107 protein-coding genes, 7 tRNA genes and 2 pseudogenes (2 of these 116 cut by a window edge) are annotated in these 115,343 nt (G+C 49.4%); 76 read left to right on the plus strand and 40 right to left on the minus strand.

The window, feature by feature from the left end:
- From rdgB to H8730_RS01780, 12 genes are all read left to right on the plus strand, one after another.
- Window positions 1-361, plus strand: the 3' portion of a protein-coding gene (gene rdgB, locus H8730_RS01725; protein ID WP_346726536.1) for an RdgB/HAM1 family non-canonical purine NTP pyrophosphatase. It extends 296 nt beyond the left edge of the window; only the last 361 of its 657 coding nucleotides appear in the window; its start codon lies off the left edge, out of view; it ends in the stop codon at window positions 359-361.
- Entirely contained in the window at window positions 358-903 is a 546-nt protein-coding gene (locus H8730_RS01730; protein WP_177717886.1) for a metallophosphoesterase family protein, read from the plus strand. Before rdgB ends, H8730_RS01730 begins: the two co-directional genes overlap by 4 nt.
- Before the next feature lie 179 nt (window positions 904-1,082).
- Window positions 1,083-1,157 (plus strand) — tRNA-Pro (locus tag H8730_RS01735).
- A 5-nt stretch (window positions 1,158-1,162) separates the two neighbouring features.
- Window positions 1,163-1,233: transfer RNA gene (locus tag H8730_RS01740), tRNA-Gly, on the plus strand.
- A gap of 3 nt (window positions 1,234-1,236) precedes the next feature.
- Window positions 1,237-1,310 (plus strand) — tRNA-Arg (locus H8730_RS01745).
- Window positions 1,311-1,349: 39 nt separating this feature from the next.
- Window positions 1,350-1,423: transfer RNA gene (locus H8730_RS01750), tRNA-His, on the plus strand.
- A 185-nt stretch (window positions 1,424-1,608) separates the two neighbouring features.
- Window positions 1,609-1,680, plus strand: a tRNA-Gln gene (locus H8730_RS01755).
- Window positions 1,681-1,744: 64 nt separating this feature from the next.
- Window positions 1,745-1,817: transfer RNA gene (locus H8730_RS01760), tRNA-Lys, on the plus strand.
- A gap of 301 nt (window positions 1,818-2,118) precedes the next feature.
- A complete protein-coding gene (locus tag H8730_RS01765) occupies window positions 2,119-2,460 on the plus strand; it encodes a helix-turn-helix domain-containing protein (RefSeq protein ID WP_177717885.1) in 342 nt (113 codons plus the stop codon).
- Window positions 2,461-2,811: 351 nt separating this feature from the next.
- A tRNA-Leu gene (locus H8730_RS01770) sits at window positions 2,812-2,896 on the plus strand.
- A 241-nt stretch (window positions 2,897-3,137) separates the two neighbouring features.
- On the plus strand, window positions 3,138-4,202 hold the full coding sequence (locus tag H8730_RS01775) for a hypothetical protein (protein ID WP_177717884.1): 1,065 nt from the start codon (window positions 3,138-3,140) through the stop codon (window positions 4,200-4,202).
- Between the two features lie 43 nt (window positions 4,203-4,245).
- On the plus strand, window positions 4,246-5,430 hold the full coding sequence (locus H8730_RS01780; protein ID WP_177717883.1) for a serine hydrolase domain-containing protein: 1,185 nt from the start codon (window positions 4,246-4,248) through the stop codon (window positions 5,428-5,430).
- A 219-nt stretch (window positions 5,431-5,649) separates the two neighbouring features.
- Here the strand turns inward: H8730_RS01780 and H8730_RS01785 are convergent, their stop codons facing one another.
- Window positions 5,650-6,045 carry a pyridoxamine 5'-phosphate oxidase family protein gene (locus H8730_RS01785; RefSeq protein WP_177717881.1) on the minus strand — a complete coding sequence of 132 codons (396 nt, stop codon included), beginning with the start codon at window positions 6,043-6,045 and terminating at the stop codon, window positions 5,650-5,652.
- A 96-nt stretch (window positions 6,046-6,141) separates the two neighbouring features.
- Between H8730_RS01785 and H8730_RS01790 the strand changes: the two genes are divergently transcribed.
- The 4 genes from H8730_RS01790 (at window position 6,142) to H8730_RS01805 (ending at window position 13,391) form a co-directional block, all read left to right on the plus strand.
- On the plus strand, window positions 6,142-7,356 hold the full coding sequence (locus H8730_RS01790; RefSeq protein WP_249289229.1) for an FAD-dependent oxidoreductase: 1,215 nt from the start codon (window positions 6,142-6,144) through the stop codon (window positions 7,354-7,356).
- Between the two features lie 65 nt (window positions 7,357-7,421).
- Window positions 7,422-7,622 carry a hypothetical protein gene (locus H8730_RS01795; protein WP_177718656.1) on the plus strand — a complete coding sequence of 67 codons (201 nt, stop codon included), beginning with the start codon at window positions 7,422-7,424 and terminating at the stop codon, window positions 7,620-7,622.
- Between the two features lie 93 nt (window positions 7,623-7,715).
- A complete protein-coding gene (locus H8730_RS01800) occupies window positions 7,716-11,483 on the plus strand; it encodes a phosphoribosylformylglycinamidine synthase (RefSeq protein WP_177718654.1) in 3,768 nt (1,255 codons plus the stop codon).
- Between the two features lie 87 nt (window positions 11,484-11,570).
- Window positions 11,571-13,391 (plus strand): aminopeptidase P family protein, encoded by a 1,821-nt coding sequence (locus tag H8730_RS01805; RefSeq protein WP_177718652.1) that lies wholly within the window; start codon window positions 11,571-11,573, stop codon window positions 13,389-13,391.
- A 17-nt stretch (window positions 13,392-13,408) separates the two neighbouring features.
- Here the strand turns inward: H8730_RS01805 and H8730_RS01810 are convergent, their stop codons facing one another.
- Window positions 13,409-14,869 (minus strand): nicotinate phosphoribosyltransferase, encoded by a 1,461-nt coding sequence (locus H8730_RS01810; RefSeq protein ID WP_177718650.1) that lies wholly within the window; start codon window positions 14,867-14,869, stop codon window positions 13,409-13,411.
- 130 nt (window positions 14,870-14,999) lie between these two features.
- Between H8730_RS01810 and H8730_RS01815 the strand changes: the two genes are divergently transcribed.
- Entirely contained in the window at window positions 15,000-15,869 is an 870-nt protein-coding gene (locus tag H8730_RS01815) for an MBL fold metallo-hydrolase (RefSeq protein WP_177718648.1), read from the plus strand.
- A gap of 100 nt (window positions 15,870-15,969) precedes the next feature.
- Window positions 15,970-17,253, plus strand: coding sequence for an FAD-dependent oxidoreductase (locus tag H8730_RS01820; protein ID WP_177718646.1), 1,284 nt, complete (start codon window positions 15,970-15,972; stop codon window positions 17,251-17,253).
- A gap of 64 nt (window positions 17,254-17,317) precedes the next feature.
- On the opposite strand, the gene H8730_RS01825 is transcribed toward H8730_RS01820, so the two are convergent.
- Complete coding sequence (locus H8730_RS01825) at window positions 17,318-18,073, minus strand: exodeoxyribonuclease III (RefSeq protein WP_177718643.1); 756 nt, start codon at window positions 18,071-18,073, stop codon at window positions 17,318-17,320.
- 208 nt (window positions 18,074-18,281) lie between these two features.
- Between H8730_RS01825 and H8730_RS01830 the strand changes: the two genes are divergently transcribed.
- Together H8730_RS01830 and H8730_RS01835 are read left to right on the plus strand one after the other, a co-directional pair.
- Entirely contained in the window at window positions 18,282-18,839 is a 558-nt protein-coding gene (locus tag H8730_RS01830) for a CDP-alcohol phosphatidyltransferase family protein (protein WP_177718641.1), read from the plus strand.
- Window positions 18,839-19,597 (plus strand): DUF8091 domain-containing protein, encoded by a 759-nt coding sequence (locus H8730_RS01835; protein ID WP_177718639.1) that lies wholly within the window; start codon window positions 18,839-18,841, stop codon window positions 19,595-19,597. Before H8730_RS01830 ends, H8730_RS01835 begins: the two co-directional genes overlap by 1 nt.
- Here the strand turns inward: H8730_RS01835 and H8730_RS01840 are convergent.
- On the minus strand, window positions 19,579-20,577 hold the full coding sequence (locus tag H8730_RS01840; RefSeq protein ID WP_177718637.1) for a dipeptidase: 999 nt from the start codon (window positions 20,575-20,577) through the stop codon (window positions 19,579-19,581). The genes H8730_RS01835 and H8730_RS01840 overlap by 19 nt on opposite strands.
- Window positions 20,578-20,721: 144 nt before the next feature.
- Between H8730_RS01840 and H8730_RS01845 the strand changes: the two genes are divergently transcribed.
- From H8730_RS01845 to H8730_RS01905, 13 genes are all read left to right on the plus strand, one after another.
- On the plus strand, window positions 20,722-21,228 hold the full coding sequence (locus tag H8730_RS01845) for a putative ABC transporter permease (RefSeq protein WP_177718635.1): 507 nt from the start codon (window positions 20,722-20,724) through the stop codon (window positions 21,226-21,228).
- Window positions 21,229-21,364: 136 nt separating this feature from the next.
- Window positions 21,365-22,321: an aldose 1-epimerase gene (locus tag H8730_RS01850; RefSeq protein ID WP_177718633.1), complete on the plus strand. Its 957-nt coding sequence runs from the start codon at window positions 21,365-21,367 to the stop codon at window positions 22,319-22,321.
- Between the two features lie 246 nt (window positions 22,322-22,567).
- Window positions 22,568-24,133 carry a LysM peptidoglycan-binding domain-containing M23 family metallopeptidase gene (locus H8730_RS01855; protein WP_177718631.1) on the plus strand — a complete coding sequence of 522 codons (1,566 nt, stop codon included), beginning with the start codon at window positions 22,568-22,570 and terminating at the stop codon, window positions 24,131-24,133.
- A 133-nt stretch (window positions 24,134-24,266) separates the two neighbouring features.
- Window positions 24,267-24,965 carry a response regulator gene (locus H8730_RS01860; RefSeq protein ID WP_249289230.1) on the plus strand — a complete coding sequence of 233 codons (699 nt, stop codon included), beginning with the start codon at window positions 24,267-24,269 and terminating at the stop codon, window positions 24,963-24,965.
- A 68-nt stretch (window positions 24,966-25,033) separates the two neighbouring features.
- Window positions 25,034-26,875, plus strand: a complete 1,842-nt coding sequence (locus tag H8730_RS01865) for an ATP-binding protein (protein WP_177719643.1) — start codon at window positions 25,034-25,036, stop codon at window positions 26,873-26,875.
- 169 nt (window positions 26,876-27,044) lie between these two features.
- Entirely contained in the window at window positions 27,045-27,716 is a 672-nt protein-coding gene (locus tag H8730_RS01870; RefSeq protein WP_177719644.1) for a BglII/BstYI family type II restriction endonuclease, read from the plus strand.
- A gap of 2 nt (window positions 27,717-27,718) precedes the next feature.
- A complete protein-coding gene (locus tag H8730_RS01875; protein ID WP_177719645.1) occupies window positions 27,719-28,390 on the plus strand; it encodes an MT-A70 family methyltransferase in 672 nt (223 codons plus the stop codon).
- Window positions 28,391-28,421: 31 nt separating this feature from the next.
- Window positions 28,422-28,964 carry a hypothetical protein gene (locus H8730_RS01880; protein ID WP_177719646.1) on the plus strand — a complete coding sequence of 181 codons (543 nt, stop codon included), beginning with the start codon at window positions 28,422-28,424 and terminating at the stop codon, window positions 28,962-28,964.
- Window positions 28,965-28,997: 33 nt separating this feature from the next.
- On the plus strand, window positions 28,998-30,413 hold the full coding sequence (locus H8730_RS01885) for a hypothetical protein (protein WP_177719647.1): 1,416 nt from the start codon (window positions 28,998-29,000) through the stop codon (window positions 30,411-30,413).
- Entirely contained in the window at window positions 30,410-31,276 is an 867-nt protein-coding gene (locus H8730_RS01890; RefSeq protein WP_177719648.1) for a hypothetical protein, read from the plus strand. Before H8730_RS01885 ends, H8730_RS01890 begins: the two co-directional genes overlap by 4 nt.
- Before the next feature lie 144 nt (window positions 31,277-31,420).
- Entirely contained in the window at window positions 31,421-32,710 is a 1,290-nt protein-coding gene (gene murA, locus H8730_RS01895; RefSeq protein ID WP_177719649.1) for a UDP-N-acetylglucosamine 1-carboxyvinyltransferase, read from the plus strand.
- Window positions 32,707-33,186: a 23S rRNA (pseudouridine(1915)-N(3))-methyltransferase RlmH gene (gene rlmH, locus H8730_RS01900; protein WP_177719650.1), complete on the plus strand. Its 480-nt coding sequence runs from the start codon at window positions 32,707-32,709 to the stop codon at window positions 33,184-33,186. The genes murA and rlmH overlap by 4 nt, the downstream gene beginning before the upstream one ends.
- 429 nt (window positions 33,187-33,615) lie before the next feature.
- A complete protein-coding gene (locus H8730_RS01905; protein ID WP_177719651.1) occupies window positions 33,616-35,010 on the plus strand; it encodes a nucleotidyltransferase family protein in 1,395 nt (464 codons plus the stop codon).
- Here H8730_RS01905 and sigF read toward each other — a convergent pair.
- From sigF to H8730_RS01920, 3 genes and pseudogenes are all read right to left on the minus strand, one after another.
- Window positions 35,007-35,747, minus strand: a pseudogene (gene sigF, locus H8730_RS01910) (RNA polymerase sporulation sigma factor SigF); the annotation flags it as partial. The gene H8730_RS01905 and the pseudogene sigF overlap by 4 nt on opposite strands.
- Window positions 35,744-36,184 carry an anti-sigma F factor gene (gene spoIIAB / locus H8730_RS01915; protein WP_177719653.1) on the minus strand — a complete coding sequence of 147 codons (441 nt, stop codon included), beginning with the start codon at window positions 36,182-36,184 and terminating at the stop codon, window positions 35,744-35,746. The gene spoIIAB and the pseudogene sigF, both read right to left, overlap by 4 nt.
- Window positions 36,185-36,197: 13 nt before the next feature.
- The gene (locus H8730_RS01920) at window positions 36,198-36,533 is read right to left on the minus strand and encodes an STAS domain-containing protein (protein ID WP_177719654.1); all 336 of its coding nucleotides are present in this window, start codon (window positions 36,531-36,533) and stop codon (window positions 36,198-36,200) included.
- 183 nt (window positions 36,534-36,716) lie between these two features.
- Here H8730_RS01920 and H8730_RS01925 point away from each other — a divergent pair, with 183 nt between their 5' ends.
- From H8730_RS01925 to H8730_RS01960, 8 genes are all read left to right on the plus strand, one after another.
- Window positions 36,717-36,926, plus strand: a complete 210-nt coding sequence (locus H8730_RS01925; RefSeq protein WP_177719655.1) for a hypothetical protein — start codon at window positions 36,717-36,719, stop codon at window positions 36,924-36,926.
- Window positions 36,892-37,560, plus strand: coding sequence for a stage V sporulation protein AA (locus H8730_RS01930; RefSeq protein ID WP_177719656.1), 669 nt, complete (start codon window positions 36,892-36,894; stop codon window positions 37,558-37,560). The genes H8730_RS01925 and H8730_RS01930 overlap by 35 nt, the downstream gene beginning before the upstream one ends.
- Window positions 37,557-37,994, plus strand: a complete 438-nt coding sequence (locus H8730_RS01935; protein ID WP_177719657.1) for a stage V sporulation protein AB — start codon at window positions 37,557-37,559, stop codon at window positions 37,992-37,994. Before H8730_RS01930 ends, H8730_RS01935 begins: the two co-directional genes overlap by 4 nt.
- 34 nt (window positions 37,995-38,028) lie before the next feature.
- Window positions 38,029-38,475 (plus strand): stage V sporulation protein AC, encoded by a 447-nt coding sequence (spoVAC, locus tag H8730_RS01940; RefSeq protein WP_177719658.1) that lies wholly within the window; start codon window positions 38,029-38,031, stop codon window positions 38,473-38,475.
- A gap of 13 nt (window positions 38,476-38,488) precedes the next feature.
- Window positions 38,489-39,499, plus strand: a complete 1,011-nt coding sequence (gene spoVAD / locus H8730_RS01945; RefSeq protein WP_177719659.1) for a stage V sporulation protein AD — start codon at window positions 38,489-38,491, stop codon at window positions 39,497-39,499.
- A 12-nt stretch (window positions 39,500-39,511) separates the two neighbouring features.
- The gene (gene spoVAE / locus H8730_RS01950) at window positions 39,512-39,868 is read left to right on the plus strand and encodes a stage V sporulation protein AE (RefSeq protein ID WP_177719660.1); all 357 of its coding nucleotides are present in this window, start codon (window positions 39,512-39,514) and stop codon (window positions 39,866-39,868) included.
- A 114-nt stretch (window positions 39,869-39,982) separates the two neighbouring features.
- Window positions 39,983-43,111: an alpha-mannosidase gene (locus H8730_RS01955; RefSeq protein WP_177719661.1), complete on the plus strand. Its 3,129-nt coding sequence runs from the start codon at window positions 39,983-39,985 to the stop codon at window positions 43,109-43,111.
- 69 nt (window positions 43,112-43,180) lie between these two features.
- On the plus strand, window positions 43,181-43,759 hold the full coding sequence (locus H8730_RS01960) for a DUF305 domain-containing protein (RefSeq protein ID WP_346726538.1): 579 nt from the start codon (window positions 43,181-43,183) through the stop codon (window positions 43,757-43,759).
- A 70-nt stretch (window positions 43,760-43,829) separates the two neighbouring features.
- On the opposite strand, the gene H8730_RS01965 is transcribed toward H8730_RS01960, so the two are convergent.
- Entirely contained in the window at window positions 43,830-46,574 is a 2,745-nt protein-coding gene (locus tag H8730_RS01965; protein ID WP_177719662.1) for a transglycosylase domain-containing protein, read from the minus strand.
- 178 nt (window positions 46,575-46,752) lie between these two features.
- On the opposite strand from H8730_RS01965, the gene yunB reads away from it, so the two are divergent.
- Window positions 46,753-47,463, plus strand: coding sequence for a sporulation protein YunB (gene yunB / locus H8730_RS01970; RefSeq protein ID WP_177719663.1), 711 nt, complete (start codon window positions 46,753-46,755; stop codon window positions 47,461-47,463).
- Between the two features lie 81 nt (window positions 47,464-47,544).
- Window positions 47,545-48,204, plus strand: coding sequence for a YigZ family protein (locus H8730_RS01975; RefSeq protein WP_177719664.1), 660 nt, complete (start codon window positions 47,545-47,547; stop codon window positions 48,202-48,204).
- A gap of 58 nt (window positions 48,205-48,262) precedes the next feature.
- Here the strand turns inward: H8730_RS01975 and H8730_RS01980 are convergent, their stop codons facing one another.
- On the minus strand, window positions 48,263-48,583 hold the full coding sequence (locus H8730_RS01980) for a DUF6514 family protein (protein ID WP_177719665.1): 321 nt from the start codon (window positions 48,581-48,583) through the stop codon (window positions 48,263-48,265).
- A gap of 280 nt (window positions 48,584-48,863) precedes the next feature.
- Here H8730_RS01980 and H8730_RS01985 point away from each other — a divergent pair, with 280 nt between their 5' ends.
- From H8730_RS01985 to H8730_RS02005, 5 genes are all read left to right on the plus strand, one after another.
- Window positions 48,864-49,592 carry a YebC/PmpR family DNA-binding transcriptional regulator gene (locus H8730_RS01985; protein WP_177719666.1) on the plus strand — a complete coding sequence of 243 codons (729 nt, stop codon included), beginning with the start codon at window positions 48,864-48,866 and terminating at the stop codon, window positions 49,590-49,592.
- The gene (locus H8730_RS01990) at window positions 49,555-50,628 is read left to right on the plus strand and encodes a hypothetical protein (RefSeq protein WP_177719667.1); all 1,074 of its coding nucleotides are present in this window, start codon (window positions 49,555-49,557) and stop codon (window positions 50,626-50,628) included. The genes H8730_RS01985 and H8730_RS01990 overlap by 38 nt, the downstream gene beginning before the upstream one ends.
- A 267-nt stretch (window positions 50,629-50,895) precedes the next feature.
- A complete protein-coding gene (locus tag H8730_RS01995; RefSeq protein ID WP_177719668.1) occupies window positions 50,896-51,339 on the plus strand; it encodes a hypothetical protein in 444 nt (147 codons plus the stop codon).
- Between the two features lie 524 nt (window positions 51,340-51,863).
- Complete coding sequence (ileS, locus tag H8730_RS02000) at window positions 51,864-54,983, plus strand: isoleucine--tRNA ligase (protein ID WP_177719669.1); 3,120 nt, start codon at window positions 51,864-51,866, stop codon at window positions 54,981-54,983.
- Between the two features lie 2,219 nt (window positions 54,984-57,202).
- Window positions 57,203-59,155, plus strand: a complete 1,953-nt coding sequence (locus H8730_RS02005; protein WP_177715959.1) for a right-handed parallel beta-helix repeat-containing protein — start codon at window positions 57,203-57,205, stop codon at window positions 59,153-59,155.
- 85 nt (window positions 59,156-59,240) lie between these two features.
- Here the strand turns inward: H8730_RS02005 and H8730_RS02010 are convergent, their stop codons facing one another.
- Complete coding sequence (locus H8730_RS02010; RefSeq protein ID WP_177715957.1) at window positions 59,241-61,556, minus strand: InlB B-repeat-containing protein; 2,316 nt, start codon at window positions 61,554-61,556, stop codon at window positions 59,241-59,243.
- 125 nt (window positions 61,557-61,681) lie between these two features.
- A pseudogene (locus tag H8730_RS02015) lies at window positions 61,682-61,880 on the minus strand (hypothetical protein); the annotation flags it as partial.
- Between the two features lie 221 nt (window positions 61,881-62,101).
- Here H8730_RS02015 and H8730_RS02020 point away from each other — a divergent pair.
- A complete protein-coding gene (locus H8730_RS02020) occupies window positions 62,102-64,396 on the plus strand; it encodes a GH36-type glycosyl hydrolase domain-containing protein (RefSeq protein ID WP_177715955.1) in 2,295 nt (764 codons plus the stop codon).
- A gap of 39 nt (window positions 64,397-64,435) precedes the next feature.
- A complete protein-coding gene (locus H8730_RS02025; RefSeq protein WP_177715953.1) occupies window positions 64,436-65,074 on the plus strand; it encodes a sugar O-acetyltransferase in 639 nt (212 codons plus the stop codon).
- Between the two features lie 55 nt (window positions 65,075-65,129).
- Here H8730_RS02025 and H8730_RS02030 read toward each other — a convergent pair whose 3' ends face one another.
- The 7 genes from H8730_RS02030 to H8730_RS02060 all read right to left on the minus strand — a co-directional run bounded on the left by H8730_RS02030 (window position 65,130) and on the right by H8730_RS02060 (window position 71,824).
- Window positions 65,130-66,326: a pyridoxal phosphate-dependent aminotransferase gene (locus H8730_RS02030; RefSeq protein WP_177715951.1), complete on the minus strand. Its 1,197-nt coding sequence runs from the start codon at window positions 66,324-66,326 to the stop codon at window positions 65,130-65,132.
- 15 nt (window positions 66,327-66,341) lie between these two features.
- Window positions 66,342-67,682 (minus strand): phenylacetate--CoA ligase family protein, encoded by a 1,341-nt coding sequence (locus tag H8730_RS02035; protein WP_177715949.1) that lies wholly within the window; start codon window positions 67,680-67,682, stop codon window positions 66,342-66,344.
- Between the two features lie 12 nt (window positions 67,683-67,694).
- Window positions 67,695-68,588 carry a thiamine pyrophosphate-dependent enzyme gene (locus tag H8730_RS02040; RefSeq protein WP_177715947.1) on the minus strand — a complete coding sequence of 298 codons (894 nt, stop codon included), beginning with the start codon at window positions 68,586-68,588 and terminating at the stop codon, window positions 67,695-67,697.
- Window positions 68,585-69,751, minus strand: coding sequence for a transketolase C-terminal domain-containing protein (locus H8730_RS02045; protein ID WP_177715946.1), 1,167 nt, complete (start codon window positions 69,749-69,751; stop codon window positions 68,585-68,587). Before H8730_RS02045 ends, H8730_RS02040 begins: the two co-directional genes overlap by 4 nt.
- Window positions 69,751-70,041, minus strand: coding sequence for a 4Fe-4S binding protein (locus H8730_RS02050; protein WP_177715944.1), 291 nt, complete (start codon window positions 70,039-70,041; stop codon window positions 69,751-69,753). Before H8730_RS02050 ends, H8730_RS02045 begins: the two co-directional genes overlap by 1 nt.
- Window positions 70,038-70,574, minus strand: a complete 537-nt coding sequence (locus H8730_RS02055) for a 2-oxoacid:acceptor oxidoreductase family protein (RefSeq protein WP_177715943.1) — start codon at window positions 70,572-70,574, stop codon at window positions 70,038-70,040. Before H8730_RS02055 ends, H8730_RS02050 begins: the two co-directional genes overlap by 4 nt.
- A 299-nt stretch (window positions 70,575-70,873) precedes the next feature.
- On the minus strand, window positions 70,874-71,824 hold the full coding sequence (locus H8730_RS02060) for a LysR family transcriptional regulator (RefSeq protein ID WP_177715941.1): 951 nt from the start codon (window positions 71,822-71,824) through the stop codon (window positions 70,874-70,876).
- A gap of 315 nt (window positions 71,825-72,139) precedes the next feature.
- Here H8730_RS02060 and H8730_RS02065 point away from each other — a divergent pair, with 315 nt between their 5' ends.
- Together H8730_RS02065 and H8730_RS02070 are read left to right on the plus strand one after the other, a co-directional pair.
- Window positions 72,140-72,577 (plus strand): RrF2 family transcriptional regulator, encoded by a 438-nt coding sequence (locus H8730_RS02065; RefSeq protein WP_177713862.1) that lies wholly within the window; start codon window positions 72,140-72,142, stop codon window positions 72,575-72,577.
- Window positions 72,578-72,630: 53 nt separating this feature from the next.
- A complete protein-coding gene (locus H8730_RS02070; protein WP_177713861.1) occupies window positions 72,631-73,329 on the plus strand; it encodes a YoaK family protein in 699 nt (232 codons plus the stop codon).
- A 167-nt stretch (window positions 73,330-73,496) separates the two neighbouring features.
- On the opposite strand, the gene cysK is transcribed toward H8730_RS02070, so the two are convergent.
- Window positions 73,497-74,426 carry a cysteine synthase A gene (gene cysK / locus H8730_RS02075; RefSeq protein ID WP_177713860.1) on the minus strand — a complete coding sequence of 310 codons (930 nt, stop codon included), beginning with the start codon at window positions 74,424-74,426 and terminating at the stop codon, window positions 73,497-73,499.
- A gap of 308 nt (window positions 74,427-74,734) precedes the next feature.
- On the opposite strand from cysK, the gene H8730_RS02080 reads away from it, so the two are divergent.
- The 4 genes from H8730_RS02080 to H8730_RS02095 all read left to right on the plus strand — a co-directional run bounded on the left by H8730_RS02080 (window position 74,735) and on the right by H8730_RS02095 (window position 77,967).
- Window positions 74,735-75,310, plus strand: a complete 576-nt coding sequence (locus H8730_RS02080) for a hydrolase (protein ID WP_177713859.1) — start codon at window positions 74,735-74,737, stop codon at window positions 75,308-75,310.
- Window positions 75,311-75,381: 71 nt separating this feature from the next.
- The gene (pdxS, locus tag H8730_RS02085) at window positions 75,382-76,257 is read left to right on the plus strand and encodes a pyridoxal 5'-phosphate synthase lyase subunit PdxS (RefSeq protein WP_177713858.1); all 876 of its coding nucleotides are present in this window, start codon (window positions 75,382-75,384) and stop codon (window positions 76,255-76,257) included.
- A 2-nt stretch (window positions 76,258-76,259) separates the two neighbouring features.
- On the plus strand, window positions 76,260-76,886 hold the full coding sequence (pdxT, locus tag H8730_RS02090) for a pyridoxal 5'-phosphate synthase glutaminase subunit PdxT (RefSeq protein ID WP_177713864.1): 627 nt from the start codon (window positions 76,260-76,262) through the stop codon (window positions 76,884-76,886).
- The gene (locus H8730_RS02095; protein WP_177713857.1) at window positions 76,852-77,967 is read left to right on the plus strand and encodes a M20/M25/M40 family metallo-hydrolase; all 1,116 of its coding nucleotides are present in this window, start codon (window positions 76,852-76,854) and stop codon (window positions 77,965-77,967) included. The genes pdxT and H8730_RS02095 overlap by 35 nt, the downstream gene beginning before the upstream one ends.
- A 91-nt stretch (window positions 77,968-78,058) precedes the next feature.
- Here H8730_RS02095 and H8730_RS02100 read toward each other — a convergent pair whose 3' ends face one another.
- The 3 genes from H8730_RS02100 to H8730_RS02110 form a co-directional block, all read right to left on the minus strand.
- The gene (locus tag H8730_RS02100) at window positions 78,059-78,376 is read right to left on the minus strand and encodes a hypothetical protein (protein WP_177713856.1); all 318 of its coding nucleotides are present in this window, start codon (window positions 78,374-78,376) and stop codon (window positions 78,059-78,061) included.
- 13 nt (window positions 78,377-78,389) lie between these two features.
- Window positions 78,390-78,797 carry a hypothetical protein gene (locus H8730_RS02105; RefSeq protein ID WP_177713855.1) on the minus strand — a complete coding sequence of 136 codons (408 nt, stop codon included), beginning with the start codon at window positions 78,795-78,797 and terminating at the stop codon, window positions 78,390-78,392.
- A gap of 202 nt (window positions 78,798-78,999) precedes the next feature.
- The gene (locus tag H8730_RS02110) at window positions 79,000-79,404 is read right to left on the minus strand and encodes a DUF3842 family protein (RefSeq protein WP_177713854.1); all 405 of its coding nucleotides are present in this window, start codon (window positions 79,402-79,404) and stop codon (window positions 79,000-79,002) included.
- 183 nt (window positions 79,405-79,587) lie between these two features.
- Here H8730_RS02110 and H8730_RS02115 point away from each other — a divergent pair, with 183 nt between their 5' ends.
- Window positions 79,588-80,385, plus strand: coding sequence for a type I restriction endonuclease (locus H8730_RS02115; RefSeq protein ID WP_177713853.1), 798 nt, complete (start codon window positions 79,588-79,590; stop codon window positions 80,383-80,385).
- Between the two features lie 10 nt (window positions 80,386-80,395).
- Here the strand turns inward: H8730_RS02115 and H8730_RS02120 are convergent, their stop codons facing one another.
- From H8730_RS02120 to H8730_RS02135, 4 genes are all read right to left on the minus strand, one after another.
- Window positions 80,396-82,339 carry an ABC transporter ATP-binding protein gene (locus tag H8730_RS02120; RefSeq protein WP_249289231.1) on the minus strand — a complete coding sequence of 648 codons (1,944 nt, stop codon included), beginning with the start codon at window positions 82,337-82,339 and terminating at the stop codon, window positions 80,396-80,398.
- The gene (locus H8730_RS02125) at window positions 82,323-84,074 is read right to left on the minus strand and encodes an ABC transporter ATP-binding protein (RefSeq protein WP_177713852.1); all 1,752 of its coding nucleotides are present in this window, start codon (window positions 84,072-84,074) and stop codon (window positions 82,323-82,325) included. The genes H8730_RS02120 and H8730_RS02125 overlap by 17 nt, the downstream gene beginning before the upstream one ends.
- A gap of 72 nt (window positions 84,075-84,146) precedes the next feature.
- Entirely contained in the window at window positions 84,147-84,566 is a 420-nt protein-coding gene (locus tag H8730_RS02130; protein ID WP_177713851.1) for a MarR family winged helix-turn-helix transcriptional regulator, read from the minus strand.
- A 202-nt stretch (window positions 84,567-84,768) separates the two neighbouring features.
- Window positions 84,769-86,010 carry a GNAT family N-acetyltransferase gene (locus tag H8730_RS02135; RefSeq protein ID WP_177713850.1) on the minus strand — a complete coding sequence of 414 codons (1,242 nt, stop codon included), beginning with the start codon at window positions 86,008-86,010 and terminating at the stop codon, window positions 84,769-84,771.
- A gap of 333 nt (window positions 86,011-86,343) precedes the next feature.
- Here H8730_RS02135 and H8730_RS02140 point away from each other — a divergent pair, with 333 nt between their 5' ends.
- Window positions 86,344-87,603: an ATP-binding protein gene (locus tag H8730_RS02140; protein ID WP_177713849.1), complete on the plus strand. Its 1,260-nt coding sequence runs from the start codon at window positions 86,344-86,346 to the stop codon at window positions 87,601-87,603.
- Between the two features lie 94 nt (window positions 87,604-87,697).
- Here the strand turns inward: H8730_RS02140 and H8730_RS02145 are convergent, their stop codons facing one another.
- The 3 genes from H8730_RS02145 to H8730_RS02155 are packed head-to-tail and all read right to left on the minus strand — an operon-like array spanning window position 87,698 to window position 90,135.
- Window positions 87,698-88,564, minus strand: a complete 867-nt coding sequence (locus H8730_RS02145) for an SIR2 family NAD-dependent protein deacylase (RefSeq protein ID WP_177713848.1) — start codon at window positions 88,562-88,564, stop codon at window positions 87,698-87,700.
- Window positions 88,509-89,288: a protein-ADP-ribose hydrolase gene (locus tag H8730_RS02150; RefSeq protein ID WP_177713847.1), complete on the minus strand. Its 780-nt coding sequence runs from the start codon at window positions 89,286-89,288 to the stop codon at window positions 88,509-88,511. The genes H8730_RS02145 and H8730_RS02150 overlap by 56 nt, the downstream gene beginning before the upstream one ends.
- A 55-nt stretch (window positions 89,289-89,343) precedes the next feature.
- Entirely contained in the window at window positions 89,344-90,135 is a 792-nt protein-coding gene (locus H8730_RS02155; RefSeq protein WP_177713846.1) for a hypothetical protein, read from the minus strand.
- Between the two features lie 554 nt (window positions 90,136-90,689).
- On the opposite strand from H8730_RS02155, the gene H8730_RS02160 reads away from it, so the two are divergent.
- Together H8730_RS02160 and H8730_RS02165 are read left to right on the plus strand one after the other, a co-directional pair.
- Window positions 90,690-91,445: a type I 3-dehydroquinate dehydratase gene (locus H8730_RS02160; RefSeq protein ID WP_177713845.1), complete on the plus strand. Its 756-nt coding sequence runs from the start codon at window positions 90,690-90,692 to the stop codon at window positions 91,443-91,445.
- Window positions 91,446-91,461: 16 nt separating this feature from the next.
- Window positions 91,462-92,199: an SDR family NAD(P)-dependent oxidoreductase gene (locus H8730_RS02165; RefSeq protein WP_177713844.1), complete on the plus strand. Its 738-nt coding sequence runs from the start codon at window positions 91,462-91,464 to the stop codon at window positions 92,197-92,199.
- Window positions 92,200-92,204: 5 nt separating this feature from the next.
- On the opposite strand, the gene H8730_RS02170 is transcribed toward H8730_RS02165, so the two are convergent.
- Window positions 92,205-92,957: a helix-turn-helix transcriptional regulator gene (locus H8730_RS02170; protein ID WP_249289233.1), complete on the minus strand. Its 753-nt coding sequence runs from the start codon at window positions 92,955-92,957 to the stop codon at window positions 92,205-92,207.
- Between the two features lie 121 nt (window positions 92,958-93,078).
- On the opposite strand from H8730_RS02170, the gene H8730_RS02175 reads away from it, so the two are divergent.
- The 4 genes from H8730_RS02175 to H8730_RS02190 are packed head-to-tail and all read left to right on the plus strand — an operon-like array spanning window position 93,079 to window position 96,099.
- On the plus strand, window positions 93,079-94,095 hold the full coding sequence (locus H8730_RS02175) for a zinc-dependent alcohol dehydrogenase (protein WP_177713842.1): 1,017 nt from the start codon (window positions 93,079-93,081) through the stop codon (window positions 94,093-94,095).
- Window positions 94,095-95,102, plus strand: coding sequence for a Gfo/Idh/MocA family protein (locus tag H8730_RS02180; RefSeq protein ID WP_177713841.1), 1,008 nt, complete (start codon window positions 94,095-94,097; stop codon window positions 95,100-95,102). Before H8730_RS02175 ends, H8730_RS02180 begins: the two co-directional genes overlap by 1 nt.
- 14 nt (window positions 95,103-95,116) lie before the next feature.
- Window positions 95,117-95,503: an alcohol dehydrogenase catalytic domain-containing protein gene (locus tag H8730_RS02185; RefSeq protein ID WP_249289235.1), complete on the plus strand. Its 387-nt coding sequence runs from the start codon at window positions 95,117-95,119 to the stop codon at window positions 95,501-95,503.
- 44 nt (window positions 95,504-95,547) lie between these two features.
- Entirely contained in the window at window positions 95,548-96,099 is a 552-nt protein-coding gene (locus tag H8730_RS02190) for a zinc-binding dehydrogenase (RefSeq protein WP_249289236.1), read from the plus strand.
- A 227-nt stretch (window positions 96,100-96,326) separates the two neighbouring features.
- Here the strand turns inward: H8730_RS02190 and H8730_RS02195 are convergent, their stop codons facing one another.
- From H8730_RS02195 to H8730_RS02215, 5 genes are all read right to left on the minus strand, one after another.
- Complete coding sequence (locus H8730_RS02195) at window positions 96,327-97,247, minus strand: BsuBI/PstI family type II restriction endonuclease (RefSeq protein ID WP_177713840.1); 921 nt, start codon at window positions 97,245-97,247, stop codon at window positions 96,327-96,329.
- Entirely contained in the window at window positions 97,192-98,733 is a 1,542-nt protein-coding gene (locus H8730_RS02200; RefSeq protein ID WP_177713839.1) for an Eco57I restriction-modification methylase domain-containing protein, read from the minus strand. The genes H8730_RS02195 and H8730_RS02200 overlap by 56 nt, the downstream gene beginning before the upstream one ends.
- Complete coding sequence (locus H8730_RS02205) at window positions 98,720-98,932, minus strand: helix-turn-helix domain-containing protein (RefSeq protein WP_177713838.1); 213 nt, start codon at window positions 98,930-98,932, stop codon at window positions 98,720-98,722. The genes H8730_RS02200 and H8730_RS02205 overlap by 14 nt, the downstream gene beginning before the upstream one ends.
- Before the next feature lie 66 nt (window positions 98,933-98,998).
- Window positions 98,999-99,328, minus strand: coding sequence for an AAA family ATPase (locus tag H8730_RS02210; RefSeq protein ID WP_430385366.1), 330 nt, complete (start codon window positions 99,326-99,328; stop codon window positions 98,999-99,001).
- Window positions 99,328-99,516 (minus strand): LysR family transcriptional regulator, encoded by a 189-nt coding sequence (locus H8730_RS02215; protein ID WP_118099518.1) that lies wholly within the window; start codon window positions 99,514-99,516, stop codon window positions 99,328-99,330. The genes H8730_RS02210 and H8730_RS02215 overlap by 1 nt, the downstream gene beginning before the upstream one ends.
- A gap of 307 nt (window positions 99,517-99,823) precedes the next feature.
- Here H8730_RS02215 and H8730_RS02220 point away from each other — a divergent pair, with 307 nt between their 5' ends.
- Together H8730_RS02220 and H8730_RS02225 are read left to right on the plus strand one after the other, a co-directional pair.
- Window positions 99,824-100,357, plus strand: a complete 534-nt coding sequence (locus H8730_RS02220; protein WP_249289238.1) for a helix-turn-helix domain-containing protein — start codon at window positions 99,824-99,826, stop codon at window positions 100,355-100,357.
- Window positions 100,358-100,372: 15 nt separating this feature from the next.
- Window positions 100,373-100,657, plus strand: coding sequence for a hypothetical protein (locus H8730_RS02225; RefSeq protein ID WP_177714073.1), 285 nt, complete (start codon window positions 100,373-100,375; stop codon window positions 100,655-100,657).
- Between the two features lie 204 nt (window positions 100,658-100,861).
- On the opposite strand, the gene guaA is transcribed toward H8730_RS02225, so the two are convergent.
- The 5 genes from guaA to H8730_RS02250 form a co-directional block, all read right to left on the minus strand.
- Window positions 100,862-102,169 carry a glutamine-hydrolyzing GMP synthase gene (gene guaA, locus H8730_RS02230; RefSeq protein ID WP_177714074.1) on the minus strand — a complete coding sequence of 436 codons (1,308 nt, stop codon included), beginning with the start codon at window positions 102,167-102,169 and terminating at the stop codon, window positions 100,862-100,864.
- Between the two features lie 224 nt (window positions 102,170-102,393).
- A complete protein-coding gene (locus tag H8730_RS02235) occupies window positions 102,394-102,936 on the minus strand; it encodes a hypothetical protein (RefSeq protein WP_177714075.1) in 543 nt (180 codons plus the stop codon).
- Between the two features lie 15 nt (window positions 102,937-102,951).
- Window positions 102,952-103,401, minus strand: coding sequence for a zf-HC2 domain-containing protein (locus H8730_RS02240; protein ID WP_249289239.1), 450 nt, complete (start codon window positions 103,399-103,401; stop codon window positions 102,952-102,954).
- On the minus strand, window positions 103,367-103,927 hold the full coding sequence (locus H8730_RS02245; protein WP_177716901.1) for an RNA polymerase sigma factor: 561 nt from the start codon (window positions 103,925-103,927) through the stop codon (window positions 103,367-103,369). Before H8730_RS02245 ends, H8730_RS02240 begins: the two co-directional genes overlap by 35 nt.
- A 23-nt stretch (window positions 103,928-103,950) precedes the next feature.
- Window positions 103,951-105,123 carry a DUF4097 family beta strand repeat-containing protein gene (locus H8730_RS02250; RefSeq protein WP_177716899.1) on the minus strand — a complete coding sequence of 391 codons (1,173 nt, stop codon included), beginning with the start codon at window positions 105,121-105,123 and terminating at the stop codon, window positions 103,951-103,953.
- A 139-nt stretch (window positions 105,124-105,262) separates the two neighbouring features.
- Between H8730_RS02250 and H8730_RS02255 the strand changes: the two genes are divergently transcribed.
- From H8730_RS02255 to infC, 10 genes are all read left to right on the plus strand, one after another.
- Window positions 105,263-105,451: a PspC domain-containing protein gene (locus H8730_RS02255; protein WP_346726540.1), complete on the plus strand. Its 189-nt coding sequence runs from the start codon at window positions 105,263-105,265 to the stop codon at window positions 105,449-105,451.
- A gap of 3 nt (window positions 105,452-105,454) precedes the next feature.
- On the plus strand, window positions 105,455-106,090 hold the full coding sequence (locus H8730_RS02260) for a hypothetical protein (protein WP_177716897.1): 636 nt from the start codon (window positions 105,455-105,457) through the stop codon (window positions 106,088-106,090).
- Window positions 106,091-106,483: 393 nt separating this feature from the next.
- Window positions 106,484-109,123 (plus strand): valine--tRNA ligase, encoded by a 2,640-nt coding sequence (locus H8730_RS02265; protein WP_283243825.1) that lies wholly within the window; start codon window positions 106,484-106,486, stop codon window positions 109,121-109,123.
- A gap of 19 nt (window positions 109,124-109,142) precedes the next feature.
- Complete coding sequence (locus tag H8730_RS02270; protein ID WP_177715040.1) at window positions 109,143-110,480, plus strand: bifunctional folylpolyglutamate synthase/dihydrofolate synthase; 1,338 nt, start codon at window positions 109,143-109,145, stop codon at window positions 110,478-110,480.
- Window positions 110,481-110,495: 15 nt separating this feature from the next.
- Window positions 110,496-110,639 carry a hypothetical protein gene (locus H8730_RS02275; RefSeq protein WP_177715042.1) on the plus strand — a complete coding sequence of 48 codons (144 nt, stop codon included), beginning with the start codon at window positions 110,496-110,498 and terminating at the stop codon, window positions 110,637-110,639.
- 5 nt (window positions 110,640-110,644) lie between these two features.
- Window positions 110,645-112,087 (plus strand): tetratricopeptide repeat protein, encoded by a 1,443-nt coding sequence (locus H8730_RS02280; protein ID WP_249289343.1) that lies wholly within the window; start codon window positions 110,645-110,647, stop codon window positions 112,085-112,087.
- Window position 112,088: 1 nt separating this feature from the next.
- Window positions 112,089-113,399, plus strand: coding sequence for an alkaline phosphatase family protein (locus H8730_RS02285; protein ID WP_177715046.1), 1,311 nt, complete (start codon window positions 112,089-112,091; stop codon window positions 113,397-113,399).
- Window positions 113,396-114,247, plus strand: coding sequence for a phosphatase PAP2 family protein (locus tag H8730_RS02290; protein ID WP_177715048.1), 852 nt, complete (start codon window positions 113,396-113,398; stop codon window positions 114,245-114,247). Before H8730_RS02285 ends, H8730_RS02290 begins: the two co-directional genes overlap by 4 nt.
- 78 nt (window positions 114,248-114,325) lie before the next feature.
- Window positions 114,326-114,958: a hypothetical protein gene (locus H8730_RS02295; protein ID WP_177715050.1), complete on the plus strand. Its 633-nt coding sequence runs from the start codon at window positions 114,326-114,328 to the stop codon at window positions 114,956-114,958.
- A 367-nt stretch (window positions 114,959-115,325) separates the two neighbouring features.
- Window positions 115,326-115,343, plus strand: the 5' end (the start) of a protein-coding gene (infC, locus tag H8730_RS02300) for a translation initiation factor IF-3 (RefSeq protein WP_177715052.1). It continues 477 nt past the right edge of the window; the window shows 18 of its 495 coding nt (coding positions 1-18); it begins with the start codon at window positions 115,326-115,328; the stop codon falls past the right edge of the window.

The following is a 115,343-nucleotide window of genomic DNA, read 5'->3' on the forward strand; positions in this document are numbered from 1 at the left end:
GGCGCGTTTTCTGGGTGTGGATACCCCATACGAGATTAAAAACAGAATCATTTTGGAAAAATTGGCGGAAGCCAAGGGGGAGGCCAGAAGTGCGCGGTACGTCTGCGCCATCGCCGCGGTGGCACCGGATGGCCGTGAAGTCTGCCTGCGCCAGACGGTGGAGGGTTTTATCAGCGAGGAGCCAGCGGGAAATGGCGGTTTCGGCTATGATCCTATTTTTTTTGTACCCGAGTATGGAAAGACCATGGCGCAGTTGAGGCCGGAGGAAAAAAACCAGATTTCCCATCGAGGGAAGGCGCTGCGGAAAATGCGAGACCAACTGGAGAGGGAGCTTCTGTGTAATAAGAGAGGCAGAGAATGAAATTTTTAGTGATCAGCGATACCCATGGCGCCATGACCCCCTTATGGAAGATTCTATCGCAGTGGGGGGAGTCTGTTGACGGCGTGATTCACCTGGGGGATTATGTGCGGGACGCCAGGGAGGCGGCGAAGGTGTATCCGAATCTGCCATTTTATCTAGTGGCTGGCAATGGTGATTCTGGCACGGCCGCTCCATCAAACCAGATTTTGGAACTTGAAGGACACCGCCTGTATCTCTGCCATGGCCACAGGCATTTGGCGGGGGGAGAGTACCAGGGATTCCTCCAGTTTGGACTCGATCAGGAGTGCGATGTTCTGCTGTGCGGGCATACCCATGTGCCGCATTTGGAAGATCGATATGGGGTCCTGATTCTCAACCCGGGAAGCCTATGTTTTCCCAGATCCAGCGCGGGAGCGTCCTACGCGATTTTGGACACGGGTGGGAAGAGGGCGGATGCCAGGATCCACTATGTGGAACAACAAGCTCCCAGCTCGAGCCATGCTGGGAGGGGTGGCGGGGCAGCTTTTTTGTGGCGGCATTGATCGCCACATTATATTGTTTTTTAAAAAAGTCCTTGACAAGCCTGCTATCTTTGTTATATAATAATCTCCGATGCCGTAAGACGGGATTTGTTCCATGAGAGGGAAGTGCGCCGCGAGGCGGACGTCATTCGAAAGAACCGAAGGTTCTCCCAAAGTTTGTGGAGCGCAAACTTTTTCCACGGGGTGTAGCTCAGTTTGGCTAGAGCGCTTGATTTGGGTTCAAGAGGCCGCAGGTTCGAGTCCTGTTACCCCGAGACGCGCGGGTGTAGTTCAATGGTAGAACACTAGCCTTCCAAGCTAGATACGAGGGTCCGATTCCCTTCACCCGCTTATGTGCCTGTAGCTCAGTCGGATAGAGCAGCGGCCTTCTAAGCCGCGTGTCCGGGGTTCGAATCCCTGCAGGCACGTTTGCCTGGGCGTTGCACAGGTGTATAATATATAATATGGTGGATGTAGTTCAGTTGGTTAGAGCGCCAGATTGTGGCTCTGGAGGTCGTGGGTTCGAATCCCACCATCCACCCTTTGAAGACAGGTCCCTTTGGGGACTGTTTTTTTATCCATGGGAAAGACCGCCGAGAGGTCAACCTAAAGGAAGGTGGGGAATTCCCCCCTCAAAAGGTAACGCAGAAAATTTTTGATTTCCCCTTGCCAAACCAATTGAGATATGCTATAATCTCTTTTGCTGATGTAAATCGCCAGCAATTTTGGGTAGTCGCCAAGCGGTAAGGCACAGGATTTTGATTCCTGCATGCGAAGGTTCGAATCCTTCCTACCCAGTCGATGAAAAAATTTTGAAAAGGCTTGACAAGCAGTATGATTTGCTGTATACTGATAAGGCTGCGGGGCATTAGCTCAACTGGTAGAGCACCAGACTCTTAATCTGGGTGTTCGGGGTTCGATCCCCCGATGCCTCACTTACGGACAGACTCCAACGGAGTCTGTTTTTTTGCATTTTTATATAAGTTACAAAATGTTGTCTAAAGAAAAAATTGAGTTCTGGTAAAATATGGGATATAGAAATTGGAGGATTGATCAGAGAAGCGCATTCTAAGAGCGATATTCCATATAATAAATGGATAAAAATGGGGTATATGTATAATTTGACTAAACAATTTGATTAGTAGTATTCAATTTGTTAATATATAATTATTTGACTTGAAATTATGGTATAGTAAAAAGGTGAGTAAGTATTACAATCGAGAAAGAGGTGTTTCTATGGAAAAGAAACAGAGTACTATTGCAGGGCGGTTGCGCAGTTTAAGGGAAGAACGCAATATGATGCAGAAGGAGGTTGCACAGTTTTTGCGCATTACGCCTCAAGCGTATTCTCACTATGAGCTTGGAAAACGTACGCCAGACATAGAGACATTGGAGAGGCTTGCAGGCTTCTTTCATGTATCATCAGAGTATTTAATCTTAGGCAAGGAAGTCCCCTCACCAACGGAGATCGAAATATATGGATATCTGGTCGAAGATAGGAATGATTTACCTCCCGAGGCCATAAGAGAACTGACAACGTACTATGAATTTCTCAAACAGAAATATACAAAATCATAAAACTTCTGTTACATTTTCATCGTCTTCGCTGTTATATAGATAGAAGGCAAAGACGGAAAGGATGATGGGATGAAATGTAAATGGTACGTCGCAGTGGGAGTCGCAATTTTACTTGTTGCCATCGGCCTTTTAATAAGCTTAACATTCCATCTGAGTGGACGGGATACATACGCGATAACCTCATTTATACATACGGGGGGTACTTTTTATCAGGGTATCTAGAGGCGCTCCGCTGAAATAAAATGCGGTACCGGTGAGGGAAAAATAGAAAAATATATTGACTTCTGAAGCCGATTGTGGTAATATGTATTTCGTCGCGCAGGAGAACTGTGCGGTATAGCTTTAGGCTTTGCAGTTGTGGCGGAACTGGCATACGCGCTAGACTAAGGATCTAGTGTCCCTTTTCGACTTGAGGGTTCGAGTCCCTCCAACTGCACTCGGAGAAGCAACCTTGTTGGAATGAGGTTGCTTTTTTTGTCTCATGGGAAAGGCCGCCGCCATCCCTTGCGAGATAATGGTAGAATTGGAAAAAAACAGAAAAATTTAAAAAATCTCTTGACATTGGCCTCCAGGAACGCTATTGTTCTATTTGGGGGTTTTGCTCCTTTGAATTTTTTGTCTTGAGTTTATCCGTTTGCAGATACGACGGAATGAAATTAAAAGAGAGGAGGAGTACAGTGAAGAAACTGCCGGTTGTCTTACCTCCGAATATTGTATCGGAGTGCTGGAATGTCTATAAAATGGCTGTCATTCAGACACATCCTAATGTGGAGGAGTGGCTAGCCTCAAAACGATTGGATGTGTTTTTGGACGCCGAGAACCGGCCGCTCTATGGGGAGTATGGAGAAAACGGGGCGATGTATCCGCTGTCTTATTTCAACGACATTTTACAGTACCATGAAGTTTCAATAGCAAGCCCCGACGATATCGTAGAGCGGGTCGAACGGGAGATTGACCAAGACCACTATCTTGTTGTGGATTTGAACTTTACAACGTTGATGGGCGACACAGCCCATGAAGCGCCGTATATACATGAAATTCTGATCTACGGGTACGATGAGAAGCGAAAGGTATTGTATTACGGGGGAGCCGAGGAGGATGAACTCGCATATGATGTCTTTCAAGAGAATTTTGCCTCTGTCTGGGAGTTATACAGGAGAGACGCCAAGCGGCGGTATTGGCGGAGAATGTGGCATTTTCCGGTTACCAGCTTATCCTTAAGGTTGGACTATCACAATGATAACGCCTGCTTTGATCTGTTGAGAAAGATCGAGCGGGAGTGGAAAAGTGGCACCTTTACGGAGACTCGGTATACTGCTACAGGAGATATAGAAAAGCAATGCACCTGTCACACGGGAATCTATGCCCTTCTTTACCTTCGGGATCAACTCATTGCGATGCTGGGGCAAAGTCCTTCGGAACAGGACCGCTACAATGGGATGCTTACAATCCTCAAATTCTGTGAGCATCGCGCTATGTTGCTGAAGTCCATGGCTTGGTTTATCAACCGAAATGGTTTTCTGGAGAGGGAAGATTCGGCGGAGCCCATGCGTGCCGCCTATGCGCGATATGAACGGTGCGTCGACGAAATGACAATCAGCCGTTTGAACTACATGAAATATATGGAGACAAAGAATTCCGCAACACTTCAAAAGGTTATTGATCGTCTGCATGTCCAGTATACCTTGGAATACGGTGCGTTAGAGCAATTTTTGCAGACGGCTAAGGCGTTTTATCACTGATGAGGAGAGTATTTTGATTGAACATAATATAGGAGGGCTTATCATGGATTTCCAAAAATTAAAACAGTTTATGGATCGGTTGACAGAGGAAAAGGTGCCCGGAAATGCTATCTGCGTGTATCAAGACGGGAAAAGGGTCTTTGACTATGCGTCGGGGTATGCGGATCTGGAGACCCATACGCCCATGACGGGGCGAGAGCTTCTCAATATCTATTCGTGCTCCAAGCTGACGACGGTGACAGCGGCGCTGCAACTGTACGAGCAGGGGGTATTTCTGCTGACGGACCCGCTTTCCGAATATATGCCGGAATTTCGCCAGATGGACGTCTGCACAGAGGACGGACACTGTGAAAAAGCAAAAAATCCCATAACTATAGGCAATCTATTCTCCATGACGGCTGGATTCAATTATGACATTGGCCTTCTCAACACGGAGGAGCTCAGGGAGCAGACGGGAGGGCGATTTGATACAGAAACCGTGGTGCGGAGTCTCGCTAAGCAGCCGCTTTGCTTTGAGCCAGGGACGCGCTGGCAGTATAGCCTTTGCCACGATGTCCTGGCAGGACTTGTCTGCGTGCTGACCGGCAAACCTTTCCGCGTCTATGTCCAGGACAATGTATTCGATCCGCTGGACATGAAGGAAACCTATTACCACCGGACGCCGGAGGTTGAGAGCCGGATGGCCAGCCAGTACACGTTTGTGGAGGAGGGCGGCGAGCTGGCGGATGCCGTGGAGGCGCAGCGGGCTGGCGGAACCAATAACGGTTACTTCAAAAAGGTGGATAAGTCCGTCGGGAATTTTATTCCAGGCTGCGAATATGACAGCGGCGGCGCAGGGATTGTTACGGCAGTTCCCGATTACGCCAAGCTGCTTGCGGCGCTGGCAAACGGTGGACTGGGGCTGACGGGCCAACGCATTCTGTCCGATGCAACGGTCCGGCTGATGAAGACAAACCATCTCACGGCGCAGACTGCTCCATCCTTCAACTGGGATCACCTTGCTGGCTATGGCTATGGGCTCGGCGTGCGCACCATGATCGACCCAGTGCGCGGTGGCTCCAACAGTTCCATCGGGGAAATTGGCTGGGGAGGTGCTGCCGGTGCCACAGCGATCGTCGATACTTCGCGCCGGCTCGCCGTATTTTACTCGCACCACATGCTGAATCCACAGGAGGGCTACTATCAACCCAGGCTTCGGAATGTGGTCTACTCCTGCTTGGAAGGCTGAGAGCAGAACCATTCTCCTTCCCAGATGGCGGACATGCGAAGATTTGACGTCTGCGATTTGCATACAGCCAAACAAAAGATCAGCCTCTCCACGGTGCAGCGCCTGGGGGAACTGATCTTTTTCGTCCTAGAAGAAAGTCCGCCGTGAGGCAGACCTAGATTAGAATAACCTTGGTTCTTTCAGCGTTCGATTGAGCCTTTAATCTGACTGATAAAAGGTTTAAAGCGTCAACTCCACGGGAGCGGCCGTCATAGAATAGATGGTCGCGGTAGCATCGGAGAGATAGAAAACTTCGAATTTGCCATCGTCTAAGCTGTACAGGCCTTGCAGGCTGGGATACGCGTCCAGCATGGCAGCTTTGGCTTCAGAAGAGGGATCGCGGTTGACGGCTCCGGCAATCCGAATCCAGCGGCCATCCTCGGCGGTGGCGGAAATTTCAATCTTAGGATTGGCTAGCATCTGCTGATACACTTGTTTTTCATTGCTTGTACAGATATAGATGCGGCCATTCCACTCCATAACAGCACCGAAAGGTCGTACCCTGGGCTGATCGAGGTCCATAGTGGCAAGGTAAAAAGTGTTAGTTTCTTTTAGAAATTGCACCGCTTGATTCATAGGAAGGACTCCTTTCTTAGATGAAGGTTATATCTGATATCATACTCGTATTCAATCGGTTTGTCAATTTGGTCGAACACAAAAGGAGGGAAGAATATGAGCCTATCCATTGTAGAAAGTGCGAGACAAACGGAGGTTCTGGGGAAATATGACGTTCTGGTGGCTGGAGGCGGTATTGCCGGAGTTGCCGCGGCGATAGCTGCTGCGAGGGAAGGCGTCAGGGTGCTGCTCGTAGAACGAGAGTGCATTGTCGGTGGGCTTGCCACTGCTGGCCTGATTGCCATTTATCTGCCCCTTTGTGACGGGGAGGGGCGACAGGTGAGTTTTGGTATCAGCGAAGAACTGCTGCGGCTCTCCATCCTCCATGGGGCGGACGGCGATGAACCAAAAGCCTGGCTTTTCGGTGGAACACGGGAGGAGAAAAGGGAAAAGCGCTATCAGGTCCAATTTAATCCTCATTTTTTTGCCCTGGATATGGAAAGACAGCTGCTTGCGGAGGGGGTTTCCATTCTCTATAATACCCTGATCTGTGATACGGTCGTGGAGGAGGGTAGAATCACCCATGTGATCGTGGAGAACAAAAGTGGTCGCACTGCGTATGCGGTGAAATCAGTGGTCGATGCCACAGGCGATGCGGATGTCTGCAAGCTTGCCGGTGCGGAGACAGCTCTATTTCAGCAAGGAAACGTGTTGGCACAGTGGTATTATTATGCCAGCAAAGGAAAAATTGGCCTGCGCGGACTTGGCGCGGCGGATATACCGGATGAGGAGAAGAAGGAGCAGCAAGTGGAGATGCTGGTTCCCCGGCGATTCTCGGGCCTCGACGGGGAGGAGATCAGTGAGATGGTACAGCTGGGACATGAGAAGATGTACGAGGATATTTTGCAGCATCGCCGCTCAGAGCCAGACTTCCAGCCAGTCACGATGCCTACGATTCCACAGATTCGAATGACGCGGCGTATCGTAGGCGTTAAAACGCCTGACGCGGCGCAGATGCATCACTATATGGGCGATAGCATTGGCATGGTTGGCGATTGGCGCAAGCGCGGTCCCGTGTATGAAATCCCCTTCGGCTCCCTGTACGGCCGAAAGATTCGCAACGTGATCACTGCGGGCCGTTGTATATCGGTGACGGATGCCATGTGGGACATCACCCGAGTGATTCCGGTTTGCGCTGTCACAGGCGAGGCTGCGGGATGCGCCGCCGCCATGACCGATGATTTTCAGGGGCTAGCTGTGGAGCGGTTGCAGGGGAAACTGATGGAAAAGGGGATCCTTCTGCATGAGCAGGATATAGAGGAAAAACCGTGATGACACAGCGCATATTACCTATACCCAGAGAATATAAATAGGTATACTGACGGTTGGAGGCCGCTATGCCAGAGAAAAAAAGTGGAGAAGAGATCATCCAGGGAGGTCATATCGATCCGCAGATACTGGGATTCGAGGAAGGAGATTGCCCGAAATTTAAGACTAGCATTCAGGACGATGTGTTGACGGTTACCATCTATCGGGGTTTGCTGAAGAGGGAGAAGCGGTATTTTGACATTGAGACGGGAAAGGAAATTTTCCGCTGATCAATTTACATTTTTCACGAGGCGTGCTATAATGAAGCGTAAACTGGTATGATCAGCCGATGGACTAATTGGCTAAACATAAGGAGGAAAACCATGGCAGTAAAGCGCGTCTATGTTGAAAAAAAACCGGGCTTTCGGGTCGAAGCGGGAGGTCTCTTACAGGATTTGAGGGATAATCTTGGCCTGTCAGCGCTGGCAGAAGTCAGAATCTTACATCGATACGATATCGATCCTATATCGGAAGAGGTCTATGAGCGGGCCCTGGGCAGAATCTTGTCGGAGGCTCCTGTCGATATGGTGTCGGAAGAAGAGGTTGAATTCGGCGGAGACACGAAGGTATTTGCCGTGGAATACCTGCCCGGGCAGTATGATCAGAGAGCGGATTCTGCCCAGCAGTGTATCCAGATTTTGGGGGCGGAGGAGCATCCGTCTGTGAGCTGTGCAAAAGTCTATCTTCTCAGGGGAGATCTGACAGGGCAGGAGGTGGAGCGGGTCAAGGAATACTGCATCAACACCGTGGATTCACGGGAGGCAGCGCTTGAAAAGCCCGAAACCTTGGAGGTGGAATATGGAGTGCCCTCCGATGTGGCGGTATTGACAGGCTTCATTCAGAAGACGGAAGTCGAGATCGAGGCATTGGTGCAGGAGCTAGGGCTTGCCATGAGCAGCGCGGATCTGCTGCATACACAGCGCTATTTCCGTGATGTCGAGGGGCGAGATCCCAGTATCACGGAGATCCGTGTACTGGACACGTATTGGTCGGATCACTGCCGGCACACAACCTTTTCCACTGTCATCGAAGGGGTGCAGATTGAGGAGTCCGCTTTTACCAAGCCCATTCGTGACGCCTATGAGGAATACAAAGCTGGCCGGCGATCCCTGGGGCGGGAGAGCAAGCCGGAATGCCTGATGGATATTGCGCTCATGGCTATGCGGGAACTGAGGGCGGCTGGCAAGCTAGAGGATCTGGAAGAATCCGATGAGATCAACGCCTGTAGCATCGTGATCCCTGTGGATGTAAACGGCCACAGGGAAGAATGGCTGCTGATGTTTAAGAACGAGACGCACAATCATCCGACGGAGATCGAACCTTTCGGCGGCGCAGCGACTTGCCTGGGCGGCGCGATTCGAGATCCGCTGAGCGGGCGCTCATACGTGTATCAGGCCATGCGTATCACCGGAGGGGCAGACCCCACGGCGCCTGTTAAGGATACCATCAGCGGAAAGCTCCCACAGCGCAAGATTGCCAGGGAGGCGGCGAAGGGATATAGCTCCTACGGCAATCAGATTGGCTTGGCCACAGGATATGTCAAGGAGATTTATCATCCAGGCTACATGGCAAAGCATATGGAGCTGGGGGCCGTTGTTGCGGCGGCTCCCAGAGAGAATGTCGTCCGCGGAAAAGCAGAGCCGGGGGATGTGGTCATCTTGCTGGGCGGCCGGACAGGCCGGGATGGATGCGGCGGTGCAACCGGTTCCTCGAAAGCCCACACAAAAGATTCCCTGGCCACGTGCGGCGCGGAGGTGCAGAAGGGAAATCCGCCGACGGAGCGGAAGATCCAGCGGTTATTCCGCAACCCGCAGGTGAGCCGTTTGATTAAGATCTGCAACGATTTTGGAGCTGGAGGCGTCTGCGTTGCGATTGGAGAGCTGGCGCCAGGCTTGTTTATCCATCTGGATCAGGTTCCTAAGAAGTATGCGGGATTGGATGGAACGGAGCTTGCCATCTCGGAATCCCAGGAGCGAATGGCTGTCGTGGTTGAGTCGCAGGATGTGGCGGCTTTTTTGGCGGCGGCAGCCAAAGAGAATCTGGAAGCCGTGCAGGTTGCAGAGGTGACGGAGCAGGCAAGGTTGGTCATGCAGTGGAGGGACCATATCATCGTCGATATGAGCCGTGACTTCCTGAATACCAACGGAGCTCCCAGCTATACAAAGGTGAAGGTGGCAGCGCCGCCGGACACGCGGCCTGTGTCGATACCGGAAGCGGCCGAAGGAAAAGAGTTGGCTGATGCGATGAGAGAGATCCTGTCGGACTTGAATGTTTGCAGCCAAAAGGGCCTGGTGGAGATGTTTGATTCGTCCATCGGCGCGTCCACTGTGCTGATGCCATACGGTGGCAATTGTCAGCTGACTCCCATTCAGACCATGGCGGCGAAGATTCCGGTGGAGAATGGCGAGACGACCACGGCGTCGATGATGGCCTACGGGTATGATCCGGTGCTGTCCTCGTGGAGCCCTTTCCACGGGGCCATCTATGCGGTCATGGAGTCGGTGGCTAAGATTGTGGCCGCTGGAGGGGACTACCGGAAGATTCGATTTACATTCCAGGAATATTTTGAGCGGCTGGATCAGGACTATACCAGGTGGGGGAAGCCCTTTGCAGCTCTTTTGGGCGCGTATGTGGCGCAGATGCGCCTGGGCCTGGCCTCCATCGGGGGCAAGGATTCTATGTCGGGATCCTTCCAGGAGCTGCATGTGCCGCCGACCTTGATTTCCCTGGCAGTGACGACAGAGTCCACGGAGCACATCTTGACTCCGGAGTTTAAGCAGGCCGGCCATCGGGTCATTTTGTTGGAGACGAGAATTGGCGAGGACGGTGTGCCGGACTTTGAGGCGGCTATGGGGATGTACGACAGAGTTGTGCAGGCCATGCGCCAACAGAAAGTGCAGGCAGCCTACGCCGTAACGGCCGGCGGAGTTGTGGAGGCCGTGGCGAAGATGGCATTTGGAAACAAAGTCGGTTTCGCCTTTGAGAAATCCGCCGCGGAGTATCTGACCAAGGCGCCGGTCTATGGTTCCCTGGTGCTTGAACTGGCGGAGGGGGTCAATCCACGTGAGGTCTTTGGAAAGGATTCGCCGGTCCTTCTAGGCGTTGTGGCGGAGGACAGCCTCTTTGCCCTGGACGGACAAGTTGTTCTGCTGGAGGATGTGTTAGGAGCTTATACGAAGAGGCTGGAGAAGGTCTACAAGACTCAGACGAAGGAGACTGCGGACTGCGGGGGAGTGCCGCTGTACACCGGTGCTCAGAAGCGTGTATATGTGGGAAATCGCAGCGCAGGAAAGCCGAGAGTTTTCATTCCAGTCTTTCCCGGAACGAACTGTGAGTATGATACGGCCAGAGCCTTTGCCATGGCAGGCGCTGAGCCGGATGTGTTTGTATTCCGGAATTTGTCTTCGAGCGATATCACCCAATCCATCGAAGAAATGGAAAAGAGAATCCGCGAAGCGCAGATCTTAATGTTAAGCGGCGGCTTCTCGGCCGGTGACGAGCCGGAGGGGTCGGGCAAGTTTATTGCCACTGTCTTTTCCAATGCGCGTCTCCAGGAGGCGACAATGGAGCTATTAACAGGCCATGACGGTCTGGCGCTGGGGATCTGCAATGGATTCCAGGCTCTGATCAAGTTGGGACTTGTCCCCTACGGGGAGATCCGCCAGTTGAGTGAGAACTCGCCGACGCTGACCTATAACACCATCGGCCGGCATGTATCCTGCATGGTCCATACCCGAGTGGTGTCGAGTCTGTCACCGTGGCTGGCGAAATCCGAGCCTGGCGAGATTCACACCATCGCGGTTTCCCATGGAGAGGGACGTTTTGTGGCCCCGAGGGAAGTGCTGGAGGAGTTGAAGGCGGCGGGACAGATCGCCACCCAGTATGTGGACGCCACGGGAAACCCCTCCATGGAAGTTCCGTACAATCCCAACGGATCCATGTGGGCGATTGAGGGCATCACGTCGCCTGATGGCAGGGTGCTTGGCAAGATGGGGCATTCCGAGCGTATTGGAAACCAGGTGGCAAAAAATATTCCCGGCCAGAAGGATCAAAAGATATTCCGCGCCGGCGTGGAATATTTCCTAGTATAAGCGAGAAAAATTCTGAGACGGTTCCGCAGGAGAACCGTCTTTCCCATATCCCAGGTTTACAGCCCATTGAGGCGGAAGGAGGCAGACATGGCAGGAAAGGAGCGAGTGGAGGCACTTCGCCTTCGCATGCGGCAAGAGCAGATCGATACGTATATCATCCCCACCGAGGATGATCATCAGAGCGAATATGTGGCCGATTATTGGAAAGTTCGCCAATGGCTCAGCGGGTTTACAGGCTCGGCGGGAACCTTAGTGGTGACGCAGGAGGCGGCTGGCCTTTGGACTGACGGACGGTATTATATTCAGGCGGAGGCGCAATTGCAGGGGACGGATATTTCACTGTTTCGGGCCGGAGAGCCAGGGGTCCCGAGTTATATGGCCTGGGTGAAGGATCACACGCCCGCAGGCGGGACTGTCGGATTCGACGGGCGCACCTTTAGCGCGGCGGCCGTCAAGTCTATGAAGCGATTGTTTCAGGACAAACAGCTCAAATTGGATGGCTCCAAGGATCTGGCGGGCGCGCTGTGGGAGGACCGGCCCGCTCTTCCTGGCGGAATGGTGACGGATTTGCCAGTGGAATATGCGGGGGAGACGAGGGCGGATAAGCTTCGCCGGCTGCGCACTCACATGGAAGCACAAAATGAGGCATACTGGATTCTCGCCTCCTTGGATGCCATTGCCTGGCTCTTCAATATTCGGGGGGCGGATGTCCGCCATACACCGGTTGTATATGCGTATGCGTGTATTGGCCGTACAGGTGCGGCGCTGTTCGTAGATTCTGCAAAGATACCATCGGCGTTGGCGTTGGCGCTCCTGGAGGATCAGGTGGTTGTGGAGCCTTACGACGGCCTCCCGGAGTTTCTATCCAAGCAGCCGGAGGGCTGTGTTGCCTATGATCCGAAGGAGCTGAACCAGCGCCTTCGAGAGGCGATTCCTGTGCTGTGGCCCACCAAGGAGGAAGGGAATCCGATTGTTGGGATGAAGGCGCTGAAAAATTCTATTGAGCAGGCGCATATACGGGAGGCGCATCGAAAAGATGGCGCTGCCATGATCCGTTTTATCCGGTGGGTGAAAGAGACGGTGCGGCGGGAGCCAGGACAAATCACCGAATCCGTGGCGGCGCAGTATTTGGATACACTTCGCTCGGAAACAGAAGGATGCCTGGGCCCCAGCTTTGACACCATCGTAGGGTATAATGCCAATGGAGCCATTGTGCACTACACGCCGGAGGAAACCACCTGCGCAGCGCTGTATCCGGAAGGACTTTTGTTGGTGGATTCGGGGGGACAGTATTGGGGGGGAACCACAGATATCACAAGAACCATCGCCCTGGGGCCGCTGACGGACGCCATGAGGGAAGCGTATACCCTTGTTCTGAAAGGCCATATCGCCCTGTCGAGAGCGGTTTTTCCCTATGGCACGGCGGGCTGCAATCTGGATGTCCTTGCCAGAAGGCCTTTGTGGGAGCGCGGTAAAGATTTTAAACATGGCACAGGCCATGGGGTTGGGTATTTTTTGAGCGTGCATGAGAAGCCGCAGCGGTTTAGCCAGGCGGTGGGCGGCAGTGTGAAGTTGGAGGAGGGAATGTTGACCTCCAATGAGCCTGGATATTATGAGGAAGGACAGTACGGAATCCGCATTGAGAATCTTGTCTTGACACAGGAGAGGGAGACGACGCCCTGGGGCCGGTTTTTCGAGCTGGAGACAGTTACGCTCTGCCCCTATGAGTGGGACGCCATCGATGAGACGCTGCTACAGCCAGATGAGATGCAGTGGCTTTTCGAATATCAGCGGCGGGTTCTGGAGGAGGTCGGCCCTCTCTTGACAGAAGAAGAGCGGAATTGGGTGTTGCAGGAGTACCACTTGCCGTATAGGCAGAAAAACGAGCTCCCCCTTACGTCCGTATAAGGGGGAGCGATACCACTTTATTCTTCCGCGCTGAATTTTTGAATCATAGCCTGCTTCAAATCATACAGAGACTGGGACAGATCCACCGGGATCGTCTGTGCGTTGACTAAGCGTTTGGATTCGGGCCGCAGGGTCGCCTGCTCCGCCTTGCAGTACTGCTGGATTTCCATCACTGAAGGGCGCGAGTACACCAGCTTACCGCCCCGAAAGATGGGGGTCAACAATTCTCGAAGCGTATAGGTGCCAGGCTTGAACCGCATACGCTTCCACGTATTCTCAGGGTCGAAAATTTCCAGCGGCTGCGATTCATCAAAGATCTCGTCCTCGAGGGCAATCAGGTCACCCCGGAGATAGCCGGTCTGCTTATCATAAATGCGGATAATCTTTTTGACACCGGGGTTGGTGATTTTCACGGCATTGTCGGAGAGCTTGATCTTAGGTTCCATGACCCCTGTGCCGTCATCCTCCGCCGCCAGCTTGTATACGCCGCCGAAAGAGGGACAATCCTTGGCCGTGATCAGGCGAGTGCCAACGCCCCACAGGCTGATTTGAGCGCCCTGGAGCTTCAGGTCCCGGATCAGGTACTCGTCCAGATCGCTGGAGGCGCTGATGATGGCATCGGGGAATCCTGCCTCATCCAGCATCTTCCGAGCTTCCATGGAGAGATAGGCGAGGTCGCCGCTGTCAAGGCGGATGCCATACATCTTGGAGGATACGCCGGCATCCCGCATTTCCTGAAATACCTTGATGGCGTTGGGTACGCCGGAGCCCAGTGTATCGTAAGTATCCACGAGGAGGATGCACATGTCGGGGAATAGTTCCGCGTAGGCGCGAAAGGCAGTCAATTCGTCGTCAAAACTCATGACCCAGCTGTGACTGTGGGTTCCTTTTGGCGCGACGTCGAAGAGCTGTGCAGTCAGGACATTGGAGGTGCCGATACAGCCGCCGATGACAGCGGCGCGCGCGCCTAGCGTGCCTGCATCCGGTCCCTGTGCACGGCGAAGACCGAACTCCATAACAGGATCTCCCTTGGCCGCCCAGACAACCCGGGACGCCTTCGTTGCGATCAAACTTTGATGATTTATGATGCACAACAGTGCTGTCTCAATGAGCTGGGCTTCAATGATGGGGGCCTTGACCCGGAGCAATGGCTCGCGGGGGAACGCGATGCTGCCCTCGGGGATTGCATCTATATCGCCTGTAAAGCGAAAGTCCTTCAGATACTCCAGAAAGTCGGCCTCAAAGATGTTCAGACTCTGCAAATATGCGATGTCCTCCGGAGAAAAGTGGAGGTTTTGAATATACTCGATAGCCTGGTCCAGACCGGCAACAATGGAAAAGGCGGCAGAAAATGGATTGTCGCGGTAGAATAAGTCAAACACGACGGTGCGGTCCTTTTTGCCATAGTGATAGTATCCCTGCATCATAGTCAACTGATATAGATCCGTCATCAAAGTTAAGTTTTGATCGGTAAACATCGGTTCGTTCCTTCTCTCTTCATGAAATCAAAATTTATTTGTCCCCCATTATAGCATGAATTCCAGGGCAATGCAACTATTTGACAGATGGAATCGGAAATCGTATACTGTGCAAAGGAGATGAATGTACATGAGAATTCAGGTTCTAATTGAAAACGGAGATATTGAACGTCAATGCGGCGCACTACATAAAGAGCACGGTCTGTCTCTACTCTTTCACAGAGATGGACGGCAGTATCTGTTGGATACAGGGGATACGGGATACTTTTCGCAGAACGCAGAAGCCATGGGGCTGGACCTCGCGCTGTTAGATTCCGTGATCATATCCCACAACCACCACGACCATATAGGCGGATTGGAAGAACTATTCCGCGTGAATCCACATGTCCAGGTTTGGCTCCGGGCGGAGGCGAAGGGTGAGTTTTACGCGGAGGATGTCGAGGGCGAGTACCGGTATATCGGAGAGCAGAAGGGATTGTTTCAGAGATATGCAGGGCGGTTCCTCTGGCTGGAGGAGGACTATGAGCTAGCGCCAGATCTTTGGCTCATGGGAATTCCATTCCAAGATCCGGACTTCGTCTGCCAGGATCACAGCTTGCGGGAAAAACTGGGGGACCAGTATAGACAAGACCGTTTCCTCCACGAGCTCTTTATCGTCGCCCGAGAAGAGCAGGGGCTTTGTATTCTGAGCAGTTGTAGCCACAGCGGAATCGTCAATATCGCCCGCGCGGCGCGGTGGCGGTTTCCCGAGGATCCCATTCAATGTATCGTCGGAGGATTTCACATGCAAAGAGTGTCAGAGCCTGAATCCCTGAACTGCTCGCCAGAATTCGTTGACCGGACGGCGCAGGAGCTAGACAGGCTGGCGGCGGAGAGCGGAAACCCAGCCTTGCAAGTTTATACGGGGCATTGCACGGGGGTGGCTGCGTACCGGCGACTGCGATTGACCTTTGGCGATAGGTTACACAGCCTGGCGCCGGGGTTGGATTTTGAGGTGTAAGCCCCCAGAAGAAATGCCATCTATAGATAGCCGATACCCATTTCTAGTAAACCACCATGAGGTAAATTTTGAAGACTGACAGAGGATAGGAGGAAATGAAATGCTGCTACAGGAGGAAGTACACCAGCGGGGACAGTATGACATCATCGTTGCCGGCGGCGGCGTGGCGGGAGTCGCGGCGGCGGTGTCGGCGGCAAGGCTGGGAAAGAAAGTACTGCTCATTGAAAAGAGCATGAAGCTGGGAGGCCTTGCAACACTTGGCCTGGTGAATCTTTTCGTCCCCATGTGTAATGGAAGGGGAAAACAAATTATTTTCGGGATGGCGGAGGAATTGTTGCGGGTATCGCTGCGCTACGGGTATGGCGATGTGCCGGAACAATTTGAAAATGGCGCGATTCCAGAGAAGATTTTGGAGCAATACCGGCAGAGGAAACAGCTCCCACCGCGATATATGGCGCATTTTTCTCCAGAAATCTTTGCGCTTGTGCTGACGGAGTTTTGCCACGATGCGGGAGTCGAACTTCTCTTTGATAGTATCCTGTCCCGGGCGGTTTTCAACCCAGAACAGCAGGGAATCCTGCGGGAAATTGTAGTGGATAATAAGTCCGGAAGGGAATCCTATGCAGCGGATATGTTTGTCGATGCCACCGGTGACGGCGATTTGCTGTATTGCGCTGGAGTGCCGACCCAGAGTCGGGGAAACTATCATGTATATTATGGGCGCAAGGTCACGCTGGATACCTGCCGGACAGCTCTGGAGACCGGCGACATCGGACGGGCGTTCACTTCGGCCTGTGGTGGAAACGCTAGCCTTTACGGCAAAGGACATCCAGAGGGGATGCCGCTGTACAATGGCGCCGACAGCGCGGATGTGACCCGATATATCATTGCCAATCAGTTGGAGATGCTGGAAAAGCTCAAAGGTGAGAATCGAAAGTCCCGTGAGGTTGTCACTCTCCCGGGAATGGCACAGTTTCGCACGACACGCTGTATCGACGGAGAATACACCCTGAAGGAATCCGATGCGTATCGCCATTTTGACGATTCGGTGGGGGCCATCTGTGATTTTGACCGGAGAGATTACCTCTTTGAGATCCCCTTCGGAACTCTAGTGAAAAAGGGATTCCACAACCTGCTGACTGCCGGGCGGTCGGCGGCTGGCGAGGGATATGCGTGGGATGTTCTGCGCGTAATTCCCCCGGCCATCATCTCCGGGCAGGCGGCTGGAGTGGCCTGTGTCCACGCCCTTGAAGAAGAAAAGCCCATATGGGATGTGGATATTGCCTCACTTCAGGAAGAGCTGAGCCAGGAGAATGTGACGATTCACTTCGATGATGCCGACGTGCCGGAGTACAGCGAGGATATCCACGAAAACAACGATTGATCTACTATATAACCGATGATACAAACGGTGGATTATGTGGCGTGATCGGAAGGATAGTGACGTATTACAGGTCCATCTCCAGCCCAATGGGGCAGTGATCGCTGCCGGGGATCTGGGAGTAGATTGTGGCTTCGCGGATTCCATCTTGTATCCGGTCGGAGACTAGAAAGTAATCGATGCGCCATCCTATATTCCGGGACCGGGCCTGTCCCATGTAGGACCACCAGGTATACGCGCCCTCGCGGTCCGGATAGATGTGCCGGAAGGAATCAACAAATCCTTGACTCAGCAATTCTGACATTTTTTCGCGTTCCTCGTATGTAAAACCGGAGTTGCCAACATTCGATTTACAATTCTTCAGATCGATTTCCTGGTGGGCTACATTCATATCACCACAGACGATCACCGGTTTGCGTTTATCCAGGGCGAGGAGATATGACCGAAAGGCGTCCTCCCATTCCATTCGGTATGGCAACCGCTCCAGATCGCGCCGGGAATTGGGGGTATAGACATTGACCAGATAGAAGTTTGCCCATTCCAACGTGATTACGCGCCCCTCCTGGTCGTGGACTTCCTGGCCGATACCATAGGAGGCGGAGAGAGGCTCGTGTTTACAAAAAATTGCGGTGCCAGAGTACCCCTTCTTTGCGGCAAAGTTCCAATATTGGCCATATCCTGGCATATCCAGGGTGATCTGTCCCTCCTGAAGTTTTGTTTCCTGGATACAGAAACAGTCGGCGTCCACCGCCCTAAAAAAATCTTGAAAGCCTTTCCCCACAGCAGCCCGAAGTCCGTTGACATTCCATGATACAAATTGCATATACGATCCACTCCTTTTCCGTACTAGTATACCAGAGATTTAACCTCAGCGCCAGTGCTTTACCATGGAATTCCCGGCATATTTTGGGGATTTAGCGAAAGGCTTTTTTCTGGTTTCGTATCATGAGAACCTTGAAATTGCCGGAAATCTATGATATGATTAAAACCATAGTATATAGAGGAAATCTTAAGAGAAAAGGGGAAGTCTCGTGAACGACAAAAGTAAAAGAATCTTTACCATTCCGAATATTTTGTCGATGATTCGAATCCTCTTGATCCCTGTATTCATCGCGTTGTATATGAATGGATATGGGCTTCAGGCGGGGATTATTCTTGTAGTATCAGGGTTGACCGATACAGCGGACGGATACATAGCTAGACATTATGACCAGATCACAAACATTGGCAAGGTGTTGGACCCCATTGCGGATAAATTGACGCAGGGAGTGACTGCCATCTGTATGTGCATCCGGCATACCTATATAATACCGCTCCTATGTCTACTGATTGTCAAGGAACTATTTATGGGCGTTGCAGGTCTTGTTCTCCTTAAGATAAAGCACCGTCCCTTTGGCGCCTGCTGGTGGGGCAAGGCGGCAACGATCATTTTCTACCTGTTCATCTGCATCAGCATTATCTTTGAAGGCAAGATATCGGAGAATGTAATGCGGGCTATGGTGCTGGGGACAGCCATCGCGCTAGGATTTTCCCTGGTCATGTATGTTTTAAAGTATATCAAGATATTCCGAGGCGAGGAAGAGATCTAGTGGAACAGGAAGAGCGCTTTGAACTGGCGCGCCTGCGGGCACAGAACGCCCTGGCGGCGAAGAATGAAATGGGAAAGGGAATCGGCACGCAGATGGAGCGAACGCTGCACTGCGTGCTGAAATATTATATAGAGCCAGATGAGAGCCGGCACGAGGTTCGTGTGGGAACTTTTATCGCGGATATTTTTCAGGCGGAGCAGAATCGCATCATCGAGATCCAGACTCGAAACTTCTCGGCGCTGCGGCAGAAGCTATCCTATTTCGTACAGGATCATAAGGTTACCGTGGTCTATCCCATCGCCAGGCAGAAATGGATGAGCTGGGTTGACCCGGCGACGGGGGAGATGAGCGGCCGGCGCAAAAGTCCCAGGAAGGGGGAACCGTGGGACGCCCTTCCAGAATTGTACCGCTTGGCCCAGCTAATACAAAGTCCGAACCTAAGCTTTTATTTGATGCTGCTGGACATGGAGGAATACCGGCTTCTGGATGGCTGGAGCGAGGATAAAAAAAAGGGATCCCATCGGATGGAAAGGATCCCTCTGCGAATCGATGAAGCGATCGAGCTGCGCGCGGGCCAGGACTACGGGAAGCTGTTGCCCGCTTTCTTGCCCGACCCATTCACGAGAAAGGATTTTATAAAAGCCACCCGGCTTTCCCCCAAAAAAAGCAGTTTTGCGCTGACCGTTCTCCTGCGCATGGAGGCCATACGGCAATCGGGAAAAGAAGGGCGCGCCTTCCTCTACACCCGTGAAGGCTGAGGCAGCACAGCCTCCAGAACTCTCGTCACATTCTGGAGGGCGATCTTGTCAATGTCGCTGGAGGTAAACCCTGCTGAAGCCAATTGCTCCAGCAGAATGGGCATATCTTGGACGCCCGAGATTTCAAGTTCCCCGCTGATGCCATCGAAATCCGAACCGATGGCAACACAGTCGATTCCGCCCACATTGGCCAGATGTCTTGCATGGCGGAGTAGCGCGGCTATGGTGCTCCGGGGAGCTCCCCCTTCAGGGGCAGTTTCTAAAAAAGAAGGACAGAAATTTAACCCGATAACCCCGCCGGCGTTGCCCAGGGCCCGAATCATATCATCCGTCAGATTGCGAGGATGGGGACAGAGGGCGCGCGCGTTGGAATGGGATGCGATAAAGGGCTTTTTCGCAATTTTCTGCACATCCCAGAAACCACCGTCGGAGAGATGGCTGACGTCCACCAGAATCCCCAGCTCATTCATGCGGAGCACCGCCTCTTTTCCAAAATCCGTTAGGCCGCGGCTCATCTCAGCGGGTGAGGTGGAATTGGGATAGCCAAAACAGTTGGCGTAATTCCAAGTCAGGGTGATCAGGCGGATTCCCATTGTAAAGAGGCGATCTAGATTGTCAAAGGAACCGTCCACCAGGCGGCCATCTTCCACGGTTCGTATGGCGCTGGCACATCCATTGTGAAGATTTCGCTGGAGATCCTCCGCGGTTAAGGCCAGGCCAATGCGGTCTGGTTCCAAGGCTAAGGCCTGATCGAGGAGCAGGCAGGCATCCTGGACACAGGGAAACTCGTGGGGATAGCCGGCAGCGGCAAGCCGTTCTACGGGCGGTAAAAAGATAGCAAAGAACTGAATGGCGGCGCCCGCTCCCAGAAGTCTGGTCAGATCCAGATGTCCCTGATTTCTCCACAGATGTTCGGGCGATAGGCCGTTTTGAGTTAAGACCGATAGCAGTGTATCGCAGTGCAAGTCCGCAAATTTCATGTTGGCTGCCTCCCTATTGGTATCGATAGTATGAGTGTACCGGTTTCGCGCTGGAATGTCAAGAACAATCGCCTTCCTTTTCCAGCGTTACATTTCCTAAATTCGCATAGACTAATGTCGAAATAAGGTTTTAGGGGGTGTGTGATGCATCGCGTACATTTGCGTATTGCCGGTCGGCCCAGCAGGCTGCAAAATAGTCTGCGATTTTTAATTTTATGGATGATCACGGGAATGCTATACTACACAGTGGAGGGTATCTGGAGAATCGGAAATGGCGGTTGGGCCAACATTGTGATGCTTCCCATTGGAGGACTTTGCGGTGTTTTAGTAGGAAGTCTTCACAAAATTCCGCGTTTTTATTCCATGCGGGTTATAACACAAGCGCTTCTCGGAACTTGCATCGTCCTGACAATCGAACTTTTGACTGGGATTGTGCTCAATCGATGGCTCGGCTTACAGATATGGGATTATACCGGGCAGCCAGGCAATATCATGGGGCAGATTTGTTTGCCCTATGGTGTCTTATGGTTCGCCATCATGCCCTTCACCATCTGGCTTGAAGACCGGTTGCGGTGGAGTCTGTGGAGGGAGGGATCGCCCTATTCACTGGGGGATATCTACAAAAAACTTTGGACTGGCGGCCGTTTATAAGCTTGTCTATTCCATATAGATGTGGTACAATCGACAGATGGAGACAAGCATTTGTGCCGGAGCGCCACAAATGCCTTCAACGCAGAGCCAAACTTGAACTTTCACCTCACATAAGCGCTCCGGAATGGAGGATATCATGATAAACCAGTCAGTTGGCCTTACGGACGCACTTTGGTCTGTCAAGGCAGGTGGCTATGAGGCCAAGATTTTGCCGGAGATCGGGGGAAATCTGATCTCACTAAAGAAGGGTGATGCCGAGCTGCTGCACCAATACGACACCTTAGAGAGTATTGCGCAGAAGCCCACCTGGTACGGGCTGCCTGTCCTGTTTCCGCCGAACCGCATTGAGGACGGCGTCTTTACCTTCGATGGACGGCGGTATGAGTTTCCGCGCAATGAAGTGACGCGGAACAATTCGCTTCATGGCTTTCTGCAGGATCGCCCGTGGAAGCTAGCGGTGGTGAAGGACAGTGACGGGGAGGCGCAGGTCTGTCTTACCTATGAGGCGAGGGAGGACTCGGATTTCTATCCATATTATCCCCACCTGTTTACAGCCCAAATCCTGTACACCCTCAATCATGAGGGGCTGACGCAGGAGTTCAAGCTGCGCAACGATGGGACAGGTAAAATGCCCTTTGGGTTGGGCTGGCATTCCGCTTTCCGCGCGGCGCTGGATACCACCATCCAGGTCTCAGTGGACAGCAGAATTGTCATGAGTGAGAGAATGCTGCCGACGGGGGATGTGCTGGCGCTGTCAGAGGATGAAGAAAAAATGAGAACAGAGGGACTGTCGCCATTTTACGCGGACCTGGATGGTCATTTTACATCGAAGCCATTGGAGGGCAATTTCCACGGAGCGATTATCACGACGCCGAGCTTGGGAATCAAGACATGGTATGAAGTGGACTCCGTGTATAAACATTGGATGATCTGGAATTGCGAAAGAGAAGGAAGTTTCATCTGTATTGAACCGCAGAATTGGAGAGTCAACGCGCCCAATCTTCCCCTTTCCCAGGACGAATCCGGTATGGCCTCCCTATTACCAGGAGAGAATTTTGTGGCGAGAGCGAAAATATGGGCCGAATGTCTGTGATTTTTCACGACAAAAGATTACATTTATATTACAATTTGTAACACAAATTTCAGCGTTTTTTTATTGTGCTAGGCGAAGAAATCCTTTTATTATGCGGGATTCCTTCGCTTTTTATTATGCGGCGCCTTGCTGTTGCCATTGGCAATTATAGAAAAACCCCCCTTTACATTTTTCGATATTTTTGGTAAAATGATTGAGTTGTTACAAAAGTATTAAAAATGTTTCGCCGCTCAGGAGGCTTTATCTATGTTCGAGAAGTGGAAACAACGAGGGATGGGATTCGTTCGCGGACTGTTGAAGCAGTATCGTGTTATTTCGCTGGTTTTCGTCGCGGCGGCGGTGGGCGCCGCAGGCTATTATGTGGCGACGAGCGGACAGTTCGCCCCGTTTCAAGAAAAAGTTTGTAAAAGTTTCGATTTAAATATGAGCGCTTATGAGGTCTTTGTGGATGGGCAGAGCGTGGGGATTGTGGAGGAGGCGGACTCGGCCGGCCAGGTTTGGGTTCAAGTTGTCTCCGAAATCAATTCCGGGGAGATTCATTACCAAATTCCCAATACCCTTTCGATTGAGGAAGTGGAAGCGAAGCCCTCCTCGTTTATAGAGCCGGACAAGCTGGAAACTCCCATACGTCAGGTTGTGAAATCCAAACTGAAAGATCTGTCTGTGAGCGCCTATGTTTTAACAATCGATGGCAAGGAGCCGATGACGTTTTCAACGAAGGAAGAAGCATATGCCCTCTTAGAAATGTTAGGACAAGCCTATGTGCCAGAGGGATCAGTGGTTGTCTGTAATGGCATCTCCGAGGGCACGGCGGAGTTTCTGCTCATCGATAAGGAATCCGATAAGAGGTTATCCGCGCTGAGCGCGGCTTCCATGGAGGACTTGGCGGAAACCGCTGCCGGGGAGGATCAGGACGCGACGCAGCTGATCAGCTTGTCCCTTGGGCAGTCTGTCCAATTGCAGGAGGCCTATGTAGACCAGAGTGCCATGACCACCATTGAGGACGCGTACGCAGCGTGTATGGAATTGAAAGAGGAGGAGCAAGTCTACACGGTGCAGTCCGGTGATTGTATCGACAGCATCGCGTACAACCATGGCATGACCATTCGAGAACTGTTGGCCATAAATCCTGAGTATAGCAGCGCGGAAGATGTGATCCACGCGGGCGATGAGTTCGTTATATCGCAGTCTGTTCCCAGCGTTGATATCCAGACGGTAGAGCGGATTTCCTATACGAGGGAGGAGGCACAGCCCATCACCTATGTGGAGGATGACAGCCAATATGAGGACTATTCTGAGGTGCTAGAGGAAGGCGCCCCAGCTGTCATCCAGGTTGAGGCTGACGTCCATAAGCGCAACGGCGTTGAAGAGTCCCGGGAGGAGATCAGTACCGCCGTGGTCTCCGAGGCGGTTCCGAAAGTGGTTAAGATTGGAACGGTGCCTCGCCCCCAATTTATTTGGCCCACCAGTGGCTACGTCTCCTCAGAATTTGGAAGACGCTGGGGCAGACAGCACAGGGGGATTGATATTGCGAATTCTAAGGGGACGGCAATCTACGCTGCCTGCTCTGGAACTGTTACCTTCGCAGGTTGGAAAAATAGCTATGGATATGTCATCGTCATCAACCATGGGAACGGATATGAGACATGGTACGCCCATAATAGCTCTTTGGCAGTTTCTGCTGGCGATTCCGTGAAGCAGGGACAGTATATCGCCGCCATGGGCAGCACGGGAAATAGCACGGGTCCTCACTGTCACTTTGAAATTCACGAGAATGGTTCCATCGTCAATCCTAGAAAATATCTCGGGTAGCACATTGGATGCGGAGCAGAATAAAAAGCCCCTTTTTCTAAATAAATGAAAAAAGGGGCTTTTCGAATATTCTTTTTTTTGTTACAATAGTAGAGAGACGATACTGGGGATCTTTGGAGAACGGAGGTAGGCTATGCACGAAAAAGTTTTAGTTGTGGACGATGAAAAGAGCATTGTAGATATAGTCAAGTTTAATCTGGAGAAGGAAGGATATCAGGTGCTGACGGCTGGGGACGGCAGAGAGGGTCTGGAGCAGTTTGAGCAGAACAATCCAGACTTGATCCTGCTGGACGTGATGATGCCAATCATTGGCGGTTTTGAGATGTGCCGAAAGGTGCGGGAAAAAAGCAATGTCCCTATCATCATGCTTACGGCACGGGCGGAAGAGGTGGATAAAGTTCTAGGCCTTGAGCTGGGCGCTGATGATTATGTGACCAAGCCTTTCAGCATCCGAGAGCTGATGGCTCGAGTCAGGGCCAATTTGAGGCGCACAGCCACCATGAGTGCGGCGCCTGAGCAGCAGGGACAGGATCTCAGCGCCGGCGATCTGAAGATTGATATGGACCGCTACGAGGTAACGAAGCGGGGCGAGGTTGTGGAGTTGACGCTGCGTGAACTCGAATTGTTGAAATTCCTCATGGCGCAGAAGGGTCAAGTCTTCTCAAGGGAATATCTCCTGGAGAAGGTGTGGGGATACGAGTACTATGGGGATGTCCGGACAGTTGATGTAACGGTTCGAAGGCTTCGGGAGAAGATCGAGGATGTGTCGGGAACGCCGGAGTATATTTTGACGAAACGGGGAATCGGGTATTATTTCAATGAAAAGGTGTGAGCGATTCGTCGCTCACACCTTTGAGAATCCAGTGCCTCAAAATCCACAATAAAGAAGTGGGGGAAACTGTGGGAAGTATAAAATGGAAGCTCGTGCTTCTGTATGTGATTTTAGTCGTGTTTGTCATCGTCATCAGCGGTGTCTACATTGTGGTCAACATTCAACAGAGCGAATACAACGACACATACAAGGAGCTTGAATACACAGCCAAGAGGATAACGGAAACTTTGATGATGGCAGGAACGGATGAAAACAAGACTGTCACGGACATGTTCAAGGATGTCATCTCGGCTCTTATGTTGGAATCCATCAATATGGAGAGCAAATATATTTATTTGCTAGATGAAAATGGGAATGCCATCTACTATCGGGACGAACCATTATCGGCGGCTGACCGTTCTTCTAGGACCATCATAGATGCCATGGACGGGAAGACGACCACGAAGCTGTATGTCCATCAGATCAGTGTGCCATTGGGGGATGGGAGCCCGAACACGGTTACAGTTGGGGACTATGCAGCGGCTTTTCATGTCTCCGAGGCTGGGGGTACTGACAAACTCTACATTCTGTTTCTTCGCCAGTCTATGGCGGAAGTTCAGGAGACGATGAAGAACACCACCATGATCATCATCGCGTCGTCGATCATTGGAATTCTAATATCCGGCGTTCTGGCATATTTTCTGGCCAGCAGCATTTCGAGGCCGATTCAGCGGCTGACGCGCAAGACGCAAGAGATGGCCAAGGGAAATCTGGATATCACAACGAAAAAGATGCTTCCACACGCGCTGGAGGCGCAGGATGAGCTGGACGAGCTGGAAAATAATTTTAACTATATGGCGCAGGAATTGAGCAAGATGCTGCGGGAGGTTAACAGTGAGAAGAATAAACTGTCCACAGTCTTCGCCCATATGGCGGACGGCCTTGTGGTGTATGATCTTAACGGCAATGTGATCCACTTCAATCCAGCTGCGAGACGACTCATGGGGCGCCGGATTATGAAGAGTTCCTTCTCCCAGATCTTCTCCCCTCTGAGCCTGGAAGCCCTTTTACAGCGCGGCAATGACACATACTCCCAGATGATTCAGTTTCAAGATTCCTATATTAATGCGGTGTTCGCCGCCTATATGGATGAGGAGCGTCAGTCGGCTGGGCTTATTGTGGTGCTACAGGACATGACAGAGCAGAAACAGTTGGAAGAGATGCAGAAAGAATTTGTGGCTAATGTATCCCATGAGCTCCGCACGCCGATTACGACGATCAAGAGTTATGTTGAGACACTGCTGGACGGGGAAGCGCAGGACCCGGAGATTCTCTCCAATTTTCTGGGGGTCATCAATAATGAGTCGGACCGGATGGCGGGGCTGATAACGGAATTGCTTGAGCTGTCGAGGATTGATTCCCGGCAGGTGAAGCTGAAGATAGAATCCGTCAATCTGGCGCAGCTTGTGGAGGACAGCGTGCTGCGCCACCAGATCCACGCGGAGAAAAAATCTCAGACGCTGCTCTATGAGACTCCTGATGTGGAATGCTGGATTCAGGGGGATCCCAGCCGAATGGAGCAAGTCTTCCGCAATCTGATTATCAATGCGGTTAAATATAGTCCTCCGGAGGCCACGATTCGGGTTGGCATCCGAGTGGATGAGAGTAAGCGGCAGGCCAGAGTGTATGTGCGGGATAACGGGATCGGGATTGAGCCCAAAGAGCGGGACCGCATATTTGAACGGTTCTATCGGGTGGATAAAGCGAGGTCTCGGTCCATGGGCGGCACAGGCTTGGGGCTTTCCATCGCAAAGGAGATTATGGAGCTGCACGGCGGTTCGATTCAGGTGGATAGCATCTATGGCAAAGGCAGCACCTTCTGGCTGACCTTTCCCTTCGAAAGCAGGAGGGAAGACATGGAAGAAAAGTAAAAGTTACGTCATGAATTTGTAACGTTTGATGGATATAATAAAAATAGTGCGTCTGAAATTCTCAAAGTTCGATTGATGGATGTCACAATAGCAGAAGCTTTCCGCTTGTTATTCTAGTATAATTTTGCTGAACTTATACTGTTATTATAATATGGAAGAGAGGAGCAAAATGAAAGAAGTAACCCAATATATAAGAGAAAACTTGTTGGAGAAATTTGAGTTTCAAAGTTATGGACATGCCTTAGAGATATTGAGCGAAGCGTTTCCAACAGAATGGAATGAAATACAAGACAGTTTAGAGCGGTTGTCTATTTCGATTGACGATCTGAGAGCCGCGGGCGGCAATGAAACTGCGATACCCAAAAAATTTGATGATGTTTTATATCCATTAGGATGGCGAGAGATTAGGATCACAGGCGATTTATTAGTAAAGCTATATCCACGGAGGGCAAATCAAAGGGGGCGCTTTGCAGAGGAGCCTTTCCATGAGAAAACAATTGAGGGATATATAGATGGACATAACATTGACTTTATTAAAGATAAGGTCGCTTTTGACTTAGAATGGAATAGTAAAGATCAAACCTTTGACCGCGACTTATTGGCAATGCGAACTTATTTTGATTGCGGTTTGATCGAAGTTGGAATAATCGTAACCAGATCAAAAGAGCTAAACGATGTTTTCAAAGAAATTACAGATAAGAACGGCAAGCCGCTTATACCAAAGTATGGGGCAAGCACGACTTGGTTGGGAAAATTGGAGTATAGGCTAAAATCCCGTAGAAACGGCGGTTGTCCAATTTTAGCTATTGGCATTAAAAAGCCTTGTGTAGAGGGGTATTAACTATGGAAAAGACAGAACTCGAACTCACGATAAGAGATTTTAGAGGCTTTACCGCTGGCAAGACATATAAAACCATTTATGCAGATCCTCCTTGGCAGTTTCAGAATCGAACGGGCAAAGTGGCGCCAGAGCATAAAAGGCTTACTCGATATGGCACAATGAAGTTAGACGAAATAAAACAATTGCCTGTTTCGGAAGTAGCAGACGACAAGAGCCATCTGTATTTATGGGTTCCCAATGCTTTATTGCCAGAAGGTCTAGAAGTTATGAGAGCATGGGGCTTTGAGTATAAGACGAATATTATTTGGGAAAAAGTCAGAAAAGATGGTATGCCAGATGGCAGAGGAGTCGGCTTTTACTTCAGGAATGTGACGGAAATGCTTTTGTTTGGAATCAAAGGCGATAAGAATAGAACATTAGATGCGGGAAGATCACAAGTAAATCTAATAAGAGCAATGAAAAGGGAACATTCGAGAAAGCCCGATGAATTTATCCCTCTAATTGAAAGTTGTTCGTCTGCACCTTTTTTAGAGTTGTTTGCAAGAGGAAATCGAGAGGGTTGGGATATGTGGGGCAATCAAGCCACAGAAGACTATGAACCAACGTGGAACACATACGCAAATCATACAATCGCGGCAAAGGATCATCAGCAAGAGTTGGCGGAAGTCCAGTGATATAGTATTAATATCTTGGGAGGAACATGGGATGGAGCATGGAGCAGGAGGCCGGATACATTCAACAGGCTTTATGGTCATGGCGGTGCTCATAGGCACCCTATTTTTACTCAACTGTTCCAGGGCAGACACTGTGGCGCCTGAGCAGCAAATCCAGACGAAGCTCAGCGCTATCTATGGCGAGAGGTATCGGGACGCCCAGTGGAGGACGGAATCTCTGGAATCCATTGCGTTCCAGCGTGAATTTGTACAGCCGGTTGAGTATACCTTCACCGAGCAGATCACATTAGTCGGCGAAGCCGCAGCGGGCACAAGTGTAGCGGTGTGTGTGTATACAGTCGATGATCAGAACGCGGCGGAGATCTGGTATCACGCAGAATATGCCGTGGGAGCGTCTGGCATTTTTCAGGAGAATATTACACTGCCCCGGACAGGACGCCAGTATCTGATGATTCTTGCAAGCCGGGATGGGCATTCAGAGGGAATCAATTACGAATTTTACCGAAACAGTGAAGAAGTCTGTAGACAGCTTCTAGGCTATACGCTGAATATCTATGCGCGGTTCAAATCGTAACCGTGACTTGCACGGAGGGAGGCGGATATCCATATGAAGATGCCCCATTTACAGAAGCAAAAGGTAAAGCGAAGCGGATATATCGCCGTTGTCGTATGTCTGATTCTGCTGAGCATTGCACAAGTCTACCAGTTGTGGCAGACTTCCTATTCAGAGGGACGTTTGAGTAGACCAACGACCCAAGATCCGCCCAGGGATACGTCAGCAAATCTTTTGGAGCCAGTCTCCATCTATATTTCCATGGGAGCGTCGGATGAAGGGCGGTATGGCAATGTGAGCCGAAATGTGCAGTACTTTTCACAGCTTTTTTCCAGTTCGTATTCCCTTCTGCAGGTTCTGCTTACCCAGGAGGATAGCGCTCTGGAGGAGGTGAAAGAAGAGGACTTGCCGTGGGATAAAGCAGTCTGTGTTTATCGCTATGCCTTTTCCATGGATTCCCGCTTGGTTGAGGCGCAACTATCCACGAACCTGGGAAAGTCTTTTTCTTTCCAGGAAGTTTGGATTTTGCCTGCGATTACCATGGCGGAGGAGCCATATTGTTATTTTCTCGATTGGGAATCGGGAGCATACTATCGAATTTCTGGGAATGTTCACCGGAGGCAGGGAACTGTTCAAGCCTTTCTGGAACAATTCACGGGAATCAACGAGTTGATTTCAAAAGATTACATTTCTTCCAAAAGAACTCTTCCAAACCGCTTTGCAGACAATGTATTTTTGAAGGATAAAGAGAGCAAGATAGTCTTGTACGACGTCTCACTCTCGGAACCTTTTCTGACCCAAGATAAGGTGCTGGATGAAAATGCGGCGCAGCGCTATGCCATGCATTTTTTTCAGCATCCCGACATGGTGCGCCAGACGGCAGATGAGAATGAGATTTTGTATGCAGATGAGAAGATAACATTGAAGATTCAAAGCAGCGGCCTAGTTCAATATGTGGAAACGCTGACAGACGGCGATCGTGCTTCCGTATCGCTCAAGGATGCGTATGAGCTAGCCTGCGGTTTTTTGAGAGAGGACATCGAGGCCGATGCAAATCGTGTCTTTGAAACGTATCTCTGCGGCTATGAGGAGGGGGACAATCCCGACAGCTATTCATTTTACTTTAATTATCGATTTAACGATATCCCTTTTGTGATGGACTCCCAAAGATTGCAAGATTGGAAGATGCAGGCTCCGGTTGAAATCTATGTCGAGGGCTCCAAAGTGCGTGCCTATAAACGCTATATCGTAAAAAAAGAAATGACTCCCTACCACATGATTGAGCTTCAAACCTCCTACATTCAGGCGTTGGATATGTTTTTCGAATCCTACCCCAATTGGTCAGACCAGCGGCTGACAGATTTTACACCGGTCTATCAGCAGCACGGGGACCAGGTTTCCCTGATTTGGATGATGGAGATGAACCAACAGCGCTATTATGGCTGGAGTGGACAGGAGGCAGGTTCATGAACTGGAAAAACATACGATTCGTCTTGCTGTGTCTGCTGCTTCTGCTCAATGTGTCCCTGTTCATTTTTAACCGGTATCAGGAGATCCGCAATTATACGGTTCCGCAGGAGCGTATTGATGGGATCCGGGGCTTATTTGAGGAAAATGGAATCTCCATCAACGTGTCCTTAAATAGAAAACACGATCCAAAGCCTTGGTTGAAAATATCGCTAGCGGATGAGGATACGTTGTCGGGCATCATCACATCCTATTTTGTGGATGGGTTTCAAAAAGTGTATTATGTGGATAATATGATGGCGCAGTTTACCAAGGATTCCGAAGTCTTCGTCATGGATTATCAAAATAGCAGTATCGCCTACACAAATCAGAGCAACAGCGAGGAAGATGAAACTGTCCAAAGCTTATCTGCCAGTGACGCCATCCGATTTACAGAGGAATTTGCGGAGCGGTTGATAAAGGGGGACATGGAGATGATTCTGGACAGCGCGGTGCAGCAGGAGGACGGCCGGTATAAGGTTACGTTGAGCCAGCGCTATAAGAACACGCAACTCTTCTTTAATCAATTGGAGGCGGTCGTCGGGGTGAAGGGTATTCATACTGCAAAGTTAACGTGCTATAACGTGGAGGGGTATACTAAGGAGAAGTATTATACGTATCCCGTTGACGAGGTACTGTACTCCTGTCTTACACAGATTACGGCGGAGGGTGATAGTATTCCCGGCCTGAGTGTAGACGATATTCGGTATGGGTATGATTTTTCTGGCAAAATCGATAGCAATCTGCGCTCCTCCTTGTTTATGAAAGTTTTTTTGTCCGACGGAAGGATGTATAAAATCAATCTTATGTACAATACAATACAATGATTGCAAAAAAGGTTGCCTTTTTCCCAAAAGGTGATATAATGATAAAGTAATTTTGTATTTTTTATTAAGATTCTGAATGAGATTGCCGCTAGTGGCAATGATTAATATTGAATAAAAAAAGAGAAAACGCTAGAGGTGCAAAGTATGGAAAAGTTATTGATTCACGGTCAGCGTCCGCTTTGCGGGCAAGTATCGATTAACGGGGCGAAAAATGCGGCGCTCGCTATCATAGCGGCTTCGCTGCTGGCGGATGATATCGTTACGCTTGAGAATATTCCGGACATAGATGATATTAAGAATTTAGTGATGGTGCTCGAAAAGATGAATGTTCGGACCACGTATTTGGACAAACATACGCTGAGGATTGACAGCAGGTATATGAGCAACGGCTGCGCAGATTCGGAGAATGTGCGGAAGATGCGAGCTTCCTACTATCTTCTCGGCGCGCTTCTGGGGAGATTTAAATGCGCGCGCGTCGCGTTCCCTGGCGGATGTGATTTTGGGGTCCGTCCCATCGACCAGCATATCAAGGGGTTTCAGGCCTTGGGCGCTGAAGTGGATGCGAAGGGGATCATCAGCATTCAAGCCAGAGAATTGCGGGGAGCCAATGTGTTCCTGGATATGGTCACAGTGGGAGCTACCATCAACATTATGTTGGCGGCAGTCTTGGCAAAGGGTACCACTGTGATTGAGAATGCGGCCAAGGAGCCCCATGTTGTTGACACTGCGAGTTTCCTCAACAGTCTGGGGGCAAACATAAAGGGCGCTGGCACTGATGTTATCCGCATTAAAGGTGTTCAAAAGCTTCATGGTTCCACATATGCGATCATTCCGGATCAGATTGAGGCTGGCACGTATATGGTGGCAGCCGCCATCACCAAAGGTGATATTACGGTGAAGAACGTGATTCCGAGGCATATGGATGCCATTTCCGCCAAGCTGAAGGAAATCGGGGCTTCCGTTATCGAGCGGGATGAGGAGATCCGTGTGATTGGCTGTGAAACGATGAAGCCTGTGAAGATCAAGACGCTCCCGTACCCGGGTTTTCCCACGGATATGCAGCCACAGATCACGGCGCTGCTGTCTACGGTGCCGGGAACGAGTATCATCAATGAAAGTGTCTGGGACAATCGCTTCCGCTATGTAGAGCAGCTGAAACGGTTTGGCGCGAATATCGATGTGGAGGGCCGAATCGCCGTGGTGGATGGCGTGGACAACCTAGTTGGAACCGAGGTGGAAGCGGTGGATCTGCGGGCCGGTGCCGCTATGGTGCTAGCCGGGCTTGCCGCGCAGGGAGAGACATATATCAACAATGTCACATTTATAGACCGGGGCTATGAGCAGCTGGTCAATAAATTGAACGCCATGGGAGCATGGATCGAGCGGATTGATTCCGATACGCCCATCCAAATTATGCAGGAAAAGGTAATATGAAGATTACGATTCTTGCGGTTGGAAAGTTAAAGGAACGATTCTATAAAGACGCTGTGGCAGAGTATGTCAAGCGTCTTTCTGCATACTGTATACTGGATATTGTGGAGGTCGCAGATGAGAGGACGAAAGAAAATCTTTCAGAGGCTGAGCGGGAGATAATTTTGGACAGAGAAGCGGACCGCATACTCGAGCGGATTCCAGAGAAGAGTTACGTCGTGGCCCTGTGTATCGCAGCGAGACAGCGCAGCTCTGAGGAGATGGCCGAGTGGCTGGCAGATCGGATGAATGGGGGAAACAGTCACCTAACATTTCTGATCGGTGGTTCCGTCGGGCTGTCGGCGAGAGTGATCCAGCGCGCACAGGAGCGGCTCAGCTTCTCCCCCCTGACATTTCCCCATCAGCTTATGCGGGTCATCTTGGCAGAGCAGCTGTACCGCTGGTTTCGCATTCTAAGAGGAGAGCCGTATCATAAATAATATCCTGTAAATTGGGGGAGCCAATCCTTGAGACCCCCGCGTCGATGAGGGTGCTTGGTCACAAAATGGCCGCTTTTATCATTTGGCAAGAAACTATAAGTCTGTTACAGGTCGGATACGGATTCTAAGGCTGAAAAGGATTTGGATTTGGCAATGTATAGTACTTTTCTGCCATGCTTAGAGTGCCGTGTGTGTCCAAAAAAACCGTTAAGATCCATAAATATCAGTCTGTTTCTGGTTGTCATAATATTATAAAATGGCAGAATGTTCTATGGAGTATCATTTTATCGTCGTTCACAATATTAATATTCTGCCAAATCTCATATGGAGGATGAGATATAGAAACAACCCTGATGGAGGGCGGTCCGGATGCGAGTATGTACCATTATGTTGAGCGGGATCGTATTAAAATAGAATAGGATGAATTGTATGAAGAACACACAGTTACCAATCTTCGATTACATAGATGAGGTCATTGCCATACGCGAGGCAAAAGAACCGATTTACCGGCGGGCGGCGCAGGATCTGGCCGATTTCTTTCGGAGCTCTCTTTTTACCAAAGTGCAGGATGAGATTTTGGAGATCCGGACCCGGGTCAAGGCGCTGGACAGTCTGCGGGAAAAGATTATTCGAAAGAAATTTTATAAACAATTCAACCGGCCAGAGGATGTGCTGCTCAACTTGTCCGACCTCATCGGCGTCCGGATTCAGTGTCGGTTTAAGATAGAGGAGGAGGAGATTTTCAGCTTTTTAAAAGAAGTTATGACGGAGGTCGGCTCCGACGGGCTGTATTATAGTCGAACCAACCCCGCCGTACGGCTGGAGCTAGCGCAGGATCAGCCGCAAGTGCAGACAAATGGATTTACAATCTATAGAATCGACGGGTTTTACGCCGTCGGGGAGGAGGTCGTAAGGTTCGAGCTCCAGATTAAAAGCATGGTCTCAGATTTCTGGGGAGACATCGAACATAAGTTGATCTATAAAAACAATAACTATTTGATGATGGATCAATTTCTCAAGGAGCTCATGTCCTCGGTCTACGAATCGCTTTCCGTGACAGACCGGCAGCTCTATCTGATCAATGATCGCCTGGGCGGCGGCAGCAATGCGTATGTCGGCGCAGAGAGAGAATCCATGAAGGCGTTGATTGCGAAGACGTTAAATGATTTATTCGTGGAAAAGATGGATACATCCATGGGATTCACCGTGGATTTCAAAGAGACATGCGAGATCATAAGTATATATTACATGGTCTGCCGGAACGTGGAAAATCAGGAGGATTTCAGCAAGGCATTTCTGGAATTGTTTCAGCGGCTCAAAACCATCCAAAAACAGGATATCTCCTTCCGGGAACCCATCAGCATGGAGGGTGAATTTCGACCCTGGAATCGTTTTTCTAAGATTCTGGGAGAGCGGCTGTTGGCGCTGATTAACCAGGATTTTGAGTGGAACCTATTTTTCCGCATTTTATTTCTCATCGAACCCGGCAACAACATGGAAGATTTCTGTGTCTTTCTTCACGTGATGCAGGATCAGACCCTGTCCCTTCTGATGGAGTCAGAACTCAACGATCGGCTGGTGGACCGGCTGGGGGCCAGCGCCGCCCAGCGTTTCCACCAGGAGGTCGAGGAGATTTGCGCCTACGTGTTAACGGATCTTGAGGATATTCGAATCATATACACCAGAAACGTCAATCAGGTGCGAGATGTCTTTTTGCAGTTCGTCTCGGAAATTTTGGACAACCCCGACTCCGTTGAGGAGTGGAAAGGCGATAAGGAATCCGTTCTGGAAAGACTGGAACAGGCGATTCGCGGGATTTTCTAGGAACCTAGCTTTTCGCGCATCTTGCCCAAAATTTTCTTTTCAAGGCGTGAGACCTGAACCTGTGAGATGCCGATGATTTTCGCCACCTCCGCTTGGGTTTTGTCATCATAGTAGCGCATCGTGATAATCTGCTGCTCTTTTGGGTCGAGCTGCCGGATATAATTTCGAAGGGAGATGGTCTCAATCATGTCCTCCTCCCCGTCGCCGCCATCGTGTACCTTATCGATGAGGTAGACCGGGCTGCCATCCCCTTCATGTATGGTTGTATATAGAGACTCCACCGGAACGCCAGATTCCAGCGCCAGGGTGATTTCCTCCGGACTCACGCCCATCTCGTCGGACAGTTCCTGGAGAGTGGGAGGACGGTGGAGCTGGCTTTCGAGTACTTCGCGGGTCTGGTGGATTTTAATCGAGAGCTCTTTAAGAGTCCGACTTACCTTGATCATGCCGTCGTCCCGGAGAAATCGTTTAATCTCACCGATGATCATGGGAATCGCATAGGTTGAAAATTTGGTTTCAAAGGAGAAATCGAATTTGTCTACCGCCTTGATGAGGCCAATGGAACCGATTTGAAACAGATCCTCCATCTCATAACCGCGGCCGGTGAATCTCTTGACGATGCTCCAGACCAATCCCACATTCTCTTCCACAATCAGGTCCCGCGCCGTATGATCACCACTGCGTGCTTTTTTAATGAGCTCCAGTGTACGGTCCATATTGACACCTTTCCTTTCTAGAGATCGGCCGGAGAACTCTGAAAGGTTTTCGTCATCGTAACGGTCGTACCCTTGCCGAAGGTCGTCTGTACATCCAGGGAGTCCATAAAGGTCTGCATCATGGTAAAGCCCATGCCAGACCGCTCCAGTTCAGGTTTTGAGGTGTAGAGTGGTTCCATGGCGAGCTTGACGTCCGGGATCCCTTTCCCGTGATCCTCCACCGTGATGGAGGCGGTCTGGCCATTCAATGTGCAGGCGACGTAGATGACGCCATCCTCATTCTCATAGCCGTGAATGATGGCGTTGGTCACCGCCTCGGAGACTGCAGTTTTGACGTCTTCAAGTTCTTCAAGGGTTGGATCTAACTGTGTGATAAACGCAGAAACCGCTACGCGCGCAAAGGCTTCGTTTTCGGACCGGCTGGTGAATTCCACCTTCATATAATTTTGTCTGTTCATCTGTGTATCCTCCTTAGAGCAACCCTAAAGCGCTTGGTATATCCGGCGCTTTTTTTAGTATTTTATACAAGCCTGACAGGGAAAAGATCCGGTCCAGTTGCGGAGAGATATGTGTCAAGATTACTTGCCCGCCGAGAAGCGAAGCTTTTTTGTATCGGCCCATGATCAAACCGATACCGGAGCTATCCATGAAATCAATTTTATGAAAATCAAAGATGATATGAAGTGCTCCTTGTTGGTTATATTCATCGTCAATAATATGGCGTGCACTTTCACAAGTATGATGATCCAATTCACCTGTAATGGAGACGATGAGGCAAAGTCCCTCACGCCGACACTGTACATTCATATAGACCCTCCTATGCGATGGAAAAATATACCATAATTGTAATCGATTTGGGACAAACTTTCAACACAAAACTTTCGACAGGGGAAATCGACATAATGAGACGTCCTACTTTTACCAGTTATATTTTGCCGGAAATGGCGGAAAATACAGACGTAAAGGATTAACAAAAAAGGGGTTTTTTCTATGAAAAAAGTTTTCCTATATATGCATCGCTTTCTTCTATTCACGGCCATAGCCGCATTAGCACTCCTTATCGTCCTGGGGATCTGGCGGGACGTGCAGGCAGGACGCGGCGGTGAGGAATTCCAGCCGCAAAAGGGGCAATTTGTTATGCGAATCCAGGATCAGGAGGTACAGTATGCCGCAAACACAGACAATTTATGTGAAGGCTAAAAAACAGGCCAAGATCGTGAGAAAACGGCAGATCACAGTTGGCGACGTGGCTGACCTGGAAGGCGATCCTGTCCTTGTCAGCAAGATCAAGGACCTGACGGTAACGCAGCTAAAAGCCAAGGAGAAGCATTCGGTTCTGATTACGATCCTGGACATCGCCAAAACCATTCGCCAGAATACGGAAAATGTGTCCGTCGTCAGCGTGGGGGCCAGTGATACCATTATTTCGTATAAGCCGGACGCGCAGCGCCCGGGTCCTTTGTTTGAGGCGCTCAAGATTCTATTTGTATGCTTTATTCTCTTTTTTGGCGCCGCGCTGGCTATTATGACCTTCCACACAGATGCAGCGGTTCCCGATGTCTTCGTCCAGGTCAATAAAATATTTACTGGGGAAGAAGTGACCCGCCCCGTTTTGCTCATTGCATCGTACTCCATTGGAATCGCCGTGGGAATTATCGTTTTCTTTAATCATTTCAATAAGAAAAAAATTACCGATGACCCGACGCCGGTGGAGGTGGAGTTTGCCTCCTATCAAAAACAGGTGGATGAGTGCATGGTGGATATTCTCAGCGACCAGGATGATTTTGGGCAGGGAATCACCGGCCAAGATAGCGCAAAGGTGGATACGAAATGACCAGCTTTTTCAGTGTCGCGGCGAGAATTCTCATCGGATTTGCCAGTGGCCTTGTGATCTCTGGCGGTGTGTTTGCCTTTATCGTCATTATCGGAATTGTCCCCAGGCTAGCGCAGAAGACAAGAACGGGCCGGTACATTTATCTATATGAAGATATGATTTCCTTAGGTGGAATTGCGGGAACCTTGACCATGCTCTTTGATGTGTCCATCCCCATATGGCAGGTGGGCAACATCCTCAGCGGTTTCTTCTATGGGATTTTCGTCGGCACGCTGGCCATCTCCATCGCAGAGGTATTGGACGTGATTCCCATTCTCTGTAGAAGAGTTCAACTTACAAAGAAAATTTCATATCTCATGCTCATGCTGGCGCTGGGCAAGTGCGCTGGCGCTCTGGTGTACTTCTTTATTCCGGGATTTATGCAGCTCAAATAAATAGATTCTATAAGTTTAGAAGAGGAGAATCAAAATGGATATTACGATGGAGCAAAAAAAGCAGTATCAAAAGAGGGTAGAGCAGGTCTGCCCCCAAACGAATCTGTTGACAGGATGCCTGAAAGCCTTTGTAGTAGGTGGATTGATCTGTGTGCTTGGACAGATGATTAACACCTGGATCATGAATTTTGGCGCGGATCGACAGTTGGCAGCTACGTGGACGAGTATTTCCTTGATCTTTCTTGGATCCTTTCTCACAGGCGCCGGTTGGTATGATAACCTGGGAAAATTCGCGGGTGCCGGGTCCATTATTCCCATCACAGGCTTTGCCAATGGAATCGTTTCCTCGGCTATTGAATTTAAAAAAGAAGGATTCATCCTCGGCCTGGGCGCTAAGATGTTTACCATCGCAGGGCCTGTGTTGGTCTACGGAGTTTTGGCTTCCGCGATTGTGGGACTGATTTCATATTTTGTAGGGTAGGAGGCGAGAGACAATGGGGAAACATGTTGGGAGACAGACGGTGGTGTTTGACCGCCCTCCGGTGATCGCTTCAGGAGCTAGCGTCGTCGGACCGAAGGAAGGGCAGGGACCTCTTGCATCCTATTTTGATGAGATCTGGAAGGATGAGATGGACGGCGAGAAGTCCTGGGAGAAGGCGGAGAGCAAGCTCATGAAGCGCGCCATCACCCTTGCCATTGAAAAGGCTGGGCTGAAAGAGGAGAACATTCAATATATTTTGGCTGGGGACTTGCTGAACCAGCTGACGGCGTCGCATTTTGCAATCCGCGATTTCTCGATTCCTTTTTTAGGTATGTATGGAGCGTGCTCCACCATGGGACTCTCCATGGAGGTGGGCGCAATGCTGCTTGACGGGGGATTTGCCGATTATGTGGCGGTCTCCGCCTCCAGCCATTTCTGTACGTCGGAAAAACAATTTCGAATGCCGCTGAATTATGGAAGCCAGAGACCCCTCTATGCAACCTGGACTGTGACGGGAAGCGGAAGTCTGGTTCTGGCGGCCAACGGAGATGGACCGCGCATTACCGCGGCCACAGCGGGCAAGATCGTGGACTATGGGATTAAGGACGCTTTCAATATGGGGGGAGCCATGGCGCCGGCTGCGGCCGACGTGATGAAGGCACACTTTCAAGATCTGAACCGGGGGCCGGATTATTATGATCTGATTATCACCGGTGACCTGGGATACTATGGGACGCAGCTGACGCGGGAGTTGCTTGAAAAAGAGGGATTTCTGCTGGATGAGCGGTACACGGACTGTGGAATCCAGATTTACGATAAGGAGGCACAGGATACCCATGGAGGTGGAAGCGGCTGCGGCTGCTCCGCTGTCACCATGGCAGGATATCTTCTCTCCGAGATTCAGAAGGGTGCATTTCATCGAGTGTTATTGATCCCAACCGGCGCGCTGTTAAGCCCTCTGAGCACTCAGCAGGGGGAGAGTATTCCCTGCGTGGCGCACGCGGTTGTCATTGAGAAGGAATAGGAGGAGTTTGCGATGGAGTTTGTAAGAGCATTTATCGTAGGAGGACTCATTTGTGTGGTGGGGCAGATTTTATTACAGCGCACGAAGCTGACGCCGGCAAGAATCGTCGTCATTTTTGTTGCGGCGGGGGCCATTCTGACGGGATTGGGATTGTATCAACCCCTGGTGGATTTCGCGGGAGCCGGCGCGACTGTTCCGCTGACGGGGTTTGGGTATACCCTGGCCAAGGGTGCCATGGAAGAGGTGCAAAGTTCCGGTATCCTGGGCGTATTTACAGGACCTTTTAAGGCAGCCGCCGGCGGTGTCGGCGCCGCCATCCTATTTGGGTATTTGGCGTCCGTATTATTTAACCCTCAATCAAAGAAGTAGATATGCCGTCGGAAGGGCAAAAAGATTCTCCAAATTTCTAATATTATTATTGACGTTACATCCAAAAGCTGATACCATAAATTCATAAAATGAATTTAGGAAAGGGGCAATCGGATGTTCTATACAGAGGAAAAATTCGCATGTCGAGTGAGAGAATTGGAGGACCGCCGGTACGTGGATATGGTTAGCATCGCGCCGATGACGGCGATGGAGGGGACATTAGGGGCTGATGCCGTATACCGTTCTATGCCTGCCCTCATTCAAGGCGGAACACTGAATGTGGGAGATTCTTTTCAAGGCCGCGACCGCTATCTGTGGGTGCAAAAGAAGGTGGTCATGCCACAAGCCCGTGAGGGGTACGAAGTCGTGGGGCGGTTCGATTTCGGGAAGACGGGAGGCGGACATAACAGTGGATTTGAATCGCTATTATATGTCAATGGTCACCCGTATCAGGGGGTCGATACGAATCATCCGGATGTTGTATTTCAGAGCTATCAAGGCCAGGAGACGGAACTGACCTTTATGCTGTGGACTGGCCTGGAAGGAGGGGGACCCAGGAGAGAACAGCACCATCGCTTTTCCAGAGCGGAGATAGGCTATCTCCACAAGGCGGCGGATCAATTCTATTATTATGCGAAAGCGATTGCTGAGACCATCCAGCTGCTGGAAAAGGACCGCTGTGAGCGCTATGAATTGATGAGGGCGCTGGATAAGGCACTCATGGCGGTGAATTGGGACGTGGATAAATTTCATGGCACTGTGGAGACCGCACTCTCAGTTCTGCTGGATGAACTTGGAAGGCTGGACAAGCGGAGCGATGTCACCGTTCACTGTGTCGGGCATACACATATTGATGTGGCGTGGCTTTGGAGATTAAAGCACACGAGAGAGAAAGCCATGCGTTCCTTCAGCACCGTTCTCAGATTGATGGAGGAATTTGACGAATATGTTTTCCTCCAGTCGCAGCCACAGCTGTATCGGTATATCCAAGAAGATTGCCCGGAGCTTTTCGCTAAGATCAAGGAAAAGGTGAGAGAGGGAAAATGGGAAGCGGACGGCGGCATGTGGCTAGAGGCTGATTGCAATGTCACGTCCGGAGAAAGCCTTGCCAGACAGTTCCAACACGGAATTCGATATCTCAAAAAAGAGATGGGCGTCACCTGTCAGTATCTGTGGCTTCCCGATGTTTTCGGCTACAGCTGGGCATTGCCACAGATCATGAAGCTCTGCGGCCTCAAAACCTTCATGACGACGAAAATCAGCTGGAATCAGTTCAACACGATTCCGAACGACTTATTTTGGTGGCGTGGGATGGATGGATCGGAGGTTTTGGCGTACTTTATCGAGGTGCCAAACGATGGCGCTAGCTTTGACAATCGGTACTCCACCTACAATGGCTATCTGAATCCACACAGCGTGATAGGCAGCTGGAAGAAATTCAAGAATAAAGAGATTAGCCATGATACATTGATCTCCTACGGATATGGCGATGGCGGCGGCGGTGTCAACCGGGATATGCTGAAGATGCGCCGTGCCATGGATGCGATCCCGGGACTGCCCCATGTAGAAACCGGGACGGCGGCTGGCTTTTTCGATACGATACACCGGGATGCCAGCGCTGCGGGGGAGGAAGTGGCAACGTGGGACGGAGAGCTGTATCTTGAGTACCATCGCGGTACATATACGACCCAAGCCCACAATAAAAAGATGAATCGCCTATTGGAATTCAAGCTTGCACAGGCGGAATGGCTGTCCTCCATGGCGTATCTTTCGGGTGGCATCTATGAGGGCGATGCGCTGTATGACTGCTGGGAAACTGTGCTCAGAAATCAATTTCATGATATCATCCCGGGTTCTTCCATTCGGGAAGTGTATGAGGACAGCGCGAAGGAGTATGCAGAGACACTACAGCAGGTGGAGCGCCTGGAGTCGGAGGCACTGAATAGCTTATCCCAGGCGGATGCGCGGGCATTTACCGTGTATAACTTCTCCAGCTTCCCTCGGAAAGACCTGGTGAGGATTCCTGTCTCCCATGGGTTTGAGACCTATACCGATGCCCAGGGGCATGTACTTGAGGCCCAGGTGGCCGATGGATTTGCAGAAGTTTTCGTTTCAATCAAACCTCTCTCCTGTGAAACTCTCCATTGTATCTCCGGGCAATCCCTGAAGGGCGACTCTTGGTTTTCTGTCGATCTGACGGGGAGAAGGTTGGAGACCTCCTACTATGAGATCGCTTGGACAGAAAATGGCGCGCTGAGCCGGATCTATGACAGAGAGGAAGATCGCCAGGTCTTAGCGGAAGGTGGCCGCGGAAATATTCTTGAAATTTTTGAGGATAAACCCATAGCCCACGATGCCTGGGACATTGATATTTTTTACACACAGAAGAGGGAAGAAGCGACCTTGATCGAGCCGGTGCGCGTCGTCGAGAGTGGACCTTTGAAGGCGGTGCTAGGAATGGTCTACCGTTACAACCGCTCTACAATCTGTCAGAGGATGGTGGTGTACAGGGATAGCCGCCGCATCGACTTTGAAACGCAGGTGGATTGGCACGAGGACCATAGGCTGTTGAAGACCGCCTTTGAGACGAATATCCGCAGCACGAAGGCTACGTATGATATCCAGTACGGCCATGTCGAGCGCCCGACACACTTTAACACCAGCTGGGATTGGGCGCGATTTGAGGTGGTTGGCCATAAATGGGCGGATCTGTCGGAGGCTGGGTACGGTGTCAGTCTTCTGAACAATTGCAAATATGGGTACAATATCAAGGACCGCACCATGAAACTGTCGCTGCTGAAGAGCTCTAAGAGCCCTGACACGGAGGCGGATATGGGAATGCATTCCTTTACCTATTCCCTATATCCCCATGCTGGCGGCCTTTTGGAAGGCGGGACAATAGAGGCGGCCACGGCGCTGAACCTGCCTCTGATCTGGGCAGAGGGAGGTTCGCTAGCCGCAGGGCGGCAGATCGTCTCCCTATCGTCAAATCAGATCTGCGTCGATGCGGTTAAAAAGGCGGAAGAGGAGGATTGCCTTGTGCTGCGTGTCCACGAGTGCCATGGCGGCAGGGCGCCGGTGACGATCACATCAGATTATGGCATCCAGGCGTTCGCGCTGTGCAATATACTGGAGGAGGAGCAGGAGGCATGGCAAACGGGAGATAGAATCCAGACAGTGCTCAAGCCCTTTGAGATCCGAAATTATAAAGTCAAATTTTCGCAGATGAAGTCTGGTAAATAAACGGAGCAGGCCTGTCACAAGTCCCTCTTTTTGCTCATAGACTAGTGGTGAGAAAGGAGAGGACGAAAAATGATGCATCATCAATGCGAATTCAGTCACGTTACAAAGAAGTATCTTACCCGTTTTTATGAAATCCTGGACGAAATGGTTTGCGGTATGACGGATGCGAAGCTGGAGGACAGCATCTCCCATAATTTTATTGTCCAGATGGTCCCTCATCATAAAGCGGCCATCGATATGTCATACAATATCCTGCAGTATACAACGTTTGTCCCCCTGCAAAACATCGCCTCCACTATTATAACCGAACAGATGCACAGTATTGAGAATATGATGTGCGCGCTGGACCGGTGCAGCGCACTGTGTAGTTCGGAACAGGATTTGTGCCTTTACCAGCGCAGATTTGATCAAATTGCAGAGACCATGTTTTGCGAGATGCGAACCGCTTGTGCCACTAATGACATCAATGCCAATTTTATGCGGGAAATGATTCCTCACCACCGGGGAGCACTTCGGATGTGCGAAAATGCCCTGCGGTTTTCCATCTGCCCGGAGCTTGATCCGATTATCCAGGCGATTCTCGTATCCCAGCGCGCCGGGATACGAGAGATGGAACGTTTACTGCGATGCCTTGGCGCTTGCGCCTAAACAAAAGGAACGCCGGTCGTCCAGAGACGATTGGCGTTCCTTTTGTCGTCCACCGGAAGGCGGACTCTGATCAATGCCGCGATTCCTCATTAGGAGAGGAGGAATCGGAGTGAGCCGGTGTGGACGGTGTCGCGCTGTTTGAAGGTGAAGAGGAAGTGTTGGATTCGGAGCTGGAATCGCTTTCCTCGGGCCACCACGGCGGCAGAAACGGGAGATCGGGAATATTGCTGCTGTTATTTTGTTGCTCATACCATTCTTTCGTGTGGATATTGCATTGGACATCGGAGGAGGAATCATCGGGGGTCTGGCCAGCGGGAAGCTCGTCGGCAAAATCCTGGATCTTGCCGTAGTCATCCGGGTTGATGGCTTCTAGCTGCTCCGCGGTCCGTTGGATGAAGATTTTTGTCTCGATCAGGTCCTCCGGACAATACTCCGTTGGCGGCAGCCCGCTTTCCGTACAAACAGTGACTGCCACATGGGTCTCGCAGCTGTCCGTGGGAACCGTGCCACTGGCAAAATACTCAGAATAGGCGCAGCCGGCCTCCTCGCAGAGGTCCGTGGCCAGCAAACCAGATTTTTTGCAGACCCGGGCCTGCACGATTCCATCGGGCTGGTCGAAGGTTTTGGCCTCTAAGCCCTCATGGATAGCTCCCATAACCTTGCCCCAAATGGCAATCTGGAAGGATCGCTTCAGCGTGCGGGACTGAGTATCACCGTCGAAATCCCGGTAAACATTTTGATCGAAACCCGTCCAGATGGCGGCGACATAGTAAGGCGTATAGCCGGCAAAGACTTGATCGTTTACCTCGGAGGTGGTCCCTGTCTTTCCCGCGATATCCATGCTCGAGCTAAACCGCGCCGCTGTTCCAGTTCCACCGTTGGCGCCTTTCACCACGTCGCGCATCATATCGGTCAGCAGCCAAGCGGTGGTGGGTTTAATGACAGCATGGCTTTCCGGTACATTTTCCAGGACGAGATTGCCCTCACTGTCCTCCACTCGGGTGTATAGGATCGGTTCGATGTAGACGCCTCCGTTGGCGATGGCGCCATAGGCGGCAGTCAGCTCTAGGTTTGTCACCTCCGCCGCGCCGAGACAGAGGGAGGGAACCATTTTGTCATCGGTCAGTGTTGAAAAGCCAAAGTTTTTTGCATACTCGAAATTCGTCTGCACGCCGGTTTCCAGCATGGCTTTCACGGTGACAATGTTCATGGATCGAGCGATACCTCGCCGCACGTTGCTGAGGCCCTCATAGGAGTTGCCCCACCAGTTGCCGGGAGACCAGTCCCCGTAGGTGAAGGGGACATCATCAAAGACGGATGCGGCAGTGATCGTCCCTGTATCCAGCCCTGCCGCGTAGGAAGCGATAATTTTGAAGGTTGAACCAGGCTGCCGCTCTGCATCGACCGCGCGGTTAAACACACGGTTCTGGGTTTTCTCCCCGCGTCCACCGTACAGGGCCAGAACGTGGCCGTTGTGATAGTCGATGACGCTCATGCTGGCCTGGGGCTGAGGGACGATCTCGGTCCGTTCAGCATAGTCCTCCCCCACCTCAGCGCCTTCCGGCAGCTTCATCTGTTTATACTCTTCAATGGCGGCCAAACACGCCTCCTCCGTCCTGTGAAGTTGGACGAAAGAGTAGTTGTCTGCCAGTCCCATATTGTCAGGCTCCTTTTCGTCAAAGACGGTCAGATAATATGTGACCTGATAATACGGCGTGGTCGCGGAAAATGTGCTGGCATCATTTAGGATGGAGTCCACCTTTTCTTGAATGGAGGCATCCTGCGTGATATAGATCTTAAGTCCGCCGTAGTTTAGCTTATTGGAGGCTTCGGAGCTGGTCATGCCCAGCTTGTTGACGAAATCCTCCTGCACCTGATCCAGCACGGCGTCCACAAAATATGAATAGACATCGTCATTGCTCTGTTGATAATCATCGTTGAGCTGTACAATCCTATCAAAAACCGGATCCGCCAGGGCCTCCTGGTACTCCTCCTCGGTGATCAGTTCCTGATCCCGCATACGCCTTAGAACCAACTGCTGGCGCTGTTGGCTCTGTCCGTTTTTATTTGTGATGGGATCGTACCGGGTGGGGGCATTGATGACGCCAGCCAAGATCGCTGCCTCTGACAAGGTCAGGTCCTTGCAGCTTTTGTTGAAATATCGATTGGCCGCGGCCTCCACACCATACGTCGAATTGCCTAGATTGACAAAGTTTAAATACTTTTCCAAGATCATATCTTTAGCGCGATCATGGCCATATTCCTGCGTTAAATCGTATTCCAGACGCAGCGCCAAATACCATTCCTGAATTTTGCGCGTCCAGTTTTTATCGGTGGTCAGGGCCAGATTCTTGATCACCTGCTGCGTGATGGTACTGCCGCCCTCAGCGGAATCACTGGCTTGAAGATTCACGACCCCGGCGCGAAGGATCCCCTGGATGTCAATCCCGTTGTGTTCATAAAATCGAGAGTCCTCCACGGCAACCACTGCTTTCAGTAGGTTCTCAGACATCTCCTCGATGGGAATATAGACGCGCTGAGTTTCGGTCCGTATCTTGTTGATTTCATTTCCATCCTGATCATAGATGTACGTGCTCAGCTTGTCGATCTCTAACGAGTCCATGGTGATATCAGGGGCCGTATCGATAATTCCCATAAAGCCGCCCAGCAGGATGCCCGCCAGGGAAAAACCGCAGACGAGTACGCTGACGCAGGCAACTCGAAGAATGTTGAGCCAGATCCTCGAATAAATCTTATCTGGATGCTTGCCCTTATTCCACTGCCGCTTTCTATTGGAATGTTTGCTATAATCCATTGAAAACCTCCATTCATTGCAACGCCAAATGCAAAGGCCATACAATCACTCTACGGGCTATTATACCAGAAGACTAGGGAATAAAAAAGGTGAATCCATAAAAAAAATATTAAATTTGAATGAAAATGCGGTGAAGATGCATATAGTGGAGTAGTGAGCGATGGCGGGAGGGACGGGAATGGCATCCAGGGATTGGGGAGCGGGTGCGCATAAACGGGGGCGCAAATCGAATCATGCTGCCTGGAAATGGCGGATTCTTATACTGGGGCTTATTTTGGCGCTTGGCGTCTTACTTCTGCGGCTGTATCGCAATATCGTTCCATCCATTGTCTCAGCGGCCAAAGTGCTAGCGGAGAGTACCGCCACTGACATCATGAACGCTGCCATGGGAGAGGCCTTAGCGCAATACAGCGGTACGGCGGAGGATTTAGTGGTATATTACCGGGATACGCAGGGCAATATTGTTGCCTGTGGCGTCGATACGGTTGCAATTAACACCATCTCAACAGTCACGCTCAATGCTATGAATGCGGCCTACAGCGAGGCCGGGGATCTCACGCTGTACATCCCTATGGGACAAGTGACTGGAAATCCGCTGCTGACAGCGTTTGGACCGGATATTCCTGTAAAGCTGCGGCCTATTGGGAACTCGGGGATCAATTATCATCAGGAATTTAAAGCTGCCGGGATCAATCAAGTCAATCACCGGGTGTGGTTGCAGATGGAGTTTATTATTCAAATTATGGCGCCACTGATCACCGACGAGCTGAAAGTCACGCAAGATTTTGTGTTGGTGGATCGCACCTTCGCAGGGGAGGTTCCCGATGCGTATCTGCAATTTCCACAGGATGGCAACGGGTATGAGCCAACGAAGCTGCCAGTATCGTAAAAAGCTTGCAAACCTGGAACGGGAAGGCTATAATAGAAGTTGGGTTGACATTTTACATGGAGATAAGAAAGGATGTACCTTATGGAATACAGTACCATCTGCCGGCGCAGCTTTGCGGAGATCACGGAAAAAAAGTCGCGATTTTTGGCGCAGGCCATTCCGGTTGAATCGGAGGAGACGGTTCGGGAAGCCTTGGAGGAGATTCGAAAGACGTATTGGGATGCCCGCCATCATGTTTTTGCCTATCGAGTTGGCGTACAGACCGTGACGGAACGTTTTTCCGATGATGGAGAACCGGCGCGCACAGCGGGACTTCCTATTTTGAATGTGATCAAGGGAGCCAATGTTCAAAATACGTTGATCGTGGTTACCCGCTATTTCGGCGGCACGCTTTTGGGAACCGGCGGTTTGGTCCGCGCCTATACACACTCTGCCAAGGCCGCATTGGAGGAAGCACGTATCATGAAAAAAGCTACCTATGTGCGATACACACTGTCTATGAGCTATCCTTTTCTGGGCAAGCTCCAGTATGGCCTGACAGAAGCTGGCTATGAGATTGAGGCAATCGAGTATGAGGATCTCGTTTCAATGCAGGTACTCGTTCGGGAGCCTGACACCCCGCGTTTCGAACATGTGGTCAGTGAGCTCAGCGACGGAAAGATACAGCCGCTGGAGTCGGGACGAGAATTGGCCGCAAAGGTAGACTCCCAGTGGGTATTTTTCCCATTCCCGAAGGATTAAAAAAAGGAGCGGTAGAAACGGTCTCATTACAGACGGCTTCTATCGCACCTTTTCTTTCTCATATACATGCGGCATCCAGCGCATCATTGGAGGCCGTATTTGTTAAATCATCCATAATATCCTTCAGGCCAATGGGTGTAACTTTTCCGCTGATGAATAGATTCAGGAGGGAAATCGCCTTGTCCATGCTGGCGTCCTCCAAGAAAATCTGATCGCTTTCTTCTAGAATCGGTTGATTCTCTATGCTCTGTGTTTTCACGATTCGTATGCCATAACATGGGCGGCTATTCTGGGTATCTTTCAATAGATAATAGTGTAAGACAAATTGGATTTCTTGCTCATGGACATATCGTGTTCCCTCCAAACAAGACGTTTTCATAATAAAACCCTCCTGAATTGTTATGTACCCGTGCTCACCCGTCTTTTTATGCGAATCCCCAGTCGCATCATTTGCTTGACAGCAAATTCTAGCAAAATATTCCATTTTCGATTTCTTATTATAGCACTGTTTTACTAAAATTACCAGATTAAAAATACCGCAAGTTTCGACAGATCATGTCGAATTTTGTCGAAACGGGGGCAATGGGGAAAGGGCTTGCTATTTTAACGCAAAGATGATAGAATAAATTTTGTAGAAGATTGCTAAGGAGAGATCGTGTATGTCAGGACATTCTAAATTTGCGAATATTAAACATAAGAAAGAGCGGACCGATGCCAAAAAGGGAAAAGTCTTTACCAAACTGGGGCGAGAGATCGCCGTCGCTGTAAAGGAGGGGGGATCAGACCCATCCGTCAACGGCAAGTTGCGCGATGTCATCGCAAAGTGCAAGAGCAATAACATGCCAAACGATACCATTACCCGCAGCATTAAGAAGGCGGCCGGGGAGGATTCCGGAGTGGTCTACGAGGCGATTACGTATGAGGGGTATGGGCCCGGGGGCGTCGCGGTTATTGTGGAATGTTTGACGGATAATAAGAATCGGACGGCTGCCAACGTGCGGCACGCGTTTTCTAAGAGTGGTGGCAATATGGGCACCACGGGGTGTGTGTCTTTCATGTTCGATAAGAAGGGTCAGATTCTGGTTGAGCTGGCGGAGGGCATGGATGAGGAAGAACTGATGATGCAGGCACTGGAAGCCGGGGCGGAGGACTTCAACTCGGACGTTGATACCTGTGAAATCATTTCGGCGCCGGAAAATTTTTCTCAGGTGCGGCAGACGCTGGAGGAAGCCGGTATCGAGATGCTGGAAGCGGAGATTACCATGATACCGCAAACGATGACGGAAGTGAAGGATGCCACCATTATTGCGGGAATGGAAAATTTATTGGATATGCTGGAAGATGATGACGATGTTCAAAATGTATGGCATAACTGGGAAGAGGAATAGGGCCTTCCCGAAGATTTTTGCTTGGATCGGTGGATTGATCTGCCTTTTGGGGCTGACCTCGTGCAATCAAATCAGCGGAAAGGACGCAGAGAGTGAGGAAGCGTATTTACAGAAAGCGGACTCAGGAGCGCTATCCTCGACTGCTTACGAGGAGACCGTGACGATCCCGGAAGGGGGCATCACGTTTGTCATTCCGCAGGATTGGCAATATGAGCAGCGCCAACAGGGCTACCTCAATATCCGGCCGGTGGAACAGAGTATGGTGGAGCTGTCTGTGCGTTGGTTCTATCGGACAGGATCCATCCAGGAGTATCAGGAGACGTTAAAACAGGCGTGGAGAGAGGTTGTCAGTGACTTTGACGAGACGCTTGATGTAAAGCCATCCAGTATCGGGGCGCTGAACGGATTTGTCATGACCTTTCAGCAGAGCAGTGACGATTACAAGGCGGTTTGCTATCAGGATTATACCCTGTGGGACAGCGCGACACAGATGTACTACAATATTCTGTTTGTTGGAGCGCAGGAGGACTTTGAGAGTAAGGCAGAGGCCGTGGAGGCTATGCTGGATTCCTTTGTGATCACTCCGCCGGAGGCGCCATCGACCCTGACATATTCTGATACCGAGCTGGGAATCTCCTTTTCGTATGATGGGAAATGGAGGCTTTTGGATACCAGCACTGTGACCATATTGGCGCCAGATCTTCTGAGCACCATCAGCTTGGAGTGCACACAAAGCCAGGAGACTCTCTCCAACGACGCGATTATGGAGGAAGCGAAGAAGATGATTCTGGAGTCCACATCCAATCCGAGTGATATCCGATTGGAGCCGGTGACGATCTTAGGATATGATGGGATTCGGGGTAATTTTGCTTCGGAGTACCAAAGCTACGAGGGTATGGCTGAGGCAATGTACCAATTTTATATTTTTTATGGGGAGGGAATGCGCTACTATCTTGTCTATGCGTCTACCCCGGAGCAATTCGATATATACTTACCGGAACTGGAGCATGTGATTGAGTCGCTGACGCTGGCATAAGCTTTTGAGATGCTACGAGCGTGGCAATGGAAAATGAGTGAGGAGCGTTTGCTTTTCGCTTATTTTTTATCCACTACTAAATATGAGAATATAGGTATATTTGCAAACAAAATTTACATTTACAAAGATAAATTGTACAATTTGACATGACCTATTGACAAAAGTAGGTCTGCGTTGTATTTTATGTATAAAATCTATATGATATGGTCGGCGATGTAAAAATCAGTACGGCGGAACGACAAAAATAACGCATAAGGAAAATTTCTGATGAAAAAGATAATCGGAATCGTCTGCACAGTATGTCTTGGTATTGCGGCTATCATGGGGATTGTGTGTTGTACCAGCAAAACTGTCAAGCTCAGCGGCCACATCACTGAAAATGGGACAACAGCGGAGGGGAATATTCTGGTTGAGCATAAGCGATACAATTCGCTGTTTGGCTTCCAGAATATAAAGGGAGGAGTCTCCGTCTGTGGAGAGGACCAGGATGAAGATTCGATTCACTATGATTTTTTTGGCCCTGTTTTTAAAGCGGAGGACTGGTATATGACGTCTGTCAATCGATATTGCGGGGAATTAAATCACTTTGTGTTTGGCTCTTTCTTTTTCGACAGTGATATGAGAAATGTTGTTTTAATTACGGACGAGCTGGAAGTTATTGCAGCTGAGGACGATTTTTATGAGCGCATCAAAAATGTGATTGCAAATTAATCGGCGTGACGAATGCGATTCTGAGTTGCCTGCGGGGCTAGTGTAAAAAATAAGCTCGATCGCTTATTTTTTACACGGCCATTTGTGCCGGAGCGTCACAAATTGTCGTGGTGGCAGAATTGCCCCGTCGCTAACGCCCCGGAATGGAGATTAATATGGCAGTAAATTTTCAGAAAATCTTGACAGAGCCAGCCTGCATCTGCTATAATAACAACCATTAGAAAAGGCTTTGATGGAGACATAGGATCGTGCCGTTTATGCGTTTACAGAGAGTTGTCGGTGGGTGTGAGACAATGGCGCTGGCAGATTTCATCCCTCCGGAGCCTTTGCCCGGAACCTCGCAGAGAAGTATGGGTTAGACGGTATGCCCCGTTATCGGCAAGGGTTTTGTTAGAGACCTTTGAGTTGGCCTGCTATGCCGGGCAAACAGGGTGGTACCGCGGAGTTGTCACGTCCCTGCAGAATACGTTTCTGCAGGTTTTTTTATTGATGCAGTGAAGTTTGAACAAAAGGAGTGTATCAGCATGTATGACAAAGTGTCTCCCGATTTAAAATTTGTTGAGAGGGAGCAAGAGGTCCTGTCCTTTTGGGATCAGGAAGAGATCTTCAAAAAAAGCATTGCACAGCGCGAAGGCGGCCCTGTTTTTACTTTTTATGACGGACCGCCAACGGCAAACGGTAAACCCCATATAGGGCATGTCCTGACACGCGTGATTAAAGATCTGATTCCCCGGTATCGCACAATGAAGGGCTACAAGGTGCTGCGCAAGGCAGGGTGGGATACCCATGGCCTTCCGGTGGAACTGGAAGTGGAAAAGGCGCTGGGATTGGACGGGAAAGAGCAGATTGAAGAGTATGGGATGGAACCGTTCATCGAGAAATGTAAGGAAAGCGTCTGGAAATATAAAAGCATGTGGGAACAATTTTCGGCGCGGGTCGGGTTTTGGGCCGATATGGAACATCCATATGTGACGTACGAGAATGACTATATCGAGTCCATATGGTGGGCGCTAAAGAAAATGTTCGATGAGGGACTGTTGTACAAGGGGCATAAAATTGTTCCCTATTGTCCTCGCTGTGGGACGCCTCTGTCCAGCCATGAGGTGGCGCAGGGCTACAAGGATGTGGAGGAAGAGACCATATTTGTTCGCTTCAAAGTGAAGGGCGCGGAGGATGAATATTTTATCGCCTGGACGACGACGCCTTGGACGCTGCCTTCCAATGTTGCGCTCTGTGTCAATCCGCGGGAGACCTATGCCAAAGTGCGCTATGAGGGCGCTCATTACTACATGGCGGAAGCGCTACTGGATTCTGTGATGGGCGAGGGATATGAAATCGAGGAGACCTTTACCGGCAAGGATTTAGAGTTCATGGAATATGAGCCGCTATTTCCCTATGCGAAGCCCGATAAAAAAGCTTGGTTTGTCACATGTGGCGATTATGTTACACTCAGCGATGGTACTGGCATTGTCCATATCGCGCCGGCTTTCGGTGAGGATGACGCGCAGATCGGTCATCGGTATGACCTACCGTTCGTTCAGCTTGTGGACGCGAAGGGCGCTTTTGTTGGTGGAACGCCTTGGGATGGAATATTTGTGAAAAAGGCGGACCCAGACGTAATCGAAGCGTTGAAGGCGGAAGGCAAGTGGTTTAAGTCCCTTCGCTATACACATTCCTATCCACATTGTTGGCGTTGTGATACACCTCTTCTGTACTACGCGAAGGATACCTGGTTTATCGCCATGACGAAGGTGCGGGATCGTCTGTTGGCAAATAATAAGACAGTCAACTGGCTGCCCAAAAGCATCGGGGAGCGCCGGTTTGGCGATTGGCTGGAGAATGTCATCGATTGGGGTGTCTCCCGCGACCGGTATTGGGGTACGCCGCTCAATATCTGGGAGTGTCCCTGTGGACATCGCCATGCTATCGGCAGTATCGCGGAGCTGAAAGAATTAGGCGATGATGTGCCGGACAATATTGAATTGCATCGTCCCTTTATCGATGCTGTCTATTTGACATGTCCGCATTGTGGTCAAAAAATGAAACGGGTGGAGAATGTCATCGACTGTTGGTTCGATTCTGGAGCCATGCCATTTGCACAGTGGCACTATCCGTTTGAGAATGAGGAGACTTTTAAGGAGAATTTTCCAGCGGATTTTATCAGCGAGGCTGTCGATCAAACACGAGGCTGGTTTTATTCTCTTTTAGCGATTTCCACGGTTCTTTTTGATGAAGCTCCATACAAAAATGTAATTGTGTTGGGGCTTGTACAGGATGAGGATGGACAGAAGATGTCCAAATCCAAGGGGAACGCGGTGGACCCGGTAGAGGTCCTGGATAAGTTCGGGGCTGATGCGATTCGCTGGTATTTCTACACGAATAGTGCGCCCTGGCTTCCCAATCGTTTTTATGATGAGGCGGTCTTAGAAGGTCAGCGGAAGTTTATGGGTACACTCTGGAATACCTACGCCTTCTTCGTCTTGTATGCCAATATTGACAGTTTTGACCCGACGCAGTATGCGTTGGAGTATGATAAGCTTTCCATCATGGATCGGTGGCTGCTGTCGAAGCTGAATTCCCTGATTGTGGCGGTGGATTCGAATCTGGAGCAGTATCGCATCACTGAAGCAGCAAAAGCTTTGGATGATTTTGTCGATGAGTTGAGCAACTGGTATGTTCGCCGAAGCCGGGAACGCTTCTGGGGAAAGGATATGCCGCAGGATAAGATCAACGCGTATATGACTCTGTACGAGGCATTGGTTACCTTGGCAAAGCTGTCTGCACCTTTCGTACCATTTATGGCAGAACAGATTTACCGCAATCTTGTGGTGAATGTGGATAAATGTGCTCCTGAGAGCGTGCATCTCTGTCTCTTCCCGGAGGTAAAAACAGGGTGGATTCTTCCAGAGCTGGAGGCGAGCATGGAGGAAGTGCTCAAGATCGTTGTGGAGGGGCGCTCTTGCCGGAATACAGCTTCGATTAAAAACCGTCAGCCCATTGGAACCATGTATGTGAAGGCGCCGGGAGAGGCACTGCTGCCGGAATATCAGGCCATTATTGCGGAAGAACTGAATGTGAAAGAGGTGATTTTCACACAGGATGTTCGCAGCTTTACCACGTATAGTTTTAAGCCTCAGCTGCGGACCGTGGGGCCTAAATACGGAAAGCTTGTTGGCAAGATTCGGCAACTGTTATCCGAGGTCGATGGAAATGAGGCGATGGATCAGCTGCGATCTGGAAAGCCTTTGACATTTGACATCGATGGGCAAGCGGTGGAGCTGTCGGAGGAGGACCTTTTGATTGAGTCTGCGCAGAAGGAGGGTTTCGTCGCAGAGACCGAAGGCGAACTGACAGTTGTTTTGGATACGAATTTGACCGCAGACTTGTTGGAAGAGGGATTCGTTCGAGAGATCATCAGTAAGGTCCAGACGATGCGCAAGGAAGCTGGTTTTGAGGTTATGGATCATATCTGTTTTGCGTATGGCCACAATGAGAGGATTACCAGTGTCGTAAACCGAAATCAGAAGGCGATTATGGAGGAAGTGTTGGCGGATTGTGTGCAGGCGGATGTGGAAGAAGGTTTCTATGAAAAAGAATGGAATGTCAACGGCGAGACGGTGACCTTTGGCGTTCGGAAACAATAGTTCTTATATCGCCCAATCTCATTATGGGATCGGGCGATTTTTTTAACCTAAGCTGAGAGGTGGACCTGATTCCGAAGAGCCGAAGGTTCTTTCAAAGTTTGCGAAGGCGAACGATTATGCTGAGCAGGTGCTAGAAGTCGAGAAATGGCGGGTAGAGGAAACTGGGGCAAAGGGGAGATAAAGTGATTGGAAAGGCAAAGGTTGTTGGCTGGCCGGCGTGCAAAAGAGAGGAAACGAGGCGGGAACAGGGGACAAGGCTGGGAAAAATGAACGCCGGAGGAGGAAGATAGAGAGAAAGACCGGCGTGCAAAAAAGAGGAAAAGAGGCGGGAATTGGAAACAAGGCGGGGAAAAATGAACGCCGGAGATGGAGATAGAGAGAAAGACCGGCGTGCAAAAAAATAGGAAACGAGACGGGAGCAGGGGACAAGGCTGAGAAAAATGAACGCCGGTGTTGGAGATAGAGAGACAAGCCGGCGTGCAAAAGAGAGCAAACGAGACGAGAACAGGGGACAAGGCTAGGAAAAATGAACGCCGGAGGAGGAAGATAGAGAAAAAGACCGGCGTGCAAAACAGAGGAAAAGAGGCGGGAATTGGAAACAAGGCGGGGAAAACTGAACGCCGGAGATGGAGATAGAGAGAAAGACCGGCGTGCAAAAAAGAGGAAACGAGGAGTGAACTGGAAACAAGGCGGGGAAAACTGAACGCCGGAGATGGAGATAGAGGGAAAGACCGGCGTGCAAAAAAGAGGAAAAAAGACGAGAACGGGGGACAAGGTTGGGAAAAATGAACGCCGGAGGAGGAAGATAGAGGGAAAGACCGGCGTGCAAAAAAGAGGAAACGAGAAGGAAGCAGGGGACAAGGCGGGGAAAACTGAACGCCGGAGGAGGAGATAGAGAGACAAGCCGGCGTGCAAAAAAGAGGAAACGAGACGAGAACAGGGGACAAGGCTGGAGAAAATGAACGCCGGAGGAGGGGGATAGAGAGAAAGGCCGGCGTGCAAAAAATAGGAAAAGAGACGGGAGCAGGGGATAAGGCTGGGGAAAATGAACGTCGGAGATGGAGATAGAGAGAAGGACCGGCGTGCAAAAAATAGGAAAAGAGACGGGAGCAGGGAACAAGGCGGGAGAAACTGAAGGCCGGAGGAGGAGATAGAGAGACAAGCCGGCGTGCAAAAATAGGAAACGAGACGGGAGCAGTGGACAAGGCGGGAGAAACTGAAGGCCGGAGGAGGAGATAGAGAGACAAGCCGGCGTGCAAAAAAAGAGGAAACGAGGCGAGAACAGGAACAAGGCGGGGGAAAATGAACGCCGGTGTTGGAGATAGAGAAAAAGACCGGCGTGCAAAAAAGAGGAAACGAGGAGTGAACAGGAAACAAGGCGGGGAAAAATGAACGCCGGAGGAGGAAGATAGAGGGAAAGACCGGCGTGCAAAAAAGAGGAAACGAGGAGTGAACAGGAAACAAGGCGGGGAAAAATGAACGCCGGAGATGGAGATAGAGAAAAAGACCGGCGTGCAAAAAAGAGGAAACGAGGAGTGAACAGGAAACAAGGCGGGGAAAAATGAACGCCGGAGATGGAGATAGAGGGAAAGACCGGCGTGCAAAAAAGAGGAAACGAGGCGAGAACTGGAAACAAGGCTAGGAAAAATAAACGCCGGTGTTGGAGATAGAGAGAAGGACCGGCGTGCAAAAAAGAGGAAACGAGAAGGGAGCAGGGGACAAGGCGGGGAAAAATGAACGCCGGAGGAGGAGATAGAGAGACAAGCCGGCGTGCAAAAAAGAGGAAACGAGGAGTGAACAGGAAACAAGGCGGGGAAAAATGAACGCCGGAGGAGGAAGATAGAGGGAAAGACCGGCGTGCCAAAAAGAGGAAAAAGACGAGAACAGGGGACAAGGCTAGGAAAAATAAACGCCGGAGGAGGAAGATAGAGAGAAAGAGCGGCGTGCAAAAGAGAGGAAACGAGACGAGAACAGGGGACAAGGCTGGGGAAAAATGAACGCCGGAGGAGGAAGATAGAGAGAAAGACCGGCGTGCCAAAAAGAGGAAACAAGGCTGGAGAAAATGAACGCCGGAGAGGAAGATAGAGAGAAAGACCAGCGTGCAAATAAATAGAAAAAGAGATGGAGAAAGTGAACTAAATATCTTGACATTTCTGTATAAAATGGTACTATAAGGGGCGATCCACCAAATCTGATGCTACATTGGGAGGTAGATAAAGATGAAGACATTTTTTGTTTCACCAGTAGGAAATGACAAAAATGTAGGGACAGAGCGGGAGCAAGCATTTTATACGCTCACGCGCGCGCGCGACGCCGTTCGGCTGGCAAAACAATCGGATGAGTTCGATGGAGCATGTATCACAGTACTCAGTGGCAAATATTCAATGGCGCAGGGGCTACACCTGGACTGGCAGGATAGCGGTACTGAAGAGGCGCCCGTCATTTGGAAGGGAGAGGGGAAGCCGATATTTTCTGGTGCGATATCCATACAGGGCTTTCAGCCTGTAACAGACCCAGAGATTTTAGCGCGACTCCCGAAAGATGCGGCTCCCTTCGTTGTGGAGTGCGACTTGTTTGCACAAGGGGTACGGGACTTCGGTGTCTTTCGGAGCCGGGGAGGCGGTTTTACACTGCCCTCCCATATGGAGTTCTTTTATAAGAATCAGAGACAGACTCTCGCAAGGTGGCCCAATGATGGCTTCACACGAGTTGCAGGCTTAGTTCCGGGCCACATCAATACCTATGAGGAGCATGGGCATGAGCAGCAAGGTTCTGATACACATTTCTATTTTGAAGAGGATCGCCCGCTTCACTGGAAACATCCGGAAGAGGTGATCTTACATGGATATTGGTCATGGGATTGGGCGGATCGATATATCAAACCAGTGCATTGGGATATGGAGAAGCACATTGTGGAAGTGGAAAGCCGGGTTGGAACTTATGACATCCGTACCAATGCTAGATTTCGGTATATTAATGTCTTAGAAGAACTCGACTGTCCAGGAGAATGGTACGCGGATCGTCGAAGTGGAAAATTATATTTTTGGCCGCCAGATGCATTTGAAGAGGGGTATGCAGAAGTGTCCATGCTGGAGGAGGCATTTCTTACCCTCGATCATGTCAGCCATGTGGCGTTGGAAGGGCTAGCCTTCTGTTCGGGGAGAGCGACGGCAGTGGAAATCCAGGGCGGTCATCACATAGCGCTGCGCGATTGCCATTTTTACAATCTGGGCAGCAGCGGTGTCAACGCTGTGGATACGACGGAGACCCTTTTGGATTCCTGTTCATTTGCCAATATGGGCGACGGGGGGATTACGATCTCCGGCGGGGACCGAAAGACGTTGACGCCTTCCGGCAACCGGATCACCAACTGTGATATCCACCATTTTGGAGAGTGGTCTCGCTGCTATTGTCTAGGAATCTCGCTGAGTGGGGTGGGAATTCGAGTCGATCACAATTCCATCCATGACGCGCCGCAGGAAGCGTTGCATTACCATGGAAATGATCATATTATCGAATACAACGACTTCTATAATCTTTGTCAGGACGCGGACGATTCGGGAGCGACTCACACGGGCCGTGATTGGACACAGCGAGGAACCGTGCTGCGGTACAACCGAGTCCATGGCGTTCAAAACCTAAGCAACGCGGATCGAAAGGTCGGGATTGTTGGTATCTATCTTGATGATTGGGCTAGCGGGCAGATTGTGTACGGTAATCTTTTTGAAGATGTTTTTATGGGAGTGATGGTGGGCAGTGGGCGCGACAATCTTTTAAAACAAAACGTATTTGTCAATTGTCACCGTGCCATAAGCTTTGACGCAAGAGGACTGACATGGGCACAATACTACTTTGACGGGCGAACGAATACGCTATTCGATCTGTTGGCAGAGATCGCGTACGAGGACACGCCGTATCTACAGCGATACCCACAGCTCGCATCTTTGCTGGAAGACGAACCAGTACTTCCGAAACATAACGCTTTCCTGGAGAACAAGGTCTGGGGCTGTGAGACCTGGATTCGCTTTGTCGATGGAATGTCAGAAGAAATTTTGCTTCTAAAAGACAATGAAATTCTTCCGGAAGCACCGTCGGGATGGCAACAGCGGACGGACCTGTATCCGGCGTTAACGGCAGGTAGCACTTTAGATCAAAATAGGAAGACAATCTGAAGACATACATTTAAAAGTCCCTCCTATCCGGCACAATACCTGATAGGAGGGACATTTTCAGATGTGCAAAGCACAGGATAAAGCTTTATTCAGCTTTTCTTCTTTTGTGGTAAACCGTAATTCCGGCAATGCAGGTTCCAGACACAAGCAGCAGAGCAAACCAAAGCCACATTATGCTGCTATCGCCGGTGTCTGGATTGGTTTCACCGGGATTTGTCGGATTGGTGGGCTGAGTCGGATCGGTTGTGTTGCCCGTTGCTGGAATCTCAACGGCAGCCTTCTTGTAGCCGCAAACCTCACATTCTTCATGCTTGCTGCCCTTTTCAGTAGCAGTCGCTTCCTTGTCTACCACCCACTTGAAACTGTGAGCTGTCGTGTCAGCCTTGTCACCGCAGTATGAGCACTCATGCCAGTGCTTGTCGGCATTGCGGCTCCATGTGGTTGCATAGTCGTGACCAAGAGACGGAATGACAACGCTGTTGTGATTTGGGTCTGCAAGCCACTTGCCGCAGCTGGAGCAGGTCCAATATGCGATGTTTCCGGCCTCGGTGCAGGTGGCATCTTTGGGTTCAACCTTTATCAAGTGATGTCCCTTGGCGGGCATTGTGCCGCCGCAGACGGAACAAGTTGCGGAATTATCGCAGGTCGGCTGGTTTACCGACGCGCTGTGATCGCACTCTGTCCAGTGTGCGTAGATGGTGGTGTTTTCGCTGAACTCGGTGTTCTCGGTGACCTGTGTGCTGTCCTCAATCTCCATGTACCAGCCGTCAAAGATGTAGCCGACACGGGTGGGAGTGGGCAGAGAGGTCAGCTTGCCGTCCGCACCAGTGGTCAGCGATGTCGTTTCACATTCACCGCCGTTGGCATTGAGTGTGACGAAAATCAGTTTTGCCGTTCGGGTAATGTCTTTCTCGACATTCACGGCATAGCCGATGGTAACGGTTTCACTGTAGGCTTCGTAACCTTTCACCTCGGCAATATCCAGCGTATAAGTGCCCATCAATACTTGCTTGCCGAAATTGTATTCGCCGTCCGCATCTGTTTTAGCAGTGTATTTTACCTCATTGTCCTGAGAAAGCGTAATCGTAACATTGGCACTGCCGTCAACCAGCTTGCCGTGCAGGTTGGATTTGAAGTTTGGCACTTGACAATCAGCCTCGGCGAGAGTTACAGGAGTGAGACTGGCATTATTTGTAACCCTACCTGTGTCGGTATTCGACACTTTGACCTCGGTGCTATGGCTTACCTTGCAATTTGTGACCGTTATTTTTGCATCATAGCTGTCGCTATATGGACGATACAACGGGTCTGCATAGGTGCCTCCCTGAATGCTGTCACTGTAAACTACGCAGCCCTTTAAGGTTGTATTTATATAAGAATCACATGTGCCGATCAAGCCGGCCGCCGCATAGGCTGCCGACGTGATCGTTCCTCCCACCATGCAGTTTTCATAAGTATCCGCCAAATTTAAACACTCGATCATACCAATCAGACCGCCGGTTCTGTAGTTGGTGCAGGTAACATTTACCGCCGCAGTGGAAAAGCAGTTATAGACACCGAACGCATTTCCCGCACCGACGGTCATGTTATAGTAGTCCTTATAATAATCATACACATCGCCGAACGCTCCCACAAAACCACCGGTGTACATTTTGGTTGCGTCACCGCCGACATTGATACTTCCACCCTGCACGGAGCAGTTGGAAATGTGGCAAATATCCGCATAGGCCACCAGACCGGCGGCATAACCGAAATTAGTCGGCTCGCCGTTTTGGGTGACGGTACAGTTCACCACAGAGATGTTTTCAAAGCTGGAAGCGACGGCAGTACCGGCAACGACAGCGGCATAAATATCCCGCTCGCTTTCGGGTTTAAGCCCATCAGAAACCGTTGCTGTACAGTTTTCAAAATAGAGATTTTTGATGTGTGCATGGATTAACTGGCTGAAAAAGCCGGCTTCATACTGCTGGCTTTTATATTCGTTGTTTCCCGGATTTGCGGATTCAAAGAAATTCTGATTCAGTTGCAAATTGGAAATCGTATATCCAGCACCGTCCAGTGTGCCGCAGAAGCTGAAAGGAACCCAGTCCTCCACATCGGACATATCAATATCCTTGGTCAGTTTGAAGTAATACCCGTGATAGCTGCCAAGACCGCAATCGTCCACTTTATCCAACTCGGCACGAGCATAATCATCCAAACTGTTAAGATATTCCTGCAATGCAAGGATATCTTCTTTGCAGGAGAGCAGATACGGGTCTGCTTCGGTACCGCTGCCGCCGCTGTAAGTGGGGGCGGTGGAGGGATCTGCCGCAAACGCCGTTATAGGCATAAGCCCCAGCACAAGCGCACAGCAGAGCAGGATACTCAGCAGCCTGTGCAGTTTCTTTTTCACTTTCATAAGAAATCCTCCTTGTTTCTTTCCGGCATTTAACCCGTTAATTTATCCTTGACGGCATTTGCTGTTGGGCAACCAAGAGAGCGCGATTCAGCGCTATTTTTTGGCAATCTGGTGAAACGCATGGCTTGACATTTCCTGGGAAATAATTTTACCTTATCCTCTGTAGATTTGTTCGATCCGAGAAGACTCATTAATTCCATAGTACTCAATATAATCCACGCCAGTGAATTCATGGCGATTTTCGCCAAAGAGCCGCCGATAGTCTGCCAATGTTAGGACATCGTTTTTCGCGCCCATAGCAATGCCTTTTAGACAGATGGCAAAGCCCTTGGGGCACCCAATGAGTTTTTCCAGACGGTCATTAAGGAATCAAATTTATTATACACCGGCCTCGCGAGTTCCGTCAAGGAACTCTTGTAGAGAAGAACTGTATTTTTGAGGGTCAGCTTTTTTTTAAAACCCTCTTTTCTGAAACAGGAAGGCATGGTATAATTATACAAAAGATGTCTGTTAACTAAACTAATATGATAAGAAAGGAAAATAACATGTACAGCTTCAATGACAGAAAAAAAGAGATAAAATTCGATAAGAGCAATCCACCGACCCCGTGGATGAATTATCTCACCAACGGCGTATTCACAACCATGATCTCTCAGGCAGGGGGCGGAGTCGCATTCTACAAGTCACCCCAGATATGGAGAATCAACCATTACCGCTTCTTTCATCTGCCCACCGACCGCAGTGGCTTTTACACCTATATAAAGGACGGAAAAGACTACTGGTGTCCGACAGCAGAGCCGGCAAAAACTCGTCCGCAGTCGTGGAAGGCAACTCACGGTATGGGGTATACTGTCTACGATGCCAAAAGGCGTGGTCTTGCGGTGAAAGCCACATATTTTGTTGGAGAGTACGAAAATTGCCTGATCTGGAATCTCAGAATCAGAAGCAATACTGACCGCAAAATCACCATGTTCCCCTTTGTCGAACTGGGGATGATGGAATTTCAGCGCGAGCTTCAATGGCAGTGTTATAACAAGCATCAGCTTTCGGTATACAACATGGACGATGTCCTTGTATATAGGTACGGGGTCGAAATGCAGCCGCGCCCAGAGCAGACGCCCCTTGTATATTTTGCCGCGAATGTCCCGGTATCCGGGTTTGACGGCGACAGGGATGAGTTTGTGGGAAGCTATTCCAGCGAGGAAAATCCCAAAAACGTCCAGGCCGGAAGATGCACGAACTCAACGCTTGCCGGGGGTGATCCCTGCTTTGCACTCCAGCTGGACCTGGACCTCAAGGCTGGCGAGGAAAAAACCGTGAACATTTTCCTCGGCGTCGCCATGACGGAGGAGGAGATCAAGCGCTCGGTGGCGCACTGCCGTCAGGAGGACTTTGTGGGCCAATCCTTCAAAGCGCTCCAAAGACACTGGAACAACTATCTCAGCCGCTTTCACTGCGAGGTTCCCGATGAAAACGTGCAGCGCATGGTCAACATCTGGAATCCCTATCAGGCGGAGCGCAACTTCCTTTTCTCAAGAAATATCTCCTACTACGCAACGGGAACCTTCCGTGGCGTGGGGTACCGCGATACCGCGCAGGATATTCTTGCGATGGTGCCATTCAGCCCAGACCGGGCGAAGGACAAAATCCAATTGCTTTTGGGCCAGCAGTACAGCGATGGTCACGCCAATCATTACTTTTTCCCCGTGGAGGGATTTGACCCTGTTACCACGGTCCATTCCGATGATCACCTGTGGATCATCATGTCGGTGTACGCTGTGGTGATGGAGACAGGCTCGCTTTCCTTCCTCCATAAGAAGGTTCCATTCTATGACGGAGGAACGGCAACCGTCTACGAGCATCTACAGAAATCGGTGGAGTTTACATGCCGCAATCTGGGCAGCCACGGGTTCCCACTTATGCTTCGATCCGACTGGAACGACATGCTCTACAAGGTTTGTCGTGAAGGAAAGGGCGAGAGCATCTGGACCTCCATGCAGTTTGGCACTGTTCTTCGCATGATGGAAGAGCTTGCGAAACTCATGGGCGAGGACGGCTCTGAATATGCACGTCTCTATGAAGAGCAGAAAAAACTTGTCAACAGCATTGCTTGGGATGGGGAGTGGTTCCGCCGCTGCATCACAGACGACGGCACCTTCATTGGCTCTAAGGAGCAGCCACAGGCGAAAATATGGCTGAATACCCAGTCGTGGTCCGTGATTTCCGGCATGGGAGACAGAGAGAAGTCCGAGAAGGCTATGGCAAGCGTTAAAAAGTATCTAGATACGGATCTCGGAATCAAAAAAATCGATCCCTCAATGAAGGACTATCCGTCGGCGGAGGATCCGCTCACATACTATAACAAGGGCTGTGGGGAAAATGGGTCGGTATTCTGTCACGCCAACACATGGGCGATCATTGCGGAGTGTATGCTCGGCAACGGAGATGCCGCATACAAATACTACCATCAGCTCCTTCCCATGGTCGCGCAGGAGAAAGCGGGCGAGTGGAGATACAAGGCGGAGCCGTATGTGTACGCCTCAAATATTTTTGGCCCGGAGAGTGATAAATTCGGCCTTGCAAACGTAAGCTGGCTGACCGGTACAGCCGCCTGGATGTACATTGCCATAACCCAGCATATACTTGGGATAAAGCCCACATGGGAGGGGCTTGCAATCAAGCCCTGCCTTCCCAGCGAATGGAAGACAGTGACGGTGAAGCGTACTTTCCGCGGCTGTGTGTATACCATTGAAATTGAAAACCAGGGCATTGGATCGAAAGAGGTGGTGATCCCCCATGTCAAGGGGCGCAGAAGCCACAAAGTAAAGATAACCGTGTGACATGCAAATCGTGATGAAAAGCCGGGAGGGGGACATTCCATGGGGGAAGAAGAAAAAATAATGAAAGGGATCCTATTTTGTCCGGGGGATCCCGAGTTAAGACGTATGAAACTGCGCTCGCACAATCTTTGCGCAGAGTATAACAGAACCTATGAGGATGAGACAGAAAAGCGGCAGGAGCTGATCAGCCAGATTGTTGGAGAGATAGGGGAGGGCGGCTTTATGCAGGGGCCAATTTTTTTCCACTATGGACGCCATACGAAGATCGGTACGCATTTCTTTGGCAATTACAATCTGACGGTGCAGGACGATGCCAGTGTCACCATCGGGGACCACTGCAATTTTGGCCCCAACGTGACCATCGTTACGCCAGTTCACCCGATGCTGCCGGAAGAGCGAAACGCCATGCTCGACAGGGATGGCAATGTAAAGCGCTTGTGTTATGCCAAGCCGGTCAAGATCGGCAACAATTGTTGGTTTGGCGCCAACGTTGTCGTTTGCTCCGGCGTCACCATTGGAGACGACTGCGTGATCGGAGCGGGCAGTGTGGTTGTGAAAGACATCCCGCCCCACACGTTTGCGGCAGGGTGTCCGTGCAAGGTGATCCGGGAGATAACGGAAGCGGACAGTATGAAATACAAGCCCGAAATCCTGGCCGACAACCGGGTCATAGAATAGGCGGAAGGCGGTCCCCCTCACATCAGGGGGGCCGCCTCCTGTACTTCGCAGAGTTTCATTGCTCGCCCGCTCTATATCGTGACCCCTTCCGCACAGAAATCTTGTTTCGCAGACTGTCCAGCCGATTCAGCGCTTCATACAGGGTGGCATCCTTCTTCGCAAAATGCAGCCGAATCAGATGGTTGACATTTTCACGGAAAAAACTCGATCCCGGAACTGCGCCAACCCCCACATCCCGGGCAAGGACCTCGCAGAATTCTAGATCGGAATCGAACCCGAACTCTGAAATATCCAGCAGGATATAGTACGCCCCCTGAGGCACAGTGTGGGAGATGCCCAGATCGTCAAGGCCGCGTAGGAACAAATCGCGCTTTTTTGTGTATTTGTCCCGGAGCCATGTATAATACGCATCTCCGAATTTGAGGCCAGTCACCGCTGCCTCCTGCAGAGGGGCGGCGGCGCCGACGGTTAGAAAATCATGAACTTTTTTGGCGACGTCCACAATAGGAGCGGGGGCGATGATATAGCCCAGCCGCCATCCCGTGATAGAATAGGTTTTGGAGAGAGAACTGCAGGAGATGGTTCGGTCCCACATGCCCGGCAGAGAGGCGAAATAGACATGCCGGTTTGGCTCATACACGATATGTTCATATACCTCATCGGTGATAACAAAGGTATCATAAGTCTCCGCAAAATCTGCAATGATCTTCAGTTCGTCATAGGTGAACACTTTGCCACAGGGATTGGAGGGGTTGCAGAGGACCAGTGCCTTGGGATGCTGCCGAAAGGCCGCCTCCAGCTCATCCGCGTCGAAGTTGAATTCCGGTGGATACAGGGGCACATAAATTGGTTCCGCACCGGAGAGGATTGTATCGGCACCGTAATTCTCATAGAACGGTGAGAACACAATCACCTTATCTCCGGGATTTGCCACCGTCATCATGGCGGCCATCATCGCTTCTGTGCTTCCGCAGGTGACGACAATCTCACTGTTGGGATCAATCCTTCTCCCCATGAACCGCCACTGCTTTTCTGCCAAGGCTTCCCGGAAGTTTTGCGCGCCCCAGGTGATGGAGTATTGATGGAAGTCCTCTCGGGAAACCTCGGCAAGCCGCTGAAGAATCTCACGAGGCGGCTCAAAATCGGGAAATCCTTGGGATAGATTGACTGCGCCGTATTGAAGGGATACCCGCGTCATCCGACGAATGACGGAATCAGTAAACGTCGCGGTCCGCTGTGAAAGCTCTGGCATGGTATGCACCTCCGCTTAAATGGTAAAGTCCAATTTGCGCTCGTCGATGATGCGCCTGGATTTATGTTCTGAACGAGTATCCAGCCCACCGTCCGGGTGGACAATTACGCTGTAGGGTTTCACTCCGATTCGCGCTTTCAGCGCATCGGAGACCCTTGCCGCCACTGTATCGTCAGATTCAGGAGAATCCGCATTCTTTTCAATTTCAACAGAATACTTGCATGTAAAGTCTTTGTCGAATACACGGATGAGGTATTCGCCGGTGATGCCGGATAGTTCCCGAATCACCGCCTCAATATCGCTGGGGAAGACATTGACCGCGGACACGATGAACATGTCGTCTTTTCTGCCGCTGATATGAATACGGCCATGCGTGCGGCCACAGGAGCAAGGGGTATTGTCAATCCAGCCGATATCGCCTGTGCGGAACCGAATCAATGGCCGGGCATGTTTGCGCAGCGTAGTGAAGACCAACTCACCCACCTGGCCGGGCTCCAATACCTCGCCTGTGTGGATATCCACTGTTTCCACAAGAATGTGGTTCTCGGCAATATGTAAGCCGTCCTTAGCCTCGCACATTGCCGCGCAAGCGCCGAAGATATCCGACAGCCCATAGAAGTCATAGACTTCCGCGCCCCACAGATCTTCGATTGCCTTTCTTGTGGCGTCAATGGAGCCGCCCAACTCTCCCGCGACAATGATTTTCTTGATGGATAGATCCTTCTTGGGATCGATGCCACATTTTAGCGCCTTCTCACCGAGCTGCCATGCATAGGAGGGGCTGGTCCAGATGATAGTTGGCTGATAGGTCTTCAGCACGAACAGCAGCCGTTCGCTGGGAAGAGTGCCGCCCCAGATGCAGAGCGCACCTAGATTTTGTGCGCCGATGACGTCCGGTCCACCGACATACAAAGAAAAGTTAAGGGCGTGGACATACCGATCCTTGGGCCGCATACCGATCTGCCAGAACCAGCGGCTCTCGGTATCCTGAAATTCATCGAAGTCTTTCTTTGTAAACGGGCTCATGGTCGGGACGCCCGTGGAGCCTGACGATGTGGAGATGAAGATAACGTCCTCCTCGGGAACAGCACACAGTTCTCCGAGGAAAGAGCCTACGCCTTGCGTATCGCGCTGTGTCTTCTTGTCAATAAACGGGAATTTCTGAATATCCGAAAGTTTTTTGATGTCCTCCGGCTTAACGCCAGCTTCGTCAAAAGAGCGCTTGTAATAGGGGGCGTTGTCATATGCGAATTTGACGATCTCTTTCAAGTCCGCGAGCTGACGCGTTTCCAGTTCTTCCCTCGGGAGCGTCTCCAGTTCTGCATCCCAATATTTGTTTGTAATATCCCTCTTCATGATGAAATCCTCCTACCTGATTTTAAAGTTTTTACTAAGCGCATCCCATTTTTGGTCACGGGAGCGTGTGATGGTTTCGATGTCGCCTTCGGTCAGATGCTTAAACCGGCCTTGTTTTTTTAGATACGTGCGGATATCAGTAAATTCTTTTGGTTTGTGGTTCAGGGTAAATTCCCCATTTTCGAATTCTGCGAGATACCAGAGGCCGCAATCCACAACCTCTTTTGCGATTTCCACTGTCTCGTCGGTGGCGATTCCCCAGCCAGTGGGGCAGGGGGCGAGAATGTGAATGTATTTTGTCCCCTTGATCGTTGACGCCTTTTCTACCTTTCCCATGAAATCGTTGAGATATCCGATGCTGGCAGTGGCCGCATAGGGGATGCCGTGGGCGGCGACGATCTCAAACATGTTCTTTTTGGGGCGTAGGTTGCCACGGATATTGCTTCCCGCCGGCGTTGTGGTGGTTTTGGCGCCGAAGGGCGTCAGAGAACTTTTCTGAATGCCGGTGTTCATGTAAGCCTCATTGTCATAGCAGATATACAGGATGTCGTCGTTTCGGTCGATGGCGCCGGATAGGGCCTGAATTCCTATATCTGCCGTTCCGCCGTCTCCGGCAAAGCCGACGGCGTGAAAATCCGTGATACCCTGTGCTCTGAGTCCGGCCTCAATGCCCGTAAGCATGGAGGCGGTTCCTGCAAAAGTGGAGATGATGGCGTTGTTGCCGAAGCAGAGCTGAGGAAAATTGAACCCTACCGCCGACATGCAGCCTGCGGGGAGAACTGCGATGGAGCGTTCGCCTAGCACCTTTAGCGCAATCCGCACGGCGAGGCTACCGCCGCAGCCGGCACATGCCTTATGCCCGTAAAAGAACTCATCCTCCTGCAAGGTTTTCACTGAAACGCTCACTCGTCCTCACCTCCTATGCCTAAAAATTGAATTCTGACGGTTTCCTGTTTCAGATCTCTAAAAATTCCTTCTATCTCTGTCTGCGAAATATTTTTGCCGCCAAGCCCGCCGATATAGTTGGAGCTTGGCATCGAGAGGCCAGCCTTTAGCAGGGCGGAGTTCACGTTGGTGTAGACGGTCCCCTCGTTGCCAAAGGAAATGTCTTTTTCCAGCACAGCTACCGCTTTCGCATGTTTTACTGCCTCGGCTATCTCTGCACCTGGGAAGGGACGCATATAGCGCAGCCGGAGAAGCCCGACGCGTTCCCCCTGTTTGCGTAGCCTGTCAACCGTTTCTCTGGCCAGCCCGGCGATACTGCCGAGAGTGATGAGAATATAGTCGGCATCCGCAGTCCGATAGTTCTCTGTTAATCCGGTATACTGCCGCCCAAAAATTTCTACAAATCGCGCCTCTGCTTCGGCGACCGCTTTCTGTGCGTTCAGTAACCCGAGGTGCTCTTTATACTTGAATGCTGTGTTGTGGTCCGGCCCCGCTGAAAAGGCAAGATTTCGGGGATGCTCCAGATCCAGCTTATTTTCTGTCTGATAGGCCGGCAAAAAGGCGTCCGCCTGATCCGGTGTGGGGACATCCACCATCTCATAAGTGTGAGTAAGGACAAAGCCATCCAAATTTGCCATAAAGGGGGTGGAAACTTCCGGGTGTTCGGCTACAAAATAGCTCATCAATGCGAGATCCAGGCTCTCCTGTGCATTTTCCGCATAGGCTTGAATCCAGCCACAGTCCAGCTGCGACAGCGAATCCCGCTGGTCGCCGTAGATGTTCCACGGTAAGGCGGTGGAGCGATTGGCATTCATCATGACGATGGGAAACCGGCCTCCGGATGCGTAGGTCAGGCATTCTGCCATATATAGAAGGCCCTGGGAGGAAGTAGCGGTAAAGGCCCTGGCACCCACTGCCGATGCCCCCATGGCGCAGGAAAGAGCGGAATGTTCGGATTCAACGTGGATGAATTCAGATTGAAGGCTGCCGTCTTCTACCATTTCGGACAATCTTTCCACAACAATAGTCTGTGGTGTGATGGGATAAGCGGAGATGACCTGTGGGCGAGCAAGGCGGATGCCCTCGGCAAAGGCCTCATTTCCCGATAGAAATTTTTTTGCCATTATGTTTCCGCCTCCATTTCGATTGCACCGGCTTTACAGATCGTTTTGCAGATGCCACAGCCCTTGCAGAAGTCATAGTCGACGGCCACCTTGCCGCCGTCCTTATAGATCACTCCGTCAGGACAGTACAGATAGCACTGTAGACAGCCTACACATGCCTCTACGTCGATGACAGGGCGCACATTGCGCCAGCCTGCATTTTTTGTCACCAGATATCCTGCCTCATACGCGGTGGTATTCGGTATGTCGGATAGCGTTGTCGGAACATGTTCCCGTAAGTATGGTTTCATCGTCTAGCCTCCCTCGCGGCTGTTTCCGCTGCCGCTGTCACCGCCGCAATGTTTTTTTTGTGAAGTTTCTCCGGCATATACTGCCGGATGGCTTCCACGATCTCGGCAAGGGTTATGTCGCGGAAGATAGCAGCAAAGGTGCCGAGCATAATGGTGTTAGTGATCGGTAACTTCAATACCTCTGCTGCGAGAGTGTCGCCGTCGATGGCAATCACACGGCTGTCAGCGGGAGATCGCTTCGTATTTAGCAGTATTTTGCCTTCCGGCTTTAATTCTGAGAAAGCGGCCTCCGCAAATAACGTATCGTCGAGGAAGATGCTGTAATCCCCTTTTTCCACTTCACTTCGGTCTCCGATGGGTTTGTTGTCCAGCTTGGTGAAGGCACGGATGGGCGCGCCTCGCCGTTCTGGTCCGAAGGAGGGAAATGCAAGGGCATACCGATCATCACCGCGCATGGTGTAGGCCGCGCCAAGTAATCTCGCCGCTGTGAACGCGCCTTGGCCACCGCGGCCGTGCCATACTATCTCTGTCATATACAATCGCTCCTTTTACCGTTGTTATTTCCTGAAAATGGTGTTAAAAAATAGAAGCCTTCGCCCCGGCTTCCTAAGATTGCGTTCACTTGATTCTGTGTCGGGCGTGACCATACGCATCACATTCGAGACATGCAGCATCGCATGATACAGCAATCGTAGGATTGCATCATCATCCACATGCACATGGTTTCGCCTCGACTTGTGATAGCTGTCATGATCCGGTACCTCCTCTTTTTCTTTGTTAGTATTTTACTTTATACTTGATCTTTTGTCTAATATGGGATAGAAATAGGCAGCTATAGATTTTTTCTATTATACTTTTCAGAGGCATAGCGATGAAGATAGCTTTTAATCTCATTGATATAGATCTCCCCCATTTTGCTGAGAATCACATTTTTTTTCACAATATATCCGATCTCCATTGTGCTACAGAGATCATCACCGGCGGCATCAAAGGGGACAGCGACATAATCTGTTCCGTTCAGTTCTTCGCAAATGATGCCCGAACACAGAGTATACCCGTTCAGGCCGACCATTAGATTGAGCATGGTAGCCCGGTCACAGGCCTTGATGATTCGGGGATATTCATTTGTGCTAAGGATTTCCTCCGCGAAGTAAAAGGAACTGGTATCGCCCTGCTCAAAGGATAAGCAGGGATAGTTCTCCAGCTGTGAAAACTGGATGGTCTTACAGTTCGCAAGGGGATGCCCCTTCCACAGATAGACATAGGCGTCACAGGCAATCAACTTGTGAAATTCAAGATCGTTGGCATTGAGCAGTTTCATCATGATCTTTCGATTAAAATCGCTTACATAGAGGATGCCAATTTCACTTTTCAGAGTGCTGACATCATCAATGACATCCCGTGTCTTTGTCTCCCGGATGGCAAATTCATATTCGGAGATATTGAATCTTTTCACCATCTCAACAAAGGTTTTTACGGCAAAAGAGTAGTGCTGCGTGGAGACGCCAAATTTCTTTTTCAGGTTTCCCAACTTTCCGTACTTATCCAAGAGGGATTCATACTGTTGGTACACCTGGCGTGCATAGGAAAGAAACTCAACGCCGTCATTGGTAAGCGTTACGCCTCGTCCGCTCCGGTGAAAGATCGCGATGCCAACCTCTTTTTCTAACTCTTTTATTGCGCTGGTCAAGGAGGGCTGTGCCACATAGAGAATTTCCGCCGCCTTATTCAGGGAACCTGTCTCTGAAATAATGATTGCATAGTGTAATTGCTGTAATGTCATAGGGGTTCCTCCCAGTCAGTAGTGATGCAAATGTTCCATGAAGTAAAAAAGAGCCGCTTCACTCGAGGCTCTCAAAAGGCTTGCGCACAGCATTTCAAAGAAGGGGTGGATCGTTCGCCTTTTAATTACTTACTAGATACATAGGCTTTATAAACGTAATATAGCATAGGCCTTATGGTTTGTCAATACGATTTTGCGTAAAGATGTCCCCCCTATTTTTCGGTTCGCACGCTTGAATACCTATAATAAATATGGTATTATAGGGCTATCGGTTGAAAATCAACTGAGAATGGAAATGATAACGAGGTGGCAATCATGAAGATTTCAACGAAGGGGCGGTATGCGCTGCGGATGCTCCTGGATCTGGCGGAGCACCAGAATTGCGGTTTTGTGGCGCTTAAAGATATAGCGCATCGACAAAATATTTCCAAAAAATATTTAGAGCAGATCATACCGGTTTTTAATAGATCGGATATTCTGAAGACGAACCGGGGCTTTCAGGGCGGTTACAAGCTTGCCAAGACGCCGGACCAATATACCGTCGGGGAAATATTGCGTCTGACGGAAGGCAGCTTGTCGCCCGTTGCCTGCCTGGAAGAGGAACCCAATCAATGTGAGCGCAGCGGGGAGTGTGCTACGCTTCCGGTATGGCAGGGTCTAAAGCGCGTAATCTGCGAGTATCTTGATGGGATTACATTGCAGGATATCTTGGATCAGCAGAGAGAGCGGTATACCAACGATTACATGATATAAGAATCACCGTGGGGATCGCAGCGAATCATATCACGTATATTGAGGGAAAAGGAATGGATTCTAAGATAAAAAGAGAAACCATGGCGCACCATTCAATGGCTGTGGTGGGGGGCTTTTTCGGGGTTTATGCACTTCTGACCAGAAATGCGACGTTCGGCTCTTCGGAGACTTCCAATTTGATCTATCTTGTGGTGGCGGGATTGAGCGGTTCCGCTGAGGCGTTGCTTATCCGCATCGGCGCGACGCTTTGCTACATTATAGGCATCGTTTTCGCTACAGTGGGAATAAGGTTCCTTAAAAAATTTGACTTTCGCTATATTGCGATTTTCGTTGATGTCATTGCGTGCCTATCCTTGGCGCAGATTCCAGAAAGCATCGATCCAGTTCTAGCGCTGTATCCTATGTTTTTTGCAACATCGGTACAATGGCAGGCCTATACGGAGGCCGCCGGATTTAACAGTGCGACCATCTTCTCCACCAACAATCTAAGACAATGTTTTGTGGGGTTGACAGACTATCTTTGCCGTCATGAAGGAAAGAGTCTGCACAAATTTAAATTTTATGGCGGTACGCTGCTCAGCTTTCATGTAGGGGTCGTTTACGCATGGTGCTGTCTACAGCTCTGGGGAATTCGAAGCATTTACGCGTGTCTGCCGTTACTTGCTGTCACAATGGCAACCACATTTTTGGATGACGATCACGCTATCCCGTTCAAATCCCATGTTGCCAGGGCTTTGCACATTTCAAGATAACAGCCATCAACAGAACAGAGGTTGCGTTCCGCTTTGCATATCCTATTTTTTACACTGCTTACGCGACAGAACTCCGCCTGCTTTCCCAGATAAGCTCCAGACGAGAGCTTGATGTGAAATAGACGGAGTTCTGTCGATTTGCTATCTGTAGTTTACAGCGAGGACCATTATTCTGCGAACATGGGTGTGGAAAGGTAGCGCTCGCCCGTATCAGGAAGCAGGACGACAATGAGTTTGCCCTTATTTTCAGGGCGCTTTGCAAGTTCCGTCGCCGCGAATACAGCAGCGCCGGAGGAAATGCCAACTAACAGTCCTTCCTTTCGAGCGAGGGTCCTGCCAGTTTCAAAGGCATCTTCGTTTTCCACGGTGATGATTTCGTCGTAAATCTCTGTGTTCAATGTTTCTGGAACAAAACCAGCGCCGATCCCCTGAATCTTGTGAGGGCCTGGCGTGCCTTGGGAAAGCACTGGAGAACCGGCGGGCTCCACAGCAACGACTTTGACATTGGGGTTTTGGCTCTTCAAGTACTCGCCCACGCCGGATACAGTTCCGCCGGTGCCCACGCCGGCAACAAAGATATCGACTTTGCCGTCGGTATCCGCCCAGATCTCGGGTCCCGTGGTATTGCGATGGGCCGTTGGATTTGCAGTGTTGGTAAACTGACTCGGGATAAAGCTGTTGGGCGTCTCAGCCGCCAATTCCTGCGCCTTAGCGATGGCGCCTTTCATCCCTTTAGCACCCTCAGTTAAAACAAGCTCTGCCCCATAGGCTTTGAGCAAATTGCGGCGCTCAATGCTCATGGTCTCCGGCATGGTGAGTATAATCTTGTAGCCTCTGGAGGCGGCCACCGCTGCAAGCCCGATACCCGTGTTGCCGCTGGTGGGCTCGATGATAATAGAACCTGGTTTTAACACCCCTTTTGCCTCAGCATCGTCGATCATTGCCTTCGCGATTCTATCTTTTACGCTGCCTGCCGGGTTGAAATATTCCAGCTTACCGTAAATCGTGGCGCCAAGTTCTTTCTGCTGCCCATAGTTTGTCAGCTTTAGCAGAGGGGTTCCGCCGATGAGATCAGTGATTCTTTCAAATGTTTTCATGTGAGGTCTCTCCTTTTCATAATGTGATATGCCGGCTTAAATATTTCTGTGCGCATCAACATCGCTGCGCCGTGGATAATGGTTTCATTGGTTTTCCCTCAATTCCTTGCTGTATTAAAAACTTATAAAACCTATTTAATTTATAGGTAATTATAGCACTGTGTTGTTGGTATGTCAATCCCCTTTAGAAAAATTTTCTAGGGCACCTCTTGACAAGCGTATGCGTTTCCTTTATGATATACATCAATTACATAGGTTTTATATGTTTACATTGCCGCGTGTACGCGGAGCCGAGGGAGGGAGCAAGGATGGAAACGATCACAAGGGAAATGGCATGGGAACTGCTGAATGAATACAATAAAGAACCTTTTCACCTAAAGCATGGGCTGACGGTGGAGGGCGTCATGCGCTATTTTGCTCGAGAATTGGGCTATGGCGATGAAGAAGAATTCTGGGGCATTGTGGGCCTTTTACATGACTTGGATTTTGAGCAGTATCCAGCGGAACATTGTATCAAGGAACAGGAGATTCTGCGAGAGCGCGGGGTTGACGAGCGGATCGTCCACGCCACCGCCAGTCACGGTTACGCGCTGACCGTGGAGATCGAGCCGGAGCATGAGATGGAAAAGGTACTGTACGCCGTGGACGAACTGACAGGTCTCATAGGCGCGGTGGCGCTGATGCGGCCATCCAAAAGCGTTTCGGATCTGGAGTTAAAATCCGTTAAGAAAAAATTTAAGAGCACAAATTTTGCTGCTGGCTGTTCAAGGGACGTTATCGAGCGCGGTGCGGCTATGCTGGGCTGGACGCTGGACGAGCTGATTGAACGGACAATCCTTGCCATGAGGAGCTGTGAGGATTCATATGAAGGGGATAGAAAGTAAAAGTGGACGAGAATGTGGTCCTGTCAGAGTTCTTGATATAGTATAAAAATTATGTAAAGGAGTGCATGACGATGAAAAACAATCGATTTGAACTGAACAAAAATTTGGCGCAGATGCTCAAAGGCGGAGTGATCATGGATGTCACGACGCCGGAACAGGCCAAAATCGCTGAGGCAGCTGGGGCCTGCGCTGTAATGGCGCTAGAGCGCATTCCCGCCGATATTCGCGCGGCAGGCGGGGTATCCCGGATGAGTGATCCGAAGATGATTAAGGGTATTCAAAATGCTGTGACCATTCCGGTTATGGCAAAATGCCGTATCGGTCACTTTGCTGAGGCACAGATTTTGCAGGCAATCGAGATTGATTACATCGACGAAAGTGAAGTGCTCTCGCCTGCTGACGATAAATATCACATCGACAAAACGCAATTCGATGTGCCCTTCGTGTGTGGGGCAAAGGACTTAGGGGAGGCTCTGCGGCGCATCAATGAGGGCGCATCCATGATCCGGACCAAGGGCGAGCCCGGCACCGGCGATGTCGTCCAGGCAGTGCGCCATATGCGACTGATGCAGTCAGAAATTCGCCGCATTGGCTCTATGGCCGAGGACGAATTGTTCGATGCCGCCAAGCAGCTACAGGTCCCCTATGAGCTGGTGCTCTACGTTCATGAAAATAAAAAGCTTCCGGTTGTCAATTTCGCCGCGGGCGGCGTTGCAACACCCGCGGACGCGGCATTGATGATGCAGCTGGGGGCAGAGGGTGTATTCGTCGGCTCCGGCATCTTCAAGTCTGGCAATCCAGAAAAACGTGCAGCCGCCATTGTAAAAGCAGTGACCAACTTTACCGACGCGAAAATGTTAGCGGAATTGTCGGAGGATCTGGGGGAGGCAATGGTCGGCATCAACGAGCAAGAAATCGAGCTTCTCATGGCAGAAAGAGGAAAATAATGATACAGATTGGCGTACTAGCCTTGCAGGGAGCATTTATCGAGCACGAACAGATGCTTTCCAAACTCGGCGTTTCCTCCTTTGAAATCAGGCAAAAGAAGGATTTGGAGATTCCCATTGACGGGCTTATCATCCCAGGCGGAGAGAGCACTGTGCAGGGGAAACTGCTGCGGGAGCTGGATTTATTTGATTCGCTGAAACAGCGGATTGAACAAGGACTGCCTGTATTCGGCACTTGCGCGGGACTGCTTTTGCTCGCAAAGAAAATCAAAAACGACGATCGCTCCCATCTGGCGACTATGGATATCACGGCCGTGCGCAATGCCTACGGCCGCCAGCTCGGCAGTTTCTATACCGAAGAGGAAGTGAAAGGGATTGGCGTCATTCCCATGACGTTTATCCGTGCTCCCTACATTGAATCCGTATCGAACGGTACAGAAATCCTTGCACGGGTCGAGGGGCATATTGTCGCGGCGCGGCAGAAAAATCAGCTTGTTACAGCCTTTCATCCGGAACTGTTGGAGGATCTGTCTGTGCACCGTTATTTTGTTGACATGGTAAAAGGCGCCCTAGGGCAGCAATGGGGAGGTACCAATGACAAACAGAGACCGTCTGCTGATTCTGTTTGAGCAGCTTATTGCCTTCGACAGCCCTTCCTATGGAGAGCGGGAAATCTGCGATTTCATCAAAGGAAGGCTGGCCGATCTCGGAATCGCTGTCTGTGAGGATGGCACAGCGAAAAAGATCGGCGGCAACTGTGGAAACTTATATGCGTATGTGGACGGAGCGCTGAATCTGCCGCCCCTCCTTTTCTGTGCCCATATGGATACGGTAGAGCCCTCCCGCGGAAAGCAGATGCGGATTGCCGCGGACGGCACCATAACCTCGGATGGAAAAACCGTTCTCGGCGCGGATGACTGTGCGGGCATTGCCGCGATCCTTGAAGCGCTGACGGCGGTGGCGGAATCCGGCCGCCCCCATCGCCCTGTTGAGATTCTATTCACTGTTGCGGAGGAACCGTACTGCGTGGGCATTCAACAATTTGATTTTTCAAAGCTCCGGTCCAAAGAGGCGTATGTGTTTGACCTCACAGGCCCGGTTGGCGGTGCCGCCTATCAGGCTCCTACCATCCTTTCGTTTGAAGCTATTTTTACCGGGCGGTCCTCCCATGCGGGGTTTGCGCCGGAGAAGGGAATTCATGCGGTCAAGGCCGCCGGAGCGGCTGTCGCACAGATTCCCTGCGGAAAAATCGGGGATACAACGGTCAATATTGGGACGATTTCCGGTGGTACAGCGGATAATATTGTGCCCGACCGCTGTACGCTGACCGGTGAGATACGTAGCTTTTCCGACAAAGAGGCCCATGCTCAGTTTGATGAGATCTGTAATATTATGAAGGGTGCTGCAAAGGATTACGGCGCGGCAGTTGCGATTCAGGGGACCGCCAATTGTACAGCTTACCGCACGAATCCGGTCCATTCCGCAGTACAGCGATTTGAATCTGCCTGTTCCCGCTTAAATCTAAAAGTGGATCTAGGCAAAACGTTTGGCGGCAGCGATAACAATCATCTCGCCCTGCATGGAATTAACGGTATCGTGGTCGCCACGGCGATGAACAACTGTCATTCCTGCGCCGAATATACGACGGAACAGGAACTGGTGAATGCCGCAAATCTGGCCCTTGCTCTGATGTTGTCAGAGGATTTGTAATGTAGGCGCACCAAAAAAGCCCCTGAAAGTCCTGCCATTTTCAGGGGCTTTATCCGCTGTAATTTATGGAATGGAGCCATCATAAAGGATTTTACTTAGATTTCTTAAACAGAGCGGCTTTAACCGCCCCCTTTGGATCTTGGATCAGTAGAATCACGAGCCAAATAATAAGGCCGAGTGCAACGACTGAAAGGCCAAGATACAAATCATTGAGCATCTGGGCTGGAGCTGGAGTAAAGTATTCCTCGCGGAGTTCTGCGTATTCAAAAATGGCATCCACAAACCACATAATAGAAGCGCCCCAATACATCCAGCATAGGATGCCGACCTTCATTTCACTGTGGGGAGCATTTTTGTACCAGACGATTGTGCAAATGATGGCGGCAAAAACAGTTGTCAGTAGTGTCATCGGAGAGGATTCCTCACTTTAGAGAAGACTGTGCCTGTAAAATCTTCTTTTCCATAGCGCTGGTAACGGCAAGCATTCCCAGCCAAATCACCGTGACGAGAACGGCCATCGCTACGCCTGTGGTAGCCATTTCGTTCAGCATCTCAGCGGCATCCGCCGGATTGCTTGCCGCCGTCAGGAATGGGAACCAGGGAACCACCTCCCCGTGCCATACATGTTCAAAGGCAAGCAGGGCAGAACCGCCCCAAAGCAAATGGGAGAGCCATCTCAGCTTTCTTGAGAGCGGGACCTTTCTTACGATTTCATTGCCGCCCTCTGTATCCAGTTTGATGGTTTCAGGCTCTTTCTCTCTGGACTGTATCACTTTTGCTGCGACTGTTGTAATGACGGCCTCGGCCGCCGTAACAAGAAAACATGACATTGAAAAATCCTCCTTCTACGGTTGTATTTTAGACCCACTTGAAATTAAAAAAAGGTATGCGGCTTCTCTTCGGGGAAACCGTATACCTTCTTGGCATACATTACGAAAACGATGGGACTGATAAAACACGTCTGTGTTTTTCAATCAGCTTCATGCTGATTGTCTTTATTATAGACGAATGAATCCGGTTTGTCAAGATCGATCAGATCAGAGCTTGTATTTCCGTGACGGCATTCTTTACGAGTTTTCCAATGTTGAAATCAGAAACACCCACGAGGATTGTATCGCAGTGGTTGAAGGGGATTAAGATCCGTTTGGCACGGCTCTGGCCGACGGCAGCGGCCATACTAGGTGTAATTTCTCCCAGCAGAGAATCTGCGATCACAATACCTATGGGGCCCACAATGACATCGGCCTTGCGGCAAGCGACCACGACGGCATTTTCTCCCGTCGCCGCATTGTCGGCCCCTGCTTTCAACATAGCAGAAGTGGCGGCGCTGTTTGTGCCGACCGCAGTTACCAGAACATGGGGGATGGTCTGCTTTATGGCGGTCACCAATTGTTTCCCGACTCCGCCGCCCTGTGCGTCTATAACAAGAATGTTCATAGCTCCTCCTGTTGATTTGAATTTATACGGGCAAGGTATACCGGTTCATAGTATCACATTGTTGGATTTTTTTCAACTATCAGCCTATGACACGGACCCGAAAAGTCAAAGTTGCTGTTGTCGTATTCTTGCTTTTACAGTATAATAATTTGTATAAGCTCTTGGAAAGGGAGATGAATACCAATGCAAACCAGCGAAAATCGATGTAAAGAGGATTTTGAATCCTTCCTTCTTTCTCCCGGCGGCGGCTATACCATGGGAGCAGATACATACGATGCGGAGCTTGGGGTATATGCAGACACCTTGATCGATTTTATTCAGCGGACTCAGCCGAATACGTGGGCATGTTTTGTTAATGGATATCGAGCGAAGGCGAAAAGGAAGTTTTGTCTTTCCTTCAACAAGGCCTGCAATGAAGAAGGTTTACTCTCTGTTCTCCGGCATGGATTCCAACATCGCAGGCTTCACTTTCGGGTGTGCTATTTTAAACCGGAGTCTGCCTTGCATCAAACCTCTGTAGAACTTTGGGCACATAACAAGGTCGAGTGCTACCGTCAGTGGAATTATTCTGCTGATAGGAAAAAGAGCGGTGATATGGGACTGACGCTCAACGGCATTCCTGTATTTGCTTTTGAGTTCAAACACCAATCCATCGGTCAGGCTGTGGACAATGTGAACCGGCAATGGATGTACGATCATGGTCCAGATGAAGTCTGCTACAAGCGCGTCCTTGCGTATTTCTGCGTTGACAATGCTGAAGTGTGGATGACCACAAAACGGGAAGGCCTAAATACCGATTTCATACCTTTTTATCAAGATTCTAACGGTGCTGGCAGTTGCGGGAAAATGGTGAATCCTGCCACTCCAGATGGCTATCCCACGTATCGTTGGGAGACTGTCTTCCAGAAGGACAGGATGATGGAGGGGATCCAAAAGTTTATGAGTTTGCAGGGCGGCGAAACGCTGATTTTTCCGCAGTAACCTATCGTTTCTATTCTAATTCAAACGCGCCGGTATAAAGCTGATAATAAGTACCTTTTTCTGCAATCAGTTTTTCGTGATTGCCACGCTCAATGATTCGCCCGTGATCGAGTACCATAATCACATCAGAATTTTGGACAGTGGACAGCCGATGCGCGATAACAAATACGGTTCTGCCTTTCATCAACTTATCCATACCGTCCTGCACCAACGCTTCGGTGCGAGTGTCAATGGAAGATGTTGCTTCATCGAGAATCATAACCGGGGGATCGGATACAGCGGCGCGGGCAATGGAGATAAGCTGTCTCTGGCCCTGCGACAAACCGCTGCCGTCGCCTTTGAGCACAGTATTATATCCCTGGGGCAGCATACGGATAAATCCGTCAGCATTGGCAAGTTTGGCGGCGGCAATACATTCTTCATCGGTAGCATGGGGATTGCCGTAGCGCAGGTTTTCCATAACGGTTCCCGTAAACAGATTGACATCCTGCAACACCACGCCGAGAGAACGGCGAAGGTCTGCTTTTTTTATTTTATTGATGTTGATACCGTCATAGCGGATTTTGCCGTCTGCAATATCATAAAAACGGTTAATCAGGTTGGTGATCGTAGTCTTACCTGCACCGGTAGCGCCGACAAAGGCAATTTTCTGTCCGGGCTCTGCATATAGGGTGATATCGTGCAAAACCTGTTTTTCGGGAACATACCCGAAATCCACTCCGTCCAGAACAACCCGGCCTTCAAGTTTCGTATAGGTGAGAGTGCCGTCATGATGGGGATGCTTCCAAGCCCACATTCCGGTATGGTCTGCGGTTTCTGTAAGGACACCATTTTCTTCTTTCACATTTATAAGTGTCACATATCCTTCATCGGTTTCGGGTTCTTCATCCATAAATGCAAAAATGCGGGAGGCTCCGGCGAGTGCGGTGACAATGGAGTTGAACTGATTTGAAATTTGCGACACGGGATTCGTAAAGTTGCGTGATAGCGTAAGGAAAGAGGCAATCATACCAAGCGTGAGAGTTCCCGTTCCTGTAAGACCAAGGTTTGGTATCCCTGAAATCGCCATAAAGGCTCCGATAATCGCAATAATAACATACTGCACATACCCCAGAGCGTTCATCATCGGCATCATAGAGTTCGCATAGCCGTTCGCACTCGCAGCGCTTATTGCCCAAGCCTTGTTTTTCTCACGCAATGCCTCTTTGGCTTTTTCTTCATGGCAAAATACCTTGATTACCTTTTGCCCGTTTACCATTTCTTCCACATAGCCGTTTACATCAGCAAGGGTTTTTTGCTGCATGACAAAGAATACTCCGATCTTGCCCGTTACGATCTTTACGATCTGCAAGATAAGAAATATTGCGACAACCGCAACAAGTGTAAGCCATACGCTGATGTAAAGCATACAGATAAATACCGCAACGATGGTAAACACAGAAGAAATGAGCTGTGCCATCGATTGTGCAATCATCTGGCGGAGTGTATCGGTGTCATTGGTGTAAAGGCTCATAATATCGCCGTGAGTCCGTGTATCAAACGCGCGGATGGGAAGCCTTTGCATTTTCTCAAACATCTCGTCCCTGATCGTCTTCAATGTACCTTGTGCTATCGTAACCATCACACGATTGTAGAACAAGGTAGAAAGCACTCCGATAAGATATACGATGCCAATTACGGCAAGAGCTTTTAAGAGATCCGTAAAAATGGGTTCTGCTGTGCCGAGCAAAGGCGCAATGTAATCATCAATAAGCGATTGCAAAAACAGTGAGGAAGCGGCCGATGCAATGGCGCTTAACAAGATGCATACAACAACGAAGAGAAGCTGTCCTTTATAGTCCCTCATATACGACAGTAATCTGCCCAGTGTTTTTAGGTCAAACTGTGCTTTCGGCGGCGCACCGGCAGGGATTTCGCCCATTGGTATGGTTTTCTCCTTATTCATTTTTGCCATCTCCTTTCTTCTGCGATTCATACACTTCACGGTAGATATCACATGTTGTTAGCAATTCTTCGTGCTTGCCCGCGGCAACCATCTCGCCATCATCCAGAACGATAATTTGATCTGCGTGCTGCACAGAGCTCACACGCTGCGCAATGATGATTTTTGTAGTATCGGGGATAAACTCGGCAAAGGATTTTTGAATGGAAGCGTCAGTCTTTGTGTCCACTGCACTTGTGGAGTCATCCAGAATCAAAACTTTTGGTTTTTTGAGCAAGGCACGGGCAATACAGAGCCGTTGTTTTTGACCACCCGATACATTGGTCCCCCCTTGCTCGATATGTGTGTCGTACTTATCGGGGAAGGTTTGAATAAATTCCTCGGCGCAGGCAAGCTTGCAGGCATATTCGATTTCTTCATCGGTGGCATTTTCATTGCCCCAACGCAAATTTTCTTTTATGGTGCCGGAAAACAGTTCATTTTTTTGAAGTACCATTGCAACAGCGTTGCGGAGGGTATCGAGATCATACTCCCTCACATCCACACCGCCGAGTGTAAGTCTGCCTCCCGTAACATCGTAAAGGCGGGGGATCAACTGAACAAGGCTTGATTTTGACGAGCCTGTTCCACCGATAATACCGACAGTTTCACCTGAAGCAATGGAAAGATTGATATTGTCGAGTACCTTTTTATCTGCTTTTGCAGCATAAACAAAATCAACGCCCTCAAAGCGAATAGAACCGTCTTGAACGGTCATTTGGGGATTCGCTGGGTTTGCAATATCCGTTTTTTCTTCTAATATTTCTGCAATACGGCGGGCAGAGGCAATGGAAATCGTGATCATGGCGAAAACCATTGATAGCATCATAAGGCTCATGAGTATCTGTGTTGCATAGGAAAACAGAGCGGTCAGATCTCCTGTTGTCATTCCCAGTGCGGCGTTGTTCCCGCTTGCAACAATCGCTTTTGCTCCAATCCAAGAGATAAGTATCATACACGCATACATAAAGAACTGCATAATCGGTGAGTTAAACGCAAGCAATCGTTCGCCTTTTGCAAAATCGGCGTAAATCTTGTTTGATATCCCTTTGAATTTGTCGATTTCGTACTCTTCACGATTGAAAGATTTTACTACCCGGATACCCCGCACATTTTCCTGCACCACATTATTGAGTTGGTCATACGTGTGAAACACACGGTTAAAAATCGGGTTTACATTTTTGATAATCAAAAGCAGTAATGCTGCCATAAGAGGGATAACAGCGAGGAAGATGCAGGCAATCGTATTGTTTATGCGGAAAGACACGATCATCGAAAATACGAGCATCACCGGCCCCCGTATCGCCATACGGATCAGCATTTGATACGCATTTTGAATATTCGTTACATCAGTCGTGAGACGGGTAACGATGGATACGGTTGAAAATTTATCAATGTTCGAAAATGCAAAGGTCTGCACATTGTCGTACATGTCCTGCCTGAGATTTGCAGAAAAACCGACTGATGTACGGGCAGCAATGTGAGCAGAAAGCATGCCTGTGACAAGTTGAAAAAACGCAAAAATGAGCAGGGCTATCCCGTATTTCCATACAGCGCTCATATTTCCCACATCAATCCCCTCATCGATAACGTTTGCCATACAAAGGGGGATTAAAATTTCAAATGCCACTTCTAATAATGACAATACAATGGTGATAACTGAGCCTTTTTTATATTGGCGTAGGCTCCGGCTAAGTGCTTTTATCATAGCAATTCTCCTTTCCTTAATGTAGCACGCTACACTTTATGTCTAAGGTAAAGCCGGAAACTCCGGCTTTGCTTATTCAAGATTTTTATAAATGATAGCAAGCATTCTTCTGAGCTGCTCAATTTCTGTAGGGGTGAGGGAGGTCAACATTTTTCTTTCGTTATCGAGAATGTTTTGCTCCATATCCTGTCCTATAATTTCTGCTTGCTCGGTCAGTTTCACGATTTTGTTTCGTTTGTCCGCTTTATCGATCCAAGTGATTACGTGCCCGTTATGCTCCATTCGGGAAACAATACCCACGACTGTAGGGTGGGATACTTCCAAAAAGACTTCGATTTCTTTTTGAGTCGCACTGCCACCTTTGTTTTTTAGAAAGGCCAGCACGCGGCCTTGTGCCAGAGTGAGATTATAATGTTTCAAATCTGCATCAGCGTTGACCTTCAATTTATCGTTGATGTTTTTTATAAGATACCCGATATCTTTTTTTGGCATATCACCACATTCTTCCACCATAAAGTATAGCACGCTACATATTATAGCAGGTTGCCGATTTTATGTCAAGAGTTTATTGAGTGGTTGCCTTCAATCAAATCCGAAAACAGTTCCGCACTGTAACGAGGTCTGTACTTATCAAACTGCTCGGGTATCGTATCGAATACTTTTCTGAATTCCATCTTGATTTCGCCTCCTCGTATCAAGTGTTTGCTTTACTAATATACAATTCCTTCTCCAGAACGTCTGCAAAGCGTTGTATTGGCGCTGCAAGTGTTTCTGCGTAGTCGAAGGTCTGTTTATCTTCCTCGTGTTCCAGCGGGATCCTGCGAACCTCCAGAGCGATTCTGAGGGCATCAGGATCCGGGCAGAGATTGTTTTCTAATGCCCAGTCTGCGGCATCAGTCTTTGCAATGATCTTGCCTGTACGCAGTGTGTAGATGCACCGTGCAATATCCAGCATCCAACCAAACGAGTAGAAGCTACGTCCCGTTTTCTGCACATATTTCCTTATGGTTTCGTAATGGTACTTTACATCAGCATACAATTCGCTGAACTCAGGTGCCTTCAACTGATTTCGTATGTCGTTGCCGTACAGTAAAACACTGCTTTCTATCAATTCGGTCATACCGAAGCTATCGAACATATATGTATCGGTTATTCTTTCGCCACTGGTGCCCCAGTAAACTACGCGGTCAGCCTTTCCAGTGAGGAAGGCATCCAGTGTGAGCATTCCGCCCTCAAAGGAACGATAATATGGAGTGCCGGGTTCTCTCTCAAGCATCGCTTGTCGTAGACTAACGAGTTTTTGAGCCTGTTCTTCCGTGATCTGTTTATCCGTCAAAACCAAGATATCAATATCGCTCCATCCCAGTCTGAAGTCATTCAGAACAGAGGAACCATACAGGTAAATTGACGATTCGTTGCCATGCAATATGCTTCTGATCTCTCGCACCATTGTATTGATCGCGATTTGTCTGTCCTTTCGCTCCGAATCCACAGGATGAAGAACGTACTTCTGATTCGGATAATCCATCTCCTCGATTAGAGCATCCTCTACAAATCCGTATTTCTCATATAGTGCTCTCGGGGCAGGACCTTTCTCATCATCGGCTCTGAAAGTGGAAACCGATATTTCTTTTGTTCTATCCAGATTACGGAGAGCTTCGTCCATGAGCATAGAAGCAATACCGCACCGCCGATAGTCGAGAGATACGGCAAGGCAGCAAATCATGTTGTGCCCACGTGAGAATAGCATGACACCCGCGATCTCATTTCCCTCTTTGACACAGATAGCCTGCCGCTTGCCCATAAATCTGAGAACGGTGGCTTTATGCTCATCCAACTTCTCCTGAGTCTCCAGACCGGGAAAATTCCATCTGACCCGTGTTACAAGACGCATCCAGTTTTCAATATCTTCAGGTACTCCATAAAAGAGCTGCACTGCATTCCGCCTCCAGTCCTTAGACCAGCTTTTGAAGTTCAGCTAAAATGCTTTCATTTGGAACTCGCCGCATACATTTTGATGGATAACAATTCGTCCTGCATATCATCATTAAAGATATACTGACGCTGATGTAGTCCATTTACACACCTCGTTTGTACTTATGTAAAAATATTATGTCCCAAATTATGATTTTTGTCAACGGATCGCTTTTGATATTTTTCCAAATATCGTTTACAAATCGGCGCGCTTCCTGTATAATCTAAATTGTGATTTTAGATTTGTATAAAATCTGTTGGATTGTAAATCATACCAAACAGGAGGGACTGCCTTATGTTTTATGAAAGAACGATTACTGAAACGATCCGGAATGTCAGCGAAACTTTTCCAGTATTGCTTCTAACCGGGCCGCGGCAAGTGGGCAAGTCAACCATATTGGAACGCCTCATGGAACCTGAAAGAAAAAAGGTTTCTTTGGATAATCCGACTGTACGGCTGCTCGCAAAGACGGATCCCGAGATGTTTCTGCAGCGCTATGCGCCACCCGTATTGATCGACGAGGTGCAGTATGCGCCAGAGTTATTTCCTTATATTAAAATTCTCGTGGATGAACGGAAGAATCCGGGCGATTTCTGGCTTACCGGTTCCCAAATGTTCCGGATGATGAAAAATGTGGCGGAAACCTTGGCAGGCCGCGTCGGCATTGTACCCATGCTCGGACTGACAAACAGCGAACTGCAAGGGAACCATTTTCCTGCTTTTGAGCCGGATATGCCCGCATTGCTGGATCGAATGAAGGCCTCTCAACCTATGACAGTGTCTGAGGTGTTTGAACGCATCTACAAGGGTTCCATGCCACGGCTGTATGAGGTGGATCATGTGAGTTTAGCAACTTACTTTGAATCCTACCTGGACACCTACCTGAGCCGGGATATACGGGATTTGGAACAGGTGGCAAACGAAACGGATTTTATTAAATTCATACAGGTTGTCGCCGCCCGCACCGCTACCAATGTCAATTATGAAACACTCGCAAACGAAGTTGGAATCAGTGCGCCAACAGCGAAAAACTGGCTGTCGATCCTGGTTTCGTCCGGAATCGTGGCATTGATCCAGCCCTATTCCAACAATGCACTGAAACGGGTCATTAAAGCGCCGAGAATGTATTTTCTCGACACGGGCCTGTGTGCTCATCTTATGGGATGGGGCAGCGCAAAGGTGTTGGAGAATAGCGCCATGAGCGGAGCCTTCTTTGAAACCTGGGTTGTGTCCGAGATCTACAAAAGCTATCTCAATGCCGGAAAACGACCACCAATGTATTTTTACAGGGACAGCAACAAGAAAGAAATTGATGTGATCCTTTATCAGGACGGCACAGTATATCCCATTGAAATCAAAAAAGGGGCATCTCCAAAAGACGCAACAAAGAACTTTTCCGTTCTTGCCCCCATTGAGGCAGAACCGAAGGAAGACGCTATTTCAGGCGTTTCCCATTTGAAAACGCAGATTGGCACAGGCATTGTGATATGTTTGTCGCCGGATATTCTGCCTATTGACAAAAAGAACTGGTATGTGCCGGCTTGGATTATCTGAGCCGCAGCATATGGCAGGTAAAGGAAGGGGCAGCAGGAAACAGATTACAAGTACCTCGACGAGAGGGGCGGCGTTTACTTACGGTAGACGCCGCCTATATTTTCTCCAGAATCTGACCAATATCTCCATTGATACAGATGGAACGATCTCTGATTTCCTTTGGCACATAAGCCTCCCCTGCATTGACGCAAGCATAGACCGCCTTCGGGTTCGCTGTGGTCATGTTCCAGAAGGGATACTTGATAATAACCGGGGTGTTAGCGCCAACGCCAAGTTCCAAAAACAGAATGTGTAGCCTCTTGTGCCGCCTGATAAAATCCTCATAGCGGCTTGCAGCCGCATACCACCCCTCATCCTGCACAAAGGAATTGTCACATCTCAAATTCATTGTCATAGGTGCGCCGCAGATAGGGCACTTGGGGATCAGTTCTGACGGGATCTTCAAATTCTTTTGCTCTGATACCATTTGCCGCACTGTTTCCTCATTATCATAGGTTTTATCGTGGCAGGCTTTGGAGCATTGCCACAAGCCGTAATCGCCCTGCGTATAAAATAGTCGCTTTTTTTCAAAGCCAGCAAGTTGAAACTGATGGTCAACATTTGTGGTCAGTACAAAATAGTCCGTATCGTTAACGATCTTTAATAAATCCGTATAAGGCTTGCCTGCCGCTATATCGTAGCGGTTGACATAGATATGCCTTGACCACCAAGCCCAATATTCTTCAAGCGAATTGTAAGGATAAAAGCCGCCAGAATACATATCGGTAATACCGTACTTTTGGCGAAAGTCAGCAAAGTGCTTTTCAAAGCGTTCCCCGTCATAAGTAAATCCCGCCGAGGTAGACATTCCTGCTCCTGCGCCGATCACAATAGCATCCGCATTTTCTATTTCATTTTTCAGCCTGTTAATCTGCTCGGAGTAATCCTCTGTAGATGTTGTAATCAAGTTCCTTAAAAACATTGAAAATCACCTCAATTTCGCTGTGCTTTTGTTCTTTGTATTCCTTTACGGTTTCCATCGCTATCTGTGCGGCCTTATCGTTGGGGAAATGAAACTCTCCTGTAGAGATACAGCAGAACGCAATACTTTTTAATCCGTTTTGCTCTGCCAGTTCCAAACAAGAACGGTAGCAGGAGGCGAGCAATTCCTTATCCTTTTTGGTAAGCCAGCCGTGAATAATGGGGCCGACCGTGTGCAACACATAGCGGCTGGGCAGATTATAGGCGGGCGTGATTTTCGCCCTGCCTGTTTCTTCTTCGTGTCCCTGTCGTTTCATAAGCTTGGCACAAGTCAAACGAAGCTGCACTCCCGCAAATGTGTGAATGGCGTTATCGATACATCCATGATTTGGGCAGAAGCAGCCGAGCAGTTGACTATTGGCGGCATTTACGATACCGTCACATTGCAAAGTGGTAATATCTCCACGCCAAAGATATAGCCCTTTTTGAATAGGCTCTAAATCGGAAAGAGCCGTAATTCCTTTTTGCCGCATTTCTTCCTGCAAGTAGGCGTCCTGCACCGTCAAAAATTCATCCGTCACAGGTAGGGGCATACGAATATTCAAAAGCGAACGAAGCAGCGTTTTTTGTTCCTGCTCATTCGACGGGATTTCTATTTCAGAATACTGCGGCTGTTCTTTTAAGAGAGCCGAGATTAAGTATTTTCTTCTTGCGGTTTGTGTCATTTCCATCTCCCATTAAGCAGAACGGGGCCGCCGTATCGACAGCCCCGCCACCATATTAAGCGTAGAAAAATCCTGCCGTCATATCGAGATAATTCTGACCGCTGTAAGCGGAATACTGTTTCTGTACCTCCGCCTTGAAACTGTTGGCATCAGCACAATTCGCCGCAATCTTTTTCAGATTTTCAAGATAGTCGATTTTCGTTTGTGCGTCTTTCAAGTCCTCCGGCGTGTAGTGAGAGGTCAGAATCAGATCATAACCTTTTTTGATATAGCTACGGAGTTCTGCAATAATTCCGTCAGCGTGACCTGCGCCCGCAACGATAGAATGGCAATCGTGTCCAAGCATATGGGTGTAAACGGCATTGATTTCGGGAATCTCCACATCAAAGGCATCAGCTGTCTGCTTGATGACGAAGGGAATACCGCCAATCGTTACCTTGCCGGGTTCGATTACATTGGTGATTGCATGGACAGAGGAATCAAAGATTTCCCCGAACGCACCGGTAAAATTATCAATCAGAGCCTTGCCGCCACCGTTTTTGGAAAAGTCAACAGCGTTCTGTGTTGCATATTTCGGAACATCAGGAAGGAAGGTAGCACCTGCACCGTGGTAAGCAACGAGCATTCCCTCAACCTCAACATTTTCAAGATATTCGGCAAGCTCTTTGTTGTTGTCAAAGAAGCAGGGAGATTCAATGACGACTGCCTTGCCGTTCTTTTCAACGATGAACACTTCATCGTCAATGAAATCATTGGTCTTATAGGCGTGCAGCTTTATGCCGCCGAAATCGTAAACATTCATTTCGCCTTTGGCGAGTTTTACAGTTGTAAATGTGTTCTTGTTCATAATGATAGCCTCCCAAATTGTGTTGTATGTTATTTTGTTAAAACTTTCCGTTCTGATTCTGCCAAGTAGATTTGTCCGCAATGGTTTCCATTACATCCCAATGCTCTGCAATCTCACCGTTTTCGGCAAAGCGGAAAAATGTTCATAGTGGATTTCTACTTTTATTTGCTTCGAGCTTCGCAGCGGCCGTTCTCCGTAGCTCTTGACTATATTATATGAGTGTCGGTTTCGACTGTAAAGTACGCACTTTATTGTGGCGTAGTTACCCAAAGGATACTATTGGGTAGTTACCGAGAGGAAACAAATGCGTAATTTCAGGCTTTTTCATTTGTCGGACAGAGCAAAAAAATTTTTACTTGATTTCAGACGGATACATTGACCAAATCGGCTCCATACGGTATAATTAAAAACAAAGTTTCAATAAGAAACCATTGTATGGAGGTAATCATAACAACAGATGATTTTGACGGTGGAAGAAGCTATCAGGCCTGCAACTCTTCTGTCAAGAGGAATTTCTGCGCCGTTTGGAAAAAAGAAGGGAGGAACTGTAGATTATGAAGCAATCTTTCTTTGAAAATGATAAAGCCTTGCTTACCGTTATGGTTCAGGCAGACAATCCCGACAGAATAAAAGAACTTATCGACAAGTCCGTTCCCGAGGGAGCGGAGGCTTTCGGAATGCAGTTTGAACAACTGAAGAGCGAATACAGAACAAAAGAAGTTTATAAGGATTTGTTTGCATATGCCAAGGATAAGCCGGTATATGTAACAAATTACAGGCATACCTCAAACGAGGGAAAAACCGATGATATGCTCGCAGCGGAGCTTGTTGAGCTTGCAGGCTGCGGTGCGGATTTGTGTGATGTTATGGGTGATTACTTTGACAGACAGCCCGACGAGGTTGCGGTTGATAAAACAGCAATAGAAAAGCAAAAGGAACTGATAAGGAAAATTCATGACAAGGGTGCAAAGGTTCTGATGTCCTCACACGTTTTAAAATATATCCCGGCAGAAAAGGTTCTTGAAATTGCCTTGGAGCATCAAAAACGGGGTGCCGATATTTGCAAAATAGTTACCGGTGCTGATACAATGGAACAGCAGCTTGAAAATCTTAAGATTATAAATATGCTTAAGGAAAATCTGAAAATTCCGTTTTTGTTCCTTTGCGGCGGAGAATGCAGAATTTTACGGCGTATAGGCGGAGAGCTCGGCTGCTGTATGTATCTGTGCGTGCATGAATATGATGCGCTTGCAACACCGGCACAGCCTCTTTTAAAGCAGTTAAAAACCATAAGGGATAATATATCTTAAAGGGAGGATTGTAGTTATGAATTTTACAGGAAAAACAGCACTTGTCACAGGTGCGGCTGTCGGAATAGGACGTGCGGTAGCATTAAAATTAGCACAAGAGGGGGCAAATCTTGTGCTTGTGGATGTCAATACTGAAAAGCTTTCGAAGTTAAAAGCTGAATTAAAAACCTACTCCGATCATGTTATGATCTGTGAATGTGATGTTACAGATGAAAATACCGTATATGAAATAATCGCTAAAGCCGAAAAAGTATTTGGGAAAATAGATATTCTTGTAAACAATGCGGCTTTATGGAGGTGCTGGGCACCTTTTATAGATACACCAACAGATGAGTGGAAAAAGTTCATTGATGTAAATATTATGGGAGTAGTTTACTTTACAAAAGTTGTATTACCAAAAATGATTGAGAACGGTTATGGCAGGATTATAAATGTATCCTCCGTTGCCGGTGTGTACGGCAATGCAAACATGGTACACTACTCGACAACAAAAGGCGCGTTGATTGCAATGACGAAAGCACTTGCAAAAGAGGTTGCCGATAAGGGTATACTTGTTAACTGTGTATCTCCGGGCAGCGTCAGCCCCAGTGATAACCATGATATGAATTACTTTGAAAAAAGCGAGCTTTCATTTATGGGCAGAACCGGTACAGATATGGAAAATGCTAATCTTATATGTTTTCTGGCAAGCGATGAAGCAAGCTACATATCCGGACAGAATATTCAGATAGACGGTTGCAGAAAAAAGCTGTAAAGCGGTTAAATCCTGTATCTTTTCCGCATTTCTGTAGGAGTCATGTTAAAATACTGCTTAAACTTTTTTCTGAAATATGAAGTTGAGCTGAACTGCATTAAATCGCTGATATATTCTATCGGTTTATCGGTAGTGATAAGAATTTCCTTTGCTTTTTCGAGCAAAATCGTATTTCTCAGCTGATTAAGCGTAATATCGGAGGCTTTATGAAATGCCGAATAAAGTGCCGCTTCGCTTATTGTGCAGTTCTTCGCAAGATCAGAGGTTTTGGCAAACGGATGTCGTATCAGATATTCTTTGGTACGTTCTGTAATTTCCTTTGTGCGGCATACAGTGGTATTTGTCATTAACGGAATCAGAATGCCTGCAAGTGTGTAAAACAGTCCGATATCCACGGCGGATAATCGAGTTTTGTCTGAAAGCAAATGAAAAAGCTCATACGCTTTGATGCTGCCGGGTATAACCTGAACAGGATATGCTTTGTTCTCAAAATTCGGCATACAAAGGAATCCCAAAGAAATAAATCTGATTTCGGGATTGCCGTACCAATATGACTGATAACTGCATTTGTCGGGAATATAAAAGATATCGCCCTCATTGATTTTGACGGTCGATGAATCGGTAGTTATTTTACAGTTTCCGCAAAGCATATATGCAAAGTAATGGCTGGGTGCTCCGGTGCGGTTATCGGTGTAATGGAATTTGTCGAACTCTATTGTGCGAAACATAAAGCTGTGTGAGAAACTTATATCATTCATTGCAAAAAACCTCATAATAATTATAGAAAATTACCTCTTATTTTATAGGATATCATATCTTAACGCAAAAGTCGATATGGTACAATGGTAATGCAATAATTAAAAATGAGGAGGTTTTCCAATGAAGTGCAAGCAGATTGTATTTACAGAAAAGAACAAAGTGGAGCTTTTGACGGTTGATGTAAATGAGCCGGCTCCAAATGAGGTTATGGTAGAAACAATGGTTTCGACCATAAGCTGCGGAACGGAGAGGGCAAACATCACAGGTAATCCCAACGTAAATGCGCTTGGAGAGTCGGGAGTGGTGTTCCCCAGAACATCGGGATATAACAGCGCCGGTATAGTTGTTAAAAAGGGCGCTGATGTAAAAAACGTTGATATAGGCGACAGAGTAGTTGTCTATTGGGGACAGCATAAAAGCTATAACACCGTTCCTGAAGGAAATGTCGTAAAGATTGAGGATGAATGCGTCAGCTTTGAAACGGCGGCAATGAGTTTTATTTCAACATTTCCCATGGCTGCAATAAGAAAGACGCGTCTTGAGATGGGGGAAAGTGCGATTGTTATGGGACTTGGTATTCTGGGTATGATAGCGGTTAAGCTGCTGCGCGCCGCAGGCGCGGTTCCGATAATCGCCGCCGACCCCAATCCGAAAAGGCGAGAAATCGCATTGAAAAACGGTGCTGACTTTGCATTTGACCCGCTATGCGAGGATTTTGCCGATAAGGTGAAAAGCGTAACAGGAGGCGGAGTTAATGTTGCAATAGAGGTTACGGGTGTGGGAGCGGGATTTAACGAGGCGCTTGACTGTATGGCAAAATTCGGACGTGTTGCATTACTTGGCTGCACGAGAAATTCCGATTTCACGGTGGATTATTACAAAAAAATTCATGCTCCGGGTATAACCGTTATAGGCGCGCATACGATAGCAAGACCGAACTTAGAATCTCATCCGGGATGGTTCACGCACCGCGATGATATAAAAGCAGTGCTTAAACTTTGCGGCGGCGGCAGGCTTTGTCTTGAAAATCTGATAGAGGAAACACATTCGCCCCATGAGAGTCCGGAGGTTTATAACAGACTTATATTTGATAAAAATTTTCCTGTGGTTGTTCAGTTTGACTGGAGGGATAAGTAATGAAAAAGATAAAAATAGCGCAGATAGGCGCCGGACACGACCATGCAGCGGCGGCAATTACAACATTAAAGCTGCAAAGCGATATTTATGATTTTATAGGATACGCTGTTGTCGGCGGAGATGAACCGGTTTATGATAACAACCAGTGGGCATATGAGAATGTCAAAAGAATGACCGTTGATGAAATCCTGAATTATCCCGGACTTGATGCGATTTGTATCGAAACCGAGGACAGACGGCTTACGGAATATGCAATAAAGGCTGCCGAAAAAGGGTTACATATACAGATGGACAAGCCGGGCAGCGAATCGGACAAGGATTTTGACAGACTGATTGATTTGGTTAAACAAAAATATTTAGTTTTCCATATGGGCTATATGTACCGATACAATCCGGCGGTTATAAAGCTTAAGGAGGATATTAAATCCGGTAAGCTGGGCGAAATTTTCGCTGTTGAGGCGCAGATGAACTGTATTCATCCTGTAGAAAAACGGAAATGGCTCGGCAATTACCCGGGAGGTATGCTCTATTATCTCGGCTGTCATTTGATAGATTTGGTATACAGCATTTGCGGCGAGCCGCAGGAGGTGATACCTCTGAGTCAGCCTATCGGCACGGACGGTGTTACAGCCGATGATTTCGGTATGGCGGTGTTTAAGTATAAAAACGGTGTTTCATTTGTTAAAAGCACGGCTGCCGAAATAGGCGGCTTTGAGCGCAGACAGCTTGTTGTATGCGGAACAAAGGGAACGGTGGAATTAAAGCCGTTTGAATGGCTCGGCAGCGAATGTGCCGGTGTTTTTTCACCGCAGACAACAGGCGTGAGAGAAGCATTCGATGAAAATTGGTATGCAAAGGGAGAATATCACGATACAGCGGTGCATGGAAGATATGACGCGATGTTTCGAGCGTTTGCGGAATATGTCACCGGAGAAAAGAAAAATCCGTTTGGATATGAATATGAAAGAGAGCTGCATAAGCTGATATTGAAAGCCTGTGCCGCATAACAGAAAGGAGAAAAATGAAAGCAATACTTGTAAATGATGACAGAAGCTTAAGGTGGGACAATGTGCCCGATCCGCAAATCAAGAGCGAGGAGGTTCTCGTTGAAATTCACGCCGCAGCGTTAAACCGCGCCGACCTCATGCAGCGAGAGGGCGATTATCCGCCCCCGCCGGGATGCCCTGATTGGATGGGACTTGAAATTGCCGGCGTAATCGTCGAGATGGGTGACGAAGCAAAGGCAAAATCAAATTGGAAGATAGGCGACAAGGTATGCGCACTTTTGGGTGGCGGCGGATATGCCGAATACGCGGCTGTTAAATATGATATGCTTATGCCCGTTCCGAAGAACTGTTCAATGGCAGAGGCGGCGGCAATACCGGAGCATTTGCAACAGCTTATCTGAATTTATTTATCGAGGGCAATATAAAGCCCGGAAATACGCTGCTTATGAACGCCGGAGCGTCCGGACTGGCAAGTGTTATTATACCTATGGCAAAGGCGTTCGGTGTGAGAGTTATAACAACGGTTTTATCTGATGAGATAGCATCGTCAATAAAGCATCTTAATGCTGACAGAGTTGTTGTAACGACAAAGGAGGATATTTCATCTGTACTTAAGGAGGAGCTTGAAAACGGACACGGCGTTGATGTTGCCATTGACTGCCTGGGCGGCGAGATTATGGGTAAGTGCATACAGTATCTCACACACGGCGCAAGATGGATTATGATTGCGGCTCTTGCGGGACAAAAGACGGAAATCGACCTCAAAAATATCTATGTGCGCAATGTGAGAATTGTGGGAAGCACGCTCCGTTCAAGAACTCCCGAAGTTAAAGCACAGATACTTTCCGAGCTTGTAGAAAAGGTATTCCCGAAGATTGAGAGCGGCGAGGTTAAGCCGACAATCTATAAAACCCTGCCTATAACCGAGGCGGAGGCAGCGCATGATATTTTGTATAAGGGGCAGAACGTCGGAAAGGTTGTTTTGACGGTAAGATGAAAGAGCTTGAAATTATTCCGATAGAGTACGGTAAATCGGTTTTATCTGAAAGAGAAATATTTCAGGGAGGGGCGGAGGACAAATTTCGCCCCATTGTGTACATTCAGCGTGATGGTTTCTTTATAATGAAAATAGCAAGAAGCTTTGCTTTCTCGCATTCACTCTTTCCAGTCAATTCTGTTTTTTCAATAAAATCGAGTATCTTCATTCTAAAATAGTCCTTTGCTTTACTTTCTCGGTCCTAAAAACTTGTCCCCATTCAAATGAATCATATGGTCGGGCATATCCGCAATCCAAACCTCAGTTTCCCAAGCGAGCATTTCGGAAAATTTTTTGAAGGTCTTGAAATCAAGAAACGCAGTAACATAAATCTTTCCTGCTGTAACGCCTGCGGTCATTTCTTCGATTTCTTTTATCCGTTTAGGCTCCATCGGTCCAACAGAAGTAACAGATTCGATAAAGTATAACCAATTTTTTTCTTCAGAGTAGAGGACAACATCAGGCATTTTATCGTGAAGCGTAATGGCAAATCCGAGTTCTTGCAGCTTTGCTACATTCTTTACCAAGTCCTTTTCTGTAGTATCACCAACGTAAAGGCACTCGGAATTTGGCGCAAAGCGAGGGGCAAATTCTTCAATAATCGCCTTTTGCAGTTCATTGTGCTTGCCGGGTGAAAAAGTAAAGTTCTCACCGTTAATCCGAACAGGCATTTTTCTCATTGTACGCTTAGACGCATAGAGATCAATCAGTGTTTCGTGAGATTGCAGAAATTTTTGCTTTTCTGATTCCCAATATGCTGTTCCATAGCTACGAATAAGAGAGAGCATTTCGTCTGTTAGACGATAACGATAGTTAGGACTGTTGGTTGCTTTTCCATTATCCTCAATAAAAGCAGCATTTCTAAAGTGGTGCATAGCCTGTTTTCGGAATGTCTCTCGGCTGTTCTCCGTATATGTAACGCCATAGTTCTCTTTTGTATATGCGATAACATCGTGAATACGAATCCAGCTATTTGTGGCATCGGACCATTCATCTTGTTCCTTTATATCTGCCATAGCCAATAGAACAAAACAGCACAAATCCGCCTGTTGTTTAACTGGCACTTGCAATTCTTTCAGTATTTCTTTCGCTTCCTCGACTTTGTTCATAAATGAAACTCCTTAATATTTTATCACAGCCCATTTCGGTCATATCCCGCAATTTTATCAATTCTTTGCCTAACAGTTCTATACTCTCCAAAGGCGGAACAGGCATAGAATTGATTTCCGTAGAATTGACCTGTGTAGAGCCGTTTAATATCCTGTAATAGCTATCGTACAGGGTAGAATTAAATAATACATATAACCCATAAACAACACATTCCGACAATTCTTTTAAGCCGCAAATAAAGTTAATTTTATTTTGTGTACTGATTTTTGAATAATCGGGATATTTTCTTGCTAAATACACACCACACTGCAGACGCCTATGTTCTTCTTTGGCAGTAAATCTCTTTACAAACAGGTAATTTATATTTGGCTGTAGTAACCCCAACTGATCTGTAACGATATACTCGTGTTCTTTGCCTATAGGAAATATGACTTTTCCATCTTGTATGTGTTGTGAATAGAAAAGAGGGACTGCCTGACCTTCGGCTGTATCACGCAAAACTTCTCTGTTTCTAAAATCGACGGTTAAGCCCGTTTTCATTTTCAACCCAATACTTGGCAATGTATTTGTCCATCTGTTAAGCAGCCTAAGTGTCTCTACCTCTTGCTCATTTGTAACTAAATGAACATAGGTATCTTCGCCTGAAACAACTGTAGTATATGGTGCTTCAAAATTCGTTTTATTGGAAAAATCCCTATTACTCTGTGTTGTTGTAATGGTTACACTCGCAGGAGTTGCAGTAGACTTTCTCATTTTAATAATAATCGTTTCCTGCAACACGCTCTCATTTTCAAACACTTTATCACGGCTAACAAACAAGTGAATATGCTCTAAGACACCATCGTTCAAAAACTTTTGACGAAATCTTTTAAAATAAGCTCCTGATGTCCAAGAACGAGGAATGATATATACCAACTCGCCGTTAGGGATTAAATTAAACATTCCCATTGCCGCAAATAGAAAATATAGATTGGGCGCACCATAACATACATCTGGCATTGCTTTAGCTTCTGGAGCGTCTTTTGCTATTTTCATATATGGCGGATTCCCGATTACCATATCATATTTCAACGGATTCGGATCCGCACAAATCATTTCATTATATTCAAGCATTTGACTTAGAATATAGTTATCTTCTCGAATCTCGTAATCAAATGTTAGTGTAGTATGCTGCCGAACCCATTGTAGATTTGTCCTTAACAATTCAATAATTTTAGAATCGTTTTCATAGCAGATTAAGTGGACATATTGTAGCTGAGGGATTTCTTGCAGCCTCTCAATCAGTGCAATCGACAAAACGCCCGAACCTGCACCAGCGTCAAGAATTTGCAGTCGTGTTTTGTTTTTAGGCACATCAAATAATCCAGCCATAAATACAGCAGTTTCTTTGCTCGTAAAAAACTGACCGTACTTTTTTCGTTGAGACTTCGGCATTTCATCAATATATTTATTTGTTGTCTGGATAGCAAAATCAAGCAGTTTCATTTTCAGTAAACTCCATTATATCTCCAATATCGCAAGCTAAGACAGTACAAATTTTACATAAACTCTCTAACGATACAAATTCATTACGGCTCATTTTGGCAAGAACATTAAAGCTCACTCCTGCTGTGTTTTTCAAATCGGTTCGATTCATCTTCTTATCTATAAGCAACTTCCACAGTTTATTGTAGCTAACAGTCATTTCGGCACTCCATTCATTAGAATTACCTACAGTATAACATTAACTAAACGAAAAATCAAGTTGTGCTCATATATTCGTGAGAAAAACTTCCGACCAAATGAATAGATGGCAGGTTGCATTATTGGAAGTTCTCTTTTCCTTGCTGAGAACAAATGCTCCGTCTGCTGCACCCATCAATCCGTTTGTTCCCGAAATCATGTCGAAAATATCTTCCGCTTTCTGCTTTCGGGTGTGATGAACGATAAGCATTGTAACTTTATAACTATCCGCCAACGTTTTGAGCCTTGCCACAATGTCATAATCGCTTGCGTAACTGTAATCTGCCCCACCAGCTTCACGGACACCTTTCCAATTCACATACCAAGTGCCGTTGTCCGCATTTTTGAATACTGGCATTATTTACTCTCCTTTCCTGCTCCGTAGAGCCTTTCATAAAAATACTGGCGGTTGACACGCCCTGCAATCGTAATAAATCCCTGTGCTTTCAGTTCTTCGTTCAGCTTTCTGATGAGCTTATAAGCATAGGGCTTTGATACGCTTAGTTCCTGTGCCACATCATCGGCACGAATAAATTTGTTTTCCATATTGTCAGTCCTTTCATAAGATTTTTAAGCTGCCGTTCTCCCCGAATATCGTTCCTGCCCCATTTCAGCGGCGTTATCTCGCTCACTCTTGAATAAATCAAAAGGTCTTGGCGAAGTATCCTACTCGGACGGTCATTTAGTTTTTATTAAGCATATTAGCTTAGTGATTTCTGCTATACTAAGCAAATACGCTTGTGTCAAGAGGTTTCGAGGAAAATATTAAACTTTTTTGTTTGATTTTCTATTGACGATTCCTAAACATATCTGCTATACTGGTTGCAGTACATAAGCAAGGAGTGTAAACACTATGGCTATTGGCGAAAGAATACACTTTTTCAGGCTTTTGCGCGGTATGACGCAAAAATATCTTGGTACGGCTGTCGGCTTTTCCGAACGGAGCGCAGATGTTCGTCTGGCACAGTACGAAACTGGCTCCCGTAAACCCAAAGCAGACTTAACGGCTGCATTGGCGCAGGTGCTTGATGTTTCCCCGCAGGCTCTTGATGTTCCCGACATTGACAGCTACATCGGTCTTATGCATACCTTATTTACCCTTGAAGATATTTACGGTCTTACCGTCAGCGAAGCAGACGGAGAAGTCTGCTTAAAAGTCAACAAGGACAAAGGTAAGGACGCTGCCGAATTGCTGAAAATGCTCTGCGCTTGGAAAGAACAGGCGGACAAGCTATCTTCCGAGGAAATCAGCAGGGAAGAATATGACAACTGGCGTTATTACTATCCGAAGTTCGATACCACACAAATCTGGGCGAAAGTTCCCTCGCAAGAGTTAAGCGACGCATTAGTCGAAGCATCCAAAAACAATTTAAATGATGATAAATAAAAAGGAGGGATTGTTATGTGGGTAAGAAATAGGTATACAGGACCGGGAGGAGGCTTATACACAGGTCCCGGCGGTGGACTCTATACAGGACCCGGTGGTGGAGCATATACAGGACCTGATGGTGGACTTTATACGGGCCCCGGCGGTGGTTTATACACAGGCCCTGGTGGCGGACTTTATACAGGTCCTGATGATAATCCATACATGAGTAATTGGCCTCCACGAGAATATTTGTTGAAAGCATTAAGGCAATCAGGTCAAACAAATATTATTCAATTTATGCTTAACCATGGATTCTAAAAAAAGCCCTTAGCTATGAGTTACTACCCACAGCTAAGGGCTTTATAATATGGATTTATTTGTTGTACAGCATCATTCTGTAACCCATAAACCACTGAGTTACAAGAATAATGGCTCTTATACAACCGTTATCAAATTGTTATCAAAAGACCTATTGAAACGCCGAAAACCCGCATAAACACTGGGTTTCTTCGACCTCTCATTTCACTCCCATTCAATCGTCGCCGGCGGTTTTGGCGACAGATCATAGCAGACGCGATTGACATTCTTGACTTCCTTCAAGATTCGGTCTGTGATCTTCCCAAGCACAGCCCAATCCACGGGCTCCACCGTGGCGGTCATAGCATCGACCGTATTGATGGCGCGGATGATCACCGGGTACTCAAAGCAGCGTGCATTGTCCTTGACGCCCACGGACTTAAAATCTGGAACGATGGTAAAATACTGCCACACCTTGTGGTCAAGTCCGGCCAGCGCGAATTCTTCCCGGAGAATGGCATCCGCCTCGCGGACAGCCTCCAGGCGCTCCCGGGTGATGGCGCCGAGACAGCGGACTCCAAGTCCTGGCCCTGGGAAAGGCTGGCGGTACACCATCTCATCCGGCAATCCCAGCTCCACGCCACAGCGGCGAACTTCATCTTTGAAGAGCTGTTTTAAGGGCTCAACCAACGCAAACTGTAGATCGTCCGGCAGCCCCCCCACATTGTGATGGGACTTGACGATCTTCGCCGTCTTTGTCCCACTCTCCACGATATCCGGATAAATCGTGCCCTGAGCAAGAAAGTCGATGCCCTCCAGTTTGCGGGCCTCCTCCTCGAAGACACGGATAAATTCACTGCCAATGATCTTTCGTTTCGCCTCCGGATCGGAAACGCCGGCCAACGCATTCAAAAAGCGCTCACTGGCATCCACATAGGTGAGGTTCGCGTTGAGTTGATCCCGAAAAACCCGAACGACGCTCTCGGATTCATCTTTGCGCATCAGGCCATGGTTGACATGTACGCAGTACAATTGGTTGCCGATAGCCCGAATCAACAGGGCGGCAACCACAGAACTGTCCACACCGCCGGATAGGGCCAGCAGCACCTTTCGGTCGCCGACTTGGCGGCGCACCAGCTCCACCTGATCCTCGATGAAATTCTTCATATTCCAGTTGGCGTCAGCGCCGCATGTGTCAAAAACAAAAGTTTTTAGAAGTTGCGTATAGGAAGCCTCGTCCGCGGGCCAACAGTCCAATGCCTCGCCCCCGTCCTTCCGGGGATGTGATACCGCAAGAATGGGATACCCAGCGCGATATAGCTGAGGACACACATCGATCGCCGTTCCATCCACCATATGGTTGGGGCCGCCGTTGAGGATGAGGCCTTTCACTCCCGGCAGAGCCGCCAGCTCATCCACCGTAATGTCATGAGGATAAATTTCACTGTATACGCCAAGATCCCGGATTTTTCTTGCAACGCCTGTGTTATCGGTACTGCCCAGATCTAAAATGACAATCATGTCTTGTTTCATGGAAACGCTCCTTCGCAGAAAAGTAAAGCCGCTGAGCGGCAATATATGTACTATTTTAGATCAAGATACGAGGAAAAGCAAGAACGAATTTAACTTTTTTTGACGAAAAAAGGGAGAAGGCCCACCGCTAAAAAAACGGAGGGCCTTACGGTAGAAATAACATACATGGCGAATCCACAGAGTGAAGCCACTTCCGCCGTCTGCGCCATACGGTAATCCATTGATTACGGTTGCGCGGAATCATGAGGCTCCGAATCGGATCCACTGCCATCGGATTTTTTGAAGAATCGATCAAAATGAAGCGGCTCCTGTCCTTCGGACCGCTTCTTAGTCTGATAGAGAATCAAGAGCCCGAGGGCGATCAGCAACAGAGGGAAAAACAGATTGGACAGTGTGTGGAGCACGCCACCCATCAGGAAGCGATTCAGGAAGGAGAAAAGGTTGCCGATTAGCGCGAAGGCGCCCGTCCCGATCAGGAGAAGGGCTACGCCGAAGGTGGTGAGAAAGCCCTCGTCGGGGACGGCCTCACCGGCCGCAATGCGGTGATACAGATGGTGGCAGTCAAAGAAGGAGAAAAACCAGACGACCACCGCCGCCACACCGATCAAACCGGTGAAAAAGAAGAGATCAAAGGACACGGAAAAGCTAAGCAGACAAAAAAACAAGACCATGAGATGCAGCCCGCGTTTCATGAGACCCAGGTACATGTGCCCGGCGCCTGGAATCAAGGACGTGACAAAAAGTAGAAAACGATTGGTGTGTTGCATAGCGAAACCTCCAAGTTATAATGATGGAAACCGCGCCCAGACGTTCCACAGACCGCTGAGCCAAGATTCAAGGGATACAGAAAAATTGCTGATGAACAGCGATAGATGTTCATAAATGTTGGCAGGAAGGGAAAGAAAATCGACGCCCAAGAAAAAGAAAAGGAGGACGAGACAGCCGGCCGCGATACAACTGCTCCCCAGCAAAAGCCCTGTTGTGAGAGAGGGCTTGCGGGAAGATGGCTCCCGCCGCTGATTTTGAATCCGCTGGGCGACGCAAGCTTGCAGGCCCGGCGGCGCGGGCAAGGGCGTGAGGCGAAGCGACTCCATCAAAGCTGTGGTCTCTTCCTGATAACGGCTACAGTTGGGACAAGTATCCAGATGCTGGCGAAGCTGACGGATCTCGAGTTCCGTCGCTCGCCCGTCCAATTGCTTATGGATTAAGATTCTGTACTTGTTGCACTGCAAGATCATCACCTCCCATTTCCCGAATCATTTGTTCTTTAAGCTTGTTCCGGCCGCGGTAGAGCCGCGTCTCCACGGTGCGAAGCGGTAATTCCAGCGCTTTTGCGATCTCTTCATAGGAGAGCTGCAAAAAGTGATATAGGATTATGACATCCCGATATTTGGCCGGCAGCTGTGTTACCAGCCGGCGAACATGCGAAGCGGTATCCTCCCGCACCAGACGAGATTCTGGCTCCTGAGATGGAGGGGACAGCGCCCGTGCCGCGTCCAATTCCGCGCGCTGAGGCCGCCGCTTTTGCTTTCTCAGAAAATCCAGGCATGTGTTCACCGCAATTCGGTACGACCATGTGGACAGTTGGCATTGATGACGGAATTGCGTCTGCTTCATATAAAGCTTTAAAAAGATTTCCTGGCACAGGTCCTCGGCATCCGCCTCATTTTGTACATAGCTATAGGCCAAATTGTAGAATGTATGTTGAAACTCTGACACAAAGGTGTCAAAATCCAAGGACGCCTCCAAGTCCTCCATGTAAGCTTCACCTCATTTGCTGTTTATTCAAACTCAATCGTCATATCGCCAAAGGATTGAACCAATGTGAACTCCGGTCCCCCCTCCCCGACGGATCGTTGAATCTCTGAGTCCAGAGAATCGCCGTCCAGCCCCCACAAGGGACAATACAGGGAAGCGAAGCTGCTGGTGACGGCGAAATGGCCGTTCTGTTCAGAAGATAGCTGCAATGCAATATCTCCATATTCACTGTCGACATTCACGTTCCCCTCTAAAACCTCTGTCACAGTTAAGTCCGCGTCAGAAAAGCTGGAGGTGAGGGAAAAGGGGGCGCTGGTGGACCCATTGAGGGAGCTATATTCGAGGACCCATTGGCTTGAGGCGTGAATGGTATCTAGATATATATCGGTGAAGGAAGCATCTAGATTCAGCTCCCCCTCTATATCGGAGAGGTAGACATCGCTGTAAGAGGTGTCCAGTGATATGGTGTTTAGACATCCGGTAATCTCCATTGTACCAAAACTCTGAGCTAGGTCAAGAGCTAAGTTGCTGGGAACCGTAATCACATAGGAGATCAAAATATCACGGGCGCCGGAGGAGCCGGATGAATAGCTGGATACAGCCTGTGCCATGGATGGAGAAAGGCCAAAGAAAAACGTATCGCCATCCGCTTCAAATCGAAAGACGCTGTCATCGATTGTTCCAGCGTGCTCCTGGAAAGACGGGGTGGCCTGAAATGAGTACTCAATGGTAATATCGTTGGTATCGGCCCCTACGATTTGGATATCGCCGCAGGGGTTGACGCCTTTGAGCATGGAGAGATTCTGGGCCGCCATCCCATGAGTACCGCTGTAAAGCAGCTCCAGATCGTCATCCGTGTAGTGAGAGTCCAGTTCCAAGTACCGGCTCGTATGCCCAACAACCCCCATTATGAGACTGTAGACAGAAAGGCAGACAATGATCACAAATAGTAATGCGATACTCTTGCCGTCAAACTGAATGGTAGGCTCTTCACACCCTTCCGCCTTAGCGCGGCGGCGGCCTGCTGCGCTGACAATGAAAAATTCCGATCCCAGAGCGATTAGCACAATGGGGATAAAGTACTTAAGGGATTCAGTAAAGCGAAATGAGGGCACTAGATTGCTGACGAGAACCAGAACTCCCAAGGCGATTAAGGATACGGCTAAGGTGATAGCGCCCAATTTTTTGGGTTTCATAGAATACCTCCTCTGAAATGTTCACCCCTTTAGACGTCATGGCCGGGAAGATTCCTTCAAAATCTTTATAATTTTTTTATTGAATTCTCTCCAGTTTGAGCTATAATAGAGATACCAGAAAAGATAGGAGGATATGGCGATGGATATGTCCAAAAAATTATACCGTTCCAAGTCCGATCAGAAGCTCGCAGGCATCTGTGGGGGAATTGCAGAGTACTTCCACATCGATTCCACATTGGTGAGAGTGATCATGGCGCTGGCAGCTTGTATGGGCTGGGGGATCGTCTTTTACATTATTTGCATTTTTGTCATTCCCCTGGAGCCTTAAACCATGAAATTCAGCACGACAAGAAAGGTTTTATTCCTCTGTATTCTATGTTTCATGGTGTTGGCAGGCGTCAGCTGCAGAGGTGGATACACCGATGCCAGCGATAAACCGCCGGCCAATTGGGCGCCGTATTCAATTCAAGACCTCTCCTTCCGCTTTCCGGCTGGCTGGAGTGCCATCTCCTGGGAGGCGGTCACGGATAAGATGCAAGAAAATATGAATCTTTTAGGCGAGGAGAACAAACTTGCGCTATACGGGTACTTTGCCAGCCCTGTGGGAGACAGGGGGACGATCGACTATCTGAGTTTCGCCTATATGGAAATGAAGGGGGAGGTGACAGCCTCCGACATGGAAGCGATCATGGATGAGTTGAGCGCGCTGTCCAAGTCCATGAGATCGTTAGGCGTGGACGCGGAGATCGTTCAGAAGGCGCGGATCCGGCACTATGGGTCGGTGGACGCGCTCACACTGGCCTATCAAGTTGGATATGGGCAGGCCGCCTGTGTAATCCAGATAGGCTTAGTTCCCCGCGGAAACCGGATTTATCAGGTGGCATATTCCAATTTTACGACAGTGAAGGATGACAATACCCTGGAGAGACTCCTGACATCCCTTACATTTGCAGACGCAGCCCCGTAAGATTTTGTAAGAAATTTTGTAAGGAATAATTTAGGAAGGTCCCCTTGACAGCAAGCCGGATTTCCGCTATAGTTATGAACAGTGAAAAGTTGTGAGAAAGAGGAGTACACCAGGGCTGGCCGTCAGAGAGAGGGATCCGAGGCTGGAAGATTCCTTTGGTACAGTTGGTGGAAGGTCGCTTTTGAACTGTTTCGGCCAAAGTCCGCAGGCAAACTGGGGACCGTAACCGAAGACGCAGCGGCAGCGTTAGGCCGATGAGACGGCGGCTCCGCACCGGCTTGCCGTGAAATAAGGTGGTACCACGGTTTTTCGTCCTTACAGGGATGAGGGACCGTTTTTATTTTACAATTTGCGATTAAAAAATGGCGCAGACGCGCCTGAATGGAGGACACCATGCGAAAAGAATTGCCAACCACATATGATCCAGCCGATGTGGAGGATCGGCTGTACCGTCAATGGGAAGAGAGAGGATACTTCCACGCAGAAGTGGAGGAAGATAAGCCTCCCTATACCATTGTGATTCCCCCGCCGAATATTACGGGACAGCTGCACATGGGCCATGCGCTGGATAATACCCTCCAGGACATTTTGATCCGGTGGAGGCGGATGCAGGGATATAACACGCTTTGGCAGCCGGGAACCGACCACGCCAGCATTGCCACAGAGGTGAAGATCGTGGCGGCCATGGCGGAGGAAGGCCTCACGAAGGAAGACCTGGGCCGGGAGGGCTTTTTGGAGCGGGCCTGGAAGTGGAAAGAGGAGTACGGCGGGCGGATCATCAAGCAGCTGAAAAAGCTGGGCTCCTCCTGCGACTGGGAGCGGGAGCGGTTTACCATGGATGAGGGCTTATCCCGCGCAGTGCTGGAAGTTTTTATCCGCCTGTATGAAAAAGGTTTAATTTACAAGGGATCCCGGATCATCAATTGGTGTCCCGAGTGTCAGACATCGATTTCCGACGCGGAGGTAGAGCACGAGGAGCAGCAAGGACATTTTTGGCACATCCGCTACCCCTACGCGGATGGAAGCGGCTATATCGAGGTGGCCACCACCCGCCCGGAAACCATGCTGGGGGACACGGCCGTGGCCGTTCATCCGGAGGATCCGCGCTACGCGGATGCCATTGGAAAAAACGTCATCCTGCCGTTGGTCGATAAGGAGATTCCCGTCATCGCTGACGCCTACGTGGATCGAGAATTTGGAACCGGCGCCGTGAAGATAACGCCTGCCCACGACCCCAACGATTTTGAGGTGGGACTTCGCCACAACTTAGAGCAAATCTGCATTCTGACTGACGATGGACATATCAATGAGAAGGGCGGCCGTTACGCTGGAATGGAGCGATATGAGGCGCGAAAAGCCATCGTCCAGGATTTGGAGGACCAGGGATATCTGCTCTATGTGGAACCCCATTCCCATAACGTGGGAACCCATGACCGCTGCCACAGCGTCATCGAGCCCATGGTCAAGCAGCAATGGTTTGTGAAGATGGAGGAATTGGCGAAACCCGCCATCGAGGTCCTAAAGAAGGGGGAGTTGACCTTTATTCCAGAGCGGTTTGGCAAGGTATATCTCCACTGGCTAGAGAATATCCGGGACTGGTGTATCTCAAGGCAGCTCTGGTGGGGCCATCGGATACCCGCTTACTATTGTACAAAGTGCGGCCATATGGTGGTGGACCGGACCATGCCGGAAGGACCCTGTGAGGCATGTGGTGGAACAGAATGGGTTCAGGATGAAGATACGCTGGATACCTGGTTCAGCTCTGCGCTGTGGCCCTTTTCAACTTTGGGCTGGCCGGATGACACGCCGGAGTTCCGACATTTCTATCCCACCAGCGTGTTGGTGACAGGGTATGATATTATTTTCTTCTGGGTTGTCCGCATGGTCTTTTCTGGACTGGAGCACACAGGCGAGTGTCCGTTCCAGGATGTATTTATCCACGGTATTGTGCGGGATTCTCAGGGGAGAAAGATGAGCAAAAGCCTTGGCAATGGAATCGACCCTCTGGAGGTCATCGATAAATATGGCGCCGACGCCCTTCGGTTTACGCTCGTGACAGGGAACGCGCCGGGCAATGATATGCGATTCTATTGGGAGAAAGTGGAGGCCAGCCGCAATTTTGCCAATAAAATTTGGAATGCATCCCGCTTTATTCTGATGAATATGGATGAAGAACCGACTGCCACGCTGGATGAGCTGACGGCGGCAGACCGCTGGATCCTGTCAAAGGTGAACCGGCTGACGAAAGACGTGACGGAGAACATGGAGAAATACGAGCTGGGCATCGCGGTGGCCAAGCTGAACGACTTCTTCTGGGAAGAATTCTGCGACTGGTATATTGAGATGGTGAAATCCCGCCTCTATAACAGGGAAGATTCGACACGGCCGGCTGCACTGTGGACGCTGCGCACGGTTTTACTCAATGCGCTAAAGCTGCTGCATCCCTACATGCCCTTTATCACGGAGGAGCTTTTCTCCTACGTATGCCCGGAAGAAGAGACCATCATGTTGTCCAGCTGGCCGGAATATCGGGAGGACTGGGATTTCTCGTCGGAAGAAGAAGAGATCGAGATCATGAAAGAAGCGATCCGCGGCATTCGGAACATTCGCGCACAGATGAATGTTTCGCCGAAACACAAGGCCATGGCGGTGATCGTAACCAGTGACGGCAGGACGGCCGACATCTTTCAACGTGGAACCGGTTTTTTTGCGCCTCTCTCTTATACAAGCGAGGTAGTCGTGCAGAGAGATCGGACGGGAGTGCCGGAAAGTGCAGTTTCCATCCCTCTGGAAAAGGCTGTCGTCTACATTCCCCTGGACCAGCTTGTTGACCTGGCCAAAGAGAAAGCTCGTCTGGAGAAAGAGCGGGATTCTCTCAGCAAGGAGCTGGAGAGGGTGGCGAAAAAACTGTCCAACCAAGGATTTTTAGCAAAGGCGCCACAGGCGGTGGTTGAGGAGGAGAGAGTCAAGGAAGAAAAGTATAAGGCTCTTATGCGCCAGATCGAGGAGCAAATCACCCGGATTGGAAAATAGTGCAAGGAAGGTGATGTGCATGGATAGGCCGCGAGCCCTCGAGAAAGCGCAGACGCCATATGAAAAATTGACCACCTGGCTGGACCAGGTTCCACTGTACGGTCGGAAAAATGGCCTAGAGAATATGAAAAGCTTGATGGCCTTCTATCAGAATCCCCAGGATAGGATTCCCATTATCCATGTGGCCGGCACCAACGGTAAGGGCTCCTGCTGTGCTATGCTTCAGAGAATTTTGATGGAGGCGGGATACCGCACGGGGCTCTATATTTCGCCGCACCTGCAGGACTACCGGGAGAGGATTCGAATTGATGACCAGCTGATTTCAGAGGCGGATTTCGTCGGAATAGGATGCGAAATTCAGGATACAATACGGGAAATGACAGGGCGCGGGGAGAATCACGCCACCTTCTTCGAAATTCTAACCGCCATGGCCTATCTGTATTTTTATCGCAGAAAGGTGGATATGGCGGTGGTGGAGACGGGGGTCGGTGGGAGGCTGGACGCCACCAATGTGGTGAAGGCTCCGCTTCTGACCGTGATCACCTCCATCAGCCTGGATCATACCCGGGTGCTGGGGCGCGACCTGGAGTCCATCGCCACAGAGAAAGCCGGCATCATCAAAGAGGGCGTGCCTCTTGTCTTGGCGGCGAATCCATCCTCTGTTCAGAAGGTCATCCGCCAGGTATGCCAGCAAAAGAAGAGCCCCTATCTCTATGCTGGAGAAGGCGTGCCCCGCATTCGATGCCGTGATCTGACTGGACAGACATTGGATGTGGAGACACCAAAGCTTGCCTATCCCAACTTGCGGGTGTCTCTGTGCGGAGACTATCAGGCCGACAATACGGCGGCGGTTCTGGAGGCCGTCCGCGTTTTACAGGCAAAAGCGATGCCCATTGCAGAGACGGAAGTGCGGCGGGCGCTGCAAAAGGTTCGCTGGCCGGGAAGAATGGAACTCGCCGCAGTGGGAGATAGGAGAATTTTGCTGGACGGCGCTCACAATGAAGACGGGGCCAGACAGCTTGGGCAATACATTCAAAAGCATCTGTCCGGGCAGCCCCTCACATTGGTATTCGGCGCACTACAAAAAAAAGACTGCACAGGGATTCTCAATCACCTGACAAGGTCGAGTGAAGTCAAAAAAATCCTGTATACGCCTATCGCCGGTGAAGAGTGCATAACTGCGACAGAATTTCAGACCCTTGTTCACAGCCTCCATCTCCAGATTCCCTTCGAGATTGCGGAGGGGACGGATGAGGCCATGGAGCTAGCGTGTGGGGAAGGGCGATTGATTGTCTGCGCGGGGTCCCTGTATTTGGTGGGGGAAGTCAAGCGATGGATTGCAAGGCGAAAAGAGTGAAAAAGGAGTGGTTGCATGTTTAATTTCCATGAGGAACTGGGACGCTATAAACCCAGCGAAGAGCTGGACACATCCGGAGCCGAACTGTCCGGCGAAGAAGTAAAGGACATTGTGGATATTGTGGAGATGATTTTGAAAGGTGAAGAGGCGGAGGAGTGAGCGAGATGAACCCCCGTATTGTGGAGAAAATACGCCGGAGGGCCAATGGATTTTATAATCTGGGGCTTGACCTAGCCAATCGTCAGAATCTCAGCGGTGCCCGGCAAGAACTCGTAAAGGCCGTCTCCTACGACAAACGCCACACGAATGCCAGGAATCTGTTGGGGCTAGTCTGCTTCCAGATGGGTGAGATTGGGGAAGCTGTCCGGCACTGGACGACCAGCATAGCTTTGCAACCAGGGCCGGATAACCGCGCGCAGCGCTATCTGCAAGATTTAAAGCGAAATGAAAAATTAGTGCAGAGCATGAATGAGAGCCTTCGCATGTGCAATGAGGCCATGGTGCAGCTCCGAAAGGAAAGTCCTGATTATGCTCTCGTCCGGCTGAAAAAAGCTGTGGCCATGAACCGCAACTACATCAAAGCCTATCTGCTCATGGCGCTCTGCTATATGGAGACGAAGAACTTTCGAAAAGCTAAGGCCACATTGGACAAGGTGGAGAAACTGGATGTGAACAATGCAGTGGTTTTTAGCTATCGCACGGCCATCCGAGAGATGCAGGCGGAAGGGCAGGAAGATGCGGGAGACAATGAGATCCGGGATCTGACCCGAGATTTATACGTACAGAAAACCTTGGCGACGCCTGATGTACAGGAGATCTTTACTGGCAAAAGGAATAAGCGGCGCTCGATGCGCAACTGGTCGGGACCAGTGGCGCAGATGCTGCTATTTTTGGCAGGAATCGGCTGCGGTGTGGCGGCAATGTTTACTCTCTATGTCCCAGATAAGGTGGACAGTCTCAACAGTCAAGTGAGCAAGCTGACCGCTGAACTCACTGAGAATATGACGGCTCGAGGGACGTTGGAAAGTCAACTTGCGCAGGCCCAGCAGGAAGCGCATCAGGCGCAGCAGGAAAAGACGGAATTGGAATTGAAGCTGGAAGACGCCAATGACGAGTGGCAGGACAAACTATCACAGCAGAAGGAAAATCCCTTGGCGGCAGCGATGACAGCCTACCTCCAGGAGGATTACGCAGCCTGTGGCAAGGCCCTCTCCGAGGTGGAAGAGGGAGCGCTGGAGGGTGATAATAAAACGCTGTACACTGCGCTGCTGGATAAAATTAAAGAGCCTTTATACACCAACGCCTTTTCCGCAGGCTATAATGCCTACCGGGAAGCGCAGAACCTGTCAGGGGATAGCCGGACGGAAAAGCTAACTCTGGCGCTAGAGCAGCTGACCTTAGCCGCGGAATACTCGGACGCGGGCACGGAGCGGCGGACGGATGCGCTGTATTTCCTGGCAAGAACCTATTATTTGCAGGAAAATTGGGCCGAGGCTGTGACGAGCTTTGATCAATATTTTGAGGAGTACACGGGATCCACGTCAACGCAGCAATATCAGGATGCCGTTAAATTCTCGGGCCGGGCCAAGGAAAGGGCACAGGGATAAGATGAAAAACCAGCAGTATTATATGGTGATTTCCTTCGACGGCCTCGCCGCGTCGGATTGGGATACATTACAAGCCCTGCCGAATTTCCGGCGATTTCTGGCAGGCGCCGGGTATTGCCGGAATGTGTACAGCGTGTATCCCTCTGTCACCTATCCGGCCCATGTATCCATCATGACGGGCCGTTATCCCGCCCATCACAGGGTTATCAACAATACGAGGTTTCAGCCCAAACGGATGACGAAGCCTGATTGGTGTTGGGATCGTCGGCTGATCCATGGAAAAACGCTATATGAACTGGCCCGGGAGAAGGGAATGACCACGGCGGCCTACCTCTGGCCCGTCACAGGGCGAGCGCGGCTCACATACAATCTGCCGGAGGTATTTGCCAACCGGTGGTGGGACAATCAAGTTTTTGCCTCTCTTCGGCGCGGAAGCTTCTGGTTTCAGGTTCAAGCGGCCCTGCGGTTTGGAAAAATGATTGAAGGAGTGCGGCAGCCTCAGCTGGATAATTTTCTCCACGAGACGGTTAAGTATGCCCTCCGCAGTCGGAGTCCACAGGTGAATTTCGTGCATTATGTGGATCTCGACGCGACACGGCATCTGCATGGACATGACTCTCCGGAGGCGTATCAGGCGCTGAGGCGCCATGATGCCAGGTTGGGAGAGTTGATGGATGCATTCGTCGAGGAAGGGTTGGAGGATCAGGTCACATGGGTCATCTTAGGCGATCATTCCAGCATCGATGAGCATACGGCGGTCTATCTGAATCAATTTTTCTGGGAACAGGGATGGCTACAGCCCAATCAAAAGGGAGGAGTCCGCTGGTGGAAGGTTCTCTGTCAGCATTGTGATGGATCGGCGTATATCTATGTGAAATCTCCGGACCTGGTGGAGCCGGTGCGCCGTGCGCTTGAGATGTTCAGTAAAGCGCATGGCGGCTGTATCGAGCAGATCCTAACCGGCCAGGAGGCAAGACAATTAGGCGCCAGTGATACATGTACTTTTATGGTGGAGGCGCGCCGTGGATATTATTTTTTAGACGCCTGCGACGGTGTAAGCGTGTACCCGATTCAGGAGGGCGATGTGGGGAGGAAGCCTCACATCACGAAGTCAACCCACGGATATTCCCCCTATAAACCCGATTATACTACGCTGTTTGCCATGCGGGGGAGGGGGATCGCAAAGGGCGAAGTCCTCTCCTCCATGAAATTGGTGGATGAGGCGCCGACTATGGCACGGCTGTTTGGCGGGACGTTGCCGGAAGCGGATGGACAAGAGAGAATTGAATTTTGGAAGGGCGATGCACGGTGATCAATAAAATCGAGCGGTTCTATTTATTCCTGGCTGCGTTCCTGTGGTGCGGCTTGGTGGCGCTCTTTACATACGGAGATTTGGAGTTCTCCAGGTCGCTGGCCAATGCACAGGCTAGCTGGGCGGTGTGGCTCGAGCGCCTTGGAGAATTTCCTGGAGTGCTGACTGCATGGCTAGCGTCGGCGATTGTGTTGGCCAGGGGAATCTGGGCGGAGCGCAGAGAGGAAGGGCAGCGCTGGTGTCTGGTCATAGGGCTGCTTGCACTGCTCTGCCTCTCCATCTACATCCCCAACCGGTATTCCTACTACTTCTGGGAGAGCCGGCCGGTCAGTTTCCCGGAGTGGCTTATGGCCTTTACCGTAGCCACTTTTGTGGTGTGGGGTATGTATCGGCTTATGGAGGATGCTTCACCGGAGGCTGGCAGGGAGGCGGCGAAAAAGGCGGCCTTTGCCCTGCTGGTCTTCGCGGTGATCATGTTGACAGTCTATATCATAAAGGGGATCTGGGGGCGGGTTCGATTTCGGGAGATGCAGGACAATTTTGAGCTCTATACTCCCTGGTATGTGGTGGTGCGTGATTCGCCCGGAACCTCATTTCCCTCCGGTCATACGGCTAGCGCGGCGATGACAGCGCTCTTGATTTTTGTACTTCCGGTCCAACAGCGCAGAACCCGGAATTTGCTGGTGCTGGCGTCTGTCGTGTATACGGTGATCGTAGCCTACAGCCGCGTGGTCCTCGGAGCCCATTTTTTCACGGATACCCTGTTTGCCATGGGAATCACCTATGGGGGGATCCTGATCGCAAGCGGGATTTATCGGATATTGGGTAAGAGGACCTCTTTTCAGTAGTCAATACCAGGTAAATAATACAGCCTATTACACCGGTTCCATTGCATACATGTTGATTCGATCCTAGGGGGAAGAAATTTGAAAATCAATACAAAAATATTTTATTGTCTTTGGGCAGGGAGCGCCCTCCTGTTATTGGTTTTGGCGGGATGTCATTCCTATACGCCGCCAGATGGGTCCTATGACAACAGGGCTGATGTAGCCGATATGGAAAAGCAAGAGCTGACACAACAGATTCAGAATCTCGCCCTCCCTCAGGAGGAACAGATGACAAGAAGTATAACCTATAGAATGGAGACTCTCAAATCAGAGGGCATTGTACAGCTTGTTCGGTTTAATAAAGGTCGGTATTACTCCGTCACGCCTATGGACAATGGCGGATACCTGTTTTTATTATATAGCGATAGGGAGATGGCGGATCCGTATGTGGTGGATGGATATTTGGTCTCCTCTTTTCCAGATAAGGATGACTTTCAAAACATTTCGGTTGGCATGAACCGAGACGAAATTGTTGCAAAAGACCCATCAGCTTATGTTAGCGGGAACAACCGCAGTTTCCACCGATTTTCAGACAGGTCCATTCTCAGTATAGAATATGAAGCAACCGAGGACAACCGGTATGTCGTTTCGGCATACGGGTATTTACAAGAGAACGATTCGGTTGTGTATTATCTATTGCCGCAGGATTTTGATCTGATCACGAAACCCTAATTCTGCGGTTAACAGGTTCTTGAAAAAAACGTTTGCATCGTCAAAATAAAGGCTTGACAGATGGATAAAAGCAAAGTATAATAGATAAAGTATAAAATAAGTAGAAGATCCGCTTCTCACCTTTGTGTTGCGATACGGCAAGGGTTTATATCGGTAAGACAGCGCCGGAGACTGTGTGGACGGCGCTACCGGCAGGTATGTCTATCAGCGGATCTCGGGATCCGCTTTTTTGTGCTGGCGCGGATGGAATCCAAAGAACGGGTTTTCTGCCCCGGGTTAGAAGGGATCCCGTGTACTGCTAGCCCCCTGGGGGATGAAGAGGTAGAGGAATTCATTATTGTGGAGGTGTCCGACTATTAGCGAGTTAATGATTAACGAGGAGATT

It is taken from the genome of Bianquea renquensis, assembly GCF_014384895.1.
GTDB lineage: Bacteria > Bacillota > Clostridia > Lachnospirales > Bianqueaceae > Bianquea > Bianquea renquensis.

Bases quoted from the DNA above. Each gene is read 5' to 3' on its own strand.
- H8730_RS01730 (WP_177717886.1), top strand. From the start codon at position 358: ATGAAATTTTTAGTGATCAGCGATACCCATGGCGCCATGACCCCCTTA.
- H8730_RS01765 (WP_177717885.1), top strand. From the start codon at position 2,119: ATGGAAAAGAAACAGAGTACTATTGCAGGGCGGTTGCGCAGTTTAAGG.
- H8730_RS01780 (WP_177717883.1), top strand. From the start codon at position 4,246: ATGGATTTCCAAAAATTAAAACAGTTTATGGATCGGTTGACAGAGGAA.
- H8730_RS01785 (WP_177717881.1), bottom strand. From the start codon at position 6,045: ATGAATCAAGCGGTGCAATTTCTAAAAGAAACTAACACTTTTTACCTT.
- H8730_RS01790 (WP_249289229.1), top strand. From the start codon at position 6,142: ATGAGCCTATCCATTGTAGAAAGTGCGAGACAAACGGAGGTTCTGGGG.
- H8730_RS01795 (WP_177718656.1), top strand. From the start codon at position 7,422: ATGCCAGAGAAAAAAAGTGGAGAAGAGATCATCCAGGGAGGTCATATC.
- H8730_RS01800 (WP_177718654.1), top strand. From the start codon at position 7,716: ATGGCAGTAAAGCGCGTCTATGTTGAAAAAAAACCGGGCTTTCGGGTC.
- H8730_RS01805 (WP_177718652.1), top strand. From the start codon at position 11,571: ATGGCAGGAAAGGAGCGAGTGGAGGCACTTCGCCTTCGCATGCGGCAA.
- H8730_RS01810 (WP_177718650.1), bottom strand. From the start codon at position 14,869: ATGTTTACCGATCAAAACTTAACTTTGATGACGGATCTATATCAGTTG.
- H8730_RS01815 (WP_177718648.1), top strand. From the start codon at position 15,000: ATGAGAATTCAGGTTCTAATTGAAAACGGAGATATTGAACGTCAATGC.
- H8730_RS01820 (WP_177718646.1), top strand. From the start codon at position 15,970: ATGCTGCTACAGGAGGAAGTACACCAGCGGGGACAGTATGACATCATC.
- H8730_RS01825 (WP_177718643.1), bottom strand. From the start codon at position 18,073: ATGCAATTTGTATCATGGAATGTCAACGGACTTCGGGCTGCTGTGGGG.
- H8730_RS01840 (WP_177718637.1), bottom strand. From the start codon at position 20,577: ATGAAATTTGCGGACTTGCACTGCGATACACTGCTATCGGTCTTAACT.
- H8730_RS01845 (WP_177718635.1), top strand. From the start codon at position 20,722: ATGCATCGCGTACATTTGCGTATTGCCGGTCGGCCCAGCAGGCTGCAA.
- H8730_RS01850 (WP_177718633.1), top strand. From the start codon at position 21,365: ATGATAAACCAGTCAGTTGGCCTTACGGACGCACTTTGGTCTGTCAAG.
- H8730_RS01855 (WP_177718631.1), top strand. From the start codon at position 22,568: ATGTTCGAGAAGTGGAAACAACGAGGGATGGGATTCGTTCGCGGACTG.
- H8730_RS01860 (WP_249289230.1), top strand. From the start codon at position 24,267: ATGCACGAAAAAGTTTTAGTTGTGGACGATGAAAAGAGCATTGTAGAT.
- H8730_RS01870 (WP_177719644.1), top strand. From the start codon at position 27,045: ATGAAAGAAGTAACCCAATATATAAGAGAAAACTTGTTGGAGAAATTT.
- H8730_RS01875 (WP_177719645.1), top strand. From the start codon at position 27,719: ATGGAAAAGACAGAACTCGAACTCACGATAAGAGATTTTAGAGGCTTT.
- H8730_RS01880 (WP_177719646.1), top strand. From the start codon at position 28,422: ATGGAGCATGGAGCAGGAGGCCGGATACATTCAACAGGCTTTATGGTC.
- H8730_RS01885 (WP_177719647.1), top strand. From the start codon at position 28,998: ATGAAGATGCCCCATTTACAGAAGCAAAAGGTAAAGCGAAGCGGATAT.
- H8730_RS01890 (WP_177719648.1), top strand. From the start codon at position 30,410: ATGAACTGGAAAAACATACGATTCGTCTTGCTGTGTCTGCTGCTTCTG.
- murA (WP_177719649.1), top strand. From the start codon at position 31,421: ATGGAAAAGTTATTGATTCACGGTCAGCGTCCGCTTTGCGGGCAAGTA.
- rlmH (WP_177719650.1), top strand. From the start codon at position 32,707: ATGAAGATTACGATTCTTGCGGTTGGAAAGTTAAAGGAACGATTCTAT.
- H8730_RS01905 (WP_177719651.1), top strand. From the start codon at position 33,616: ATGAAGAACACACAGTTACCAATCTTCGATTACATAGATGAGGTCATT.
- spoIIAB (WP_177719653.1), bottom strand. From the start codon at position 36,184: ATGAACAGACAAAATTATATGAAGGTGGAATTCACCAGCCGGTCCGAA.
- H8730_RS01920 (WP_177719654.1), bottom strand. From the start codon at position 36,533: ATGAATGTACAGTGTCGGCGTGAGGGACTTTGCCTCATCGTCTCCATT.
- H8730_RS01925 (WP_177719655.1), top strand. From the start codon at position 36,717: ATGAAAAAAGTTTTCCTATATATGCATCGCTTTCTTCTATTCACGGCC.
- H8730_RS01930 (WP_177719656.1), top strand. From the start codon at position 36,892: ATGCCGCAAACACAGACAATTTATGTGAAGGCTAAAAAACAGGCCAAG.
- H8730_RS01935 (WP_177719657.1), top strand. From the start codon at position 37,557: ATGACCAGCTTTTTCAGTGTCGCGGCGAGAATTCTCATCGGATTTGCC.
- spoVAC (WP_177719658.1), top strand. From the start codon at position 38,029: ATGGATATTACGATGGAGCAAAAAAAGCAGTATCAAAAGAGGGTAGAG.
- spoVAD (WP_177719659.1), top strand. From the start codon at position 38,489: ATGGGGAAACATGTTGGGAGACAGACGGTGGTGTTTGACCGCCCTCCG.
- spoVAE (WP_177719660.1), top strand. From the start codon at position 39,512: ATGGAGTTTGTAAGAGCATTTATCGTAGGAGGACTCATTTGTGTGGTG.
- H8730_RS01955 (WP_177719661.1), top strand. From the start codon at position 39,983: ATGTTCTATACAGAGGAAAAATTCGCATGTCGAGTGAGAGAATTGGAG.
- H8730_RS01960 (WP_346726538.1), top strand. From the start codon at position 43,181: ATGATGCATCATCAATGCGAATTCAGTCACGTTACAAAGAAGTATCTT.
- H8730_RS01965 (WP_177719662.1), bottom strand. From the start codon at position 46,574: ATGGATTATAGCAAACATTCCAATAGAAAGCGGCAGTGGAATAAGGGC.
- yunB (WP_177719663.1), top strand. From the start codon at position 46,753: ATGGCATCCAGGGATTGGGGAGCGGGTGCGCATAAACGGGGGCGCAAA.
- H8730_RS01975 (WP_177719664.1), top strand. From the start codon at position 47,545: ATGGAATACAGTACCATCTGCCGGCGCAGCTTTGCGGAGATCACGGAA.
- H8730_RS01980 (WP_177719665.1), bottom strand. From the start codon at position 48,583: ATGAAAACGTCTTGTTTGGAGGGAACACGATATGTCCATGAGCAAGAA.
- H8730_RS01985 (WP_177719666.1), top strand. From the start codon at position 48,864: ATGTCAGGACATTCTAAATTTGCGAATATTAAACATAAGAAAGAGCGG.
- H8730_RS01990 (WP_177719667.1), top strand. From the start codon at position 49,555: ATGTTCAAAATGTATGGCATAACTGGGAAGAGGAATAGGGCCTTCCCG.
- H8730_RS01995 (WP_177719668.1), top strand. From the start codon at position 50,896: ATGAAAAAGATAATCGGAATCGTCTGCACAGTATGTCTTGGTATTGCG.
- ileS (WP_177719669.1), top strand. From the start codon at position 51,864: ATGTATGACAAAGTGTCTCCCGATTTAAAATTTGTTGAGAGGGAGCAA.
- H8730_RS02005 (WP_177715959.1), top strand. From the start codon at position 57,203: ATGAAGACATTTTTTGTTTCACCAGTAGGAAATGACAAAAATGTAGGG.
- H8730_RS02010 (WP_177715957.1), bottom strand. From the start codon at position 61,556: ATGAAAGTGAAAAAGAAACTGCACAGGCTGCTGAGTATCCTGCTCTGC.
- H8730_RS02020 (WP_177715955.1), top strand. From the start codon at position 62,102: ATGTACAGCTTCAATGACAGAAAAAAAGAGATAAAATTCGATAAGAGC.
- H8730_RS02025 (WP_177715953.1), top strand. From the start codon at position 64,436: ATGGGGGAAGAAGAAAAAATAATGAAAGGGATCCTATTTTGTCCGGGG.
- H8730_RS02030 (WP_177715951.1), bottom strand. From the start codon at position 66,326: ATGCCAGAGCTTTCACAGCGGACCGCGACGTTTACTGATTCCGTCATT.
- H8730_RS02035 (WP_177715949.1), bottom strand. From the start codon at position 67,682: ATGAAGAGGGATATTACAAACAAATATTGGGATGCAGAACTGGAGACG.
- H8730_RS02045 (WP_177715946.1), bottom strand. From the start codon at position 69,751: ATGGCAAAAAAATTTCTATCGGGAAATGAGGCCTTTGCCGAGGGCATC.
- H8730_RS02050 (WP_177715944.1), bottom strand. From the start codon at position 70,041: ATGAAACCATACTTACGGGAACATGTTCCGACAACGCTATCCGACATA.
- H8730_RS02055 (WP_177715943.1), bottom strand. From the start codon at position 70,574: ATGACAGAGATAGTATGGCACGGCCGCGGTGGCCAAGGCGCGTTCACA.
- H8730_RS02060 (WP_177715941.1), bottom strand. From the start codon at position 71,824: ATGACATTACAGCAATTACACTATGCAATCATTATTTCAGAGACAGGT.
- H8730_RS02065 (WP_177713862.1), top strand. From the start codon at position 72,140: ATGAAGATTTCAACGAAGGGGCGGTATGCGCTGCGGATGCTCCTGGAT.
- H8730_RS02070 (WP_177713861.1), top strand. From the start codon at position 72,631: ATGGATTCTAAGATAAAAAGAGAAACCATGGCGCACCATTCAATGGCT.
- cysK (WP_177713860.1), bottom strand. From the start codon at position 74,426: ATGAAAACATTTGAAAGAATCACTGATCTCATCGGCGGAACCCCTCTG.
- H8730_RS02080 (WP_177713859.1), top strand. From the start codon at position 74,735: ATGGAAACGATCACAAGGGAAATGGCATGGGAACTGCTGAATGAATAC.
- pdxS (WP_177713858.1), top strand. From the start codon at position 75,382: ATGAAAAACAATCGATTTGAACTGAACAAAAATTTGGCGCAGATGCTC.
- H8730_RS02095 (WP_177713857.1), top strand. From the start codon at position 76,852: ATGACAAACAGAGACCGTCTGCTGATTCTGTTTGAGCAGCTTATTGCC.
- H8730_RS02100 (WP_177713856.1), bottom strand. From the start codon at position 78,376: ATGACACTACTGACAACTGTTTTTGCCGCCATCATTTGCACAATCGTC.
- H8730_RS02105 (WP_177713855.1), bottom strand. From the start codon at position 78,797: ATGTCATGTTTTCTTGTTACGGCGGCCGAGGCCGTCATTACAACAGTC.
- H8730_RS02110 (WP_177713854.1), bottom strand. From the start codon at position 79,404: ATGAACATTCTTGTTATAGACGCACAGGGCGGCGGAGTCGGGAAACAA.
- H8730_RS02115 (WP_177713853.1), top strand. From the start codon at position 79,588: ATGCAAACCAGCGAAAATCGATGTAAAGAGGATTTTGAATCCTTCCTT.
- H8730_RS02120 (WP_249289231.1), bottom strand. From the start codon at position 82,339: ATGGCAAAAATGAATAAGGAGAAAACCATACCAATGGGCGAAATCCCT.
- H8730_RS02125 (WP_177713852.1), bottom strand. From the start codon at position 84,074: ATGATAAAAGCACTTAGCCGGAGCCTACGCCAATATAAAAAAGGCTCA.
- H8730_RS02130 (WP_177713851.1), bottom strand. From the start codon at position 84,566: ATGCCAAAAAAAGATATCGGGTATCTTATAAAAAACATCAACGATAAA.
- H8730_RS02140 (WP_177713849.1), top strand. From the start codon at position 86,344: ATGTTTTATGAAAGAACGATTACTGAAACGATCCGGAATGTCAGCGAA.
- H8730_RS02145 (WP_177713848.1), bottom strand. From the start codon at position 88,564: ATGTTTTTAAGGAACTTGATTACAACATCTACAGAGGATTACTCCGAG.
- H8730_RS02150 (WP_177713847.1), bottom strand. From the start codon at position 89,288: ATGACACAAACCGCAAGAAGAAAATACTTAATCTCGGCTCTCTTAAAA.
- H8730_RS02155 (WP_177713846.1), bottom strand. From the start codon at position 90,135: ATGAACAAGAACACATTTACAACTGTAAAACTCGCCAAAGGCGAAATG.
- H8730_RS02160 (WP_177713845.1), top strand. From the start codon at position 90,690: ATGAAGCAATCTTTCTTTGAAAATGATAAAGCCTTGCTTACCGTTATG.
- H8730_RS02165 (WP_177713844.1), top strand. From the start codon at position 91,462: ATGAATTTTACAGGAAAAACAGCACTTGTCACAGGTGCGGCTGTCGGA.
- H8730_RS02170 (WP_249289233.1), bottom strand. From the start codon at position 92,957: ATGAATGATATAAGTTTCTCACACAGCTTTATGTTTCGCACAATAGAG.
- H8730_RS02175 (WP_177713842.1), top strand. From the start codon at position 93,079: ATGAAGTGCAAGCAGATTGTATTTACAGAAAAGAACAAAGTGGAGCTT.
- H8730_RS02180 (WP_177713841.1), top strand. From the start codon at position 94,095: ATGAAAAAGATAAAAATAGCGCAGATAGGCGCCGGACACGACCATGCA.
- H8730_RS02185 (WP_249289235.1), top strand. From the start codon at position 95,117: ATGAAAGCAATACTTGTAAATGATGACAGAAGCTTAAGGTGGGACAAT.
- H8730_RS02190 (WP_249289236.1), top strand. From the start codon at position 95,548: ATGAACGCCGGAGCGTCCGGACTGGCAAGTGTTATTATACCTATGGCA.
- H8730_RS02195 (WP_177713840.1), bottom strand. From the start codon at position 97,247: ATGAACAAAGTCGAGGAAGCGAAAGAAATACTGAAAGAATTGCAAGTG.
- H8730_RS02200 (WP_177713839.1), bottom strand. From the start codon at position 98,733: ATGAAACTGCTTGATTTTGCTATCCAGACAACAAATAAATATATTGAT.
- H8730_RS02205 (WP_177713838.1), bottom strand. From the start codon at position 98,932: ATGACTGTTAGCTACAATAAACTGTGGAAGTTGCTTATAGATAAGAAG.
- H8730_RS02210 (WP_430385366.1), bottom strand. From the start codon at position 99,328: ATGCCAGTATTCAAAAATGCGGACAACGGCACTTGGTATGTGAATTGG.
- H8730_RS02215 (WP_118099518.1), bottom strand. From the start codon at position 99,516: ATGGAAAACAAATTTATTCGTGCCGATGATGTGGCACAGGAACTAAGC.
- H8730_RS02220 (WP_249289238.1), top strand. From the start codon at position 99,824: ATGGCTATTGGCGAAAGAATACACTTTTTCAGGCTTTTGCGCGGTATG.
- H8730_RS02225 (WP_177714073.1), top strand. From the start codon at position 100,373: ATGTGGGTAAGAAATAGGTATACAGGACCGGGAGGAGGCTTATACACA.
- guaA (WP_177714074.1), bottom strand. From the start codon at position 102,169: ATGAAACAAGACATGATTGTCATTTTAGATCTGGGCAGTACCGATAAC.
- H8730_RS02235 (WP_177714075.1), bottom strand. From the start codon at position 102,936: ATGCAACACACCAATCGTTTTCTACTTTTTGTCACGTCCTTGATTCCA.
- H8730_RS02245 (WP_177716901.1), bottom strand. From the start codon at position 103,927: ATGGAGGACTTGGAGGCGTCCTTGGATTTTGACACCTTTGTGTCAGAG.
- H8730_RS02250 (WP_177716899.1), bottom strand. From the start codon at position 105,123: ATGAAACCCAAAAAATTGGGCGCTATCACCTTAGCCGTATCCTTAATC.
- H8730_RS02255 (WP_346726540.1), top strand. From the start codon at position 105,263: ATGGATATGTCCAAAAAATTATACCGTTCCAAGTCCGATCAGAAGCTC.
- H8730_RS02260 (WP_177716897.1), top strand. From the start codon at position 105,455: ATGAAATTCAGCACGACAAGAAAGGTTTTATTCCTCTGTATTCTATGT.
- H8730_RS02265 (WP_283243825.1), top strand. From the start codon at position 106,484: ATGCGAAAAGAATTGCCAACCACATATGATCCAGCCGATGTGGAGGAT.
- H8730_RS02270 (WP_177715040.1), top strand. From the start codon at position 109,143: ATGGATAGGCCGCGAGCCCTCGAGAAAGCGCAGACGCCATATGAAAAA.
- H8730_RS02275 (WP_177715042.1), top strand. From the start codon at position 110,496: ATGTTTAATTTCCATGAGGAACTGGGACGCTATAAACCCAGCGAAGAG.
- H8730_RS02280 (WP_249289343.1), top strand. From the start codon at position 110,645: ATGAACCCCCGTATTGTGGAGAAAATACGCCGGAGGGCCAATGGATTT.
- H8730_RS02285 (WP_177715046.1), top strand. From the start codon at position 112,089: ATGAAAAACCAGCAGTATTATATGGTGATTTCCTTCGACGGCCTCGCC.